Source organism: Pseudomonas faucium (genome assembly GCF_021602585.1).
Lineage (GTDB): Bacteria > Pseudomonadota > Gammaproteobacteria > Pseudomonadales > Pseudomonadaceae > Aquipseudomonas > Aquipseudomonas faucium.
In genome coordinates this window covers 112284-224403 of sequence record NZ_BQIP01000002.1, presented here as the reverse complement: position 1 = coordinate 224403, position 112120 = coordinate 112284, and the positions used below count along the sequence as shown (strand labels likewise).

Sequence of the window (112120 nt, the reverse complement as noted above, 5' to 3'; positions counted from 1 at the left end):
TTCGAGCTGGAGTTCTACCTGATCGACCAGGACAACCTCAACGGTCGCCCGCAGCCGCCGCGTTCGCCAATCTCCGGCAAGCGCCCGCAGTCGACCCAGGTGTACCTGATCGACGACCTCGACGAATACGCCGACTGCCTGCAGGACATGCTGGAAGCGGCCAAGGAGCAAGGCCTGCCGGCCGATGCCATCGTCAAGGAAAGCGCCCCGGCGCAGTTCGAAGTCAACCTGCACCACGTGGCCGACCCGCTCAAGGCCTGCGACTACGCGATCCTGCTCAAGCGCCTGATCAAGAACGTCGCCTACGACCATGAAATGGACACCACCTTCATGGCCAAGCCCTACCCGGGCCAGGCGGGCAATGGCCTGCACGTGCACATCTCGCTGCTGGACAAGAAAACCGGCAAGAACATCTTCACCAGCGACGACCCGCTGCAAAGCGATGAGCTGCGCCACGCCATCGGCGGCGTGCTTGAGACCATGCCGGCGTCGATGGCCTTCCTCTGCCCGAACATCAACTCCTATCGCCGCTTCGGCGCGCAGTTCTACGTGCCCAATGCGCCAAGCTGGGGCCTGGACAACCGCACCGTGGCGGTTCGCGTGCCGACCGACAGCAGCGAGAACGTGCGCATCGAGCACCGCGTGGCCGGCGCCGACGCCAACCCGTACCTGATGCTGGCGGCCATCCTCGCCGGCATCCACCACGGCCTGACCAGCAAGGTCGAGCCGGGTGCGCCGATCGAAGGCAACTCCTACGAGCAGCTGGAACAGAGCCTGCCGAACAACCTGCGTGACGCCCTGCGCGCGCTGGATGACAGCGAAGTGCTCAACCAGTACATCAGCCCCGACTACATCGACATCTTCGTCGCCTGCAAGGAAAGCGAGCTGGCCGAGTTCGAAGTGTCGATCTCCGACCTCGAGTACAACTGGTACCTGCACACGGTGTAAGCCCATGAGCGCAAATGCGGTCCCCTTGATCGGTGTCAGCGCCTGCCGCCAGCAGGTTGGGAAGAACTCGTCGCACACAGTGGGCGACAAGTACGTCGAGGCGGCCGCGTTCGCCGGGTTGCCGCTGATTCTGCCGGCGCGCGATGGGGGCAGCGATGCTCAGGCGCTGCTGGCCCAGCTCGATGGCATTCTTTTTACCGGCTCGCCTTCAAATGTCGAGCCGCATCATTACAATGGCGCCCCCAGCGTGGAAGGGACCCGGCACGACCTGGCGCGTGACCGGCTGACCCTGCCATTGCTGCAGGCCGCGATTGCCGCCGGCGTGCCGGTGTTCTGCATTTGCCGTGGGTTCCAGGAATTGAACGTGGCCCTGGGTGGCAGCCTGCACCAGCGTGTGCAGGAGCTGCCGGGCTACCTGGACCACCGCGAACCTGAGGACGCACCCCTGGAGGAGCAATACGGCCCTCGTCACCCTGTCAGCGTTGCACCTGGCGGGGTGTTCGAGCGCCTGGGCCTGGCGGCGCAGTTCGAGGTCAACTCGCTGCACAGCCAGGGCATCGACCGCCTGGCCCCTGGCCTGCGGGTCGAGGCTCGGGCACCGGATGGCCTGATCGAAGCGGTGTCGATGCCTGACGCGCCGGGCTTTGTGCTCGGCGTGCAGTGGCACCCGGAATGGCGTTACGCCGAAAACCCGGTCTCGCGGAGCCTTTTCCAGGCGTTTCGCGAGGCTTGCATTGCCCATGCTGCACGGTAGGGATATTACCCGAAGGTCTTGGATGACCAACTCCGACTCGCAAGCTTTCAATGAGTGAAAGCGCCTTGCTTGCAAGGCCTGTGACAACAATTCCAATAGTTACGGCATTTTCTCATGAGCAATTACACAGAAGCCGGCCGCCCACCCGACGCGGCCGACTCGGGCAGCACTCAACGCAGCAAAGGCCTGGCCAAAGGCCGTCTTGGCCTGTTGGCCAGCGTGGTGCTGGGCATTTCCACCATTGCCCCGGTCTACACCCTGACCGGCGCCCTCGGCCCCACCGTGCGGGAGGTCGGTGCTCACCTTCCAGCCGTCTTCATCGTTGGTTTCCTGCCCATGCTGCTGGTGGCCCTGGGCTACCGCGAGCTGAACTCGGCAGAGCCGGACAGCGGCACCTCGTTCACCTGGTCTGCTCGCGCCTTCGGGCCGATGATTGGCTGGATCGGCGGCTGGGGGTTGGTGGTGGCCACCACCATCGTGCTTTCCAACCTGGCAGGGGTGGCGGTCGACTTCTTCTACCTGTTCCTCGCCCAGATCACCGGCAATCTCGAACTGTCAGCCCTGGCCGACAACCTGCTGGTCAACATCGCCACGTGTTGCGTGTTCATTGCGCTGGCGGTGTGGATCTGTTGCCGGGGCATGACCACCACCATGACCGTGCAGTATGGCCTGGTGGCGTTGCAGCTTCTGGTGTTGATCGGCTTTGCCTTTGCCGCCTTCAGCGAAACCACCGCGCCGCCTCCGCTGGCGTTCGACATGGCCTGGTTCAACCCGTTTGGCGTCGAGTCGTTCTCGGCCTTTGCTGCCGGGTTGTCGTTGTCGATCTTCATCTTCTGGGGTTGGGACGTGTGCCTGACGGTCAGTGAAGAGTCGATCGGCAGTGAAGAAGTCCCCGGCAAGGCGGCAACCTGGACCGTGCTGCTGATTCTCGGCCTGTACCTGCTCACCGCCATCGCTACCCTGCAGTTCGCCGGCATCAGCGAGGAAGGCCTGGGGCTGAACAACCCGCGCATCCAGGAAAACGTCTTCGCCCACCTGGCCGGGCCGGTCATGGGGCCGCTGGCGATCCTGATGTCCATCGCGGTGCTGGCCAGCACGGCCGCTTCGCTGCAATCGACCTTCGTGTCGCCAGCGCGCACCTTGCTGGCCATGGGTTACTACGGCGCCGTGCCGCAGAAGTTCGCCAGTGTCTGCCCGCGTTCGCAGACGCCGCGCTACGCGACCATTTGTGCCGGTGTGGCTGCCGGGGTGTTCTACGTGACCATGCGTACCCTGAGTGAAAACGTGCTGGCCGATACCATCACCGCGCTGGGGATGATGATCTGCTTCTACTATTCGCTGACCGCGTTCGCCTGCGTCTGGTACTTCCGCAGCAGCCTGTTCGACAGCCTGCGCCACTTCTTCATGCGTGGCCTGTGCCCGCTGGTGGGTGGGGTGATCCTGTCGGTGATCTTCGTGCGCACGGCGATCGACAGCGCCTCGCCGGACTTCGGCAGCGGCTCGCATGTAGGTGGGGTGGGGCTGGTGTTCGTGATCGCGGCGATCATTTCGGTACTGGGGATCGTACTGATGCTGCTGTCGCGGATGCGTGCGCCGGCTTACTTCCTGGGGGCTACCCTGCGTCAGCAGGCGACCCTGCAGCTGCAGGAATAATTGAAAGGGGCCGCGTTGCGGCCCAATCGCCGACAAGCCGGCTCCCTCAGTTATCGCAGCAATGCAAACCTGGTGGGAGCCGGCTTGCCGGCGATTGGGCTGCAACGCAGCCCCTTGCGGTCTATCAGCAAAGCAGTTCCTTGAGCAGCGCCCCATGCCGCGCCTGCTGCTTCTTCAGCAGCAAGCGGTTCGAGCGAAACACCGCCTTCAACTCCTCCAGCGCCACGTCGAAATCGTCATTGATGATGACGTACTCGTACTCGTCGTAGTGCACCATCTCGCTGACCGCTTCCTTCATGCGCCCGGCAATGATCTCTTCGCTGTCCTGACCACGGCCATCCAGGCGCTGGCGCAGGGCTTCCTGGCTCGGCGGCAGGATGAACACCGACAACGCCTCGGGCATCAATTTGCGCACTTGCTGGGCGCCTTGCCAGTCGATCTCCAGGATCAGGTCGAAGCCCTGGTCGAGGGTCTGCTGCAGCGCGCTGCGCGAGGTGCCGTAGAAGTTGCCGAACACTTCGGCGTGCTCGAGGAAGTCACCTTGCTCGATCAGTGCCTTGAATTCTTCATGCACCACGAAGTGGTAGTTGACCCCGTGCTGCTCGCCCGGGCGCATGGCGCGGGTGGTGTGCGAGACCGAGACGCGGATCTGCTGGTCGTCCTTGGTCAAGGCGGTGACCAGGCTGGTCTTGCCGGCGCCGGACGGTGCCGAAACGATATAGAGGGTGCCGCTGCTGTGGTTCATGGTAGGGGAGGCCTTACTCGATGTTCTGTACTTGTTCACGCATCTGTTCGATCAATACCTTCAGGTTGACCGCCGCTTGCGTGCTGCGTGGGTCGAAGGCCTTGGAGCCCAGGGTGTTGGCTTCGCGGTTGAGCTCCTGCATCAGGAAGTCCAGGCGCCGGCCGGCAGCACCGCCGGACTTGAGCACCCGGCGCACTTCGGTGACGTGGGTGCTGAGGCGGTCCAGCTCTTCGGCGACATCGCTCTTCTGCGCCAGCAGCACCATCTCCTGCTCCAGGCGCTGCGGGTCGAGTTCGGCCTTCAGGTCGCCAAAGCGGTCGATGATCTTCTGGCGCTGGGCGGCGAGCATCTGCGGCACCAGGGCGCGCAGGGTCGTGACCTCGCTGGCCATGTTGTCCAGGCGCTCGTTGATCAGCCGGGCCAGCTCCTGGCCTTCGCGCAGGCGCCCGGCCTTGAGTTCGGCCAGGGCCTCGTCGAACAGTGCCACGGCCTCGGCATTCAGGGCCTGCGGGTCATTGGCATCGGCCACCAGCACGCCGGGCCAGGACAGCACTTCCAGCGGGTTGAGCGGCGCGGGCTGCTTGATCAGGCCGGCCACCTCCTCGGCGGCGGCGACCAGCTGCGCGGCGCGCTCGCGGTCAACCTTCAGCGGCTTGCCGCTGCTGTCCTCGTGCAGGCGCAAGGTGCATTCGACCTTGCCGCGCGACAGGCCCTGGCGCAGGCCTTCACGGACCGCACCTTCCAGGTCGCGCAGGGCGTCGGGCAGGCGCAGGTGCGGCTCCAGGTAGCGGTGGTTGACCGAGCGCAGTTCCCAGACCAGGGTGCCTTGGCTGCCTGCGCGCTCGACACGAGCAAAAGCGGTCATGCTGTGCACCATGGGGAGTACCTCGCGTAGATGGGTGAACGGGGAAGCCTTTCGGCTGCAAGGCGCAGGATTGTAGCGCAGTGGGGCCGCGGCGCCCAATCCGCCCATGTTACAGAGGCGTGCTAAAACGGTGAGAAAAGGCGACAGGCTGTCCGGGGGCACGACATTAGGCGTGTCCTCGCCGGGCGCCGGGCTCTATAATGCTGGCAGATTCAAAGTCCCAGTACAGGTATCCCAGATGAAACGTCCAAGTGGTCGCGCCGCCGATCAGCTCCGCTCGATCCGCCTCACCCGCAACTACACCAAGCACGCCGAGGGGTCGGTACTGGTCGAGTTCGGCGACACCAAGGTCGTCTGCACGGTCAGCGTCGAAAATGGTGTTCCCCGCTTCCTCAAAGGCCAGGGCCAAGGCTGGCTGACCGCCGAATACGGCATGCTGCCGCGTTCCACCGGCGAGCGTAACCAGCGCGAAGCCAGCCGTGGCAAGCAGGGTGGCCGCACCCTGGAAATCCAGCGCCTGATCGGCCGCTCGCTGCGCGCCGCGCTCGACATGAGCAAGCTGGGTGACATCACCCTGTACATCGACTGCGACGTGATCCAGGCCGATGGCGGTACCCGCACAGCTTCGATCACCGGTGCCATGGTCGCCCTGTGCGACGCCCTGGCGGTGATCAAGAAGCGCGGTGGCCTGAAGAGCGGCAACCCGCTCAAGCACATGATCGCCGCGGTGTCGGTGGGCATGTACCAGGGCGAAGCCGTGCTCGACCTGGACTACCTCGAAGACTCCGCCGCCGAGACCGACCTGAATGTGGTCATGACCAGCGCCGGTGGTTTCATCGAAGTGCAGGGCACTGCCGAGGGCAAGCCGTTCCAGCCTGAAGACTTCAACGCCATGCTGGCGCTGGCGCAGAAGGGCATGGATGAGCTCTTCGAGCTGCAGAAGGCCGCGCTCGCTGACTGATAGATAGCAATTGGGGCCGCCTTGCGGCCCATCGCCGGCAAGCCGGCTCCCACACCGACCGCGTAGACCTCAAGTCATGCGCCGTACCTGTGGGAGCCGGCTTGCCGGCGATGGGGCGCGAAGCGGCCCCAATGCTTTTTAGATGGTCAACGTCCAGTCATAGTCCACGATCAGCGGCGCATGCTGCGAGAAGCGCGGCTGACGCGGCAGGCGAGCGCCACGCACGGAACGGCGCAGGCCCGGGGTCAGGATCTGGTAGTCGAACCGGTAGCCCAGGTTGAGCATCTCGGCCTGTTCGTTGTCCGGCCACCAGCTGTACTGGTCGCCTTCGCGGCTGACTTCGCGCAGGGCATCCACATAACCCATGTCGCCGGTGATCGCATCCATCCAGGCGCGTTCAGGCGGCAGGAAGCCCGGCGACTGCTGGCTGTCACGCCAGTTCTTGATGTCGAGCTTCTGCTGCGCCACGTAGAACGAGCCGCAATAGATGTATTCGCGACGCTTGCGACGCTGTTTGTCCAGGTACTTGGCGAAGTCGTCCATCAACTTGAATTTCTGGTTCAAGTCTTCGTCGCCGTTCATACCCGAAGGCAGCAGCAGGGTTGCAATACTGACTTTGTCGAAATCTGCTTGCAGATAACGCCCGTAGCGGTCGGCTGTCTCGAAGCCCAGGCCGGTGATGACTGCCTTGGGCTGCATGCGCGAGTAAAGTGCCACGCCACCTTGGGCGGGTACCTCCGCATCGCAGGCATAAAGGAAATAGCCATCGAGCTGGAAAGCTGGGTCGTCGAGTTCAAAGGCCGAGGCGCGGGTATCCTGAAGGCAGATGACGTCGGCATTCTGGGCTTGCAGCCAGCTGAGCAATCCACGCTCGGCTGCAGCCTGAATGCCATTCACGTTCACACTGATGATCCGCATAAATGGCCCCAAAAATCTCGTGCGTGTATGATACCCGAGCTCAACCCATTTAGCTAAATCCGTGGTGTCCGGGACTTTACATGCAGCCGTATCAGCGCGACTTCATCCGTTTTGCCATCGATCGCGGCGTGCTGCGCTTCGGTGAATTCACCCTGAAATCGGGGCGTACCAGCCCGTATTTCTTCAATGCCGGCCTGTTCAACACCGGTTCCGCCTTGGCGCAGCTGGGCCGTTGCTACGCGGCGGCCATCGTCGACAGCAAGATCCCGTTCGACGTGCTGTTCGGCCCGGCTTACAAGGGTATCCCCCTGGCGGCGACCACCGCCGTGGCCCTGGCTGACCAGCATCAGCTCGACGTGCCCTGGTGCTTCAACCGCAAAGAGGCCAAGGATCATGGCGAAGGCGGCAGCCTGGTTGGCGCGCCACTGGCCGGTGAGGTATTGATCATCGACGACGTGATCACTGCCGGTACCGCCATCCGCGAGGTCATGCAGATCATCAGCGCCCAGCAGGCCAAGGCCGCCGGCGTGCTGATCGCGCTGAACCGCGAAGAGCGCGGCAATGGCGAGCTGTCAGCGATCCAGGAAGTGGAACGCGACTTCGGTATTCCGGTGGTCAGCATCGTTTCGCTGACCCAGGTGCTGGAATTCCTGGCCGATGATCCGCAGCTCAAGCAGCATCTGCCGGCTGTGGAGGCCTACCGGGCGCAGTACGGGATCTGATTCCGGCCTGGTAAACGAAAAAGGCGACCTTTGCGGGTCGCCTTTTTTGTTTGTGTTGCCTTTACCGGCCCTATCGCCGGCAAGCCGGCTCCCACAGGTATCGCACAGCGGGAGCCAGCTAGATCAGCGCGGCTTGCGGTTGGTGATCAGGGTGCCCACGCCGCTGTCGGTGAAGATTTCCAGCAGCACGGCATTCGGCACGCGGCCGTCGATGATGTGCGAGCTGTTCACGCCACCCTGCACGGCTTCGAGCGCGCACTTGATCTTCGGCAGCATGCCGCCGTAGATGGTGCCGTCGGCGATCAGTTCATTGACCTGCTCGGTGGTCAGGCCGGTGAGCACCTGGCCCTGCTTGTCCATCAGGCCTGCGATGTTGGTCAGCAGCATCAGCTTCTCGGCTTTCAGCGCTTCGGCCACCTTGCCGGCCACCAGGTCGGCGTTGATGTTGTACGACTCACCGTTGGCGCCCACGCCAATCGGCGCGATCACCGGGATGAAGTCGCCCTTGACCAGCATGTTCAGCAGGTCGGTGTTGACGCTGACCACTTCGCCGACATGGCCGATGTCGATGATTTCCGGCTGGGTCATCTCCGGCGTCTGGCGGCTCACGGTGAGCTTGCGGGCGCGGATCAGCTCCGCGTCCTTGCCGGTCAGGCCGATGGCGCTGCCGCCGTGGCGGTTGATCAGGTTGACGATGTCCTTGTTGACCTGGCCGCCGAGGACCATCTCCACCACGTCCATGGTCGCCGCGTCAGTAACGCGCATGCCGTCGATGAAGTGGCTTTCGATCGACAGGCGCTTGAGCAGGTCGCCGATCTGCGGGCCGCCGCCGTGCACGACCACCGGGTTGATGCCCACGGCCTTCATCAGCACGATGTCACGGGCAAAGCCGGTCTTGAGCTCTTCGCTCTCCATCGCGTTGCCGCCGTACTTGATCACCAGGGTCTTGCCGACAAAGCGGCGGATGTAAGGCAGTGCTTCGGACAAAACCTCGGCTACATGGGAAGCGGCATCGCGATCGAGGGTCATGCAGGGCTCCTGTCAGGAACAGATAGTCGGTCAGAACGGCAGTTGCAGCTCAGGGGCAACCCGCAGCAACTGGGCGCGGAAAACATCCTTGATACGTTGCAACTCGGCGTCGCTTTCGGCCTCGAAGCGCAGCACCAGCACCGGCGTGGTGTTGGAGGCGCGAACCAGGCCCCAGCCGTGGGCATAGTCGACCCGCACACCGTCGATGGTGGTCAGGCTGGCTTCGCCCCAGTCAGCGTCGCGTTGCAGTGCATCAATGATGCTGAATTTACCCTCGTCGGTCACATCAATATTGATTTCCGGCGTGGAAATATCGTTCGGGAACGCGGCAAACAGGCGCTCGGCGTCCTGCTCGGCCTTGCTGAGGATCTCCAGCAGGCGGGCGGCGCTGTAGATGCCGTCGTCGAAACCGTACCAGCGCTCCTTGATGAAGATGTGCCCGCTCATCTCGCCAGCCAGCAGCGAGCCGGTCTGCTTCATCTTCTTCTTGATCAACGAATGGCCGGTCTTCCACATCAGGGCGCGGCCACCGTGCTGTTCGATCAGCGGGGTCAGGCGGCGGGTGCATTTGACGTCGAAGATGATCTCGGCGCCCGGATTGCGCGACAGCACGTCCTGGGCAAACAGCATCAGCAGGCGGTCGGGGTAGACGATGCTGCCGGTGTTGGTCACCACACCCACGCGGTCGCCGTCGCCATCGAAGGCCAGGCCGAGGTCGGCGCCGGTTTCCTTGACCTTGGCGATCAGGTCCTCGAGGTTTTCCGGCTTGCCCGGGTCCGGGTGGTGGTTGGGGAAGTTGCCATCCACCTCGCAGAACAGCGCAATCACCTCGCAGCCCAAGGCTTCGATCAGTTGCGGGGCGATAACGCCCGCCGCGCCGTTGCCGCAGTCCACCACGACCTTGAGCTTTTTCGCCAGCTTCACGTCGGCGACGATCTGCTGGTAGTAGCGCTCGAGGATCTCGACCTTCTGCACGCTGCCTTCGGCGCGCGTCAGGTCGTTGGTTTTCAGGCGGGTCAGCAGGGCCTGGATCTGCTCGTTGGCCAGGGTGTCGCCGGCGATGACGATCTTGAAGCCGTTGTAGTCCGACGGGTTGTGGCTGCCGGTGAGCATCACCCCGGACTTGCCGGCCAGTACATTGGCGGCGAAGTACAGCGCCGGGGTCGGCACCAGGCCGACGTCGCTGACCTGGCAACCGGCGTCGACCAGGCCCTTGATCAGCTGCTCGACCAGCATCGGGCCGGACAGGCGACCGTCGCGGCCTACCGAGATCTGCGGCTCGCCCTGGGCGAGGGTCTGGGCGCCGATGGCGCGGCCGATCCAGTAGGCGGTTTCGGCGTGCAGGGTTTTGCCGACCACGCCGCGGATGTCATAGGCGCGGAAGATGCTGTCGGGCAATGCGGGGACCAGGTGGGCCATGTCGTTCATCTCTGGAAGCTCCATTAGTCAAAGGCTTTCTGGGCAGGCGCAAACTGAACGCTTGGACGGTGGTTTCGTCAGAGAGTTCGCCATCCTTGGCCTGAACGGTAGTCAGTCGGCTCAGTGGCTGCCGGAGTGGCCAAAGCCACCGGTGCCGCGCTGGCTCTCGTCGAACTGCTCGACGATGTCGAAGTGCGCTTGTACCACAGGTACCAGCACAAGCTGTGCGATGCGCTCGCCGACGGCGATGGTGAACGGCGTGTTGCCGCGGTTCCAGCACGACACCATCAGCTCGCCCTGGTAGTCCGAGTCGATCAGGCCGACCAGGTTGCCCAGCACGATGCCGTGCTTATGGCCCAGGCCCGAGCGCGGCAGGATCATGGCTGCCAGGCCCGGGTCGCCGATGTAGATCGACAGGCCGGTGGGGATCAGCAGGGTCTGGCCGGGCTCGAGGACAGTGTCCTCCTTGAGCAGGGCGCGCAGGTCCAGGCCGGCGGAGCCGGGGGTGGCGTACTGCGGCAGGGGGAATTCGGTACCCAGGCGAGGGTCGAGGATCTTGGCTTGAAGAGCGTGCATGTAACTTATTGAACCTGATTGAGCCGTTCGGCGATGAAGGCGACCAGTTGCCGGGCGATCTTGCCCTTGCTGGTCTGCGCGAAGAGGGTCTGGTGCTGCTGACGGTCGATCACGGTCAGGGCATTTTCCTCGCTGTTGAAGCCGATGCTGGGGTTGGCCACATCATTGGCGACGATCAGGTCGAGGTTCTTGTCCTTGAGCTTGCGCGTGGCGTAATCGAGCAAGTGTTCGGTCTCGGCGGCGAAGCCGACGCTGAACGGGCGGTCGTCACGGCCAGCGATGGTCGCAAGGATATCGGGATTACGCACCATCTGCAGCAGCATGCCGTCGCCGGTCGTAGGATCCTTCTTCAGCTTTTGCGTGGCGACGACTTCCGGGCGGTAGTCCGCGACCGCTGCCGAGGCGATGAACAGGTCGCATGGCATGGCTGCTTCGCAGGCCGCGAGCATGTCCCGTGCGCTGACCACGTCGATCCGCGTGACCCGGTCGGGGGTCGGCAGGTGCACCGGGCCGGTGACCAGGGTCACCCGAGCCCCCGCCTCGGCGGCCGCTTCGGCCAGGGCAAAGCCCATCTTCCCGGAACTATGATTGGTGATGTAGCGCACCGGGTCGATGTTTTCCTGGGTCGGGCCGGCGGTGATCAGCACGTGCTTGCCGGTCAGCGCCTGGCGCTGGAAGCTCTCGGCGGCGCACCAGGCCAGGTCGGTGGCCTCGAGCATGCGCCCCAGGCCCACGTCGCCACAGGCCTGGCTGCCGGAGGCCGGGCCGAACACCTGGATGCCGCGGCTCTTGAGCAGTTCGAGGTTGGCCTGGGTGGCCGGGTCGCGCCACATGGCCTGGTTCATGGCCGGGGCCACGGCCACGGTGGCGTCGGTGGCCAGCACCAGGGTGGTCAGCAGGTCGTCGGCCATGCCTTGGGCCATGCGCGCCATGAGGTCGGCGGTGGCGGGGGCGATGAGCACCAGGTCGGCCCACTTGGCCAGTTCGATATGGCCCATGGCCGCTTCGGCGGCAGGGTCGAGCAGATCCATGTGCACCGGGTGGCCGGACAGCGCCTGCAGGGTCAGCGGGGTGATGAACTCGGCACCCCCGCGGGTCATGACGACGCGCACTTGCGCGCCGTGCTCCAGGAGTCGGCGGATCAGCTCGGCGCTCTTGTAGGCGGCAATGCCGCCCCCTACGCCGAGAACGATGCGCTTGCGATACAGCCGCTGCATAGGCTTGCCTTTTTCCAGTGAGAGCGGGCGGCGACGAAAAAACTGCCTGCGGCAGAACGTCGCATGTACGAGGCGAAATAGATTAACACAGGGCCGAAACCTGCCGTAGTGGGGCCAAAGGAGCAAGGATGAATATCAGGGAATGGCCGGCGGATGAGCGGCCTCGGGAGAAGTTGCTGTTGCGCGGGGCGGCGGTGTTGTCGGATGCCGAACTGCTCGCCGTGCTGTTGGGGTCGGGCGTTGCCGGGCGAAACGTGCTGGATCTGGCGCGCGGGCTGCTGGTGCGCTTTGGCGGGCTCAGGCAGTTTCTTGAGGCCGATCGCCAAGCTCTTTTGCGCGAGCCGGGCCTGGGGCCGGTGAAGTGCGCTCAGCTGCAGGCGCTGCTGGAGATCGGCCGGCGCTATCTGGACGAAAGCATCGAGCGCACACCCGCCATGGAAAGCCCGGAGGCGGTGCGGCGTTACCTCAAGGCCATGTTGCGTCATGAGGCCAGCGAGGTGTTCGGCTGCTTGTTTCTGGATAGCAAGCACCGGCCGCTGGCGTTCGAAATTCTGTTCAGGGGCACCATCGACCGGGCCAGCATCTACCCGCGCGAAGTGGTGCGCCGTGCGCTGATGCATAACGCTGCGGCGTTGATCCTGTGCCACAACCACCCTTCGGGTAACAGCGAGCCGAGCCAGGATGACGTGCACATGACGCTGTCGTTGAAGCGGGGACTGGGGTTGATCGATGTGCGGGTGCTGGACCACATCATCATCGGGGATGGCGAGCCGCTGTCGATGGTCGAGCAGGGGTGGATGGTGCCTTGAATGTGCTGTCAGGACTGGCCCAATCGCCGGCTTGCCGGCGATTGGGCCAGTCCTGCAATGCCTGAATTCAGCGACTCACCGAAACCTTGCTGAAGTCCAACCGCCCGAACGGGCTCACCTGGTACCCTTCGACCCCCTGGCGCAGCAAGGTCGCCGCCGTCGGGTGCGCCAGCGGCACCCACAGCGCCTGCTGCTGGATCAACGTCTGCGCCTGCTGGTACAGCCGGCTGCGCACGCTCTGGTCGTTGGTGGTGCGCCCGGCACTGATCAGCTGGTCCAGCCGGCTGTCGCAGAAACGCGCGAAGTTGGTCCCCGACTTGACTGCCGCGCAGGAAAACTGCGGGCTGAGGAAGTTGTCCGGGTCGCCGTTGTCACCGGCCCAGCCCATGAACAGCAGGTCATGCTCGCCCGCCTTGGCGCGGCGGATCAGCTCGCCCCACTCGACCACGCGGATCTCGGCCTTGATGCCGATCTTGCCCAGGTCAGCCTGCAGCATTTGCGCGCCCAGGCTCGGGTTGGGGTTGAGCAGGCTGCCCTGGGGGCGGGTCCAGATCGTGGTGCTGAAACCGTCCGCCAGGCCAGCCTTGGCCAGCAGCGCCTTGGCCTTGTTCAGGTCCAGCGGGTAGCCGGGCAGGTCCTTGGCGTAGCTCCAGGTGTTGGGTGGGTAGGGGCCATTGGCGGCGGTGGCGGTGTCTTCGAACACGGCCTTGAGGTAGGCCTGCTTGTCGAAGGCCAGGTTGATGGCCTGGCGCACTTCAGGCTTGTCCAGCGGAGGGTGTTCGCTGTTGATGGCCACGAATGCGGTCATGAAGGCCGGGGTGCTGGCGATCTTGAGGTTGCCGTCCTTGCCCGCTTCGGCGATGTCCAGCGGCTTGGGCGACAGGGCCACCTGGCATTCGCCGCGCTTGAGCTTCTGCAGGCGCACGTTGGCGTCGGGGGTGATGGCGAAGATCAGCGGGTCGACCGCAGGCTTGCCGTCGAAGTAGTCGGGGTTGGCGCGATAGCGCACCACGGCGTCCTTCTGAAAGCGCTGGAAGACGAACGGGCCGGTGCCGACCGGCTGGCTGTTGAGCTTCTCCGGGGTGCCGGCCTTGAGCAGGTTGTCGGCGTATTCGGCGGAATAGATCGAAGCGAAGCCCATGCTCAGGGTGGCCAGGAAGGTGGCGTCGGCGTGGCTCAGGGTGAAACGCACGGTGTTGGGCTCGGGCGCCTCGATCGACTTGATCAGGCTGCCCAGCTGCAGCGACTGCGCGTGCGGGTAGCCGCCCGGCGCCGTCTTGTGCCAGGCGTGGGCGGGGTAGAGCATGCGCTGGAAGCTGAACAGCACGTCATCGGCATTCAGTTCGCGGCTCGGCTTGAAATAGGGCGTGGTGTGGAACTTGACCCCCTCGCGCAGCGTGAAGTCGTAGACCAGGCCGTCGGCCGACACCTTCCAGTGCTGTGCCAGGCTCGGCACCACCTTGCCCTGGGCTGCGTCGAATTCCACCAGGCGGTTCATCAGCACGTCGGCCGAGGCATTGGTAGTGGTCAGCGAGTTGTACTGCACCACATCGAAGCCTTCCGGGCTGGCTTCGCTGCAGACACTCAGCGGTGCAGCCTGGGCGAGGCCGGCGGCGAACAGGGAGGTGAACAATAAGGAAAGGGCGGCGGCACGCATCGTGACTCCTTGGCTGTCAGTGGCCCATCTGCCAGTGCAGTCTGGAAACGTCCTACCCTAGTGTGCGCTTGAGGAAATGACCACCCTCTTTTTCAGTGCGTCGGCGACGAGCGGTCGACAGCGCGCCGGGCTAGTCGCTATGCTGCTCGCGCGTCATTTGCAGCAAGCAGATGCTCATATTCTGTTGTTGTGGCGTAGTCTTTCTGGTATAAAGCAGCGCTCTTTTCTAGGGGCTCGGCCTGTCGCATCAGCGGATCCGGTCGATAAGACCTCCAGAATCACGGCGCCTGGCGCCAAAGACTGAGAGATTAAGCGGCCAACCCATGCCGGGTTGGGCATGTGGTTTTAGAGGGCTGAGTCATGTCGAGAGTCTGTCAAGTTACTGGTAAGGGTCCAGTAACCGGGAACAACATTTCCCACGCAAACAACAAAACCCGTCGTCGTTTCCTGCCGAACCTGCAACACCACCGTTTCTGGGTTGAGTCCGAGAAGCGTTTCGTGCGTCTGCGCGTTTCTGCCAAAGGCATGCGCGTCATTGACAAGCGTGGTATCGACGTAGTGCTGGCCGAGCTGCGTGCTCGCGGCGAAAAGTTCTAAGGAGAACGTCATGCGTGAATTGATCCGTCTGGTTTCGAGTGCTGGCACTGGCCACTTCTACACCACCGACAAGAACAAGCGCACCACTCCGGACAAAATCGAGATCAAGAAATATGATCCGGTTGTTCGCAAGCACGTGGTGTACAAGGAAGCCAAGATCAAGTAATTGATCCCGGCGACCAGAAAAAACCCGCATCCGTAAGGAAGCGGGTTTTTTTTTGCCCGTCAGGGCCCGATCGCCGCCAAGCCAGCTCCCACAGGTGCAGGAGCTGGCTTGCGCTGATTATTTCTGCTCGAACATCACATAGATCTTGCGGCAAGGCTCCAGCACTTCCCAGGTGCCCTTGAAGCCCGCCGGGATGACGAAGCGGTCACCGGCGCGCAGGGTTTTGGCGCCACCCTGCTGGTCGCGCAGCACCGAAACACCCTGGACGATCTCGCAGTACTCGTGTTCGGTGTAGTTCACCGTCCACTGGCCGATCTCACCTTCCCACACGCCTGCAGCGAACTGGCCGCACGGGCTGGAATAGTGGTTGTAGACCGCCTGGTCCGGCTCGCCCTTGAGGATTTTTTCCGCCGCTGGGCGGTAGCGTTCGGCTTCGGTGAGGACCTGGGCGAAGTCGATGATGTTGGCGATATCCATGGTGCGGCTCCTGTTGTTGTTTAATAAAATGAACATCAGTAGGCTTTTGAGCCTTTCGTGTCAAATATATTGATAGTTTACCCCGCCTGGTTTAGGGTATCGCTTGCCGGTGTGCGCGTGTTGCCCGGCCCGAATTCTGACAACGCCTGTGAGTCCTCAATGCGGCGTTGCACCTAAACAAGAGGAGGAGTTTCGTATGACCACCCTGACTCGTGCAGACTGGGAACAACGTGCCCAGCAATTGAAGATCGAAGGGCGTGCCTTCATCAACGGCGAATACACCGACGCCGCATCCGGTGAAACCTTCGATTGCCTGAGCCCGGTCGACGGACGCTTCCTGGCCAAGGTCGCCAGCTGCGACCTGGCCGACGCCAACCGCGCCGTGGAAAACGCCCGCGCCACCTTCGATTCCGGCGTCTGGTCGCAACTGGCCCCGGCCAAGCGCAAAGCCAAGCTGATTCGCTTCGCCGACCTGCTGCGCAAGAACGTCGAAGAGCTGGCCCTGCTGGAAACCCTGGACATGGGCAAGCCGATCGGCGACTCGTCGAGCATCGACGTGCCGGGCGCGGCGCAAGCCATTCACTGGACCGCCGAAGCCATCGACAAGGTCTACGACGAAGTCGCGCCAACCCCGCACGACCAGCTCGGCCTGGTGACCCGCGAAGCCGTGGGTGTGGTCGGTGCCATCGTACCGTGGAACTTCCCGCTGCTGATGGCCTGCTGGAAACTCGGCCCGGCGCTGGCCACCGGTAACTCGATCGTGCTCAAGCCGTCCGAGAAATCCCCGCTGACCGCCATCCGCATCGCCCAGCTGGCGATCGAAGCCGGTATCCCGGCTGGCGTGCTCAACGTGCTGCCAGGCTACGGCCACACCGTGGGCAAGGCCCTGGCCCTGCACATGGACGTCGACACCCTGGTGTTCACCGGCTCCACCAAGATCGCCAAGCAGCTGATGATCTACGCGGGTGAGTCGAACATGAAGCGCATCTGGCTGGAAGCCGGCGGCAAGAGCCCGAACATCGTCTTCGCCGACGCACCGGACCTGCAAGCTGCTGCCGAAGCCGCCGCCAGCGCCATCGCCTTCAACCAGGGCGAAGTCTGCACCGCAGGTTCGCGCCTGCTGGTCGAGCGTTCGATCAAGGACAAGTTCCTGCCGATGGTGATCGAGGCCCTCAAGGGCTGGAAGCCAGGCAACCCGCTGGACCCGCAGACCACCGTGGGCGCGCTGGTCGACACCCAGCAGATGAACACCGTGCTGTCGTACATCGACGCCGGCCACCAGGACGGCGCCAAACTGGTTGCCGGTGGCAAGCGCACCCTGGAAGAAACCGGCGGCACCTACGTCGAGCCGACCATCTTCGACGGCGTGACCAACGCCATGAAGATCGCCCAGGAAGAAATCTTCGGCCCAGTGCTGTCGGTGATCGCCTTCGACACCGCCGAAGAAGCCATCGCCATTGCCAACGACACGCCATACGGCCTGGCCGCTGGCATCTGGACCTCGGACATTTCCAAGGCCCACAAGACCGCCCGTGCCGTGCGCGCTGGCAGCGTCTGGGTCAACCAGTACGACGGCGGCGACATGACCGCTCCGTTCGGCGGCTTCAAGCAGTCGGGCAACGGCCGTGACAAGTCGCTGCACGCACTGGAGAAGTACACCGAGCTGAAGGCGACCTGGATCAAGCTGTAATCCAGAGGGGCCGCCCTGCGGCCCAATCGCTGGCAAGCCAGCTCCCACAAGGATTTCGCTGAACCTTCGTGGGAGCCGGCTTGCCGGCGATGGGCTGCAAAGCAGCCCCAACATTAGCCGGGGCGGTTCATGCCGCCCCGGCTTCGTCGTTTCTGCTGTTCAAGAATTCTGCCTGGGAGGCTGCAATGCGCTGGGGTACCTACTTCGCCGTACTGGCATCGGTGCTGAGTGTCGGGCTCGCGCTCGGCGTGAGCATGCCGCTGGTGTCCCTGCGCCTGGAGGCCTGGGGCTACGGCAGCTTCGCCATCGGCGTGATGGCTGCGATGCCGGCGCTGGGCGTGCTGGTGGGGGCCAGCCTTGCCAGCCACCTGGCCGGCTGGGTCGGTGTGCCGTCGGCCATGCGCCTGTGCCTGTGGGGCGGTGCCTTGTCGATCGGCCTGCTGGCGTTGCTGCCCAGCTACCCCTTGTGGCTGGCGCTGCGCTTGCTGATCGGCATGTCGCTGACCGTGGTGTTCATCCTCGGCGAAAGCTGGATCAACCAGTTGGTGGTCGAGCAATGGCGTGGCCGCCTGGTGGCGCTGTATGGCAGCAGCTATGCGCTGAGCCAGCTGGCTGGGCCGCTGGTGCTGGGCTTTTTGGGGTCTGACGACGATTTCGGCTTCTGGGCCGCGACCGGCCTGCTGCTGTGTGCGCCCCTGCTGCTGTTGGGCCGGGGTGGCGCACCCAGCACCGAGGCCTGCAGCGTGACCTTCGGCGACCTGTTCGGCTTCTGTCGACGCCTGCCGGTGATCGCCTGGGCAATCGCCTTGTTCGCCTCCTTCGAGGCGATGATTCTGACCTTGCTGCCGGTGTATTGCCTGCAGCAAGGCTTCACCACCGAAATCGCCCTGTTCATGGTCAGTACCGTGGTGGTGGGTGACGCGGTGCTGCAACTGCCCATCGGCGCGCTGGCCGATCACATGTCGCGGCGCAGCTTGTTCACCGGTTGTGCGGTGACCTTGCTGGTCTCCAGCCTGGCGATTCCGCTGCTGCTGCACACGCCGGTGATCTGGCCGTTGTGGGTGCTGTTCGGGGCCAGTGCCGGTGGCCTGTTCACCTTGTCGCTGGTGCTGATCGGCGAGCGCTACCGGGATGATGCGCTGGTGCGGGCCAACGCCCACGTGGCGCAGCTGTGGGGCATTGGCTGCCTGCTCGGGCCGTTGCTGGCCGGTGCCGGGAGCCAGTGGGTCAGTGGCCATGCGCTGCTGTGGCTGATGGCGGCGGGCGCGGCGGGGCTGGTGTTGCTGACCCGCCGGCAAGGCGCTTTCGAGCCGGCTTCGGCCTGAGGCCATTTGGGGCTGCTGCGCAGCCCATCGCCGGCAAGCCGGCTCCCACAAACGTAGGAGCACCTGCAGCCCTGTGGGAGCTGGCTCGCCAGCGGCTACAGCATCTTCTCCAGGCCAACCGCCTTGCTGATCCAGGCATTGAAGCGCCGCCAGAGCCCGCCCGGCTCCGACGTCAGCAGGTGGCGTTGGCCATTGTCCTCGGTCGCCCACACCAGCTTGTCATTCACCAGCCTGACCTGATAACTCAGCGCCGGCGCCATGCCCTGCATGGCCAGCTCGCGGGTGTACTCGGCGAGCTCCGGGCTGTCCACCAGCACCCCCACTTCGGTGTTCCACAGCACCGACCTGGGGTCGAAATTGAACGAGCCGATGAAGGTCTTGCGCCGGTCGAAGACGATCGCCTTGCTGTGCAGGCTGGAGTCCGAGCTGCCATGGAAATTCAGGCGCCCGGCGCTGGGGTCGCCCGGTTGGCGACGCAGCTCGAACAGCTGCACGCCGTGTTCCAACAGTGCCCGCCGGTAAGGTGCATAGCCACCATGCACGGCCGGCACGTCGGTGGCTTCCAGCGAGTTGGTCAACAGCTTCACCGAGGTGCCGGCGTCGGCGCGGCCGGTGAGGTACAGCAGCCCCGTCTCGCCCGGCACGAAGTAGGCCGATACCAGGATCAGCTCGTTGTGCACCGCCGCCAGGTCCGGCGCCAGTTGCTGGCTCATCAGCAACTGCGGGTCGGGCTCGTCGTCTGCCAAGACCTTGCTCGGTGCATCCCACAGCGCCTGGCTGTGGGCCCAGATCAGCTCGTTGCGCCACACATCCAGGCGCGGCTGCGATTGGTAGGCCATCAGCCGGTCATACAGCGCCTTGCGCCGCACCCGCGCCTCGGCCAGCGACACTTCCAGGCGCTGGCGGCTGGCCCGCAGGTCGTCAGCGTCCGGCTGGCGCCAGAGGAAGTCGCCGATCGGCCGGCTCAGGGCGCTGTTCCAGTACTGGTCGAAACCGTGGCCAAGCTGCTCGGCCACCGGGCCCACGCCCAGCAGGTCGATGTCGGTGAAATTGAGGTTGGGCTCGGCGTCGAAATACTCATCGCCCAGGTTGCGCCCGCCGACGATGGCCATGCTGTTGTCGACCAGGAACAGTTTGTTGTGCATGCGCCGGTGCTGGCGCGAGAGGTTGAACAGGCGCCCCACGGCCCGCGTGGCACCTGTGCTGCGCCCCAGGTGCAGCGGGTTGAAGACGCGGATCTGGATGTTCGGGTGGGCGTCCAGGGTGCCCATGATGGTGTCCAGGCCATCGCTGGTGGTGTCGTCGAGCAGGATGCGCACGCGCACCCCGCGGTCGGCGGCGCGCAGCAGTTCGTGGACCAGCGCCCGAGTGCTCAGGCCGTCGTGGACGATGTAGTACTGCAAATCGATGCTCGCCTGGGCATGGCGGATCAGCTCGGCGCGGGCGCGGAACGCCTCGTTGCTGTTGGGCAGCAGGCGAAAGCCCGAACGCCCGGCATAGGGCGCGGCCTGGCGCAGCACCGAGCGGCCGAAGGCCGAATCGCTGGCCGGCAGGGCCTGGCTGGTGTCCCGAGGCAGGTCGACGCTGGCGCAGCCGGCGAGGGCGAGCAGCATCAGCAGAGGCAGGGCTCGCTGGAGTATCAAGGGTGGATCGTCCTGTACAGCAAAGGCCTAAGGGGTTGGACCGTGGCGGGCGGCGCAAAGTTACGCCGGGTTACGCGCTTGATCCAGTAGACGAAGGGCGGTTTCACCCACCTTGCGCACCGCGGCTTCGATTTGCGCGCTCGGCCGCGCCGCGAAGTTCATGCGCAGGCAGTGGCGAAACTTGCCCGAAGCCGAAAAGATGCTGCCAACCGCAATCTGCACGCCCTGCTCCAGTAAAGCTCGGTTCAGCCGAAGCGTGTCGAAATCTTCGGGCAATTCCACCCACAGCATGAAACCGCCCTGGGGCCGGCTGACGCGGGTGCCGGGCGGGAAGTAGCGGGTCACCCAGTCGCTCATCAGGTCGCGGCCCCGCTGGTACTGGCTGCGCATGCGCCGCACATGGGGCTGGTAGTGGCCGCCGGCGATGAAGTCGGCGATCGCCAGTTGCGGCTGGCAGGCGGTGCTGCCGGTGCTGATGTACTTCATGTGCAGCACCCGCTCCAGGTAGCGGCCAGGCGCTACCCAGCCGATGCGCAGGCCGGGGGCGAGGGTCTTGGAGAACGAGCTGCACAGCAGCACCCGGCCGTCTTCGTCGAACGACTTGAGGGTGCGCGGGCGCGGGTAGGTGTAGGCCAGGTCGCCATACACATCGTCTTCCAGGATCGCCACGTCATAGCGCTGGGCCAGGCTCAGCAGGGCCTTCTTGCGGGCCTCGGGCATGATGTAGCCGAGTGGGTTGTTGCAGCTCGGGGTGACCTGAATGAGCTTGATCGGCCACTGCTCCAGCGCCAGTTCCAGGGCCTCCAGGCTGATGCCGGTGAGCGGGTCGGTGGGGATCTCCAGGGCCTTCATGCCCAGGCCCTTGAGGGTCTGCATGGCGCCGTGGAAGCTGGGCGAATCCACCGCAACGATGTCCCCCGGCTGGCAGACCGCGCGGATGCTGCACGACAGCGCCTCGTGACAGCCGGTGGTCACCACCAGGTCGTTCGGGCCCAGGCGGCAGCCGGAGTCGAGCATCAGGCGGGCGACTTGCTCTCGCAGGGCCAGGTTGCCGTGGATGTTGTCGTAGTACAGCCCCGGCATGTCCTGGCGGCGGCTCAGCTGGGCGAGGCTGCGCAGCAAGGGCTTGAGGGTCGGGCTGTCGACATCGGGCATCCCGCGGCCGAGCTGTATCACATCCTGGCGCGGGGTGCTGCGTACCAGCTCCAGCACCTGTTCCCACTGGGAAATGTCCACCGGGCGCTGGGCCGGCCGGCTGACGGCGGGCAGGGCAGGGAGCTGGCGGTGGTCGCTGACGAAGTAGCCGGACTTGGGGCGCGGCGACACCATGCCGCTGTCCTCGAGCATGCGGTAGGCCTGCTGCACGGTACTCAGGCTCACCCCGTGCTCCATGCTCAACGCCCGCACCGAAGGCAGGCGCTGGCCGGGGCGGTAGAGGCCCTGTTCGATGCGTGCGCCGAGCAGCTCGGCGAGGTTCAGGTAGAGGGTCACGGCATACTCCGCGGCAAGTTGTAGGAAACGACCAGTACAGTTGCGCAGAAATTACAGCATTCAGCTGATTATTCGCCAATTCTGTATGGGAATAATAAGCCGCGTTTGGATCTGTATTGCCAAGGTTGCCTGCGGGCATGCTTAGCCCACGGTATCAACTGAGTGGGAGGATGCAGCAATGGCTGGCATGAGCGATGTGCGCGTGCAACTGATGGCCCGGGAATTGGAGGATGAGCAGCGGACCAAGGTCTTCAATGCGCCGGCAGGCCTGGGCCGTTGGGGCTTGATGCTGCATCGCTGGCACACCCGCCGGGCCTTGCTGGAGCTGGGCGACGAACAGCTGCGCGATATTGGCCTGAGCCGGGAGCAGGCCCGGGAAGAAGGGCGCAAACCCTTCTGGAAGCCTTGACCTGTAGGAGCGGCCTTGTGTCGCGAAAGGGCTGCAAAGCAGCCCCAGTCCTGAGCAGCGCTACAGCAATCGAGGGGCCGCTGCGCAGCCCTTTCGCGACACAAGGCCGCTCCTACATCAGCTCCTTCAGCCGATGCCAGAGCATCCCCAGCGCCAGCAGCGGCGAACGCAGGTGCTTGCCGCCAGGGAAGGTCATGTGCGGCACCTTGGCAAACACGTCGAAGCGCCCGCTCTGCTGGCCGCTGATCGCCTCACCCAGCAGGCGAGCGGCCAGGTGGGTGGCGTTGAGCCCGTGGCCCGAGTAGGCCTGGGCGTAATACACGTTCGGCTGGCTGGCCAGGCGGCCCACCTGCGGCAGGCGGTTGGCGCCGATGCCGATCATGCCACCCCATTGGTAGTCGATGCGCACGTCGGCCAGCTGCGGGAACACCTTGAGCATCTTCGGCCGCATGTAGGCGGCGATGTCCCGCGGGTCGCGGCCGGAATAGTGGCAGGCACCGCCGAACAGCAGGCGGTGGTCGGCGGACAGGCGATAGTAGTCCAGCGCCACGCGCTGGTCGCACACCGCCATGTTCTGCGGCAGCAACTGGCGGGCGCGTTCTTCGCCGAGCGGCTCGGTGGCGATGATGTAGCTGCCGGCGGGCAGCACCTTGCCGCCCAGCTCGCGGTTGAGGTCGTTGTGGTAGGCGTTGCAGCACAGCACCAGGGTCTTGGCGCGCACCAGGCCCTGGGCGGTGTGCACCTTCACTTGTGGGCCATAGTCGATGCGGGTGACTTCGGATTGCTCAAATAGCCGTGCGCCAAGCCGGCTGGCAACGGCCGCTTCGCCAAGCGCCAGGTTCAGGGGGTGCAGGTGCCCGGAGCCCATGTCGATCAGGCCGCCGACATAGCGCTCGGAACCGACCACGCTGTGGATATCGCCCGGTTGCACCAGCCGCAGTTCGTGGCGATAGCCCAGGCTGCGCAGTTCCTCGGCATCCTCGGCAAAGCCTTGCAGCTCGCCGGGCTTGTTGGCCAGGTCGCAATAGCCCCAAGTCAGGTCGCAGGCAATGGCGTGGCGCTCGACCCGCTCGCGGACGATTTCCACCGCTTCCAGGCCCATCAGCTTCAGGCTGCGCACGCCTTCTTCACCCAGCACCGGCAGAAATTGCTCCAGGCCATGGCCGACACCACGAATCAGCTGCCCGCCGTTGCGCCCGCTGGCGCCCCAGCCGAGTTTGCGAGCTTCCAGCAGGATGACCGAAAGGCCGCGCTCGGCCAGTTCGATGGCGGTGTTCAGCCCCGAATAGCCACCGCCGACGATGCACACGTCGGCGCTGTGTTCACCCTGCAGGTAGCCATGATCGGGGTGTGGCGCGCTGCTGGCGGCGTAGTAGGAGGCGGCGTGCTGCGCGCTGTGGATCATGGGGCGGGTCCTGGGCATTTAGACGGAAGGGGAGGATAAGCCGGGGTTTTGTGGTGGGGCAACAGGCCTCATCGCTGGCAAGCCAGCTCCCGCAGGACCATCACCTTGCCAAGACCAGCGGGCTACTTGTGGGAGCCGGCTTGCCGGCGATTGGCCCTATAATTCACCCTCACCCTTCAATCTGTACCCCGCCATGTCCTGCAACCGCCACAAGATCCAGTTCCTGCGCGAACTCATCCCTTCATTCGAGTGCGAGCCCGGCTGCCATGACTGCTGCGGCCCAGTCACCACCTCGACGGAAGAAATGGCCCGCCTGCCGCGCAAGACCCAAGCCGAGCAGGACGCCGCGTTGGAGCGCCTGGATTGCGTGCACCTGGGCCCCAACGGCTGCACGGTCTATGAGGAGCGGCCGATGATCTGCCGCCTGTTCGGCACCACGCCGAGCATGGCCTGCCCCCGTGGCCGCGGCCCTGAACAGATGCTCGAGCCACAGGCCGAGCTGATCGTCCACCGGTTCATCGCCAGCACCCGCCAGGTGCTGGTCTAGGGTCAGTCCGGGATCGGCAGGCAGAGGCTCTCCTTTACCTCCTCCATCACGATGTAGCTCTTCGACTCGCGCACGTGCGGCAGCTTCAGCAGGATGTCGCCGAGCAGCTTGCGGTACGAGGCCATTTCCGAGATACGCGCTTTCACCAGGTAGTCGAAATCGCCCGATACCAGGTGGCATTCCAGTACATGGGGCAGCTTGAGCACCGCGCGGCGGAACTCCTCGAAGGTGTCCCCCGACTTGTAGTCCAGGCTGATTTCCACGAACACCAGCAGGCTGCCCTTCAGGTGCTGCGGATTGAGCCGGGCGTTGTAGCCCATGATGATGCCCTCGCGCTCCAGGCGGCGGACGCGCTCGGTGCAAGGGGTGGTGGAAAGCCCAACTTTCTCGCCCAGCTCGGTGAAGGAAATGCGCCCGTCATTCTGCAGAATCCGCAGAATGTTGCGGTCGATCTTGTCCAGTTCACGCTTGCTCTGGTGCTGGGTTCTCATAGGGGATGCCCCTCCGTGAAAGGCGTTTTTGCCAAGAATTCTCGCCAAATATAGGCTTTTATATAGTGAATTGCACTGGCTTCGAATTCATATACTGCGCGCATCCATGCCATATCAACAAAATTTTGCGGTAATCCGCGTGCGAGGGATAAACGATGCGAGTTCTGGTACTTGGTAGCGGTGTAATCGGAACCGCCAGTGCCTATTATCTGGCCAGGCAAGGTTTCGAAGTGACCGTGGTCGACCGCCAGCCGGCGGTGGCCATGGAAACCAGCTTCGCCAACGCAGGCCAGATCTCGCCCGGCTATGCCTCGCCCTGGGCTGCCCCAGGCGTACCGCTGAAGGCCATCAAGTGGCTGCTCGAGCGCCATGCGCCTTTGGCCATCAAGCTCACCGGCGACGTCGACCAGTACCTGTGGATGGCGCAGATGCTGCGCAACTGCACCGCCAGCCGTTACGCGGTGAACAAGGAGCGCATGGTGCGCCTGTCCGAATACAGCCGCGACTGCCTCGACGAACTGCGCGCCGAAACCGGCATCGCCTACGAAAACCGCAGCCTCGGCACGACCCAGCTGTTCCGCACCCAGGCCCAGGTAGACGCCGCGGCCAAGGACATCGCCGTACTCGAGCAATCGGGCGTGCCCTACGAGCTGCTCGACCGCGACGGCATTGCCCGCGTCGAACCGGCCCTGGCCGGGGTGAAGGGTATCCTCGCCGGCGCCCTGCGCCTGCCCAACGACCAGACCGGCGACTGCCAGCTGTTCACCACCAAGCTTGCCGACATGGCCCTGAAGCTGGGCGTCGAGTTCCGCTTCGGCCAGGACATCCAGCGCCTGGACTTCGCCGGCGATCGCATCAATGGCGTGTGGATCGACGGCAAGCTGGAAACCGCCGACCGCTACGTGCTGGCCCTGGGCAGCTACTCGCCGCAGATGCTCAAGCCGCTGGGCATCAAGGCGCCGGTGTACCCGCTCAAGGGTTACTCGCTGACCGTGCCGATCACCAACGCCGACATGGCCCCGACCTCGACCATCCTCGATGAGACCTACAAGGTCGCCATCACCCGTTTCGACAACCGCATCCGGGTGGGCGGCATGGCGGAGATCGCCGGTTTTGACCTGTCGCTGAACCCGGCGCGGCGCGAAACGCTGGAGATGATCGTCAACGACCTTTATCCTCGCGGCGGCGACCTGAGCCAGGCCAGCTTCTGGACCGGCCTGCGCCCGGCCACCCCGGACGGTACGCCGATCGTGGGTGCCACCGCGTTCCGCAACCTGTTCCTCAACACCGGCCACGGTACGCTGGGTTGGACCATGGCCTGTGGTTCCGGTCGCCTGCTGGCCGACCTGATTGCGCGCAAGAAGCCGCAGATCAGTGCCGAAGGGCTGGACATTTCCCGTTACGGCAACAGCCCGGAAGTGGCCAAGCACGGCCAGACCGCGCCTGCTCACCAGCAGTAAGGCGACTGCTCCGGCCTCATCGCCAGCAAGCCGGCTTCTGTAGGAGCCGGCTTGCCGGCGATGAACACCACACCGTTTTCAACCCGAACCACCATAAGGCTGCCGCCATGCGTCCCGCCCGTGCCCTGATCGACCTCCAGGCCCTGCGCCACAACTACCGCCTTGCCCGTGAACTGACCGGCGCCAAAGCCCTCGCCGTGATCAAGGCGGATGCCTACGGCCATGGCGCCGTGCGCTGCGCCCTGGCCCTGGAAACCGAAGCCGACGGCTTTGCCGTGGCCTGCATCGAAGAAGCCCTGGAACTGCGCGCGGCCGGCATCAAGGCGCCGGTGCTGCTGCTCGAAGGCTTTTTCGAAGCCAGCGAGCTGGCGCTGATCGCCGAGCATGACCTGTGGTGCGTGGTGCATTCGCTGTGGCAGCTGGAGGCCATCGAGAAAACCCAGGTGAGCAAGCCGCTGACCATCTGGCTCAAGCTCGACAGCGGCATGCACCGGGTGGGCCTGCACCCCAAGGATTATCACGACAGCTACCAGCGCCTGCTGGCCAGCGGCAAGGTCTCGCGCATCGTGCTGATGAGCCACTTCGCCCGCGCCGACGAGCTCGACGCCGATGCCACCGCCCAGCAGATCGCCGTGTTCGACGCCGCTCGCCAGGGCCTTGCCGCCGAGTGCAGCCTGCGCAACTCCCCGGGCGTGCTGGCCTGGCCACAGGCCCCGAGCGACTGGGTGCGCCCTGGCATCATGCTGTACGGCGCCACGCCCTTCGAGGTCGAGCAGGCCCAGGCCGAGCGCCTGCAGCCGGTGATGACCCTGCAATCGCGGGTGATCAGCGTGCGTGAACTGCCTGCCGGCGAGCCGGTGGGCTATGGCGCCAAGTTCATCAGCCCGCGCCCCACCCGCGTGGGCGTGGTCGCCATGGGCTATGCCGACGGCTACCCGCGCCAGGCACCCACCGGCACGCCGGTGATGGTCGCCGGCAAGCGCAGCCAGCTGATTGGCCGGGTGTCGATGGACATGCTCTGCATCGACCTCACCGATGTGCCCGAAGCCACCGTCGGCAGCCCGGTCGAGCTATGGGGCAAGCAGGTGCTGGCCAGCGAAGTGGCCATGCATGCCGGGACCATTCCCTACCAGATCTTCTGCAACCTGAAACGCGTGCCGCTGGACTATTACGGCGAATAAGGCGCCGATGCGGACAGTGTGAGGGGCGGTGTGTTGTAAATACTGAACGGCATTGCCATGATATCGTTCACATCCACCCCCCCATCACACCGTTTCAGGAGGCTCCAGCTTTGGACGTCGGCGAACGACTGCAAGCCATCCGCAAGCTCAAGGGCCTGTCCCAGCGTGAACTCGCCAAGCGTGCGGGTGTGACCAACAGCACCATCTCGATGATCGAGAAGAACAGCGTCAGCCCCTCGATCAGCTCACTGCGCAAGGTGCTCAGCGGCATTCCCATGTCCATGGTCGAGTTCTTTTCGGTCGAGCTGGAACCTGAAAGCCCCACCCAGATCGTCTACAAGGCCCACGAGCTGATCGACATCTCGGACGGCGCGGTGACCATGAAGCTGGTGGGCAAGTCGCACCCCAACCGGGCCATTGCGTTTCTGACCGAGGTGTACCCGCCGGGTGCCGACACCGGCGCAGAGATGCTCACCCACGATGGCGAGGAAACCGGCATCCTCCTCGAAGGCCGCCTGGAGCTGGTGGTGGGCAACGAAATCTTCGTCCTCGAAGAGGGCGACAGCTACTACTTCGAAAGCACCCGCCCGCACCGCTTTCGCAACCCGTTCGACCAGCCTGCCCGACTGATCAGCGCCGCCACGCCGTCGAATTTTTGATCCAGCGCAGTGCATTGCTGTTGCAATACCCCTTTCCCCAGTGGGGTCGTTTCACGGCTTCCAGGTTGCCGCTATACTTTTCAACGCTCGCATTACCGTGGCCGCGGGCGTGATTAGCCACCATGAGGGTGTACGCGTGAACCAAATCAAGAAGATGCTGGCCGTACCAGCAGCCGTATTCGCCCTTTGGGCACTGAGCGCAACCGCAGCGACCAACGATGAACTTGCCAAACGCCTGGAGCCGGTTGGCCAGGTGTGTGTCCAGGGCCAGGAGTGCAAGGGCATGGAAGTGGCCGCCGCGGCGAGCGGGGGTGGCGGCGCCAAGACGCCGGATGATGTCATCGCCAAGCATTGCAATGCCTGCCATGGCACGGGCCTTCTGGGCGCGCCGAAGATCGGCGACACCGCGGCGTGGAAAGAGCGTGCCGATCACCAGGGCGGCCTCGATGGCATCCTGGCCAAGGCCATTACCGGGATCAACGCCATGCCGCCGAAGGGCACCTGTGCGGACTGCTCGGATGATGACCTGAAAGGGGCAATCAAGAAGATGTCCGGGTTGTAAGCCGCCATCGAATTGCACGAGGCCCGCCTTTTTTGGCGGGCTTTGTTTTTGCGTTGTCTGCGCTGGCCTCATCGCCGGCAAGCCGGCTCCCACAGGGTACCTTGAGGCTTGTGCAGTACCTGTGGGAGCCGGCTTGCCGGCGATGAGGCCGGTTCAGGCAACGAATGAGCTCGGCCTCATGTCAAACGCCCTGACCCTACGCAAACTCAGGAGGCCAAGATGCACCTTTGCTCCATCGACAAGGCCGTCGAGCAAGTGCTGTCGCGCCTGCCAGCCCACATCCACATGGGCCTGCCCCTGGGCCTTGGCAAACCCAATGCCTTCGTCAATGCCCTGTACCAGCGCGTTCGCCAACTGCCCGAGCGCCGCCTGACCCTCTACACCGCCCTCAGCCTCGGCCGCCCGCCCCTGGGCGATGGCCTGCAGCGGCGCTTTCTCGAACCCTTCATCGAACGCGTGTTCGCCGACTACCAAGAGCTCGACTACCTCGCCGACCTGCGCAACGACAGCCTGCCGCCGAACATCCGCGTCGAGCAGTTCTTCATGCAGCCCGGCAGCCTGCTGCACAGCGACGCCGCGCAACAGGACTACGTCAGCAGCAACTACAGCCACGCAGCCCGCGACATCAACGCCAAGGGCCTGAACCTGGTCGCCCAGCTGGTGGCCGCGGCGCCGGACAAGCCCGTGCACCTGAGCCTGGCCTGCAACCCCGACATCACCCTCGACCTGCTGCCGATGATCGCCAAGCGCCGCGCCGCCGGCGAAACCATCCTCATGCTCGGCCAGGTCCACGCCGAGCTGCCGTACATGCCCGGTGACGCCGAGCTGCCGATCGATGCGTTCGACCTGCTGATCGATGAGGTGGAGCAGCGGCGCCTGTTCTCCACGCCGAACATGCCGGTCACCACCCAGGACCATTGCATCGGCCTGCATGCCAGCTCGCTGGTGCGCGATGGCGGCACCTTGCAGATCGGTATCGGCGCCATGGGCGATGCCGTCGCCGCCGCGCTGCTGGCGCGCCAGGGCGACAATGGCGGCTACCGGGCCTTGCTGGATGAGCTGGACGTGGGCCCGTGGCAGGCGCTGATCGATCGCGAAGGTGGCCTGGCACCCTTCGCCCAGGGCCTGTACGGCTGCAGCGAAATGTTCGTCAACGGCCTGCTGGCGCTGGCCGAGGCCGGCGTGGTGCGGCGCCCGGCAGACGAGCGCGGGGTGCTGGTGCATGGCGGCTTCTTCCTTGGCCCGCGGGCGTTCTACCAGCGGCTGCGGGAGATGCCGCTGGAGCAGCGCGAACGCTTCGCCATGACGCGCATCAGCTTCATCAACGAGCTGTACGGGCAGGAAGCGCTCAAGCGCCGCCAGCGCCGCGATGCACGCTTCATCAACACCGTGTTCACCATGACCCTGCTGGGCGCCGGGGTGGCGGACCAGCTCGAAGACGGCCGCGTGCTCAGCGGCGTCGGCGGCCAATACAACTTCGTCGCCCAGGGCCACGCCCTGGAAGGCGGGCGCTCGATACTGCTGCTGCGCAGCTGGCGCGAGGCGGGCGGCGAGGTGAGCTCCAACCTGCTCTGGGCCTACGGCCACTGCACCATCCCCCGGCACCTGCGCGATATCGTGGTGACCGAGTACGGCATCGCCGACCTGCGTGGGCAGACCGACAGCGAGGTGATTGCACGGTTGCTGGCGATCAGCGACTCGCGTTTCCAGGCAGAGCTGATCGAGCAGGCCAAGAAGGCTGGCAAGCTGGCGAGGGATTTCCAGTTGGATGCGCGGTTCACGGATAACACCCCAGAGCGGCTGGAGGCCATACGGGCGCGGCATGCACGTCTGTTCCCGGAGTATCCGCTGGGCACTGACTTCACGGCAGAAGAACGGGACCTGTTGCGGGCGCTGAACTGGCTGAAGAGCAAGTTCAAGCTCAGCGAGGTGCTGGAGTTGGGCAAGGCGGCGCTGGATGCACCGGGGCCTGAGGGGTATGTGGCGCACTTGGCGCGGATGCGGCTGGATGATCCGCAGGGGTTGAAGGAAGAGCTTTACCAGCGGTTGCTGCTGGCGGGGTTGGCGGCGACCCGGTGAGTGCCGGGGCTGCTTTGCAGCCCTTTCGCGACACAAGGCCGCTCCTACAAGCGGCCTTGTGTCGCGAAAGGGCCGCAAAGCGGCCCCAAAAGCCATCACTCGATGAAGGTAACCACGCCACCTTCCAGCGACTTCACCCGGGCCAGCGATTCAACGCGGTAGCCCTGGCTGTCCAGCTCGGCACGGCCGCCCTGGAACGACTTCTCGATGACGATACCCAGGCCCGCCACGGTGGCGCCGGCCTGCTTGATGATCGAGATCAGTGCCTGCGACGCCTTGCCGTTGGCCAGGAAGTCGTCGATCACCAGGACGCGGTCGCTGCTGTTGAGGTGGCGCGGCGAAATGGCCACGGTGTTCTCGGTCTGCTTGGTGAAGGAGTACACCGTGGCAGTCAGCAGGTTCTCGGTCAGGGTCAGCGACTGGTGCTTGCGCGCGAAGATCACCGGCACGCCCAGCTTCAGGCCGGTCATCACCGCCGGGGCGATGCCCGACGCTTCGATGGTGACGATCTTGGTCACGCCGGCATCGGCGAACAGGCGGGCGAACTCGTCACCGATCAGCTGCATCAGCGCAGGGTCGATCTGGTGGTTGAGAAACGCATCGACTTTGAGAACCTGATCGGAAAGCACGATGCCTTCTTCGCGAATCTTCTGCTGCAGTGCTTCCACTGTTGTTTCCTCGATGTAGCAAAGGTGGCCGCAAATAGCGGCAAAGTTAAAGAGTAATGGTTGATCAGCGTTTGAGCATTGCCCGGATATCGGCCAGGGCGTTGTTGCCGCGCGCGGCTTTCACTTCCACTGGCGCATCGTCCAGGCCTTCCCAGGCCAGGTCGTCCGGCGGCAGTTCGTCGAGGAACCGGCTGGGCGTGCAGTCGATGATTTCGCCGTACTGCTTGCGCTTGGCCGCGAAGGTGAAGGCCAGGGTCTGGCGCGCGCGGGTGATGCCCACGTAGGCCAGGCGGCGTTCCTCTTCGATGGTGTCGGCCTCGATGCTCGAGCGGTGGGGGAGGATTTCCTCCTCCATGCCCATGATGAACACGTAGGGGAATTCCAGGCCCTTGGAGGCATGCAGGGTCATCATCTGCACGCCTTCGGCGTTTTCTTCCTCTTCCTGCTGACGCTCGAGCATGTCACGCAACACCAGCTTGCCGATGGCGTCCTCGATGGTCATGTCACCCTCTTCATCCTTCTCGAGGGTGTTCTTCAGTGCTTCGACCAGGAACCAGACGTTGCTGATGCGAAACTCCGCCGCCTTGTCGCTGGCGGTCTGCTGGCGGATCCAGTTTTCGTAGTCGATGTCGCGGATCATCTCGTGCAGCGCGGCGATCGGGTCTTCCAGGGCGACCTTGTGGCGCACCCCGTCGAGCCAGTGCTTGAAGCGCTGCAGGCGCTCGGTGTAGCGGGCGTCCAGGTGTTCACCCAGGCCCATTTCCTCGCTGGCGGCGTACATCGAGATGCCGCGCTCGGTGGCGTAGTTGCCGAGCTTTTCCAGGGTGGTCGAGCCGATTTCGCGGCGCGGCACGTTGATCACCCGCAGGTAGGCGTTGTCGTCATCGGGGTTCACCAGCAGGCGCAGGTAGGCCATGAGGTCCTTGACCTCCTGGCGGCCGAAGAAGCTGTTGCCGCCGGACAGGCGATAGGGCACCTGGTGGTGCTGCAGCTTCAGTTCGATCAGCTTGGCCTGGTAGTTGCCGCGGTAGAGGATGGCGAAGTCGCTGTACGGGCGGTTGGTGCGCAGGTGCAGGGTGAGGATTTCCATGGCCACGCGCTCGGCCTCGGCTTCCTCGTTCTTGCAGCGGATCACGCGGATCTCGTCGCCCACGCCCATCTCGCTCCACAGCTGTTTCTCGAACGCGTGCGGGTTGTTGGCGATCAACACGTTGGCGCAGCGCAGGATGCGGCTGGTGGAGCGGTAGTTCTGCTCGAGCATGACGATCTTCAGGGAGGGGTAGTCCTCCTTGAGCAGCATGAGGTTTTCCGGGCGGGCGCCACGCCAGGCGTAGATCGACTGGTCGTCGTCGCCCACCACGGTGAACTGGTTGCGCATGCCGATCAGCATCTTCACCAGCAGGTACTGGCTGGCGTTGGTGTCCTGGTATTCGTCCACCAGCAGGTAGCGCACGCGGTTCTGCCAGCGCTCGAGCACCTCGGGGTGCTCCTGGAACAGCTTGACCGGCTGCAGGATCAGGTCGTCGAAGTCCACCGCGTTGAACGCCTTGAGCGTGCGCTGGTAGTGGGTGTAGACGATGGCGGCGGTCTGCTCGCGCGGGTTGCGGGCTTTTTCCAGGGCTTCGGCGGGGAGGATCAGGTCGTTCTTCCAGGCACCGATCATGTTCTTGATCTCGTCGATGCCGTCGTCGCCGGAGTATTCCTTCTGCATGATGTCCGACAGCAGCGCCTTGATGTCGGACTCGTCGAAGATCGAGAAGCCCGGCTTGTAGCCCAGCTTGTCGTGCTCCTTGCGGATGATGTTCAGGCCCAGGTTGTGGAAGGTGCACACCGTGAGGCCCCGGCCTTCCCCCGGGCGCAGCAGGGTGCCGACCCGCTCCTTCATCTCGCGCGCGGCCTTGTTGGTGAAGGTCATCGCCACGATGTACTGGGCGCGGATGCCGCAGTTCTGGATGAGGTGGGCAATCTTGCGCGTGATCACGCTGGTCTTGCCGGAGCCTGCACCGGCGAGCACCAAAAGAGGGCCGCCGACGTAGTCACGGGCTTCCTGTTGCCTGGGATTGAGTCGGGACATGCTAGAAACCGGGGGTCGCCAGAAAATAGCCGCGCATTCTAACAGGCATGGGGCGGTTGTGGCGCGACCGTCTGACGTCTGAGTCAACGTTTTATCGACGCATAGCATTAGCCAGACTAATGCTATTCATGGAAAAAATCGGATTTGCCGGTTTCGCGACTTTCGCGCAGGATGCACGTCAAAATGCGTCGGTACGCTGTGGGCAGGGATATGTCTAAAAGTGAAAATCATTTTCATTTATGCAGTAGCATAGCCGACCTCCCCCGTGTCACCGTTCAAGCCCTAAGGAGCCCGCTTGTCCACGCCTGTCGAACCTCTGCGTTTGCTGTTGTTGGCTGATGAGCCGGAATGGGCTGCCTTGCTGCGCGAGTGCCTGTTGCCGCTGGGCGACACGGCGGTATTGCTGACCGCACCGAACTGGGCCGCGGTCGATAGCCTGTTCAGCCACGACCGCCAGGCGGTGATCCTGGCGACCCCGGCCCTGCAGCCGGCGCCGGGGCGTTGCGACTTGCCGACCATCCTTTTGCTCGACCATGAGCCAGCGGTGCCACCAACCGGCGTCAGCGACTGGCTGGTGCTGGGCCAGCTCAATGCCGACGCCCTGCGCCGCTGCCTGCGCCACGTGCGCGAGCGCGGCGTGCTGGTGGCCACCTTGCAGCGTCTGGCCGAGCAGGACCCCCTCACCGGTATCGCCAACCGCCAGGGCTTCCAGGCCTTGCTCACCGCGCGCCTGGCCGAGAACGAAGGCCGCGGCGTTGCCCTTGGCCACCTGGACCTGGACAACTTCCGCCACGTCAATGACGCCCTCGGCCACCAGGGCGGCGACCGCCTGATCCTGCAGGTGGTGTCGCGGCTCAAGCTGCAACTGGAAGCGGGCGACCAGCTGGCGCGCCTGGGCAGTGACGAGTTCGCCTTGCTGATCGACACCCGCCGCGATGCCAACCGCGCCGAGTGGATCGCCGAACGCATCGTCGAGGCCCTGGCCGAACCGTACTGGATCGATGGCGAAAGCCTGTTGCTCGGCTGCAGCCTGGGCATCGCCCATGCCCGCGCCCAGGGCGGCGCCGACCCGCTGATGTGGCACGCGCACATCGCCATGCGTCAGGCCAAGAGCAGCCAGGGCTGCAACTTCCATGTGTTCAACGAGCGGATCAACCGCAACGCCCGCAGCCTGGCGGACCTGGAAAGCGAACTGCGCCGGGCCTTGCGCCGCGACGAGCTGGAGCTGCACTACCAACCGCGGCTGAACCTCGCCGATGGGCGCATCGTCGGCCTGGAGGCGCTGGTGCGCTGGCGCCATGCCGAGCGCGGGCTGCTGCCGCCGAGCGAATTCGTGCCGCTGGCCGAACAGAGCGGGCTGATCGTGCCGCTGGGCTACTGGGTCATCTCGCGCGCCCTGCGCGACATGCAGGCCCTGCGCGAAAGCGGGCTGGGGCCCCTGCACATGGCGGTGAACCTGAGCTTTCGCCAGTTCCAGGACAGCCAGCTGCTGGCCACCTTGAGCCGGCTGATCATCGAGCACGGCGTCGACGCCCGCTGGCTGGAATTCGAGCTGACCGAAACCGCCGTGATGCGCCGCAACGAGCTGGTGCGCCAGACCATGGACGCCTTGGGGCGCCTGGGCGTGCGCTTCTCGCTGGATGATTTCGGCACCGGCTTCTCTTCGTTCGTGCACCTGAACAGCCTGCCGATCACCCTGCTCAAGGTGGACCGCAGCTTCGTCGCCGAAATGGAAATGCGCGAGGAAAACCGCAAGCTGGTGCATGCCATGATCAACCTGGCGCACAACCTCAACCTCGAGGTGGTGGCCGAAGGTGTCGAGAGTGAGGAGCAGATGGCCTTGCTGCGCGGCTTTGGCTGCGATCAGGTGCAGGGCTTTCTGGTCAGCAAGCCGCTGCCGGTGGGAGAGTTGGTGGCATACCTGCAGCAGGTGGCAGGGCCCAAGCTCGCAAGCGTCCTCTAGGGCCTCATCGCCGGCAAGCCGGCTCCCACAGCAGCCCTTGCCGGCGACAGGGGCCCCAAGTCAGGCCGAAACAGCTGCCTCATCCGCAACCTTGGCCTTGCCCAGCATCCGCTTCATCCGCCACTCAAAGCCCAGGGTCAGCGCCACCGAAGCGCACGCCAGCCCCAGTGCCAGCCCCCACCAGACCCCCACAGCACCGCCGCCCAGGGTAAAGGTGAACAGCCACGCACTCGGTGCCCCGACCAGCCAGTAGCAGCACAGGCCGATCAGGAAGGTGGTCTTGGCATCCTTCAGCCCACGGATCGAGCCCATGGCAATGGTCTGCACGCCATCGAACAGCTCGAACCACGCCGCCACCATCAGCAGCTGCACCGCCAGCTGGAAGATCGCCGCGAACGCCGGGTCGTGGCGGTCGATGAACAGCCCCACCAGCGCCTCCGGCAGCAGCCAGAACAGCGCAGCGAAGCCAAACATGATGCTGGCGCCAAAGCCGATCCCGACCCGCCCGGCACTGCGCGCCGCCAGCAGGTTGCCGGCGCCGAAGTACAGGCCCACGCGCATGGTCACCGCATACGAAAGGCCGGTCGGCACCATGAACGCGGTGGAGACGATCTGCAGGGCGATCTGGTGGGCGCCCAGTTCGGTGCTGCCGAGCACGCCCATGCACAGGGCGGCGAAGGCGAACAGGCCGACCTCCACCATGTAGGTGCCACCAATCGGCAGGCCCAGGCGCCACAGCTCGCGCAACGCCGGCAGGGAAGGGCGCGACAGGCCCTTGCGCAGCGGGTAGGCGTCGTAGGCCGGGTGCCAGCGGATGTACAGCGCCAGGGCGATGGCCATGCCCATCGACACCACCGCAGTGACCATGCCGATGCCCATCAGCCCGAGCTTGGGCAGGCCGAACATGCCCTCGATCAGCGCGTGGTTGAACAGGTAGTTGAGCACCGTGCCGACCAGGCTGATGACCATCACCGGGGTCGAGCGGCCCAGGGCGCTGGTGAAGCCGCGCAGGGCCATGAACGTCAGGTAGCCGGGCAGCGCCAGCGGCAGCAAGGTGAGGAACTGGGCAGCGGAGTCGACGTTTTCCGGCTGCTGGCCGAACAGCAGCAACACCGGTTTGAGGTTCCACAGCACCAGCGCGGCCAGCACCGCCAGGCCCCAGGCCAGCCACAGGCCGTTCTGCGCCAGGCGGGTGGCGCCCTCGATGTCGTTGGCGCCCTTGCGGATGGCCACCAGCGTGCCGACCGCGGCGATCACGCCGAGGCAGAAGATCGACACGAACGAATAGCCCGCCGCGCCCAGGCCGCCGCCGGCCAGGGCCTGCGGGCTGATGCGGGCCATCATCAGGGTGTCGGTGAGCACCATCAGCATGTGCGCCAACTGCGAGGCGATCAGCGGCCCGGCCAGGCGCAGCAAAGCCTTGAGTTCTGTGGTGGGCGCGACGTGCATGGGGGTGTCCTTGTGACTGACTCGGTGAGCGAGGGTGGATTCTGAAGCTTTGGTCAGCTTTGTACAAAAGGATAATAGCGATGGTTGGCATGAGTTGGACTCATGCATATATGATTCCGGCTTTTCCCATCTTGCCCCCGAATACCAGGTACCCCATGTCCCGTCAGCTCCCTCCGCTGTATGCGCTGCGCGCATTCGAAGCGGCCGCTCGGCTGAGCTCGTTCACCCGTGCCGGTGAAGCGTTGTCGATTACCCAGAGCGCGGTCAGCCGGCACATCCGCACCCTCGAGGACCACTTCGCCTGCCGCCTGTTCGTGCGCAGCGGCCGCAGCCTGCAGCTGACCGAGGCCGCCCGGGTGCTGCTGCCCGGTGTGCGCGAAGGCTTCGCCGCGCTGGAGCGCGCCTGCGATACCTTGCGCGGTGAAGATGACATCCTGCGCATGAAGGCCCCCTCGACCTTGACCATGCGCTGGTTGCTGGCGCGGTTGAGCCATTTCCGCCACTTGCAGCCGGGCAACGAGGTGCAACTGACCAGCGCCTGGATGGACGTCGACCACGTCGACTTCAACCAGGAGCCGTTCGACTGTGCGGTGCTGCTTAGCGATGGCGTATTTCCGCCGGAGTGGGAGGTGCGCCCGCTGTTTGCCGAGCTGCTGATCCCGGTGGGCGCCCCGGACCTGCTCGAGGACGGCCCGCTGGACGTGCGCCGGCTGGCCGGCATCGAGCTGCTGCACCCCACGCCCGACAAACGCGACTGGCGGGAATGGCTGGAGCGCATGGGCCTGGCCGACAAGGTGTCGCTCAAGGGCGGGCAGGTGTTCGACACCCTGGAGCTGGGCATGATCGCTGCGGCCCGTGGCTACGGGATCTCCATGGGCGACCTGCTGATGGTGGCCGAGGATGTGGCGCAAGGGCGCCTGAGCCTGCCTTGGCCGACCGCGGTGCCCAGCGGCATGGACTACTACCTGGTGTGGCCGCGCACAAGGCCGGGGGGCGAGCGCTTGCGGCGCTTGAGTGCGTTCTTGCAGGAAGAGGCGGCGGCGATGAACCTGCCGGATGTGCAAATCCTGCCGGCCCTTTGATTGCCTGAACGGGCCCTATCGCCGGCAAGCCGGCTCCCACAGGTACAGCGCAAAAATCAAGAACTGTGGTGACCCTGTGGGAGCGGGCTTGCCCGCGAATGGGGCGCAAAGCGCCCCCAGCGATCCTGAGCCTTACACCAATTGGAGGTTCAACGCCTGGCCACAAGCCTGCAGCGACCGCTGCTCGCTCTGCGCATACAGCGCCAGCTCATCCTGCACCTGTAGCCCCAACGCCGCCTCGAACGCCTCGCGGTTGGCATTGCTGCCGTATTCGGCCTGGGCCTCGTCACCCAGGTTGGACTGGAAGATGCCCGCCGCACTCACCGGCAGGAAGTCTTCATACACCAGCGCCTCGAAGTGCACATGGCCTGCCTCGATCAAGCCCGCCAGGGTGGTCGGGCGGCCTTGCTGGTCACGCGCCGCCAGGCCCTTTTCAGTGGCGAAGTAGCGGAAGTAGGCCAGGCCCTGCTCGCGCATCTGCGCCAGGTCATCCGGGAATGGCGCAAAGTGCTGCTGCAGCAGCGCCATGTAGCGCTCGGCATTGGCCTCGGCAGGTACGCCACCCAAGGCTGCGCGGGTGGCATCGAGCAGGCGGTCATACAGCTGGCGCCCTTTGGGCGTGAGTGCCGCGCCACGCTGTTCGATCTCGCCGAAGCGCGCGGTGTGGCTGCCTTCGCTGCCTTGCCGGTCGATGAACGCGACCTTTTCCTGCAGCGCCTTGAAGCTGGTCTGGCGCAACAGGATCGGGTGCCGGCGGGTGGGCGGGCCTTCGACCACAGCCTTGGGCGGGATGCCCTTGGCCGGCATGCCGCGCTGGATTGCATCGATGTCCAGGGTGCGCGGGGTCAGGTGGTTGATGTGCGGGCCTTTGAACGCCACCACGTCGGCGATCAGGCGGTGCTGATCGTGCAGTTGCTGGTACTGCTCGGCGGTGACGGTGGCGTCCTGGTGCCAGCGGAAGGTGTGCAGCGCCTCTTGTACGAAAGCCGCGGCATCCGTGGCGTTCAAGCCGCCGTCACGCTCGTGCTGGGCAATCAGGTCGAGGGCGCGGGGGGTGAAGATCTTGCGCTTGGCCAGGATGCTCTGCGCCAGCTCGCGCAGTTGCGGGTTGTCGATCAGTTCCAGGCGCAGCAGCGAGGTGAACACGCGGAACGGGCTGATGTGCAGCGACTGCTCATGCACCGCGCGAAAAGCGGTGGAATGCACCGGTACGCCGGCCGAGCTCAAGTCGTAATAGCCGACCGGCTGCATGCCCATGACCGCGAACAGCCGGGCGATGGTGGCCAGCTCCTCGGCGGTGCCGACGCGGATGGCGCCGTGGCGCTCCTGGTCCAGGCGCTCGATTTCGCCGGTCCAGCGCAGGGCCTCGGCCACGGCGGGCTGCTGGGCCATGACCTGCTGGTTGATTTCGCTCACCAGCTCCAGCAGCGTGCCGTACAGCGGCACTTCCTGTTTGTACATGAGCGACATGGCGGCAGAGAACTGCGCGCGGATGCTGTCGGGGCTGACGAAATCGTGGGCGGGCATCGCTAGCTTCCTGGTTGGGTTCGGACGTTTACATGAAAGCTGGGAATGCACTATGGCCACAAGCGAAAAAAAGTGGCTGTGTCATTCCTTTTTTGATCGACCTCAAGGTTTGCACAGAACCTTGTAGGAGCCGGCTTGCCGGCGATTGGGCCGCAAGGCGGCCCCAGCATGCTCAACCCTGCAGCTGTTCCCGAATCCACCCCACGAGCGCCCGTACCTTGGGCACTTCAGCCGCGTGCTCGGCATACGCCAGGTAATGCGCCCCGGCACTGTTCATCGCATGGTTCCAGGGAATGACCAGGCTCCCCTCGCTCAACTCCTTGGCCACCAGGTACCGCGGCACCAGCGCCACCCCACACCCTGCCTGCGCCGCACTCAGCGCCATGTAGAAGGTATCGAAGCGCGGCCCGTGGTAGGCGCTGACGCTGTGCAACCCCAGCTCCAGGAACCACTCGTGCCAGGCCTCGGGCCGCGACGTGCTCTGCAGCAGCACCAGCTCGGCGAGCTCCCCGGCATCCTGCAGTTCACGCCCGCCCAGCAACTCCGACGCGCACACCGGCACCACTTGCTCGCGGAACAGCTCGATGCAAGTAGCCCCCGGCCAGGTGCCCTGGCCATAGAAGAACACCACGTCCGCCGAGCCCTGCAGCAAGGCGAACGGCTCCATCTCGTTGCGGATGTCCAGGTGGATGTTCGAGTGGCGCTTGCCAAAACCCTTGAGGTGCGGGATCAGCCAGCGCACGCCAAAACTCGGTTGAGTGGCTACCTTCAATATCTCGGTCTGCTCGCCGTAGGTCAGTACGTAGCGGCTGGACATGTCCACCTGGGTGAGGATCTTGTTGACCTCGGCCAGGTACAGGCTGCCCGCCGGAGTCAGTTGCAGGCGCCGGCGGATACGCAGGAACAGGTGGTGGCGCAGCATGTCTTCGAGCTGCGCCACCTGTTTGCTGACGGCGCTCTGGGTCAGGTGCAGCTCTTCGGCGGCACGGGTAAAACTCAGGTGACGGGCCGCAGCTTCGAAGCACTGCAGGGCGGTCATGGAGGGCACCAGGCGTTTGGACATAGCGGTCTCAGTGGCTCAAATCATTACCTGACGGAATGATATGCGGAATAAAGGTCGTTTGTTGCACCGGTGCGATCGGATTAATACTGATCCACATCATTTTTCCACCCCATCACCCGATGTAGGAGAAGCACAAATGGTTGCTGGATTGCTCGAGCGCCTTGGCGTTGCCGCCGCGGAATACACCCAGGGCGACTACCCTGTTCACACGCCGATCGACGGCAGCCAGATCGCCTCGGTGAAACTGCTCGGCAAAGCCGAGACCACCGCCCGCATCGATCAGGCCCACAGCGCCTTCGAAGCCTGGCGCAGCGTGCCGGCCCCGCGCCGTGGCGAGCTGGTGCGCCTGTTCGGCGAAGTGCTGCGCGCACACAAGGCCGAGCTCGGCGAGCTGGTGTCGATCGAAGCCGGCAAGATCACCCAGGAAGGCCTGGGCGAAGTGCAGGAAATGATCGACATCTGCGACTTCGCCGTCGGCCTGTCGCGCCAGCTGTACGGCCTGACCATCGCCTCCGAGCGCCCTGGCCACCACATGCGCGAAAGCTGGCACCCGCTGGGCGTGGTCGGCGTGATCAGCGCCTTCAACTTCCCGGTGGCGGTGTGGGCCTGGAACACCACCCTGGCGCTGGTGGCCGGTAACGCCGTGGTCTGGAAACCGTCGGAAAAGACCCCGCTGACCGCCCTGGCCTGCCAGGCGCTGTTCGAAAAAGCCCTGAAAGCCTTCGGCGACGCCCCGGCTGGCCTGGCGCAACTGGTGATCGGCGGGCGTGAAGCCGGCGAAGCGCTGGTCGACGACCCGCGTGTGCCGCTGGTCAGCGCCACCGGCAGCACCCGCATGGGCCGTGAAGTCGGCCCACGCGTGGCCGCCCGCTTCGGCCGCAGCATCCTCGAACTGGGCGGCAACAACGCCATGATCCTGGCCCCGAGCGCCGACCTGGACCTGGCCGTGCGCGGCATCCTGTTCTCCGCCGTGGGCACCGCAGGCCAGCGTTGCACCACCCTGCGCCGGCTGATCGTGCACCGTTCGATCAAGGACGAAGTGGTTGCCCGGGTGAAAGCCGCCTACGCCAAGGTACGCATCGGTGACCCACGCAAGGACAACCTGGTCGGCCCGCTGATCGACAAGCAGTCGTTCGACGCCATGCAAGGCGCCCTGGCCAAGGCCCGCGACGAGGGCGGCCAGGTATTCGGTGGCGAGCGCCAGCTGGCCGACCAGTACCCCAATGCCTACTACGTGTCGCCGGCGATTGCCGAGATGCCGGGGCAAAGCGACGTGGTGCGCCATGAAACCTTCGCACCGATCCTCTACGTGCTGGCCTACGACGACTTCGAAGAGGCGCTGCGCCTGAACAACGAAGTGCCGCAAGGCCTGTCGTCGTGCATCTTCACCACCGACCTGCGTGAAGCGGAGCGCTTCCAGAGCGCCTCGGGCAGCGACTGCGGCATTGCCAACGTCAACATCGGCACCAGCGGTGCCGAGATCGGCGGGGCGTTTGGTGGCGAGAAGGAAACCGGCGGTGGTCGCGAGTCGGGTTCCGATGCCTGGAAGGGCTACATGCGTCGCCAGACCAACACCGTGAACTACTCGCGCGAGCTGCCGCTGGCGCAGGGTATCGTGTTCGACTGATGCTGCATGGCCGGGGGCGCTGCCCCCGGTTCGCCGGCAAGCCGGCTCCCACAGTGATCGCGCCGAGCATGCGATCCTTGTGGGAGCCGGCTTGCCGGCGATGGGCTGCACGCCAGCCCCAACAAGAACAATATGCTGGAGCCGGCCATGTCCGAATTGCGTCAACAATGCTTGTGGGAACACGTCAGCCAACCGACCGTCGCCGCCCAGGCCCTGGCCGGTGAGCACAAGGCCGATGTGTGCGTGATCGGTGGCGGCATCACCGGCCTGTCGGCGGCCATCCACCTGCTCGAACAGGGCAAGTCGGTGATCCTGCTGGAGGCCTGGAAGATCGGCCACGGCGGCTCCGGACGCAACGTCGGCCTGGTCAACGCCGGCACCTGGATCCGCCCCGACGACGTCGAGGCGACCCTGGGCCAGAAGCAGGGCAGCCGCCTGAACAAAGTGCTTGGCGATGCCCCGGGCGAAGTCTTCGCCATGATCGAGCGTCTGGGCATCGACTGTCAGGCCCAGCACAAAGGCACCCTGCACATGGCGCACAACGCCACCGGCATTGCCGACCTCGAAGCCCGCCATGAACAGTGGCGCCGCCGCGGTGCCGACGTCGAGCTGCTGACCGGCGCCCAATGCCAGGAATACTGCGGTACCGACAAGATTTCCGCCGCGCTGCTCGACCGCCGCGCCGGCACCATCAACCCCATGGGTTACACCCAGGGCCTGGCCTCGGCCGTGGCTCGCCTGGGTGGCAAGCTGTTCCAGCAGTCTTCCGTCGAGGGCCTTGAGCGCGACGGCGACGCCTGGCGGGTGAAGACCGCACGCGGTTCGGTGCGCGCCGACAAGGTGGTGATCTCCACCGGCGCCTACACCGAAGGCGACTGGAGCAACCTGCAGAAGCAGTTCTTCCGTGGCTACTACTACCAGGTGGCGTCCAAGCCCCTGCAGGGCGCCGCAGCCGACAAGGTGCTGCCACACGGCCAAGGCTCGTGGGACACCCGCACCGTGCTCAGCAGCATCCGCCGCGACGACCAGGGCCGCCTGCTGCTCGGCAGCCTCGGCCGGGTCGACAACAAGCCTGCGTGGTTCGTGCGCAGCTGGGCCGATCGTATCCAGAGCCATTACTACCCGGAGCTGGGCAAGGTCGAGTGGGAGATGCACTGGACCGGTTGCATCGATTTCACCCCCGACCACCTGATGCGCTTGTTCGAACCGGCGCCGGGGCTGGTGGCGGTGACCGGCTACAACGGCCGCGGCAATACCACCGGCACGGTGATTGGCCGGGCCTTTGCCGAATTCCTGCTCAAGGGGGAGGAGGGCAGCCTGCCGATTCCGTTCTCGCCGATGACGGGCGTCAGTGCGCCTTCGTTGCGCACGGCGTTCTATGAGTCCGGGTTCTCGCTGTATCACGCGGGGCAATGCTTGAGAGTTGTGTTGTAGGCGCTGGCCCCATCGCCGGCAAGCCGGCTCCCACAGGGATGGGTGGTGAACCATTGTGGGAGCCGGCTTGCCGGCGATGAGGCCAGTGCTATTTGTGCAACCAGCTCAGGAACCCACCTTTCTTGATGACTGCCGGCTTCTGCTCCAGCAATGACTGGCTCGATTGCTGCCGGGTTCGCTGCAGCCTGGTCAACGCAGTCTTCACCTCCTGGCGCTCCTCCAGGCAACTGCGCACCTGCTCCTTGTCGATGCGAAACAGCAGGCAACTGGTCAGGCTGCGAAACTCGGCATTGGACTGGTCAGCATCGAGCAAGCCCTCGACGCCCAGCACCTCGCCGGGGCCCATGCGCCCGGCCTCGATCAGTTTGTCGCCGTCGCGGATGGCCGCCGAAACCACGCCGGTGCCGATCACCAGCAGGTAGTCCGAGGTGTCGCCCACGCCCAGGATCACCTGGTCTGCCAGGTACTCCACCGAGGTCATGCGCTGGCTCAGGCTGTCCTTCTCGTCGCTGCTCAGCGCTCGGAAAATCCGCACATCCTCGAGCAGCGCGCGTTGCCGGTTCCAGGCGCGTGCCGGCTGGGTGTCGGCATTCCAGATCACGCCGCTGGCCTCCAGGTGGCGGTGGGCGAGGTCGAACATGTGGTTACGCACCTCGAGCTTCTGGCCCATGCTGGCCACGAAACCGCTGGCCTCGTACTCCACCGACTCAAGGCTGGCGCTCTTGATCGCCACCTTGGGCGGCGGGTTGCTCAGCAGCGCGCGGGTGCCCTGCAGGGTCTTTTCCAGGGCATCGATGACGCGCCGTGGCCGCACGCTGGCGGGCACCACGATGCTGATCGATACCCCGTGCACATCATTGGGCTGGCTGAAATTGAGCAGCTTGGCCTTGGCCGCCACCGAGTTGGGGATCACCGCCAGGCTGCCATTGCCGGTGAGCAGGCGGGTCGCGCGCCAGTCGATGTCGATGACCTTGCCCTCGGTGCCATCGATGCTGATCGAGTCGCCGATCTGGTAGGGGCGGGTGGTGTTCAGCACGATGCCGGAGAACACATCGCTGAGGGTGCTCTGCAATGCCAGGCCGATGACGATCGCCATCACCCCGGAGGTGGCCAGCAGGCCTTTGACCGGCAGGTTGAGCACGTAGGCGGCGGCCGCCACGATGGCGACCAGGAAGGTCACCGCCCCCAGCACATCCTGCAGCAGCCGGCCGGTGTGGCTGCTGCGCGCCACCAGCAGCACGCCGGTGACCACTGTCACCACGCGCGCGGCGAACAGCCACCAGGCGATGCCCAGCACCGTGGCCAGCAGGTTGCGCGCCACATCCTCTGCCCAGGGCGCCGGTTGCAATGGGCTGACGCCGGCACTGATCAGCACCCCGGTGAACAGCAGGAACAGGCCCACCCGCAGGCCGATGCGCAGCGCCCGCCGGCCAGCCGCGATCAGGTGCCAGAGCAGCATGTCGAGCGCGATCAGCACAAAGCCGATCAGCAAGGGGTAGTGCTGGATGAGTGCGAGCATGCGGGTCTCGTCGCAGAGGGCTGTTGCTAGTAAAGAGCAGGTTGGCTGCAATTACTACTGGCCAGGCGCGCGACGCGCAGCGGTTGCAAGGGGAGGGTGCGGCTCGCTGCAAGCGCAGGAGCCGCAGGGGCATCAGAACATGAAGTAGACGCTGGCGCTGGTCTGGTCCAGGTCGATGTCGCCGACCTTGAGTACTTCCTGCTCCAGGCGCACGCCCAGGTTGCGCAGCACGTCCACCTCGACACCCAGGCCGTAGGTCATGTCCAGGTCGTTGCTGTCGCCGGCGATGTCGTGGTCGGCGTCCCAGGCATGCACGCCGAGGCTGCCGAACAGGCGCACCCGCTGCCCGATCGGCATGCCCAGGTGAGCAGTGGCCTGCACCGAGTGGCCATCGAAGTTGCCGTGGTCGCCATCGAAATGCCCCAGGTCGACCCAGGCACCTTCGAACGCCAGGTAAGGGTTCACGCGGTAGCCGACGAAGGCCTTGTAGGCGGTGTCGTCGTCGCTGATCTGGTGCTCGTCGATTTCAACGCGGGTCAGGCCACCGCCGACATAAAGGCCGCGGTCATCGGCCAAGGCGTTGAAGGTGCTGAGCATGAACAGGGCAGCAGCAAGCGGTTTTGCGAGTTTCATCAGTCATCCAAGGGCTTGAGTAGGGAGGAGGATGGCCAGGTCAGGCCGGTTTGCTCGGCTGGAACTCCCGGTCCAGGCGTTCCCGAATCTGCTGGGCGGCGCTATCCAGGGCGGGATAGAAGTCCTCGACCACCGGGGTCTTGGACTGGCCGATGTTCTTGCCGCTCACGCGGTCCAGGGCGCGGGCGAGCATTTCGCCGGTCTGGCTGTCGCTGACTTCACTTTTCAGGAACAGGTACAGGGTTTCATCGCGAACCCCGGTGGCATGCAGGGAAAGGCCGACCAGCATGCCGATGGGGATGTATTCGGTGACATTGGGATCACGCGGGGCACGTTCGATATCGGCAATCGAAACGTTGAGCGACAGGGACTTTGCCGTGGGCTTGTCGACCAGACGGTAGCCTGCGTCGGTCAGCTGTTTTTCCAGCTGGCCTCGGAAGCGCTGGCGCAGCTTTTCGGCGTCGCCGTCGAACTTGGCAACCCGCGGGTCGCGGCTGTCGAGCGAGAAGGTTTTTGGCAGGTTGATGAACACGACCTTCTCATGCTGGGCAGAGAGCGGCGCGGCAGAGCGCTTCCAGGCCAGTGTCTTGTCATCGTGCTCGATGACCTGCAGATCCGTGTTGGCTTGTTCCTTGGGCGTGACTTCGGTGTCGATGCTGGGCGCCATCGAACAACCGAACAAGGTGAGCGTGCATAGAAAAATCGAAAGTTGCTTGAGCGGCATAGTGACTCCTGTTGACCTCACATCGAGGCGGCAAACCTCGGCGCAATCTGCGCGTTGGCTGAAGAAAACAGGAATCAAAAATCGTCATTTGTACCCGCCACTTGCCACAGGTCATCAGTCGTTCATGCAGCGCAGCCGGTCCAGTTCGAGGATGTAGTAGCACAGCGCGTTGCCGCGGCTGGGCAGCATTGCCAGGTTGAGCATCGAGCCCAGGCGGAAGTACTGGCGGGAGAACAGCAGTTCGGAATGGCGGCTGACGTTGAACAACTGCTGCTCGCTGCTGGCCTGGATATCTTCGACCTTGAGCTTGATTCGCCAGCGCGAGGTTTGCACCACGGCCGCGCCCACGGCGATATGCCGTTCCTTGTCACCCAGGCGCTCGAGCAGGCTGATCACCGCACTGGGTTCGCTGATGGTCAGCCGCTCCTTGAAGTCCAGGGTGTCGTCGCCCATGAAGTGATGGCCTTCGGAGCGATAGGGCTGGCTGTTTTCGTAGGGCACGGACCAGGCGAAGCACAGCGCAGCCAGGCAGGCCGCGAAAACCGCCGCGATGATCAGTGCATGCCGCCAGGGCGCAGCGTCGTTATTCATCTTTAACCCCCAGGCACTGGTTGATCATGCTGATGAGCCGCTCCTCGCGATAGGAAAATTCCAGGTTGTAGGCGTCCCCGGATTTTTGAATGCAGGAAAGATTGGTGCGCGAGCCGGTACGGCTGATAAACAGTTCGCCTAATAGCGGCTGGGTAGTAATACCCGAACTCAAGATATCGGCCTTGAGTGCGTCGACATCCTGTTTGCTTTTGCCGACGGCGGTGATTGAGAGTTCACCTTCGGTCAGAATGGTTATCACATGCAGATCATGGGTGGGCTTGTAACCGCTATACAGTTGCCACAGGGTAAACAGCGCAAACAGTGCCACTGCCAGATAACCCAGGCGCAGCGGCTTGCTCAGGCGCTGCCTGCGAGCCGGTGGGGGTGTGCTCGCAGGGCCCTGGGCAGGCGTTGGCTCGCAGGCCGGCTCGGCGGCAGCGTCGTCGGGGCACAGCAGGTGATCGCTGTTGAAGCGATAGCCACGGCGCGGCACGGTGACCAGCAGGTCGTGGTCCTTGCTGTCGCCAAGGATGTTGCGCAGGGTGAAGATGGACTGGTTGAGGCTGCCGGCCGAGACCACCCGATCATCCCAGGCGAAGGCCATGATGGCCTCGCGCGAGCAGATTTCCCCGGGTTCGAGCAGCAGCAGTTCGAGTATTCGAGCGTCTGCGCGGGCCAGGGTTATTTCTTCTGGCGGGGTGTGTAGAGGTTTTATCGATAGCGTGTATTGATCAGGATCAAACTCCACAAGGGCGCTATTTTTTAATCGAAAATAGTGGCTCATGTATCACATCGCGCGTTGTGAAAATTGCCGGCCATTATAGGGGCGATAATTAACGGTGCAAGTCGACAGGGTGCACTTGTGACGGAAGGTTTAGGTGAATAAGCTAGTGGTGGTTAATTATTTCAATGTGGAAACAAAGTTGCGGAAGTTAAATATTTAACTTCCCTTGATGGTGTGGGGGCCCAGGCGGCTGTCTTTGAAAAGGGGTGCGAGGCATCGTTCACAAAATAGAACGCTAAGGCCGATTTTCGCAGTCTACCGCTTCAAAGGTGATGATTTTAATGTGTGTCCATCAACGCGAAACACCCAACACACACACTGAATCACCACCTCAAGGAGCACCGCCATGACCTCGTTCAAATACAACCGCCTGAACAAAGATGACGCCGCCGTGCTGCTGGTCGACCACCAGGCCGGCCTGCTGTCCCTGGTTCGCGACATCGAGCCGGACGCGTTCAAGAACAACGTGCTGGCCCTGGCCGACCTGGCCAAGTTCTTCAACCTGCCGACCATCCTTACTACCAGCTTCGAGCAAGGCCCCAACGGCCCGCTGATGCCCGAGCTCAAAGCGCTGTTCCCGGATGCCCCGTACATCGCTCGCCCAGGCCAGATCAATGCCTGGGACAACGAAGACTTCGTCAAGGCCGTGAAGGCCACCGGCAAGAAGCAGCTGATCATCGCCGGTGTCGTGACCGAGGTGTGCGTGGCGTTCCCGGCGCTGGCCGCGCTGGAAGAAGAGTTCGAAGTGTTCGTGGTCGCCGATGCCTCCGGCACCTTCAACGCCATGACCCGCGATGCGGCCCACAACCGCATGACCCAGGCCGGTGCGCAGATGATGACCTGGTTCGGCGTAGCCTGTGAGCTGCACCGCGACTGGCGCAACGACATCGAAGGCCTGGCCGCGCTGTGCTCCAACCACATCCCGGACTACCGCAACCTGATCACCAGCTACAACGCCTTCAACGCCGGCAAGTAAGCGGCCCTGCCGGGCACCCGCAACGGTGCCCGGCACGCGCGGCAGCGCCCGCCAACCCCTCGCTCATCCCAAGGAACGCCGATGAACACTTCAGGCCAAGACAACCGCAACGTGGTGACGCTGGTGATCCAGCACAAAGTCCGCGCCCCGGCGCTGGCGAGCTATGAAGCCTGGCTCAAGCGCACCGTCAGCACCGCGCGGCAACAGCCGGGGCACCTGGACGTCAACGTGATCCGCCCGGATGGCGATGGGCTGCACTTCACCACCGTGGTGCGCTTCGCCGATGCCAGCCTGCTGCAGGCCTGGCTCAACTCGGCCGAGCGCCAGGCGCTGGTCAGCGAAGTGCTGCCGCTGCTCGAAGGCGGCGACAACCCCCAGGTGCATGAAGACCCGGAGTTCTGGTTCACCCCGCCGAGCACTCGGGCCCCGCAGCCGCCGCGCTGGAAGCAGGCGCTGCTGACCTACCTGGTGATCTGCCCGATGACCCTTATCGTGCCGCAACTGCTGGCGCCGCTGTTCGCGCGCTTCCCGCAGCTGGGCTGGGGGATCCTCGGCAACCTGATCGTCAACCTGTTCATCATTCTGCCCGTGGTGTTCTACATCATGCCCTGGGTCACCCGCCGCTGCGCCAACTGGCTGCGCGGCTGAGCCAGCCAGCACCAGCGCTGGCGGTTGCTAGGCTTGAACAACCCCAACCATCCTGCATCGCTCCAAGGAGGTTCCATGATTGCCGACCTGATCCTGTTCAATGGCAAGCTGCACACGGTGGACCGTGAGCAGCCCACCGCCAGCGCTGTCGCCATCAAGGATGGCCGCTTCATTGCCGTGGGCGCCGACGCTGTGGCCATGGCCCACAAGGGCGCTGGCACGCAGGTCATCGACCTCAAGCAGCGCACGGTGATCCCGGGCCTGAACGACTCGCACCTGCACCTGATCCGCGGCGGCCTGAACTACAACCTGGAGCTGCGCTGGGAAGGCGTGCCCTCGGTAGCCGATGCCATGCGCATGCTCAAGGACCAGGCGGCGCGCACGCCCTCTCCGCAATGGGTCCGTGTGGTGGGTGGCTGGAACGAATTCCAGTTCGCCGAAAAACGCATGCCGACCCTGGAAGAAATCAACCAGGCCGCCCCCGATACCCCGGTGTTCCTGCTGCATCTGTACGACCGCGCGCTGCTCAACCGCGCCGCGCTCAAGGCGGTGGGCTACGACAAGGCCACGCCCAACCCGCCGGGCGGGGAAATCCAGCGTGACAAGTTCGGCAACCCGACCGGCATGCTCATCGCACGGCCCAACGCGGCGATTCTCTACGCCACGCTGGCCAAGGGGCCGAAGCTGCCGCTGGAGTACCAGGTCAACTCGACCCGCCAGTTCATGCGAGAGCTCAACCGCCTGGGCCTGACCAGCGCCATCGATGCCGGCGGCGGTTACCAGAACTTCCCCGATGACTACCAGGTGATCCAGGAATTGGCCGACAACGGCCAGCTGACCGTGCGCATCGCCTACAACCTGTTCACGCAAAAACCCAAGGAAGAGCTGGACGATTTCCGCAAGTGGACCTCCAGCGTCAAGCTGCACAGCGGCACCGACTTCCTGCGCCACAACGGCGCCGGTGAAATGCTGGTGTTCTCCGCCGCCGACTTCGAGGACTTCCTCGAACCGCGCCCGGACCTGCCGCAAACCATGGAAGAAGAGCTGGAGCCGGTGGTCCGCCACCTGGTCGAGCAGCGCTGGCCGTTCCGCCTGCACGCCACCTACAACGAATCGATCTCGCGCATGCTCGACGTGTTCGAGAAGGTCAACCGCGACATCCCGTTCAATGGCCTGCCGTGGTTCTTCGACCACGCCGAAACCATCACCCCGCAGAACATCGAACGCGTGCGGGCGCTGGGCGGCGGCATCGCCGTCCAGGACCGCATGGCATTCCAGGGTGAGTACTTCGTCGATCGCTATGGCGCCAAGGCCGCCGAGCACACCCCGCCGATCAAGCGCATGCTCGAGATGGGCGTGCCGGTTGGCGCCGGTACCGACGCCACGCGGGTTTCTAGCTACAACCCATGGACGTCGCTGTACTGGATGGTCAGTGGCAAGACCGTCGGCGGCATGGAGCTGTATCCGGAGGGCCTGGGCCGTGACACCGCGCTGCAGCTGTTCACCCAGGGCAGTGCGTGGTTCTCCAGCGAGCAGGGCAAGAAAGGCCAGCTCAAGGTTGGCCAGCTGGCGGACCTGGCGGCGCTGTCGCTGGACTTCTTCAGTGTCGAGGAAGAGGCGATCAAGGGCATCGAGTCGGTGCTGACCATCGTCGATGGCAAGGTGGTGTATGGCGCCGCCGAATTCGACAAGCTTGGCCCGGCGCCGATGCCGGTGCTGCCGGAGTGGTCGCCGGTGGCCAAGGTGCCGGGGCACTGGCGTGCGGGTGCGCCGTCACTGGCGGCGGCCGTGCACCAGTGCAGCGGGCCTTGCGGGGTGCATGCGCACAGCCATGACAAGGCGCGGCAGTCGAGTGTGCCGGTGAATGACTTCCAGGGGTTCTGGGGGGCGCTGGGGTGTTCGTGCTTCGCGTTTTGAAGTGAGGTGATCCTGCTGGCCCCATCGCTGGCAAGCCAGTTCCCACAGGTACCGCGCTGCACTCAGGGACAGTGCATTACCTGTGGGAGCTGGCTTGCCAGCGATGGGGCCATGGTGCATTCACGCCATGTCGCTGACCGCGAACTCCTCGGCCAGGTGATCGATCAGCGCGCGCACCGACGGCAGCAACCCGCGCCGCGACGGGAAGATCGCATGCACGATGCCGCAGCGCGGATGCCACTGCGGCAACAACTCCACCAGCCTGCCTTCGGCCAGGTCCTCGCGCACCGCCACGCGCGGCAAGTGCGCAATGCCAACCCCGGCCACCACGAAATGGCGCAGCGCGAACAGGTCATCGGTGACCATGCGCGGCGTATGCGGGATCACGATGCTGCTGCCGCTTCCCTCGCCCTGGAACAACTCCCACTGGTATTCACGCTGGGCGCTGCCCCAATGCACGCTGGGCAAGGTGCCGAGCAGTTGCGGGTCGAAGCCTGCCGGCAGTTGCTCGAGGTACTGCGGGTGGCCCACCAGGCACTGGGTGCTGTTGCTCAGCACCTTCATCACCATGTCGGTGTTCTCCAGCGGCGGGAAGCGCACCCGCAGCGCCAGGTCGAAGCCCTCGTGCAGCAGGTCGACCCGGCGGTTGGTGCTCTCGATGAACAGTTCCACCTGCGGGTACTTGAGCATGTAGCGGGTCAGCATCGGCCCGACCCAGGCATTGAGCAGGGTGGTCGGGCAACTGATGCGCACCAGGCCGCGGGGTTCGCTGCGGTTGCGCTCGATGATCTCCGCCGCGCCCTCGGCTTCCACGCGCATGGCCAGGCAGCGGTTGTAGTAGGCCTGGCCGATCTCGGTCAGCGAGCAGTGCCGGCTGGTGCGATGCAGCAGGCGCACGCCGAGGCGCTCCTCGAGGTCGGCGATACGCCGGCTGAGCTTTGACTTCGGCATGTCCAGCGCCCGCCCGGCGGGGGCGAAGCCGCCATGTTCGACGACTTGGGTGAAGTAGTAGAGGGAGTTCAAATCTTCCACTGATCGTTCTCCGGACGGAACGCGAAAGGCAATTTTCGCAGTCTACCGCAGCAAAGGTGGTGATTTTAGTCTTTGCTCGAGGTAGCCGATTCACGGATTTCAGTGTGGCCTTTGAGCTGCACGAACTTTGAGAAAAATCCCACGGAGTTAGCGGACGACGTCACCGCGCACAATCAAATTCCTGAGAACAGACTGGTCAACCCGGAAATTTTTCAGGAGCAAGGTATGCGGCATTCATTAGCCCAGTTGCAGTGTGTAAGGCATGGCCTTACACTCAGTCATCGATGATCAAGACTTTCAGGCACAAGGGCCTGAGGCTTCTTCATCAGCGAGGAGATGCATCTGGAGTGCGCGCGGATCATGTTGCCCGTTTGCGAAGGCTGCTCGCATCGCTAGAGGTGGCGCAAACGCCTTCAAACCTTGATCGTCCCGGATATCGGCTGCATTTGCTGCGGGGCAGGCTGGATGGATTCTGGGCAGTGAATGTTTCGGGCAATTGGCGTCTGGTGTTCCGCTTCGTGGGTACTGACGTGGAGCTTGTCGACTATCTGGACTACCACTAGGAAACTGAAAACCATGCCTATGTACAACCCTCCTCATCCCGGCGAGTCTTTGCGCGAAGATGTCTTGCCTGCTATCGGCATGAGTGTCTCGGGGCTGGCGCGTCACTTAGGTTACTCGCGAGGGCAGCTGTCCACTGTACTCAATGGGCGTGCCGCGATATCCGCTGATCTGGCTTATCGCCTTGAGCTGGCGGGCCTCGGCGAAGCTCGGCAGTACCTTGCCGAGCAGGCGGCGTACGATCTCTGGCAGGCCGCCCACCGTGAACATCCTCAGATCGTGCGGCTGGTGTTTGCCTGACACTCAATCCGCATCCGAATCGAACAACCGCTCCAACTCCAGCCGCGCTTCCTTCGCCGTCTGCATCACCTTGGCCCGGTCATTGCGCACCTGCCCCTGGGCCACCAGTACTTCCTCGTCATGCTGGGTAAAGCGCTCGATCCGGTCTGCCGCCTGCTCGCGGCTCAATCCCAAGCCCACCAGTGCCCGGCGGGTCATCTCCAGGCTCGAATAGAACGTCTCGCGGATCGGCTCGGCGCCCACGTCCACCAGCTTGTGCACATGCTGGCGGTTGCGTGCGCGGGCCAGCACTTTCAGGTGCGGGTACAGGCGCTTGACCCGCTCCGCCGTGCGCGTGGTGACTTCCGGGTCGTCGGTGGTGATCACGAAATACTCCGCCTCGCCGACCTTGGCCGCATGCAGCACTTCGGCGCGCAGCGGGTCGCCGTAGAACACCGGCGCCTGTTCGAACATGCGGGTCATCTCGATGGCATCCACCGAGGTTTCCAGGGCAATGAACGGGATCTTCTGCGCCCGCAGGATGCGCGACACGATCTGCCCCATGCGGCCCATGCCGACGATCACCACGCGCGGGGTGCCGGCGTCGATGGCCTTGTACTGCTCGGGCACTTCACGCGGCGGTTGCGGGCGCTTGAGGGCGCGGGCGCAGCCGAGCATCAGCAGCGGTGTGATGGCCATCGACAGGGTGATGGTCATCAACAGCAGGTCGTAGGTCTGGGTGTCGAACAAGCCCTGGTCCTTGCCCAGCTTGAACACCACGAAGGCAAATTCGCCACCGGCCGCCAGCACCATGCCCAGGCGCAGCGCACTGGCGCTGTTCAGCCCGCCGGCCAGGCGCCCGATAGCGATCAGCAGCACCAGCTTGACCGCCACCAGCAGCAGGGTCAGGCCCAGCAATACCAGGGGCATTTCCAGCAACAGGCGCAAGTTGGCGCCCATGCCGACGCTGATGAAGAACAGCCCCAGCAGCAGGCCCTTGAACGGTTCGATCTGCGACTCCAGCTCATGCCGGTATTCCGAGTCGGCCAGCAACAGGCCGGCGAGAAACGCCCCCAGCGCCATCGAGACCCCGGCTTCTTCCATCAGCCATGCAGTACCGATCACCACCAGCAGCGCGGTGGCGGTGGACACCTCGGGCAAGCCGGTGCGGGCGACGATACGGAACACCGGGCGCAGCAGGTAGCGGCCGCCGACGATGACCACGGCAATGCTGGCGAACACCTTCAGGCCGTGCTGCAGGCTGTCGCCGTGGCTGGTGTCCGGGCCGTTCGCCGCCAGCAAAGGCACCAGGGCGATCAGTGGAATCGCGGCGATGTCCTGGAACAGCAGGATGGCGAAGGCCAGGCGGCCGTGGGGCGCGTTCAGCTGCTTGCTCTCGGCCAGGCTCTGCAGGCCCAGGGCGGTGGACGACAACGCCAGGCCCAGGCCCAGCACCACGGCGGCCGGCAGTGACTGGCCGAAGCCGAACCAGGCGATGGCGCCGATCACCGCGCCGGTCAGCAGCACCTGCGCGGTGCCGACGCCGAACACCGATCTGCGCATCAGCCACAGGCGCTTGGGCGACAGCTCCAGGCCGATGATGAACAGCAGCAGGACCACGCCCAGTTCGGAGATGTGCGCCACGCTCTCGGTGTCGCGGATAAGGCCCAGGGCCTGGGGGCCGATGGCCACGCCGGCGAGCAGGTAGCCGATCACGGCACCCAGTTGCAGGCGTTTGGCCAGGGGCACGGCGAGGACAGCGGCGAGCAGGAAGATCACCGCGGTTTGCAGAAGGCTGCCTTCGTGTGGCATTGGCTCGTACTCCATGAGCTGCCGGGGCAGCGTTAGAACAGTGTGGAGCACAATTCTGGGGAATGCGGCCGGCCCAGACAATCTGCCAGCCGGGAGACACATCGTCCTGTCACGGGTGACAGTTCAGGGGCTTGCAGGGCGGTATTGCAGCGCTTCGGCCAGGTGCGGCCTGGCAATCGCTGGCGCTCCCTCCAGATCAGCAAGCGTTCGCGCCACCTTCAGCAGCCGGTGCGCTGCGCGCAAGGACAGGCTCAAGCGCTCGCAGGCATTTTCCAGCCAGGCCTGGTCGGCGGCCTGCAGGGCGCAGTGACAGCGCAGCCCTTCAAGGTCGAGAAACGCGTTGGCACAGCCTTGGCGGCGTTGCTGCACTTCGCGCGCCGTGGCCACGCGGGCGGCCACGGCGGCGCTGGTTTCGCCGCTGGGCTGATGGTTGAGCGTGGTGCTTTCACGGGCCACGGTCAGGTGCAGGTCGATGCGGTCGAGCAAGGGGCCGGACAGCTTGTTGCGGTAGCGCTGGATCTGCTCGGTGCTGCAGCGGCAACGCCCGGTAGGGTCGCCGAGGTAACCGCACGGGCAGGGGTTCATCGCCGCCACCAGCTGGAAGCGGGCGGGGAAGCGCACCTTGTCCCGCGCCCGGGCGATCACGATCTCGCCGGACTCCAGCGGTTCGCGCAGCACTTCCAGTACGCGCCGTTCGAACTCCGGCAATTCGTCCAGAAACAGCACGCCATGGTGCGCCAGGGTGATTTCACCGGGTTGCGGCCTGCTGCTGCCGCCCACCAGCGCGGGGCCCGACGCCGAGTGGTGCGGGTGGCGAAAGGGCCGCTGCGGCCAGCTGTTGAGCGGTGCCCGCCCACTGACCGACTGGATGGCCGCCACCTCCAGCGCTTCATGCTCATCCAGCGGCGGCAGCAGGCCCGGCAGGCGGCTGGCGAGCAGGGTCTTGCCGGTGCCCGGAGGGCCGGTAAACAGCAGGTTGTGTGCCCCGGCCGCAGCCAGAAGCAAGGCGCGCTTGGCGGCGATCTGCCCTTGTACTTCGCTCAGGTCCGGGTAGGGCTGGCTTTGCAGTATCAAGCCATTGGCGGCAAAGGGCGGCAGTGGTACCTGCCCGTTCAGGTGCGCCACCAGCTCCAGCAGGTGCCCGACCGCATACACCACCAGCCCGCCCGCCAGGCTTGCCTCCTCGGCATTCTCCCGGGGCACCACCAGCGCCCGGCCGGCTTCGCGTGCTGCCAACGCGGCGGGCAGCACACCTTGTTAGTCGGACCTGGACTCTGCACATGATTTATGTAGCGGGTTATTAGTTTTATGGTCGCATGCAGATAGTATTTTGAATGCCGATTATTTTTTCTGATAAATATCAAATAGTTGGCCAGGGGCTCTTAATATATGTGAGCTTTGCTAGTTATAGGGAAGGTCGCATTAGTGAGTGTGCGGGGCACGCCTGAAAGTCTTTAGATAGAGAGCTTGAAGTGGAGAGACACAACGCGGTGTTTATAGATATGTGCTGTAGGTGCGATTCAATACATAACATGTAGCTGTAAGAGGCCTGTATTGGAAAACCCACTACTGGCTTAATTTGCATATATGGCTATCCTGAGATCCACTATCTGAGGTGGGTACTCATGACTACTCTTCTGAACGTTGATTTCACCAGTTCGTTAAATCCAACAATATCTGAAATCCCTCATTCCGTCCCCCAGCTCTTTCTGAGTGATATGCAGCCTTTTTCGTCAGCCAACAGATATCTGCGGAATTGTTCTAGGCGAATGTTGCCAAAGAGTTTGAATACATTGGCGGAGCATCTCAAAGAGTTATCAAGTTGGCTTGAAGGCTCTGGGCTGGACGTCGAGGATATGACCGAAGTTTACTTTGATGCGTACGTGGACGCTCTGTGTACATATCGCCGTCGGACTGGTTGTCCTCTAAGTTGGAATACGGTGAACGCTCGTGTTGGTGGGGCGTATCGATTCTTAAGATGGGCCTTAAAAAATGGTCACTGCGCAGACCTCAAAGATACCGATGTGGAAAATTCATACCGCTCTTCGCGTAAGAAATACCTTATGAGAGGACACCCAGCGAAAAAGCTCGAAGAGCCAGTTCGATTCTTGCAATTGAGCGAAGCAATCAAGTTTGTCGAATATTTGGCGGATTGTGACAGCACAGTTGATGCCGGAATTAGGTTCCGAAACAAGCTGATGGCTTCCTTGATGCTCCAGGTTGGGCTTAGAGTTTCTGAGGTTATCAATTTCCCACTAAAAGATCTTCCTGAGGTGAATGCTCGTGGGTATTTTACTCCAGCAAGGGTCGTCGGGAAGGGTATGAAAGCCCGATGCGTTTTGATTCCGAATTCGCTACTCTTGAAGCTTTGGGAGTATGTGGATTTTACTCGCGAGAAGATATGTGAGTCGGTGCTTGTAAGGCCCGATTCAGTGGGCTTTTTATTTTTGAGTATTGAAGGAAACGCTGTTACTCGTAACTGGATGGAAAAACAATTCGCCCTAATCAGCAAGAGGCTTGGCATTAAGTCGACCCCGCACTCTCTCAGGCACACATTCGGAACATATCATTATCTGCTAAATAAGGATTTGCCCAGTCTTGCAAATCTTATGGGCCATGCCAGCGAGAACACAACCCGCAGATTCTACGTTCATACTGCAATGCTCGTATCGTATGCCGGTACCTACAGTGCTTTCCAAGCCGAGATTGATCGACTCATAGGAGGCAGTGGCTTTGTCGGATAAGTATAAAACACTGGGATTTATCAAGCGCGCTGAGGCAGTGGTCCAGGAGGAACTCAGATTTTCAGCCGTTTGTAAAAATACCGGTAGGGAATACAGCTACGATTTTAACTCCAAGAAATATGCTCGCGAGTGCCGCCGTATCTGCGAGGTTTTTGTCTGGGCACTGTATAGACGTCGAGACTCACTAGGGCATACATCCAGGGTGGCAGTAGCAGAGCGAGCAAGTTGTTTTTTTAAGTTTTTGGCGGTTTCAAACATTACTTTGCCTGAAGAGCTAAGTGATGCCACGTTGGTTGAATTTTCGCATTGGTTAAAGACGCAATCTGGACAGAGTTACCCTACTGCAGCTAATACGTATCGCAGCCTAACTACAACTTTCAAGGAAATGAGCCGTCATCCTAAGGTCTCTAGCGAATTTGTTGTTCAAAAGAATTCATTCCCTAAAGCGTCAAGCCAGGTAATGACATCTCAGGGTTATGATGAACATGAGCTGAAAGCTATTTTGAAAGCCGCGGTGCTGGGCGTGCGCGAGAGTGCTGCGAAACTAGAGCGAGCTTATCAGCCGAAGTGGATCGGATTCCCACCTCCTTTGGATGATGTGGCTCCACAGAATGTCAGGGGGAGACATTCCATTTGGCAGAGTAAAGAACATAGGATTTGGTGGTGGGAGAATAACTGTGGCTTCCAGAGAGTAAACACTGCTTTTTTGCGCGGTAAAGCACAAGGGCAAGATTTTCTTAGTGGTATGTCGCCAGAAGGGCGCGGGTCGGTTGCATTGCTGGAAAAATTCTATGACGAAATTGGCGCAGGAAAAGCGTACGAACCGCGCTATCTTGGCGCGCCGTCGCCTATTAAATATAGAACGCCCTGGGCAAAAAAAGAGTATTTAGAATGGTATTGGGAAAATCATCTCGATTGCCGTCCCCTGACTCGTAAGGATGTTAATAAAAAAACATACAAATTTCTTCGGGCCATCTCAGATAATTTCAATGGCCGTATCAAGCAATTTTTTAATTCGCTGGGTGTTGGGAAGTGGATAGGAGCATCGGATCTAATTCCGTATTACTTGATGCTATTAATCCGTACGGGGCTGAATCCATCCACGATCCAGAGGTTGACGATTTACTGTCTGAGCCAAGACCCTACGGATAACGAAAAGTTTTTCATTAATTGGGAGAAGTTCCGTTCATCCAAACGTGGTGCCACCATTCCTTCTGGTTTGGGTAATGATAAGTGGCCGGTGTCGATAATTAAACGCGTTATCCAGATTACCGAAAGCATCCGTGAACCTGGTCAGGTTGAATTGTGGATTGGGAATGCAAACAGACACAAGAGAACCCTGCCATTACAAAATAGCGCCTTCAAACGGGGCTTGCAAGAATTCTCACGCAAGCACGACTTGCGTGATCGTAATGAAAAGCCTATGAGTATTCATGCAGGTCTACTCAGGCCGACGCTAGCCTGGCACGAGTACGTGAGAACTGAGGATCTTAATTACTTAAATCAGTTGTTAGGGCATACTAAAATGTCCACAACGGCTGAATATATTAGGCGCGTTGAAGACCCCGTTCTTCGCACTAGGCGCGGAATCCACCAGGATGCAATGTTTCTAGGATTGCTGACAGGCGAATTCAACGCGCTGGATAAATCGTCAGGGTCGATGATCACATCCGAGTGCGTCTTGAATCACTGTAGGGACCAGTTGAATTCGCCTCAGCACGGGCAAAAAATCGGCGTGATTTGTACCAGTGGTCATGAGGTTTGCTTGGGTTGTCAGAACCTTATTATTACCCTCGAAGATATCAAGAAGTATATGTGTTTTATCGCGTTTCATGATCATTTGTTACGTGCGGGTGATATCAATGATGCGGAATATTCTCAAGCAGTTAGTGAAAAAAGGTACTTTTGGGAAACATATATTTTTCCAAGATATCCTGAAGATTTGGTTCAGCGCATAGCCACTGACGCACGCCGTTCCCCTATCGAAGCCTGGGATATTGATAAATATGAGCAAGATAAGCAGATTCCCTAGTGCAGGAGCCCAATTGGCTTCAATTAAGGCAGAGAGTTTTCGCCCGTCGACGCTAGTCCTGATGGCTGAAGAAGTTCGAAATGAGATTAGGGTCTCACGTAAATCTCTCTATGCGGATCACGTATGGGATTTCTCCGAGGAAAATCCGTATCTGTCAGCTAAGTCGGCTGTTATCACCTTCGCAAATCTCAGCTTTGAGGATGGAACGAGATTAACGTGCGCCAGTAATCGGCATTACTTGATCGCCGTTAAAGAGTATATTTATTCTTTGATTGTGAACCCGCCATACACAAGGCCGACTTTGTCATCAATATGCCAGTCGATGAGAAAAGGTATTCGGAACTTGTTGCTTTACATGTGGCGAACCGGTGTGCAGAGATTTTCGGATCTTACTCAAGCGGATATGCAATCCTTTACTTGCTCCATCGCAGGAAAGTCGAATGGTTCTGGTGGCCCATTGACAGACCGTACTTTAAGAACACGGATCTATGGCTTGCCTTGGCTGTATGAGCAGTCCAGGTCGAGGAAGCTGTCTGATGGATTGACTGTATGGCCTTTCGGCGATTGCGAGTCCGGTAGTGAATGGAGTAAAGCAAACGCGCAAAAAGTTATGGATCGGACGGTATTTACCACGCCCGAAATGCCAGATGAGGTAGCAGTCAAAATCATCCAAAAAGCGGTTGAAGAAATAGAAATTTCCTATTTCATCGAGGAGGTCAGGCGCGCCCAAGAAAGCCAGAAGATAACTGGGCGCAAGATGATCATCCAGACAACGTATGGCAAGGTGATGTGCGACACGCGAAAATTCCCATGGAATAAGTACGGACTGTCGTCACAATGGGATCTTCATGCGCTTGTGCAGCGAGTTCAAACGTCGGGTTACATACTAATTGCATTTCTGACAGGAATGCGGTTCCACGAAATTATTAATATAAGAAAACATGGTTGCTGGATTAAAAGCACGGTTAATATTAACGATGCTATGAGGTCGTTCTGCTTTATCAAGTCGACTACCACCAAGCTCGAAGCTGTGCCTGTTGTCACTGAGTGGCAAACGGTACCTTTTATCGAATATGTCATTGATGCTTTGAGGCGATGTTTCCGTCATAGCTCTACTGAAATTAGCTCGTGGCTGTTCAGTTCTCGTGAGGGAGGAAGCCGCCTAGGTATAAGTACTATCAATTTTCGATTGAAAAATTTTGTTGAGTTGCATGATATTCGTTTCAATGGTGAGTTGTGGTCGTTGGCAACCCATCAGTTTCGGAAAAAACACGCGCGACTCATGATTCGCCAGGGTTTGGGTTTGATGTGGCTAAAGGATCAACTTAAGCATTGGGATGTTGAAATGACCAAAGGCTACGGTGATTTAAGCCTCTATACTGAGCTTCAGCAAGAAAAATTTGCTATGTCATCTGAAAAATATGCTGAGCTGATAGGTAGTCAGTTGCCCATAATCGGAGGCGGTGCGGATGATATAAGTGAGATACGCAAGATATTCTCGGGAATGATCGCCTCTGAAAAAGAGGAGTTCCTGGCCGAATTGCCCAAAAAGGCATTGATTGAGCAGACCGACGATGGCCTTTGCATGTATCGTCCGAGCAAGGCTATGTGTGGGGGGGATCGGAGAAATTGTCGCCCTGCCGATTGCAACAACTCTGTGATACCAGCGCTGAGTCTCAAGCGGACAATTAAATGGCGTTTGAGTGAAAATGCTAGGTTAAGAACATTCTTCAGTAATGAACCGCATAAGATTGCGCATCTAGACGATCGTATCGGTGAGCTTACCAAATTGTTGAGTCAACTCGAAGGCGTCGGAGGTACGTGATGAAAAACAAACCGAGAGGAAGCCAGGTTGGTCTGAAAAAGAACAGGGAAGACACGAAGGCAAAAAATACTTCCGCCATGTGGGCTGTGATTCAACGACTTCGAAAGGAAAAGTCGTCGGTTGTCTGGAGCTACAAAGAGGTGTGGCAGGGTGCCGGGCTCAAAAGCCATGTGCCACTCTCAAGCCCATGGAATGTAAGCGTGCGAGGTGCAATCGACGCGCACAATGCTGAGGTTCAGCAAAGGATTGAACAGGGGCCTCCGGTATTGGCTCAGCGCCGGACACAGAGAGATGCCAATCGCGAGCTGCAGAAACAGATCAAGGTACTAACAGCCGAGAGGGACCTGGCGCTATCCAAAATCGCCGTGTACGAAGCTGATGCCGATTACTACCGTGCCGAATGCCAAAAGCTTGCTTTGATCAACACCCGGCTTCGTCAACAGCGATCAGGTTAACCGTCACTAGGCCGTCACATGCGATATCAGGGGTAAAGCTCACTCGGGAGAAGTGAAGGGCGACTGCATACCGTCAATGTCCTCTCGCACCCTCTGCAACAAAACGTCCGGAGATACACCATCTTTGGCAGCATAGGTATACACGAGCAACGTGATCGGATGAACCCTTAGCATCGGTGCGAGAGCTTCGAGTCTGTCGATGGTGGGAGAATGTATGCCCCGTTCGAGCGTACTGATGTACGTTCGACCACTGACATCCGAAAAATCCTCCTGACTGAGTCCATTACGGGTCCGGAACCAGCGGAACACCTTCCCGAAAGCCTTTTTCAGTTCCATTTGCACAATCCGCAAAAGGAACGATGAAGCCGTTTTGAATAGTATATCGCTACACAGTATACTGTTCATTTTGAGGCATTTTGGTATGTTCGTTTCTGACAGCAGGGCGGAAGTCAGAGGGTTGGCTCCGCTTCTTGAGCCCGGCCAGCAGGGTTGGCACGTCATGCTGAAGCCACAAATTTCACCATGGTTTCACGCCACGGTGATCAGAAGGGATGAGGGCTTCGAATCCCGTCATGTGGTGTTTATCGACTCTTTGCCCACCCTCGGTTTTTGGATTGAGCAGGTGGAGGGCGAGGTGCGCTTGGAGTCTCTCCAGCTGGTTTCACCTGGGTGGCTGAATGGAAAACAATCTTGGGAAATGGATGTTCTGACGGAGATAGCCCAAAATCTTCAGAATGGTGAGACGAGGTTGTCTCTTCAGGATGGCAGGGTATTGTTTTTCCCAGATGCCAAGCCAATCAGTCGGGAAGGCTATTCAAAAGTCATTTACCGCTCAGTGCCGGCAGACGGTCGTCGCGATGCCCGGAATTCATAAGGCAGCGTTGACTGCGTAGCCATTGCGCGTCGAAATCAGAGGCAAGGAGGTTAACGTTCGATGCCTTCGCCACAAGACATTCTCCCGCCTGATCATCAAGCGTATACGGATGCCGTAGAAGCTATGCGTCTGTACTACGAGGCGAAAGCAGCGGGGCTACCTGAGCAAGCAGTCGAGCGCTTGAGGCTAATCGCTGAGGCGCAATTCCAGGCGCTTAGCGATTACCAGCTTAGTGCCTGGGGAATGCAGTCAAAGCCAGTCCATTGATTACTAGCTCTTGCTCGGTTTTAGGCCCTCGCGGACTTCGCTTTGCGACCTCGTCTACCTCACTCGCGCTGCAGTCTTTAACTCGAAGCCCATTCACTGACGAGGTTGCCGCCTATCCCGTGGGTGAATCGTAAAAATCTAGACAGGAATAGGACGCCGGTGGTGTTGCCAAAGGGCGAGCAAATTTTGAGGGGTAGTCGCAGCGATCCTTTAGCTCCCAGCCTTGCGGCATTGGGTTCAGAATCCGACCGGCTATGCCCGCCGTCACTACCGCAGAGAAACCAGCTTCCTCTGCTGCCAAAATTGCGGGGGGCTTTTGCTGGTAGCCAGTCCCGACGGATGCGCAGTTGCAGTCCTCAGCTGTAAGCATACACAAACTGGCAGGCGTGTCAGTCAAATTGGAGGGCCGCGCCTTAACGCGCTAGAAAACGCGCCCATCCTGTACTCATCAGAGTTAACTCCTCGTCCGGCCGGACGTGCAAGGCAAGCCGTACTTGGCAGCCTAAGGTAGCTCTCCAAATCGCCTTTCAGCGTTTCAGCCAAGAATGCTACTTGCTCGACGCCAGAGGATGCGGGCATTCACCGCACGTCCTAGCGACCGATATTGACTGGTATTCCCCAGCTCCAAGGTATCTCCTGCGAGCTTCACCGTTCGCGGTTGCACCTGGCCTATCCAATTCGGAAACATCGAGACTGCGATGGTGTGGGTGAGCTCACCCGAGTGCTCGTCTACATTAAAGGGGCCGCTGTAGGAAATGTACGACAGGCCTTGAGAGCGGTACTCCGCATCAGTGCCCTGGAACCAGTCACCTGAGGAAAACAACGCCCGATTCGGCATGCTCAACTGAGCCGACATATAGCCATCTGCCGAGTAGATTATGAATCCTTCAGGATTTTCACCGAAGGGATATACAGGGGCAGATCCGTCCACTGGGTATTCTGTGTAGGTTTCGAGAACCCAGGTTCCAATCAGTTTTTCACGCATGCTCATGGTCGTACCTCACATCGTCTGCTGCATGTCGTTGTCGATGGGCAAAAGCTGTCCAGAGATGGACTTGCCTGCGTCTGATGCTAGGAAAACTGCTAGTTCTGCAATGTCCTTCGGGTCCACCAGGCGTTGGAGGGATTGAACAGAAAGCGCCTTGCTACGTTCTTCCTCCACGGAGTTGCCGCTGAGATTGGCCCTGCCTTTGAGCACGTTCTCAAAGCGTTCCCCTTGGACAGCTCCGGGCAGAATGGCGTTAACACGAATGCCATACGCGCCGAGCTCACGTGAAAGGCTCTTGGTGAAGCCAATCAGTCCCCATTTACTCGTCGAATAGGGGGAGCGATCTGGGTAGCCCAGTCGTCCCGCAACAGAAGACATGTTAATGATTGTGGGTTGGGATGAACGCTTGAGAGCAGGGACGGCCAAGCGCGTAACGTTGAAGGTCCCATTCAAATTTATCTGCATGACCTTGTCCCACTCATCGGGATCAAGTTGCTCAACGGGAGCGGTGGGACCGGATGTCCCGGCGTTGTTGACGAGCACATCTAGACCCCCCATGGCTTCGATAATGACCGGAATATCGAGTTCAAGGCTTCGGCGATCAGATACATCGCATACTGCAGTGCGAATACCAGGATGCTCTACATGAATGCGACTTAAGCTCACGGTGTCGATGTCCACTACCGTGACGTCAGCACCGCGGCTGTTGAAGGCCAGAGCGATCGCATATCCAATACCAGATGCTCCCGCCGTTATCAGTACTTTCTGCTTTCTCATGATTGATCCCCATAGCGTAGGTCTGCCAGAACATTAAAATCTTGCGGAGCTATCCATGAAATTGTTTATCGTTATGCGACCTATCATCGGGGTGGATTGGTTATGGACCTGTCGCGTATTGATCTCAACCTTTTGGTTTCGCTGGACACGCTACTGGCTGAGTTGAACGTGACCAAGGCAGCATCACGCCTTCATATCAGCCAGCCCGCGTTGTCTGCACAGCTTTCTCGCTTGCGCGAACTGCTGGGCGATCCGCTGTTGGTCCCGATTCAGAAAGGCCGGAGCATGACCCCCACCGCCCGGGCATTGGCGCTGCGGGGACCTCTACGTGCAGCCCTGATGACTCTCGGTTCAGTCATTCAGAGTGAGTTGGGATTCGATCCTTGGAATGACAAGAGAGTCTTCCGCATAGCCGCCTGTGATACCGCCTTAAGCACCATTTGTGAGCCCTTGATTGCATCGATCGCCAAGCACGCTGGTACCCAAATTCAGGTGTCTCTCAATGCCGTTGATCCTGGGCTCATAGGAAGGCAGATGGAGGAAGGTATTTTCGATCTGCTGATCGACTCTAGCCGCGGCGTTCCTCTGGGGATGAGATGCACGGCACTTAGGACCGATGAGTTCGTCATGGCGCAGCGCAAAGGGCACCCTCGTGGAGGCGAGCCTCTTACCCTGGATGGGTACTGTGATCTCAATCATCTTGTCGTATCGCCAGAGCGGGAGAGCTTTAGGGGCTATATGGATGAGTATTTACGCTCCGCCGGCATGAGCCGAAGGATCTACCTTACCGTACCGACCGCCGGGATGGTCCCAGGGATTCTGATGTCCACGGACTTGGTCTGTACGATGCCTCGCATGCTTATTCAGTCCCAGAACGATGCCATCCTGACGTTTGAGTTGCCATTTGAAAGCGAGCCTTTCCAACTCATGATGGCTTGGCATCCGAGGGATGATGCTGACGCGGCTATTCTCTGGCTGCGTCAGTTAGCTCAAAATCTGGCCGCACCACTTCAAATCTCACCGAGCGATGCCAAATAATTTCGTTATCTGGATAGCGGCTACTGGGCTTGGATAGTCACGCTCGAAGCCGAGCGGATAATTGGAGCTGTGGCCGATGCGCCGGTCACACCTCAACGGCTTTCAAGAGCCTCACAGCCCTGACAAAGAAAAAAAGAGGGTTTGCTTCATGCCAGGTACGATGTTGGCTGCTCGCCTCCACAAAGTTGGTGGCAAATTTACCGTGGACGAAATTCCGCTTCCTGAAGTTGGCGAGCATGACGTCCTGGTCAAAACCGCCGCCTGTGGCGTTATCCCAAATCTGCGTAACGTCGTCACAAATTTCCCTGAGTGGTACCCTTTCCTACCTCTTCCTGACTTGCCTGCTGTGTTCGGGTTGGATGCCGCAGGTACTGTGGTATCGGTTGGGCGCTCTGTGAAAGATTTCAAGGAAGGTGACCGGGTCTATGTTAATCCAGGACTGAGTTGCGGTGGCTGCAAACAGTGCCTGGCCGGCCTTCCGACGCGATGCGCGAGCTACACCTTCATGGGTTATTTTGGATTTAGCCCGCTCTCGAAAGAGGTATTTCGCGAGTATCGTCATGCAGGGTACGCCCAATATCTCCGTGCACCTGCGCGCAACCTGATCACTTTGGCTGATGATTTGCCGTTCGCAGTAGCCACGCGCCTTGGATACCTATGTACTGCTTACTCTGCGTTGAAAAAGCTCGAACTCACGCCAGGTAAGAGCTTGCTGGTACTGGGAGCTTCTGGAACCCTGGGTATCGGTGCGACGCTTGCCGCAGTAGCGATGGGCGTGACAGACATCATCGTGGCTGCACGAGATGGGAGTGTACTCGAACGGCTTCGACAATTGGCCCCAAAGCGCATTCGTACCCTGCAGATTACGAGTACCGATTTGCGTTACAGCATCCGCGAAATGGCTCCGTTAGGAGTTGATGCGGTCGTTGATACGCTCGGCGCGAAAGCTCCCGCGGAGCTTTCTGTTTCGTCGATGAATGCCGTCAAGTCGGGAGGAAAAATCGTGCAGATCGGCGGTGTAAGCGGACCTATTCCTATCGATCCACACCCGTTCATGTGTACCCAGCTTCAGTACATCGGCTCATTGTGGTTCACCACCGCAGAAGCGCAGGAGTTGATGGCGTTGATCAGAGCGGGGTTGCTCGACACTAATCAGTGGGCGTCTCGGCCTTATACATTAGACCAGCTCAACCAAGCCCTCGAAGACATCCAAACCGATGCCAGCGGCTTCTTGAACTACCACATCGTGCACGACTAACGGCGGATCATGGCGACGACACAGATCGTCGCCATGACATTGTTCTCGACTCCGTTTTGTTGCTAGGTTGCTCGTATAACTTACTGCCGTTTTTGAGGGCTTTCCCATGACCTGGCCCAACGTCGCCCCGTTCATACCTTCAGATGAGGTCCTCGCTGATTTCAGTGTGTGCGAGTCGTCCGACCTAGAAGAGGCGGTGCTTTGCGGTGAGCGGATGTTCTGCAAGAACCGGCTTGAGAAAAAGGGAGTCGACTTTAAAGCTAGATTTTTTTATCGATCGGCCGGCGAGGCAGGGGTTGCCAGAATGTCATTCGGGGGGGAGATCGCCATCAACCCAGGAAAGCTGGATGACATCGTACTGATCCAGTCGGTCCTCACAGGCCATGAGCACGTGATCAGTGATCAATTGCGCCTCAGCTGCAACCCAGGACATGCTACGGTTTTTAACTACCATCGAAACTCCTTCTTCAATCATTTCCCTGGCACTGACAAGCTGCTCGTTCGCATTGATCGAACGCTGCTGGAAGCCGCGCTTCAACGTCAGCTGGGGAGGAGTATCAAGCAAGACATTTACTTTCAGCCTCACCTGCCCACGGATACGTCCGCTGGCCAGAACTGGCTTCAGACGCTGGGGTGGGCTTACAGCCAGTTATCATCCAGCTCTTTAATTTCCTCGCATCTACAACGCCAGATTGGTGAGGTGCTGGCTTCTTCTTTGCTCGAGTTTCATGAAAGCAACCACAGCCAGGCGCTACGAGAGTCATCCGAAAAAATGGTAGTGCCTGCGGTTGTTCGGAAAGTTGAGGCGTTTATGGAAGAGCACGCTCAGGAGCCCCTCACAATCTCGCAGATTGCACGGTACGCTGGCGTGACTGCTAGAACAGTCCAGCTGAGCTTTCTACGCTTCCGCGGATTATCACCGATGCAGTACTTGAAGGAGATTCGTCTACAGCGCATTCGAATAGAGCTGGAAACTAAGAGTTTAACGGGCCTTCAGGTGTCGTCTATAGCATTGAAATGGGGCTTTACCCATTTAGGTCGTTTTTCCGCGGAGTACAAACAGAGATTCGGAGAATCACCCTCAGCTACAGTGAGGCGCCGGTGAGCCGGTGGCCGAAATTTTTAGAAGCTTCTCTCCATGATCCCAGAGTTGCGCACGCGCTCCAGAGATTTAGTGATTGGCGTGCAAAGAGTTTCGGCTAACGTCGCGAGAATGCTGATTTGATTTTCTTCATCGGCATGTTTGATCTGCATCAGCCATTTTTGTCCGCCGTCCGCATTGCCTATAAGCTTTCTGAACTGTATGCCTCGGTTGTTTTTGATAAATAAATCTGCGCGCTTGTAGTTCCAGTCATTGCGGAGTTCACTAGGGTGCTTCCAACTCCTCTCTCCTGATAAGAAATACATCAAAATCGCTGCCTCTATCCAGCCGGTCTTATCTACGACCCCCTTAAGCACATGTTTTCTGACTTGGTCCCATGCGGCAACATGAGGTTTTGCGCCGCTTGATCGATAAACTATTTTATTGCCCGATATTTCTCCGATAAAGTTCTGCGGCGGGGAGTCGGAGAATTGTTGAACTAAATTAGAAGGTCCAGTCATTTTTGACAGAAGCGCTCCAATATCCTCTGATGCGAGCGACATAGGCAGCAAGCCATGAAGGCGGGCCATTTCAATGGCCGCAAAGAACGCAGAGTAGTAGGCTGTCACAATTAACCAGCCAGTATTTACGTTCGAATTCTTGCTTGCCAATAAGTTTGCGTGCTGTGCTTTTACTCTTTTTGCTCCCAGCACGAAATCTACAAGCCTGCCTTCACATATTGATGGGCCCTCTAGAATAAGGTCGCCATCTATTCTTTCAGATATGGAGAAGCTGGTTGGCGTTTCGACTGTGACCTCAACTAGAGGGTCATACAGTATGGAGTATTTAAGCCCGTCATTGTAAGTGATGCTGGAATAATCAGTCCTCTGCGAAATCTCTGCGAGACGGGCAATTACAGCAACACAGTTGTCTTCAAGGTGGCTGATTAGTTTCATTAGAATAGAGATTTTGCCATGGTCGAGTATCGGGAGATCTCCAGCTTATCCAACAAGTCTTTCTCTAGTCGGCTGATGGCGTCTTCGTTTGTGCCGGAATGCAGTTCAAAGTCGATCTTGTTCAGGCACTCAAAAACCTTAACGAAAGTCTCTTTTTTGTAGTTTTGACCGGTAATCAATGCCTGCTCGCAAAAGCTATTAAACACCCGGAAAACCGCTTGGAAAAATGCTGACTGTGTCAGCTTGTTAGGAACGTTGGCTTCTTTTAGGTTGTGGTCAACTCCGTACAAGTAGTTTGAAATCAGCGCTTTTTGCTCCTCATACTGCATTCCTTTTAGCCGAGGAAGATCCAGTACTTTGTTGATGGCAATTTCAAATGGTACATGGGAGAGGTAGCCAGGGCCGCGCTGCTCTGCGCTGAGCTTTCCGAATAGAACTGACTCAGGGTCAGAATTAAGCTCTTTGAATAGCCGAAGTCGAGTCTGCTCAATCGATCCCTGTTCGACTAAGAACTTTGTTAGTTCTATTCGTAGCGTCTTTGGAACACCTTTCTGTGTAGAGTTAATATCAATAAAATATTGAACTTCAGCAAGCAGCGAGAGGTCGGTTAAGATGCAGACGGGTAGAAGAATATCATCTCCATATTCGCTCGCCAAAAAATGAGCGCCATAGAGGCGATGCTGGCCATCAATAACCAGAAGTGAGCGGTCAGGATTTTTCAGCTCCAGCTCACTTGAGTCTCGATGATAGGTTACGTCTGTGTCTTGCTGAGCGCTTAGGATAATCGCGCCGGGGATGACTTTTTCTCGAAGATATGCCGCAATTTTTCTCGATTTAGGTACGTCCAGTTGCCGCTGGAAGCCCTCTTCTGGATTCTCGCTGATGCGCTCTACGCGGGAAATTTGGAAAAGCTGGCTGGCAGGCAATGCTGCTAGATAGAAGCCAACACCATTGCGAGATAGGTCGAAAGCTGCGAACTTCATCTTCTAGTTCCTACAAGGTTTTGTTCAGCCGAGTATACTCCAAGCTTTAAAAATCTGTTGCAGTCAGAGTGAGTCAATGTAAGGCATGTTTGTTGGTTGGTCATGCTCACGTACTCGGGCCGGCCACAGAGAGTCATAGCTCTTGCCATGGGCGCTATTACCCGCTCGGTCCGCTTGCCTCTGGCTAGGAGCAGCGGTTCGGAGAAATGCCTCGTTCGATGCACAAGTGACGATGCGTCTAAAAATACCTAGGCACCCGTAAATGCCTAGGTATTGAGCTATTGGGCCTCGGTCTATCAGGTTGCCAATGCACGCTCTCGAAGGTCGGTGTTCAGGATGCGATCATTCTCGCTGTAATCGATCGGGCAATCGATTACATGCACGCCCGGGTTGGCGATGCAGTGATCGAGCAGTGGCAGCAAGGCATCCGCGCTTTCCACCCGGTGACCGTGGGCACCGTAGGCTTCGGCGTACTTGACGAAGTCCGGGTTGCCGTAGTCTAGGCCATAGTCGGTGAAGCCCATATTGGCCTGCTTCCAGCGGATCATGCCGTAGCCGTCGTCACGCAAGATCACCACGGTAATGTGCATGTCCAGGCGCACAGCGGTTTCCAGCTCTTGGCTATTCATCATGAAACCGCCATCGCCGCACACGGAAATCACCGGGCGGTCCGGGTACACCAAGTGCGCGGCCATGGCCGATGGCAGGCCGGCGCCCATAGTCGCGAGGGCATTATCCAACAGCACGGTGTTTGGCTTGTGCGCCTTGTAGTTGCGGGCGAACCATATCTTGTAGATGCCGTTGTCCAGGGCCACGATGCCTTCGGACGGCAGTACGCGACGGATGTCGGCCACCAGGCGCTGCGGGTAGACCGGGAAGCGGTCGTCGTCGGCGCCTTCGGCGATCTGCGCTTCATTGGCTTCACGAATCGCCATCAGGCGGCCGAAGTCCCAGTGCGAAGTGTCGTTCAGCGCTTCGCTGATCTGCCACACGGCGTTGGCAATGTCGCCGATCACTTCGACCTGCGGGAAGTACACGGCATCGACTTCGGCGGAGCGGAAGCTGATGTGGATGACTTCGGTGCCGCCACGGACCATGAAGAATGGCGGTTTCTCGATCACGTCGTGGCCGATGTTGATGATCAGATCGGCGGCTTCGATGGCGCGGTGAACGAAATCACCGGACGACAGCGCGGCGTTGCCCAGGAAGCGCGGGTGCCGCTCGTCGACCACGCCTTTACCCATCTGCGTGGTGATGAACGGGATGCCGGTCTTGTCGATCAGCTGCTTGAGGACATTGGCGGTCATCTTGCGATTGGCGCCGGCGCCGATCACCAGGATCGGGCTGCGGGCCTTCTGCAGTTTTTCTACAGCGGCCTCGATGGCCACGTGCTCGGCCAGCGGGCGACGGTGCAGGCTGCGCGGGATCGGCAAGGCGTCGGTCTGTTCGGCGGCGATGTCTTCCGGCAGCTCCAGGTGCACGGCGCCCGGCTTCTCTTCTTCAGCCAGGCGGAAGGCTTCGCGCATGCGCGCCGGGATGTTGTCGGCCGAGGCGAACTGGTGGGTGTACTTGGTGATGGGGTCCATCATGCCGCACACGTCAATGATCTGGAAGCGGCCCTGCTTGGACTTCTTGATCGGCTTCTGGCCGGTGATCATCATCATCGGCATGCCGCCCAGGTAGGCGTACGCACTGGCGGTCACCAGGTTGGTTGCGCCAGGGCCCAGGGTCGACAGGCTGACGCCGGTCTTGCCGGTCAGGCGGCCATAGGTGGCGGCCATGAAGCCCGCGGACTGCTCGTGGCGGGTCAGTACCAGCTTGATCTTCGACTTGCGCAGGGATTCCAGCAAGTCGAGGTTTTCCTCACCAGGAATGCCGAACACATACTCGACACCTTCGTTTTCCAGGCATTGCACAACGACATCAGCGGCCTTAGCCATATTTCACCCTCATCGCACTCGAGGCAGTTTGGGTCCATAGAGTGAGGCGTAGGAGCAGGTGCGCCGCTCTACCCAGGGACCTTTATCGGTTGGTTTTCTGTTTCTAGCGTTTGCAGCGCAAGGGCCGAGTGGGCTCCTACGCTGTTGAGGCAAATAAAAAGAAGGCCCGGTCTAGATCCGGGCCTTTGAGGAAATGCTTAACCGAGGACGCTTTGGAGCGCCTGCTGCAGTTCTGCGGTGGCCTCGTCGGTAGACCAAACAGCATTGCTGTGCCGCCAGGCAACATAGCCATCAGGTCGAACCAGAAGCGCACCTGCCTCGTGAGTTTCACGAATCGATTGCCAATCGCAGTAAAGGTCCGCAGTACCTTTTGCGCCTGTGACAACGGTTTTCAGGAATGGCTGATTCAAGCCTTCTGCAGCAGCCACCCAAGCCTGACCGGCAAGGCCTGTGATAAGGGTCATTTGCCCTTTACCCACGACATCGAGTGTAGAAATTCGGTGCCCGTTCTCGTTAACCAGCCAGGCGTGAGGAAGCTTGGCACCTGGGCGAGTGGTGGCCTGTAGGTAAAGTTCTTTGTCCCGGGCCCAGAGTTCCACACCGTCTCTTGGGTCCGGCTTAACGGCAGAAGACACGTAACGCTGGTTCAGCTCGACGCCTTGAGCGTTAAACTCGCGACTCTTGATTTCCAACGCTTTCTGCAGGTTCATGCGAACTTCTACACCCGTCGGGCTCGGGTCGCGCATGCGATCAAGCAGTTTGGCGATGGTGTCCACGCCATTGCCGAAGTTGAAGCACTCTTTCAGCAGGGCATAGTCCTTACGAGACTGGTTGGCACGAGCCACGATCTGCTTGCCCACCGGAGCGCGCTCTGCGGTGTAGCTTTCCAGTAGATTCGGATTGGCGAATCCTTTGAGGACGTAAGCCAGTTTCCAGGCGAGGTTGAAACCGTCCTGCATGCATGTATTGGAGCCCAGACCGCTGGATGGCGGGTGACGGTGGACAGCGTCGCCGGCACAGAACACGCGACCACGGGAGTATTCGGTGGCATGCGCCTGGTTTACATACCAGGTCGACATACGCTCAACCTGGACTTCCAATTTAGGATCGCCGACCAAGAGTCGGATTTTCTCCAAAACTGCTTCTGGTGACAGATCGGGGGCGCCTTTGGCCATGTCGAAGCCCCAGCCGGCAATCCACTGGTCCCATGGGCGAATGGCGCGCAGCAAGCCCATCCCGATTTCGCCAAAACCAGCTTCTGGAGTTGCGATCCACTGCAGGATGCTCGGCCGGTGTTCGACGTACTTGCTCAGGTCTGCGTTGAAGATTACGTATGCGGTTCCGGCCCTGGCCATCTCGCCCACAATCGGTAGATCAATGTCTTTAGCTACTTTGGAGTTAGCTCCATCGGCGCCCACCAGGTACTTCGCTCGGACTTCGTATTCGACACCGGTCAAAACGTCTTTCATGCGAGCAGTCACACCTTCGGCATCTTGCACATGGCTCAGATACTCGGTGTTGAAGCTGAGTTGAGCACCGCGGATCGCGGCATGCTTGAGAAGGATTGATTCCATCTCGGGCTGGATGAGATCCAGCATGGTGCATGGGCTGCCTTGGACATAGTCGCCCTTGCGTTTGTCGCCAGTACCCCAGGTGCGCATACGTGCGATTTCTTCACCGGCTAGGCTGGTGGTGAAAAGCGTATCACCCATCTGCTCCCAAGGTGTGGCTGCTCTGATGACTTCCTCTTCCAACCCAAGATCACGCACGACCTCCATGGCGCGCTGGTTCGTGATATGGGCTCGCGGCGAGTTCGCCAGCCAATTGAACATGGTGACCATTTTGACCCGCACACCGTAGGTGGCGAGCGCCAAGGCAGTAGTTGCACCAGCTGGGCCAGTGCCGATCACCAGTACGTCGGTATCGAAGCTAGTGGAGGTAGTCATTTCTTATTCTCCAGGCATTACATAGTGATGCTCTGAACTTGCACGCAAGCCCGGAACACATCCGACAAATCCCGAAGCCAGCCAGCACGAAGCAGCACCGACCTGACATTCGAGACGTTAAAAAATTGGGGAATCGGCGGGCTCTACTTGAACCCGCTGCTCGGGCGAGCGATGCGAATGAGGGGGAAGAGATTCATGGTACCTCCTGATCTTGTATTTTTTTTCAGGCCATCAGAGTGTCTGGTTCACCGGAACTAGCCGGCAGGGAGATCACTCAATTTGTACTTGCATGCTAGCATGCAAGAATAGCGGTCGCAATCATCTGGAAATGCCTTTCGTCACGCCAAAAAAAGCCACGAGGTGAGTTCGTGGCTAAAGGTGCAGCGCGTAGTGAGTGGAGCTACGTCGGCTTCACCAAAGGGCAAAGGTGTAATCAATGTTCACACGAAGTTCATTGTCATCCCGGTGTGTAGCGCCAGGGCCAAAATCATTTCGGTACCAAGCATGTCTGACCCGGAATGCAACGTCCTTGAACGTGCCGCTTTGAATCACATAGGAGATCTCGATGTCTTTTTCCGATTCTTTGAGTTTGTTGCCGCCGAGGTTCGGAAGGTCAATGTTGTCCCCGCTGACGTAACGCAACATCCCCTTCAGGCCAGGAACACCAACGCCGACAAAGTCATAGTCGTATTTGACCTGCCAGCTTCTCTCCTTGGGGTTTAGGAACTCCGAGCTCAATGTGCCTTCCGTGATCACCAGCGGTTCGGTACCAAAGAGATAGGGCATTGCGGTATCGCCGGTCAGCTGCATGTAGCCAGCGCCGAGACGATGGACGCCGAGCTGGTAGGTCAACATCAAGGCGGTGTTGCGGTTGTCAATCTTCCCAGCCTTTGCAGATCCGTTGTCTTTGGAATCATAGAAACGGAAGTCTGAGGTGAGCCGACCTGGGCCCAGCTCACGGTTGTCGACGAAACCGAGGTAGTTCTTGTCGTAGATGTCCTCAAGCTCAGCGTAGTAATACTTGAGCGTGAGGTTCTTCGACCAGGCGTAATCGCCGCCAAGGAAATAAAACGCATCAGACTCGGCTGCGCCGTTGAAGCGTCCGTTTGGCGCTGAAACTCGCATTTTTTGGTAGTCAGTAGAATCCCGCAGGTTGATTCGGTCGAGCCACCCCGCATGCAGAGATAGATCTGTGATGTCTTGCGAGCGCAGGTAGGTGCCGCGGAACGTTTGTGGCAGCAGCCGTGTTGGACTTGCGAACGCGATTGGCAAGAACGTGCTCACGGTTCCGTATTGAAGCTCAGTTTTGGAAACCTTGACCTTCGCTGTCAGCCCTAGCTCGGAGTAGTCCTTGGCTGGCTCCCTGGTGGAGGTAGAGAACGGCAATAGACCGGTGCCGACACGATCTGGCGAGGAGTCAAGGCGCAACCCCATCATGGCTTGAGCATCCAGTCCAAAGCCGACTACACCCTCGGTGAAGCCCGAAGTGAAGGTGACGATGAAACCCTGGGCCCACTCTCGCGCTGCAGCTTGCGGTGTTTGGTTGATGTAGTTGCGATCGAAGTAGTAGTTGCGCAGTGTTACCTTGGCTTTCGAATCTTCCACGAAGCCGGCCGCTTGGAGTGAAGCAGCATGTGCAGCCAGCAGTCCTGCGAATGCAATTTTTGTTGATTTGCTCATGTCGTCTCTTCTTTCTTGTTTTTGTAATAACGCAAGGCTGGTCAAACCACTGAGGCACTCAGCTCAGGGCGTCTTTTTAGCGACGAGAGATAAAGCAGCGAGATAGCCGCCAGAACGATGCCCGGCGCCGACGCCAACATCACACCACCCGCACCGGCTCCCAGGACCATCATTTTTCCTACGACGAGTGGGCCGGTCATGGCACCAACACGACCGACTGCGAGTGCTGCACCGGTCCCGGTAGCCCGACCATTGGCGGGATAGAACTGAGGAGCAAGGGCGTAAAGCACGCACTGGCCACCCGTTGTGAAGATGCCGGCCAAGAATCCTGCACCGATCATGGTAGGGAGTGAGGCCGCCACGGTGAGGCAGGCCAAGGAAATCAGAATACCCCCATAAACCAGCGCCGACATGGCCCAGATAGGAAGGCGATCCATAGCAACACCAAGCATCAACGTACCCACGGCCGCGCCGAGTTGCATGGCCAACACGACGACGCTTGCTTCGCTTGGTTTGAATCCCTGTCCAATCAAGATGCTTGGCAGCCAGTTGATCAGGATGTAGGTGACCATCAGTGTGAAGAAGAAGCTGACCCACAGGAGCAGAGTTTTCTTCAGCGCGCCGCCTTCAACCAAGATGGCTTTAGTGGAGGGAACTTCGATCGTTGCGGTGGCTGCAATTGCTTGCTTGTACACGTCGGGCAGGAAGAGAACCAGCAAGGGAACGATGACCAAAGGGACCACGCCGCCGACGTAGAAGACGAGCTTCCAACCCGCCCCGAAATCCAGCAGACCAATGGCGGCTGCCAACGCGGCCCCCAGCGGTACACCGCAATACATCAAGCTTACTGCCGTGCCTCGCATGCGCTCACCAGCGGCTTCAGAGGCAAGTGCGATCAGGTTGGGCAGCGATGCGCCTAGTCCCACGCCTGTCAGGAGTCGAGCGAACAGCAACGCGCTGAAGCTCCAGGCAACAGTAGTGACGAGGGAGAAGATGCCGAATAGGGCAACAGAGACGATGAGTACTTTCTTCCGGCCATAGCGATCAGCAAGGCGGCCGCCAACGAAAGCGCCTGGGAGCATACCAAGGACGCCGACACTGAAGACCCATCCCATTTCCAGCTTATCCAAGCTGTAGTCGGCAGACATGCCGTGAGCAGCGATTCCTGGGGCTTGAAGATCCAAGCCTTCCATCAATGCAACAAGGAAACAAAGCGCGATTGTGATGAAAAGTTTGGTCTTATCAGTTTTTTCAGTCATAGCGACCCCCTCCAAAGACCTTTGGGCGGTCTTCAGAAAACACGTGATTTTGGTTTTAGTAACGCCAGTGATGCAGAGCTACATCAGCACAGCAATCACTCAAGAAAGAGTGAGTAGTTGGGCTGATCACTGCGTGTTCGGAGGTGCTGTGAGTAGGGATTCTGCGAGGCATTCATGTTGGTGATCTCTCTTATTGTTGTGTCATAGATCCCCTCCCTTACGGGAGGGGATTGCTGCAGACAGCTTGCGTGGAGCTGTCTGCGAACCTCAGCGCTTCAGCAGATCCAATGCGACGTCGACGATCATGTCTTCCTGGCCGCCAACCATGCGGCGTTTGCCCAGCTCGACCAAGATGTCTACTGCTTTGATGCCGTAGCGAGCAGCTGCAACTTCTGCATGGCGAAGGAAGCTCGAATACACACCGGCGTAACCGAGCGCGAGAGTCTCTCGGTCAACACGTACCGGGCGGTCCTGGAGTGGGCGAACCAGGTCATCTGCTGCATCCATCAGGGCGTACAGGTCAGTGCCGTGGTTCCAGCCCAGCTTATCTGCGGCTGCAATGAAAACTTCCAGTGGTGCATTACCAGCACCGGCGCCCATCCCTGAAAGACTCGCGTCGATGCGGTCACAGCCTTCCTCGACGGCGACGATCGAGTTGGCTACGCCTAGGCTCAGGTTGTGGTGCGCGTGGATACCGGTGTGAGTGGCCGGATCGAGCACCGCTTTCACTGCGCGGAAGCGCGCACGAATGTCATCCATATTCATTGCGCCGCCGGAGTCGACGACGTAAATGCAGGTGGCACCGTAGCTTTCCATCAGTTTTGCCTGCTGCGCGAGCCCTTCGGGGGTCTGCATGTGGCTCATCATCAGGAAGCCAACCGTGTCCATGCCGAGTGCACGGGCGTATTCGATGTGCTGCTTGGAGACGTCTGCCTCGGTGCAGTGGGTGGCGACACGGACGACACGAGCGCCCGCGCTATAGGCCGCTTTGAGGTCGTGCAGAGTACCAATGCCGGGGAGCAGCAACGTTGCAATCTTGGCGTGCTTCACCGCGTCAGCGGCAGCTTCGATCCACTCGATATCGGTATGCGCACCAAAACCGTAGTTGAAACTGGAGCCCTGGAGACCGTCCCCATGGGCGACCTCGATCGAATCGACCTTGGCGGCATCCAGGGCACGAGCGATCGCTTGGACCTGATCCAGTGAGTACTGGTGACGAATTGCGTGCATACCATCACGCAGGGTCACGTCGGAGATATAGAGCTTTTTACCGTTCATATCTGCGCTCCTCAGGCCTGGCTCATCGACTGCGCCATGCGCTCGGCGGTAGCCAGCGCAGCGGAAGTCATGATGTCGAGATTGCCTGCATACGCCGGCAAGTAATGGGCAGCACCCTCGACCTCAAGGAACACGGAGGTCTTCAGTCCACTGAACTTGCCCTGGCCGGGAATGTTCAGTGGGGCAGATTCAGGGATGACTTCAAACTGCACTTTCTGCTTGAGGCGGTAGCCAGGGACATATGCGTTCACTGCGGCAACCATTTCTTCAATGGAGGCCTCAACCTGATGCTGGTCCGCTGCTTCAGACAGCACGTAGACCGTGTCCCGCATCATCAGAGGAGGCTCAGCCGGGTTCATGATGATGATGGCTTTACCTTTGGCTGCGCCGCCAATTACTTCGATGGCTTTCGAGGTGGTTTCAGTGAACTCGTCGATGTTCGCACGGGTGCCAGGGCCTGCCGATTTGGAGGCAATTGATGCGACGATCTCTGCGTAATGCACTTTGGCAACACGCGATACTGCAGCGACCATCGGAATAGTTGCTTGCCCGCCGCACGTGACCATGTTCAGGTTCTGCGCGTTGACGTGTTCTTCGAGGTTCACCACCGGCACACAGTATGGGCCGATAGCTGCCGGAGTAAGGTCGATCACACGGATGCCCGGTTTGCACTCACGCAGCATGGCGTCGTTTTTGACGTGAGCACCGGCGCTGGTTGCATCAAAGACGAAATCGATGTCAGCAAACTCTGGCATTTTGATCAGGCCGGCGACCCCTTCGTGAGTGATAGCCACGCCCATTCGGCCTGCGCGGGCCAGGCCATCAGATGCAGGGTCGATACCAACCATCACGGCCATTTCCAGGTGCTTGGAATTGCGCAGAATCTTGATCATTAAGTCGGTGCCGATGTTTCCGGAGCCGACGATGGCGACTTTGCGTTTTGTTGTCATTTTAGATCTCCATCACTCGACACTGAACGACACGCCGACTCGGCCAAGGCCATCGATCTCGGCTTCAAAATGATCACCTGGGCTTACGCCAACCATCGGCCCTAATGCACCGGTGAGGATGATGTCACCTGCTTTCAGTGGCTCACCAAACTCAGCCATTTTGCGGGCGAGCCAAACGGCCGCGTTCAGCGGGTTACCCAGGCATTCAGCGCCACTTCCGGAGCTGACAAGTTCACCGTTTTTCGAGAGGCGCATCGTTGCACCCCGCAGGTCAAGCCCGTCGATGCGCTGTGCAGGACCACCGAGCACAAAGCATCCGCTTGATGCGTTGTCTGCTACGGTGTCGGCGAACTTGATGTTCCAGCCCTCAATGCGGCTGCCGACAATTTCAAGCGCCGGGAGTACCCAGCCGGTAGCAGCGATGACATCTGCGAAGGTTGTGGAAGCGCTAGGGAGGTCGCGTTCCAGAACCAGTGCAATTTCTGCCTCGATTTTGGGCTGCAGAACACGTTCGAACGGAACCACTTCGTTGTCGCCGTAAGCCATGTCAGCGAACAGGCATCCGAAGTCCGGCTGGTCTACGCCCAACTGGGCCTGGACTTTGGGATTGGTCAAACCGATCTTGCGGCCAACCAGGCGTTGTCCATTGGCGATGGCGTAGGCTTGGTTCAAGCGTTGAATCGCATAGGCACTTTCCACGTTTGTGGCGCCGATGACGTCACGCAGTGGTCCAACTGGCTCGCCCTTTCCTTCAGCTCTGCGCAGATCTGCCGCCAAGCGCTCAAGGGTCTCTTGTGTGATGTTCATCGTGACCTCGATCAGTGGGTGAGGAAGTCGAGAACCATGCGGTTGAACGTGTCCGCGTGTTCCCATTGGGCCCAGTGGCCGCATTTGTTGAAGACATGCAGTTGTGAGTTGGGAATGCCGGCAACCAGGCGCAGACCGGTGTCCATCGGCACAAAGCGGTCATTGCGACCCCAAACTACGAGGGTCTCGGCCTGAATCTCGCCGAGGCGATGGCTGAAGTCAGGGAACTGCTTGAGGTTCGCAGCGAGGCTCGCGGTGAAGTTTTCGAGGTGGTCTTTTCGAGCCAACATGTTGTCCAGGCGCGCTTGGAACAGTTCCTCGGTGAGGTCGCTGGTGTCGTAGACGAAGATGTTCATCATCTTCTTGAGGTTTTCGATCGTTGGCTCGCGGTACAGACCGTTGAGCAATTTGATGCCTTCAGTCGGCATTGATACGAATGGGCTGACCCCACCGGTGCCACCGCCCATAAGCACGAGTTTGCCTACGCGCTCAGGCCAGGTCAGCGTGAAAGCTACGGCTGTATGGCCACCCATGGAATTGCCGAGCAAGTGCACCTTGTCTAGGTCAAGCTTATCGACCAATCCTTTCAGAACGCGGGCATTGAGATCGGAGCGAGAGCCGGTGCTGACGATCGAATCACTTTTACTCCAGCCAGGGCAGTCCATGAGGATGACCCGGAAGCCAGCCTCTACAAGCGGCTCGATGTTGCGATTGAAGTTGGCCCAGCCGCTCGCACCAGGGCCAGAACCGTGCAGCATGACAACCGTTTCTTTGCCTTCACCGCAGTCGTTGTAATGAATATTCAGATCCAGCTCGCCGTCTTGGATGCGAACGAATTTGCTGGTGCCTTTTTCAGTAATTGCAGTCACGATTGAATCTCCGTGAAGGTGTGTTAGCGCTGAGAGTGCGCACTGATTGAGCCGAAGCCTGCGATCCACTCTGGGATCTCTCGGTAATAGCGATCTGTCGCGGTGTATGCGCCGTGGGCAGCGAGCGCTGAGAAGGCTGCGACCCAGGCCTTGACCTCATGCGTGGATTTACCGGCCAATTCGGAAAGATGTGCGTTGGGGAGGTGATCCAGGTCGCTCAAAAGGTCCTGCTCAACAACGTCGAGGAAGTACTGATCCCACTCGGGATTCAGCGGGTGCAGGGTGTTCTGGTCTTCGACAAACCGCTCAGCTGCGATGACCACTCGTTGAGTGCGGGCGGTGCGCTCATCTTCTGGCAGATTGCGTCCACTGCCCATGAGCCGATCAGCAATCCGGGCATCAACTTTGGCTAACTCTGGAACTGGCGGTTGGTGCGAAAGGCCTCCCGATCCTAGGAACAGCACTCGCTTGTTCAGAGTGCGGGTGAATCGACCAACCGCATCACCCATCAACCTGACTCGCTCGAAGGTAGGCAGAGGTGGGGCCACACAGTTCACGAAGATCGGCAAGACCGGATATTTGTTCAAACCGCCAAGAAGGAATTCGAGCGGTTGAGCGAAGCCGTGGTCGACCTGCATGCGATACGAAACAGGCATGTCGATGCCATTGCTAAGCAGAGATTCAGCGCAAGCTTCAGCGATGGATTTGGGGACAGAAAGGGTGCCGGCGAGCGAGCCGAAATCGCCGATGGCTTCAGCGGCCATGCCCAGACAGAAAGGGGGCATGACATCGTAGAAGAAGCCGTTGTAATGGTCTGGAGCGAAAAGCACCACAAGCTCAGGATCGAACTCGGCGATGCGTGCACGGGCAGCGCGGACCACCTCATCCACTTCATCGAGCACGTTCTTGGGCGGATCGAAATGCCCAATGAGGGGCGTGTGCGATAGGCAATGCAGGTAAGCGTTCATCGATACGAAACCTTCACGTCGTGCCCCAGTGCAGGCCGCCTCGCACTGGGACGGCATGAGCGCTTTCCTCAATGCCTAGGCAGAGAAGCAACGCCATGCAGGTAGATTTGTTTTTGTCTGCCTAATCATCATGCACGCTAGAATGCTAGCATGCAAGCTTGGCGATGCCCGCTCATCGTCGAGCGTTTCCTCGCCTTCGGATGGGGCGCGACGGATGACTAAGCGATGGATGCAAAAATCTGGTTTACTATCCGAAATGCTAGTATGCAAGCCAGTTAGCGAAATGTTGAACCGCGCATTCAGTCCTAGGAAAACCACAACGATGCAAGTGGCAAACAAGAAGACCGCTATCTACCAGCACATTTTGGAACGCCTACTGAATCGTAGATACGCGTTCGGTGAAAAGATTCTGGTAAAAGAAATTGGCGAAGAGACTGGAGTCAGTCGTCAGCCGATCATGACCGCGCTGAACAGCCTGCAGGAAAGGGGCTTTGTTGTGATCACAGCCCAGGTTGGATGTGAGGTTGTGCATCCTACACGTTTGGAAGTTGATGACTTCTACCAAATGTTTGCGAACAACGAAGCGTTAATCGCAGGGCTTGCTGCTGAACGTGGGGCCCCTGATGATGTGCTGCGTATGTCTGAAATCAACGACAAAATTAGAAGTATCAATCCAGCTCACAGCGATGCCGCCGACAGCTATCGGACATTGAACGTCGAATTCCATCGCCTGCTGCACGCAATGGCAAAATCGCCAATACTCTCGGCACGCCAAGTAGCAAATTTTGAGCTGTCCGACTTTTTTATCGTGCAGACCTGTGGCTTCCAAGTGCATTTGGATGCTGCTACTGACGAGCACGATGAGATTCTTGCAGCGCTAAAAACCAGAAACAGAAAGGCCGCAGCCAATGCGGCTGCGAGCCATATTCACAGTGTGGCCAAGGATGTCGTATCTAAAATGCCTGAGGAAGCGAAGCTAGCCTCATAGTGGGAAAGCGAACTCAAGCCATACTGAGTCGCCTTTAGGGCCGTTTTTGACCGCGGTCTCACGCATCCACTTGAGCACGACCCCTGACTTCTGATCAAACGCATAGAAAATCTGGGGGCCAACGGCTAATTTGCTCAGCCGATTCCCATCATCGAGGTCACCATGGTCGTAGCGATCATCGGTGACCTGTTTTGTGTAATACCCCACCAAGCCCAGCTGAATCTTGGGATTCGACTGCAGCCTGTAGCCGAGCAGGTAGTCGACGTTGAACACGTTGCCCGAGCGATAGTCGGTATCGTCATTCTTCGCATTGATGGTGAAGGTGGGTGCAATCGAGACCTCCCAGTTAGGATGGGGGAACCAGGTTAGGTCGAATTCTTGGGTATAGCTCGCATTGCCTGTCGGGCTATTAGCTAACTTATTACCGTCATAATTTCCCAACGGGACGAAGGCACTGAATCCAGTCAGTAAGTGCAAATTTTCTGAAGGCGAGTAGCCGACATAGAGAGGGGTTAGGTACAGCTGCCTGAAGCCTGAGTCTGTATCGCTATTTCCGAACGCCCCAACCTTAATTTTGTTTGCTGATCCGATGATTCCGCTGCTGAGTGTAACGCCGCTATCAAACTTCACATCCCATGTATGTACCACACGAATAGCCTGAACAAAGTTTTCGAGGCTGAATCCAGGGACAGAAGATTTGCCACTGTTGTCTTTGAAGCTATCCGCCTTGTAGTAGGCGGTATAACTGTACAAAGAGGTTTCACCTGGGAGAGGCAATATTGCTGGAAGAACGGTCTGTACGCCCAGCGGCCAAACGGTATCCCCATTTTCAGTGCCGTAACATAGCGAAGAAACGAGCAAAGAGCAGCCGAGCGCGCTGACAGCGCCAGCGCGTGTTACATAACTTTTCATTGTTATTATCCTATGTAATTTTTACCGCTGAGAGTGGGCACCAATCAGAACGAATGTAACCAGTGCAGGTTCGGTCCCAGGGTTCCGCCAAGCATGAATGTTGCCTTGCTGCACAACGATGTCTCCGCTCGCGAGCTCCCTGATCTGGCCGTCATCCAGTTCAAGAACGAGTGGACCTTTGACCACAATGCCGTAGTCGATCGTCGGGGAGGCGTGCATACCTGGTCGCGCTGGGTCGAAGCATTCATAAAGCCCAAGCAGGCGGCGTTGCTGCTCAGCATGAGCTTCCTCGGGATTGAAATCCGAGGACTGGAAGATTGAGTCAGGCGGGAAGCTCACCGCCAGGCACTTAGTTTCTCCAGGCTGTGGCAGCAGAGAAGAGGTGGCTTGAACCGGGTCGTGAAATTCTTCAGGAAGGGTCGGAGATGCCACCGTTTCCCAGATCAAAGAGGTAGCGAATCCTGGAATCTTTTTGTACTCATACGTCTGAGGCGCCACACCGTCGGCAAGGAATACCGCTTTACCGTTCTGCGTACCCGCAACCACTCGTCTCACTTTCATGTTCGGTCTCCGATTGAGCGCCGCCCGATCGAGCGGCGCTGCACTTCAGGTCAGGCTGGGATTGATAACAACGTTGGTGAAACCGCCTTTGCGATCTGCTATTGCGTCCATCGCCTCGTTGACCTGTTCGATGGCGAAGACCTCCTGGTCGAATACCGACAGATCCAAGGTGCCGGCGGCAGCCATTTCGGCCATGTCCTGACCTTCTGCCACAGTGAACCAGAGGGAGCCGATGACGCTGATTTGGAAGCACATGAGTTTGAACATCGGTACCGGCAGGTCCTCAGACATCCCGCCGATATCTACCATGCGGCCGCCGCGGCGAAGCGCACCAATTGCCTCAACGGTAAGCTCATGAGGAGCACCCGGGCCAACCGCATCGATGAAGACGTCAGCACCGAGCTCATCGGTATGCTTCCGAACCCAATCACCCAATGGCTCATCGCCGACGGAAATCGTGAAAATGCGATCTGGGGCGAGAGCACGTACGCGCTCCAGCAATTGGCGGTTTCGGGCCATCGCGAAGATTTTTGTAGCACCCATGGCCAGGGCAAGCAGGACTGCCCCGAGCCCTAGCGTTCCGGTGGCGCCACTGATCAACACAGACTGACCAGAACACACACCTGCTTTTCGAAGGGCCGAATATGCGGTGCCGAGATAGCCAAACCGGCATCCTTGCTCGAAGGAGATTGCTTCAGGGAGCTTGACCAAGCCCGACGCCGGCGCGGTCATGTATTGGCACAGTCCGCCGTAGGGGTAGTCTTCGAAGATTTCTTGGGAGCCAGGGCCAAACCCGAAGTAGCCCTGGAAAGTGAATGCAGTGCAGTTGATGTGCTGACCGCGCAGACAGGCATGACAGGAGCCGCAGCTACGTCCGGGGTTCACGTACACGCGGTCTCCGACTTTAATGCCGTGCACGCCTTCGCCCACTTCTTTAACGATACCAGCAGCATCCAAGCCGTAAACCGCCGGTAGCTTCGGAAGCGGGAGGTAGGGGAACCAGGTGGAGTAGCTCTCGATGACATTGCGAAGGTTAGGTACCAAGTTGCAAGCCTTCACCTCTACCACCACGTCATGCGCACGGGGTCTAGGGACCTCGATCGAGTCGAGTTGGAAGGTCGGACCAACCTCATGCAGACGGGCAGCTTTCATCATGCTCATTTCTATTTTCCTTATTTTCATTGGGCCAGAGGCCGTGGGCGCTAAACAGAGAGACCCCTCTAGCTCGCGAAAGCGAAGGGATTGATCTGCTTGGGAAAACGAGTCGGAGAAGATCTGCCTTGCTGGCAGGCTTCAGGGGATCGCGTCACATGCCAGTGTGACGAGAAGGGAAAGGAGTCTTTGCACGCAATGCTGACCATGATGGGCACCGCTTGTTTGTAGTTATAAAGTCATCATGCATTACTGGAATGCTAGCATGCAAGAGGCGTTTCGACAGACGGGAGAAACCCCTAGTCGGTGGCTTTACGAGGTCTGCTGATCAAGGAGTCAGCTGCCTGGGTAATATTTAGCTAGGCGCTGAGCCGGGATTGGACAAGACAGGGCGCAAACATCAATAGAGATTCTGCTCAACGCCAGTAAGCTTTTTGGGAGGAGAAAGTGGGGTGGATTGAGTGCCCTGGCAGGAGTGAAATCGCCGAAAACCCCCGCAAATAGGGCGTTGTAAACTAGTTTTTTTCACTGTAAACCACAGTGGTTTACAGTGAAAAAAACAGGTTTACACCGATGCTCTGAAGGGGCCTCGTAGAGGCTCCCCAGGCAGCATTGCCTTGTTAGAAATCTTGGGCTGGTTCAGCGGCTATGAGGTTCAAAACTCGCGAATCTAGCATGAGCGGCTAAGACCCCGACTGTTCTGGCATCGTCGGACAATGCTATTTGCAGCTGTAGCTTGGCAGAGCGTGACTGCATAGCGAAGAACGTGATTCACGTAGTAAGTCTCCATTGCTTAAGACCCAGCATGAATGCATGGCTTTCGGTCCGCCTAAACCCTGTACCGGGCGCAGCTTGCCGGACAGCGCCAGTTCGCCCAGGCATTCGAGGTCGACCAGTGCCGCCACCGGCACCTGTGCGTCGGCGGCAAGGATGCCCAGGGCGATGGCAAGGTCGTAGCGCCCGCCATCCTTGGGCAGGTCGGCGGGGGCGAGGTTCTGCGTTATGCGCCGTTGCGGGTAGTTCAGCCCGGAGTTGACGATGGCGCTGCGCACCCGGTCCTTGCTTTCCTTGACGGTGGTTTCCGGCAAGCCGACCAGGGTGAGGTGGGGCAGGCCGTTGGCCAGGTGGGTTTCGACGCTGACCGCCGGCGCCTGCACGCCTACCTGGGCGCGGCTGTGAACGAGGGCAAGGGACATGGACGCTCCGTTGTCGCGGATGAGGGCGCCGCTTCCTGCGGCCCTGGCAAGCATAGCGAGGCGCAGGGGCGGCAACGCAACAAGAATGCGTCGGGGTTTTTCCGGTCAGGGATTTTCCCTGCGCATTCATACAATCTGACAAATAATGGATCCAATATCTTTGCGCAGCGCCGAACTATGGCTTAGTGTTCAAAGGTTATTGCCGTTGCCACCGGACGACAACGCGATCCAGAAAATGGACTTAAGGTACTGCCCGTGCAAACCCTCAATCACACCCGCCAGCAGATTCGCGAACGGGTGCAAGCCAATGAATTCGCCGAACTCAGCCGCTTCTTCGATAGCCTTCAGGTGCATTGGCAGCAGGCGCCGCCCGGTGCCTGCCCGGCCTACATGGAAGCCGTGCAGGGGCATATGCTGCTCGACTGGGACAGCCACGGCAGCAAGGCGCTGACCCAGCTGCTCAGGGCGTGGGTCGACGCCTGCCCCAAGGCTTATCACCCGCAAGTCGCGATGGGCTTCCATTGCCTCAACCGTGCCTGCCACATCCGTGACAGCGCTGGCGCCAATGCCATTTCCCAAGCGCGCAGGCTGGCGGCCGAGCAGGCCTGCGAGATGGCTGCGGCGCACTTCCTGCGGGCCATGGAGCGCAACTCGCAACCGGTGGCGGCGGCCATCGGGCTGCTGCAGATCAGCCGGCATTTCCATGAGCCGGGCTGGCTGGTCGAACTGTTTCTGGGCCAGGTGGCACGCTTTCGACCCAGCGCCCACGCCGATGTGGAAGTGCAGGAGGCGGCAGCGCCGCTGCTGGTCAAATACGGCCTGGCACCGCTGGTGGAGCTGCCGCAGTCATTGCCTGGCTGCCTTGAGGCGCGCCTGCCTGAAGGGGAGGGTGCCAAGGATTACTGGCTGCGCCATGCGCTGGCCTGGCAGCCCGGTTGCTTCGAGGCGATAGAAGCGTTTGCACGTTACCTGACGCCGCAATGGGGCGGCAGCTACCAAGCCATCGATGATCTTGCCAATGGCCCACTGTGCCAGCGCTGGGATGAGCCGCTGCGCAATGGCATCCGCTGGTTGGCCGTGGAAGACGCGTTCTGGCTTCCGGGCTCGGAGCAGTCGCCACACATCGAGGCTTGGCAGCACACTATCGAGGCCTGGGCGAAGCGGGACCTCAGGGCCAAGGAGCGCGCGACTTTGCTGGCCTTGCGCGGTGCCCTGCGCTACGCATCGCTGCAGGATTACCCGGGTGCGCAGCAGGACTTCATCGACAGCGTCGAGCTCTACCCAGACCAGGGTTTCGTATCGACCATCGGCCAGCCGTTCTACAGCTTCGTCTGCCTGGTGTTGTTCCAGGGAAAGCCAGAGATCATCCCCGCTTTTCGTACCGCCATCGAGCGCCTCTGTGAAAGCCGCAGGCAGGCCGCAGCCTGCGCACTGCGGGCGGTAGGGCACCAGTTCGGCCTGTGGGGTTTCCAGCCATGCAGCGAGCAGGCAAGCGCCTGGTTGCAGGCTGCGGTCAGTCGCCAGTGCGGGCGCGAGGGCCTGGGTTTCGATGTGCTGGAAGTGCCTCGCCTGCTCTGGGCCGCCAGGCAGCACGAGGCGGCGTATTTCCTTTTCCAGCAGTGCGCCGAGCGCAAGCTGCCAGACGCCGCCGCCGCGCTGTATGCGTTGCACTGCGGGCACATGGCCGACACGCCCGAGCACTACCAGAATGCGGCGTCAGCGCAGCATTGGCTGGTGTGCGCGGCGCAGTCAGGCAGCCAGTTGGCCAAGTACGACCTGGCCTGCCAGCGCATGCGCGACAGCCAGGCGCTGCGCGAGCGTGGTGCGATGCTGGCGGTCAGGCGCTTGCTGCTCGACTGCCTGGGCAACGAGCAGCTCGATGCCCGGGCACGCCTGCAGCTGGGCGTGCTGCAACGATCATTCGGCGATGAGCGCGAGCATGCGGAAGGGGTCGCCTACCTGCTGGGGCTGGTCGAGTTTCCCGATGTGGCAGTCGCCGGGCGCGCCTGCGCGGAACTGGCGCTGGCGTGGATGCATGGCCAGGGCACCCGCAAGCAGAGCCGCTTTGCCGCCATCGAGTGGGCCAACCGGGCGCTGGCGCTGCAACCTGAAGATGTGGCCATCGAGCAGATACATGCGCAGATACTCAATTCGCACAGTGTGGTGAAGACGCTGATCACGGTGTGCGGCGCCACCTTGTTTCGCGGCGACCTGCATGCCCGGGAGCTGCCGCCGAAAGCCGGCGGCCCTGCAACGGACCGCCAGCGGGCGTCTGCTTGAGGCGCCGCCGCCTTACGGCTTGGCGCCAAGAATGATGTGCGACGCCTTGATCAGCGCGGTGGCCTTCACGCCAGGCGCCAGGCCCAGCTCCTGCACGGCCTCGCGGGTGACGATGGCGAACACTTCGGTACCACCGGCCAGCTTCAGCACCACTTCGGCGTTGACCGCGCCGTCGCCCACGCGCACCACTTCGCCTTCCAGGGCGTTGCGGGCGGAGAGCCGGTAGCCGGCGGCATCGGTCATCAGCACCACCCATGGCGCCTTGACCAGCGCCACCGCCTGCTTGCCGACGTTGATGTTGAGGTTGTGCAGGCTGGCCATGGTCACCACGGCCACCAGCTTCTCACCGCCGCCCAGGGTCAGTTCGACCTCGGCGTTGACCGCGCCGGGCTGAACGGCGCTGACGGTCCCTTCAAAGACATTGCGGGCACTGACTTTCATGGTGAGGCACTCCTTTGGCGGGTTTTATTCCTGCGGGGCTGGCGCCAGCCGGGCTTCCAGCTCGGCAACCTGCTTTTCCAGGGCTTCCAGGCGTGCGCGGGTGCGCGCCAGGACCACCATCTGGCTGTCGAATTCGTCGCGGCTGACCAGGTCCAGCTTGCTGAAGGCACCTTGCATCAGCACTTTGAACTGGCTTTCGAGTTCGGCGCGGGGCTGGGCGGTGTCGCTGCTGAAAAGGCGCGAGGCCTGGTCGCTCAGGGCGTCGAGAAGGGCTTTGGGCGCGAGCATGTGCGGCTGTCCACTGAATCTGAGAAATGGCCCGCAGTGTAGCACGGTGCAAATGGCCCTTCTGATTGCACGTTTTTCGAGCAGCCTGCCGCGCCTGCGCGCACCGAAGTTGTGCATCTTTTTCGTACTGGCGACTGGCCAATGCCCGCTGCTACATGCAAGGCACTGTTTTCCCGTGCATTAACGGAACTGGCAAGGATTCTGCAAAGACCTGACTGAGCCATGCACTGATGCAGTTCCTTGTGACCAGGCAGTGCGCACGCGGAGCCGGATGCCGACGACGCGTTACAAAGCCAAGCGCTGCGCTTAGACTTGAGACGGGTTTGTTTTCCTGGGGCAAGTCCACCAAATCGGGAGAGAGTTTCATGAAGCTAGTCACAGCCATCATCAAGCCGTTCAAGCTGGACGACGTGCGCGAGTCGCTGTCGGAAATCGGCGTGCAGGGCATTACCGTCACCGAAGTCAAAGGCTTCGGCCGGCAGAAGGGCCACACCGAGCTGTATCGCGGTGCGGAGTACGTGGTCGATTTCCTGCCCAAGGTGAAGATCGACGTGGCCATCGACGACAAGGACCTCGATCGCGTGATCGAAGCCATCACCAAGGCAGCCAACACCGGCAAGATCGGTGACGGCAAGATCTTCGTGGTGAATCTGGAGCAGGCGATCCGCATCCGTACCGGCGAAACCGATACCGACGCGATCTAAGCGCCGAACAACGCCTCACCAAACCCAACGCCCCAGGAGAAAACAACATGACTCTGCGTAAGATCGCAGGGCTAGGAGCCCTATTGTCCCTCGTAATGCCGGGCCTTGCCCTGGCAGAGGATGCTGCCCCGGTGCTGAACTCCGGCGACACCGCCTGGATGCTCACCTCCACGGCGCTGGTGCTATTCATGACCATCCCGGGCCTGGCCCTGTTCTATGGCGGCATGGTGCGTTCCAAGAACGTGCTGTCGGTGATGATGCAGTGCTTCGCCATCACGGGCCTGATCAGCATTCTCTGGGTCGTGTACGGCTACAGCATGGCCTTCGATACCACCGGTATGGAAAAGGGCGTGCTCAACTTCAATTCCTTCGTCGGCGGCTTCTCCAAGGCGTTTCTCAGCGGCGTCACGCCGTCTGGGCTGACTTCCGCCACCGCGCTGTTCCCCGAAGCCGTCTTCATCACCTTCCAGATGACCTTCGCCATCATCACCCCGGCGCTGATCGTCGGTGCCTTCGCCGAACGCATGAAATTCTCGGCGATGCTGGTGTTCATGGGTATCTGGTTCACCCTGGTCTACGCACCGATCGCGCACATGGTCTGGAGCGGTGACGGCGCGCTGCTGTGGGACTGGGGCGTGCTCGACTTCGCCGGCGGCACCGTGGTGCACATCAACGCCGGTATCGCCGGCCTGGTCTGCTGCCTGGTGCTGGGCAAGCGCAAAGGCTACCCGACCACGCCGATGGCCCCGCACAACCTGGGCTACACCCTGATGGGCGCAGCCATGCTGTGGGTCGGCTGGTTCGGCTTCAACGCAGGCTCCGCCGCCGCGGCCAACGGCACCGCCGGCATGGCCATGCTGGTGACGCAGATCGCCACTGCTGCTGCGGCATTGGGCTGGATGTTCGCCGAGTGGATCTTCCACGGCAAACCCAGCGCCCTGGGCATCGCCTCCGGCGTGGTGGCCGGCCTGGTGGCCATCACCCCGGCAGCGGGCACCGTGGGCCCGATGGGCGCCCTGGTGATCGGCCTGGCCTCTGGCGTGATCTGCTACTTCTGCGCCACCAGCCTCAAGCGCAAGCTGGGCTATGACGACTCGCTCGACGCCTTTGGCGTGCATGGCATCGGCGGCATCGTGGGGGCCATCCTCACCGGTGTGTTCGCGGCACCGGCCCTGGGCGGCTTCGGCGCGGTCACCGATATCGGGGCTCAGGTCTGGGTTCAGGCCAAGGGCGTGATCTTCACCGTGGCCTACACCGCCATCGTCACCTACGTGATCCTCAAGGTGCTGGATGTGGTGATGGGCCTGCGGGTCAACGAAGAAGAAGAGTCGGTCGGCCTCGACCTGGCTCAACACAACGAACGCGGCTACAACCTGTAACTGCGACGCTGGAAAACTTGCCCGGCTTGCCGGGCATTTTTTTGCCTGTTTTTTGCCATTTCCCGCAGGGCAAACGGTTTATCACTCACGTTCGCGACGTAGGGCGAAAACTTACAACGGGCAGGGCGTTTATGGAGCTTTGCTTTTTCCACGGGCGCGCTAGAATGCGCGCCGAGGGGTGTAAGACGAGATGTCCGCGCACCCGCTCAGCCTTTGCTAGGCTTGCCAATAGCGTGTGGCCAGCAGGGGATCAAGGTTTTGTCAGGCCCTGCCAGGAGCAGGGTCTGCTGGGTGCCGACTCCCATCAGGAGCGCCGACCCAAGGGCAGTGGCCTAACCCACGGCCAGTTGAATTTTCACTGGTGGCTGCCGGTCTACGGCTGCACTGGTCTATAACTAACCTGCTTTTCGCAAGTCATGAGGTAGAACATGAGCGACGACGATCTGGAAAATGATGACCTCGAAGTAGGCGACGAAGACGAGGCGGATGACGGCCTCGAAGCGGCAGCCGAAGATGGCGCTGAAGATGCTGGCGATGACGACAGCAGCCCGGCACCCACTGCCAAGGGCAAGTCCAAGGCGGCTGTCTCGGTAGACGAGATGCCGAGCATGGAAGCCAAGCAGAAGGAGCGTGATGCCCTGGCCAAGGCGATGGAAGAGTTCCTTTCTCGCGGTGGCAAGGTGCAGGAAGTCGAGGCCAACGTGGTCGCCGACCCGCCCAAGAAGCCGGACAACAAGTACGGCAGCCGCCCTATCTGAGTGGCTGAGCACAAAAAAGCCCGCCGTCGCTGCGGGCTTTTTTGTGCCTGGTGGTTTCCCCACAAAGGTCGCTAATGCCCTCTGTGGGAGCCGGTTTGCCGGCGATGGGCTGCAAATCAGCCCCTGTCAGCGCCAGCGCGCAATCACTTCAGGCAGCTGGGATAACCGCTGAATTTCTGCATCGGGCGCTTTATCGCCACTCCAGGCCTTGCCTTGCGGGTTGAACCACACCGCCCGCAGCCCGGCCCGCTGCGCCCCGCCAATGTCATCGCCAGGGTGGTCGCCCACATGCACCGCGGCACCAGCCTCGACCTCGCCGCGCTTGAGCGCCTCCATGAACGGCGCCGGGTCCGGCTTGCCGATCCCCAGGTCTTCGGCACACAGGGCGAACGCGAAGTAATCCGAAAGCCCCAGGCGGCGCACATCGGCATTGCCGTTGGTGACCACGCCCAGGGTGTAGTGATGGCGCAGAATTTCCAGCACCGGCTGCACCTCGGGAAACACCTCGACCTGGTGCCGGGCATGCAAAAACACCTCAAAACCTTCGTTGGCCAACGCCTGTGCCTGCTTTTCGCTGTAACCGACCTCTTCCAGCGCGTGGCACAGCACGCGCCGGCGCAGGGCGCTGATGCGGTGCTTGAGGCCCGGTTCGGCCTGCACCAGGCGTTCACGGATGGCGAACAGGTGTTCAACCGGCACGCCGCCGAGCACCGGGGCGTTGGCCTGCAGCCAGTCGCGCAGCACGACTTCCGCGCTGGCGATCACGGGCGCGGTGTCCCACAGGGTGTCGTCGAGGTCGAAGGTGATCAGCTTGATGCTCATGAGTCTGTGCCTTTGCTGCGTTTGGCCCGAGGGTGGGCGCTGTCGTACACCGCGGCCAGGTGCTGGAAGTCCAGGTGGGTGTAGATCTGCGTGGTGCTGATGTCGGCGTGGCCGAGCATTTCCTGCACCGCGCGCAGGTCCTGGGACGATTCCAGCACATGGCTGGCGAAGGAATGGCGAAGCATGTGCGGGTGCAGGTGCTGGCCCAGTTCGCGCTCGCCGGCCGCCTTGACCCGCATCTGGATGGCCCGTGGGCTGAGCCGGTTGCCCTGGCGGGTGATGAACACGGCGCTGTCGCGTGGGCCGCCGATGCCGCGCAGCCTGAACCAGGCCTGCAACGCCTCGCGGGCCTTGCGCCCCACCGGCAGCACGCGCGCCTTGCCGCCCTTGCCGAGCACCTGGACCAGCCCGGCGCTGAGGTCGAGGTGTTCGAGGTCGAGCTGGGTCAGTTCGGACAGGCGCAGGCCAGAGGAGTAGAACAGCTCGAGGATGGCCTGGTCGCGGCGGGCGATGAAGTCGTCGTCGACGCCGCCATCGAGCAGCTGCAGCGCGCGGTCGGTGTCCAGCACCTTGGGCAGCCGGCGCTCGCCCTTGGGCGCGCTCAGGCCGCTGGCCGGGTCGTGATTGCACAGCCCTTCGCGGTTGAGGTAGCGATACAGGCCGCGCACGGCCGACAACAGCCGCGCCAGGCTGCGCGAGGACTGGCCCTGGTGATGCTGGCGGGCGATGAGCTGGCGCAGTTGCTGGATCTGCAGGGCGCCCCAGCCGGCGATGCCCTGGGCGTTGCAGTATTCGATGACCTTGTCGAGGTCGCGCCGGTAGGCCAGCAGGGTGTGGTCCGACACCTGGCGCTCGTTGCGCAGGTGTGCGCAATAAGCCTCCAGCTGGCGCTCCATCAGCGCACCGGACGCAGGGTCTGGGTCACGCGGGGCACCACACGGCCGAGCACTTCGGCGATGTAACCGAGGAACAGCGTGCCGACGCTGCTCTTGTAGTGCTGCGGGTCACGGCTGCCGATCGCCAGCACGCCATGCAGCCCTTGGTATTCCAGTGCGGCGACGGCGCTGGAGCCCACTTCCAGGCGCTGCTCCTCGCCGAACAGGAAGGCCAGCTCCTTCTCGCGCAGGTTGCCGCTGACCGTCTTGCCGCCACCGAGCAAGCCGCCGATAGCCTGCTGGGCCTCGGTGTTGCTGACCCAGCGCCCGACTGGCGCGGCGTTGTCGCCGAACAGGATCAGGCTGACGAAGGGCACCTGAAACTCCTGGCGCAGGCTGTCTTCGACGGCCATCACCACTTCTTCCAGGCTGCCGGCGTCGAGCAGGTCGAGGATCAGCCGGCGGGTCTTGTCGAACAGCCGGTCGTTGTCCCGGGCCACGTCCATCAATTGCGACAGGCGATGGCGCATTTCGATGTTGCGATCGCGCAGCAGCGTGAGCTGGCGCTCCACCAGCGACACGCTGTCGCCGCGCTGGTGGGGGATACGCTGTTCGACCAGCAGTTCGTCGTGCTCGGCGAAGAAGGTTGGGTGGGCGCGCAGGTAGGCGACCACCGCTTCGGCATCGAGCTCGTTGGACTGCTGGGGTACAACCTTGGGCTGATCGGTCATGGCGGTTACTCGCTTAGAGACGAACCTGTCCTTCGTAGACGCGCACGGCCGGGCCGGTCATCAGCACGGGCTTGCCGGGGCCGGCCCATTCGATGTGCAGGCGGCCACCGGGCAGGTCGAGAGATACCGGGGAGTCCATCCAGCCTTGGCTGATGGCGGCCACCGCAGCGGCGCAGGCGCCGGTGCCGCAGGCCTGGGTTTCACCCGCGCCGCGTTCCCAGACGCGCAGGTTGGCGCGATGGCGGTCGATGACCTGGATGAAACCGGCATTCACCCGCTGCGGGAAGCGTGGGTGGTGTTCGATTTTCGGGCCCAGGGTGTGTACCGGTGCGCTGCGCACGTCATCGACGCGCAGCACGGCATGCGGGTTGCCCATGGACACGGCGGCAATCGAATGGACCTGGCCGTCGACTTTCAGCGGGTAGCTCAGCGCCTGCTCGTCGGCCACGAACGGGATCTCGGCCGGCACGAAGCGCGGCGGGCCCATGTCGACACTGACCTGGCCATCGTTCTGCACGTCCAGCACGATGATGCCGCTCTTGGTTTCCACGCGGATGCGCTTCTTCGCGGTCAGGCGCTTGTCCAGCACGAAACGGGCGAAGCAGCGCGCGCCGTTGCCGCACTGCTCGACCTCGGAGCCGTCGGCGTTGAAGATGCGGTAGCGAAAGTCCACTTCCGGGTTGCTCGGCGCCTCGACGATCAGCAGCTGGTCGAAGCCGATGCCGGTGTGGCGGTCACCCCATTGCTTGGCGTGCTTGGGCTGGATGTGAGCGTGCTGGCTGACCAGGTCGAGGACCATGAAGTCGTTGCCCAGCCCATGCATCTTGGTAAAGCGCAGCAGCATGGGGTCACTCCGGCAGCAGGCTTTCGCCAGCGTACAGTTCGGCGATGGTCTCGCGACGGCGTACTTCGAAAGCCTGGTCGCCGTCGACCAGGATTTCCGCGCAACGGCCACGGGTGTTGTAGTTGGAGCTCATGACAAAACCATAGGCGCCTGCCGACTGCACGGCCAGCAGGTCACCTTCGGCCAGGTTCAGCTGGCGGTCCTTGGCCAGGAAGTCGCCGGTTTCGCAGATCGGCCCGACCAGGTCGTAGGCACGGCCTTCGCCTTCGCGTGGGGTGACCGCGCTGACGCCCATCCAGGCCTGGTACAGGGCCGGGCGGATCAGGTCGTTCATCGCCGCATCGATGATGGCGAAGTCCTTGTGTTCGGTGTGCTTGAGGTATTCCACGCGGGTCAGCAGGACACCGGCGTTGGCCACGATGTAGCGGCCCGGCTCGAACACCAGGGCCAGGTCACGGTCGCCGACGCGCTCGCGGATGGCCTTGATGTAGTCGGCCAGCAGCGGCGGCTGCTCGTCGCGATAACGCACGCCGACACCGCCACCGAGGTCCAGGTGGCGCAGGTGGATGCCGCATTCGGCGAGGCGGTCGACCAGCACCAGCAGGCGGTCGAGGGCATCGAGGAACGGGTCGACGGTGGTCAGCTGCGAGCCGATGTGGCAGTCGACACCGACCACTTCCAGGTTCGGCAGCTGCGCGGCACGCACGTAGATGGCCTCGGCGTCGGCGATGGCGACGCCGAACTTGTTCTCTTTGAGGCCGGTGGAGATGTACGGGTGGGTGCCGGCGTCGACGTCCGGGTTGACCCGCAGCGAGATCGGCGCAACCTTGCCCATCTCGGCCGCCACGACCTGCAGGCGCTCGAGCTCGTCGGTGGACTCGACGTTGAAGCAGTGCACGCCGACTTCCAGGGCGCGGCGCATGTCTTCGCGGGTTTTGCCGACGCCGGAGAACACCACGCGATCGGCACGGCCGCCAGCGGCCAGCACACGCTCCAGCTCACCGCCGGAAACGATGTCGAAACCTGCACCCATGCGCGCCAGGATGTTCAGCACGCCGAGGTTGGAGTTGGCCTTGACCGCGAAGCAGACCAGGTGCTCGACGCCTTGCAGGGCATCGGTATAGCTGCGGTACTGGGCTTCGATGTGGGCGCGCGAGTAGACGTAGGTCGGGGTGCCGAAACGTTCGGCGATGGCCTGCAGGGCCACGCCTTCCGCGAACAGTTCACCGTCGCGGTAGTTGAAAGCGTTCATGAGATTTCCTTACTGCGCAGGCGACTGCTCGGGCTCGATGGGCTGCTCGTCCTGCGGCTGTACCGCCGGTGCGTGCTTGTGCTGATGCGACTTCTGGCTGCCTTTGCCATCCTTGCCGTCTTCGGGCAGGTACAGGGGGCCTTTCTGACCGCAGGCCGAAACGAGGCAGGCAACCGCGACCAGCGCCGCAAGTGAGGAAATCAGGCGCTTCATGGGTGAAATCCTTTGAAATATGCAGTATTGCGCCCGAGTATACCGAGCGACCGGCGGATTGCCTATGCAAGAGCCGGTCCGTCGGGCGGGCTATGCTTGTGGGCCAGCGGCTAACCTTTGCATTCGGCGCCAAGCGCCCGTATCTTGCCCGGCTTGCCTGTAATGCAGCCAATTTCGAGGTTCCTGCAATGAGTTTGAGCGAAGCGCGTTTCCATGATCTGGTCGACGCCACCCAACAGGCCCTGGAAGACCTGTTCGACGAGAGCGGCCTGGACCTGGACATGGAGAATTCCGCCGGCGTCCTCACCATCAAGTTCGACAACGGCAGCCAGCTGATCTTCAGCCGCCAGGAGCCGCTGCGCCAGCTGTGGCTGGCCGACCGCTCCGGTGGCTTCCACTTCGACTACGACGAAGAGAGCGGCAAGTGGGTGTGCGAGAAGAGCGAAGAGCTGCTTGGCGAAATGCTCGAGCGCATTGTCTGGGAGCGGGCCGGCGAGAAGCTGGACTTCGACGAGATCTGACATGACTGCCCAGGCGCGGCCAGCCAAGCCGCTGTACAGCAACGTCAGCCCCGCAGTGCCTTCGCCGTGCATCAGCGTGTGCCGGCTGGATGAGCACAAGGTGTGTACCGGTTGCCATCGCCACGTCGAGCATATTCGCGAATGGCGTGCGGCCGACGATGAACGGCGCCGGCAGATCTGCCGCGAAGCCGAGGCCCTGCGCGCACGGGCTTGAGTATTTGCCCGGCTGTGGTAGTGTCGAGGCATGCGTCGCTGACGCCGGAGCATTCACAAACCCCGCCCTTGGGCGGGGTTTTGCTTTATCTGCCCATCGAAAACCACCTGTTCAAAGGAGCCTGACTGGATCATGAGCACCAAGCCTTCCCTCATCCTCACCCGCTTGGACGTACAGCGTCTGGAGCGCCTGCTCGACAGCCTCGACGAAAGTACCCCGGGTGTGCTCGCCTTGCAGGACGAGCTGGACCGTGCCGACCAGGTGGTCGGCCATGAGGACGTGCCCGCCGGCGTGGTGACCATGAACTCGCGCGTGCACTGCCGCGAAGAGGCCAGTGGCAAGGACTATCACCTGACCCTGGTGTACCCGAAGGACGCAGGCCCCGAGGGCAACGTCTCGATCCTGGCACCTATCGGCTGCGCCTTGCTGGGCTTGTCGGTCGGCGACCAGATCGACTGGCCCGCCCCCGGCGGCAAGACCCTGAAGCTCAAGCTGCTGGCGGTCGAGTACCAGCCGGAAGCGGCGGGCGATTTCGACCTCTGAGCCTCAGGGCTCCAGGGTCGCCTGAAGCTGCGCCAGGCCATCGTTGAGCGCCTGCTCGAGCTCGCGCTTGTAGCGCAGGTACAGCAGGGTCGAACCCTGCTCATCCTCGAGCAGTTCCGACAAGTCCAGGTCAGTGATGTAGCAACGGTAGTGCCCGGCACAGCGGCGCTGGCCGAGGATCTGCCGGGCAACCACGGCATACAGCTCGTCGCCATGCTCCAGCTCGGAGAACTCCTGCTGGTCGCAGTACAACGTCACATGCACCTCATCCCCCGCGCCCGCCTGCACGATGGCCTGCACCTCGTAATACGGCAGGCCGTCGCCATCGACTGGCGCCGGGCGCGCCTCGCTGCTGCGCGCCTTGCCTGGCCCTGAGGGCAGCAGCTGCGCGTAGTGGATCTGCAGCGAGGCCTGTTGCACATAGTCCAACGGCAGCCGCGCATCGCGGCGCATCACCACCGAACGCAGAAAGCGCTGCAGCGGCAGCAACAGGTGGCTTTCGTCGTGCAGCGGCAGGCGCTGCTGCCACAGGGCGTTGTATTCATCCAGCACATACAGGTCGGCCCAGCCGTCGAACAGGCGGTAGAACACCTGGATGCAGTCGGCGCGGCCTTGCTCCAGCACCAGCGGCAGGTCGTGGTCCTGCAGGGCGTTGGCATCCAGGTGCAGGGGGCTGTAGACGCTGCGCTCTTCGGCCAGGTAGTCGAGCACGGCGGCATGCCCGCTCAGCGTCGCCAGGCTGACCTGGCCAGGCAACAGCTCCAGCACATGGGTGTACTGCGCCACTTGCAGCAGGTAGCGGTGGTTGCGGCCCTGGTCGAGCAGCAGTTGCACGGTATCGAAAATGTCCTCGACCCGCTGGCTGATGGCTTGCGCGCGGTTGTGGCAGAAGCAGCGCACCCGCACGCGCGGCCGGTGGCTGCGCTGGCCGAGGCTGTTGAGGAAATCGCGCAGGCAGCGCAGCAGGGCGTGTTCGCCGTCGTAGCGCTGCACCAGCACTTCGTTCCAGCTGTTGAGGGTGACCTGGTCGAAGGTCAGCACCAAATTTTCGCGCACCCCGGCGTAGCTCAGCGAGTCGGTGCGCTCGGTGGTCATCAGGATGTTCAGGTCGCGGTGCTGGCGCAGCGGGTCGATGCCGACGTTGACCAGCAACAGGATCTCGTCGGCCACGCTGGGTTGCAGCAGGCGCACTTCGCTGACCGGCTCCAGCGGCAAGGGGATGCTCTGCTGCAGGCTGCCGAGCAGGTTGAACAGCTCGAATTCGCTGAGGTCGCTTACCCCGGGGTGCAGCGCCAGGCGCGTGCTGCTGTCGATCACGCCGTTGCGGTGGGCCCAGGTCAGCAGCTCGAGCAGCTCGCGGCAGCGCTTGATCGGGCTGAAATGCTCCCATTCGTGCACGCCCAGGTTGCCGTTGTACAGGCTCCAGTGGTGGCTGCCGGGCTCCTTGCGGTTGGGTGAGTGGACCAGGGTCAGGGTGTCTTCAGCAAGGTCGGGGGCGATGCCGGGGTTGATCACTTCGATCTTGCCGGCGCGGCGCTCGAATGCCGCGTACAGGCGCCGGCCGAGCACATTCATGTCGCGCTGGTCGGCGCGGTTGCTGGCGTTCTGGTTCTGTGCGAACTGGCCGAGAAAGCGGTAGCTGTGGTTGAGCTCGGCCACCAGTTCGCGCCGCTCCAGCGCAACCTGGCGCACCTTCCACTGGCTGCGGCTGTCGAGCAGGGCCAGCTGGCGCTCATCCCAGCCCCATTCGTCTGCCAGGCGCTGCAGCAACTGGCGCTGCCAGCCATTGCTGCGGCTGCGCTCCAGGCCGCTGAGTTTCTTGTTGACCTTCAGGTACAGGCTGCGCCGCACCAGTTCAAGGCGCGTGGTCTCGCCGCGCTGCTGCAGGTAGCGCTCGATGCGGCGGTAGACCATCACGTAGGGGTCCAGCTCATCGAGGTTCAGGCGGTTGGCGAACACCGCCTCCTTGTAGTCCAGGCTCAGGCAGCGCACGGCGGGATATTCGCTGGCGTAGACCTCGGTCAGCAGCAGCTTGAGCAGCGACTTGTAGGGTGAGTCGATACCCTTGAACAGCTGCCACAGGCCGGCGCCGACGAACTCGCCGGCCGGGATGTGGGCCAGGTGGCCGAGGTCGAGGGCGTCGGTGCTGCGGATGAAGCGCTTGCTCAGCAAGGTTTCGCTGTAGCGCTGATAGTGCTGCTCTTCATACACCGGCACCAGCCACCACAGCGGCGTGCGCCCGGCCAGCCAGATGGCGGTGCGGTAGAACTCGTCGAGCAGCAGGTAGTGCTGGGTGGTGCCGCAATCGTCGGAACTGAGCTGGCCGTCACGCAGGCCTTGGGCGAAGCCCTGCGGGTCGATGAGGAAAAAGTGCGCCTCGGCGCCCAGGCTGGCGGCCCAGGCCTCGAGCAACTGGCACTTGCGCTGCAGCTCTTCGCGCTGGCTGTCGTCCAGGCCGGGGGCATGGCACACCCACAGGTCCATGTCGCTCTGTTCGGCCTGGGCCAGGGAGCCGAGGCTGCCCATCAGGAACAGCCCGTGGATCGGGCGGTGAGGGTTGCCCAGGCGCGTCTTGTAGGTGAACGAGCGGGCCAGCCGCTGGCCTTCGGCGACCAGCCCGGCAGCCGGCTCGAAGCCCGATATGCCGGCCGGGGTACTGCCGGAGACATAGCCTGGCAGCAGCGGATGGTTGACGTGGAACAGCAGCGGCAGCAGGGTCAGCACTTGCTGCTGGCGGGTCGAAAGCCCTTCCATGGCACGCTCGAGGCGGCCCTGGTTGAGTTGCAAGAAGCGCGCACGCAGCTTCGCCAGCACCTTGCGGTCGATGCCGTCGTCCAGGTCCGGGCGGATTTCGTGGGGGTGGTTCATTGCGCACTCAGGGGCAGGCCGGGGAAGCTTTGGCGAGTTTAGCCTGAGTGGAGCACTCGGATAAGCTGCGATTGGCTTTTTGGCGCCATTTTTCTAGCGCCCGTTTGGCTTTGTCGCCGGCACGCCGGCGACAAGGCCGGTTCAGGTTCAGGCAGGCTGCGGGGCCTTGAGGATGTTCAGCAGCAGTTGCACGCTTTCGGCCGCGTCGTGGCCAAGGCTGGTGAGGTACCCGCCATCAGGCTCATCGGTCAATTGCTTTTCGTGCAGGCGTTTGGCCGCAGCGACCAGGGCGGGGGAGGCGTTCGCGTGAATCTTGATGCCTTCCTGGCTGCTGTCCAGGTTGAACAGCGCGAGCACTTCCAGTTCGGCGATCAAATCGGGGGTGAAGGACATGGCGACTCCTGACTTCCAGACGAGGATGGCGGCACCGCCAGCGGTGCCTGACCCTGGAGTGTAGCCGGGTTATTCGTCCTCGCCTTGATCTGCCTCAGGTGGCAGCTCGGGCAGGGCGCGCAGGGCGTTTTCGTACCACTGGGCGTCGAACGGGCGATCTTCGGCGAGCATGTTGTCGATCTCGATGGCCAGTACATGGGCCATGAGGTTGAGGATGTCTTCGCGCTCGTAGCCGACCAGGGTCAGCTTGTTGAAGGTGGCCTTGGCAGCCGCTGGCTCGCCGCTTTCGATCTGGTTCTCGATGGCCTGGGTCAGCGTTGCCTCGGCGAAGGCTTCGTCGTCGTTGTCGATGTCGGTGGGCTCGCTCATGGCGCTACTCCTGATAGGGGGCGTACAGTTTGCCACGCCCGCGCTGGTCATGGCTTGCCGATCGGTCTATAAAAGCCGGGCCATCCCCACACGGCCTGGAGGCTGTTACCCATGCTCAAGCTTCACGGATTCGCGGTCAGCAACTACTACAACATGGTCAAGCTGGCGCTGCTGGAAAAAGGCCTGCCGTTCGAGGAGGTCACCTTCTATGGCGGCCAGGCGCCCCAGGCCCTGGCGGTCAGCCCGCGGGGCAAGGTGCCGGTGCTGGAGACCGAACATGGCTTTCTCAGCGAGACCAGCGTGATCCTCGACTACATCGAGCAGACCCGGGGTGGCAAGGCGCTGCTGCCGGCCGACCCGTTCGAGCAGGCCAAGGTGCGCGAGCTGCTCAAGGAGATCGAGCTGTACATCGAGTTGCCGGCGCGGACCTGCTATGCCGAGGCATTCTTCGGCACGGCGGTGGAGCCGGTGGTCAAGGAGCGTGCACGTGCCGAGCTGCTGGCGGGGTTCGCCACGCTCAAGCGCAATGGCCGCTTCGCACCTTATGTGGCAGGTGAAGAGCTGACGGTGGCCGACCTGATGTTCTGCTTCTCGGTGGACCTTGCGTATGCGGTGGGCAAGAAGGTGCTGAACATCGACTTCCTGGCGGACTTCCCGCAGGCGGCGGCGTTGCTCGAAAAAATGCGCGAGAACCCGCACATGGCGCGGATCGTGGCAGACAAGGACGCGGCGATGCCGGCGTTTCAGGAGATGATTCGCAGCGGCAAGCGCTGATCGTTGGGGGCTGCCTTGCAGCCCTTTCGCGACACAAGGCCGCTCCTACCGGGTTACGCGATTCCCTGTAGGAGCGGCCTTGTGTCGCGAAAGGGCCGCGCAGCGGCCCCAACTTCCAGATCAGCGCGAAGCCAGCAACGCCTTGCCACGCACAACGGCAGTACGCACCTGAGCCGGTGCAGTGCCGCCAATGTGGTCACGCGCATTCACCGAGCCTTCCAGGGTCAGCACGGCGAACACGTCCTGCTCGATCTGGTCGCTGAACTGGCGCAGTTCGTCCAGGCTCATTTCGGCCAGGTCCTTGCCGGTATCGACGCCATATTTCACTGCATGGCCGACGATCTCGTGGCAATCGCGGAACGGCAGGCCACGGCGCACCAGGTAGTCGGCCAGGTCAGTGGCGGTGGAGAAGCCGCGCAGGGCCGCCTCGCGCATGATTGCATGGCGTGGCTTGATCGCCGGGATCATGTCGGCAAAGGCACGCAGCGAATCACGCAGGGTGTCGGCGGCGTCGAACAGCGGTTCCTTGTCTTCCTGGTTGTCCTTGTTGTAGGCCAGCGGCTGGCCCTTCATCAAGGTCAGCAAACCGGTCAGGGCACCGAACACGCGGCCACTCTTGCCACGCACCAGCTCCGGCACGTCCGGGTTCTTCTTCTGCGGCATGATCGAGCTGCCGGTGCAGAAGCGATCGGGCAGGTCGACGAACTGGAACTGCGCGCTGGTCCACAGCACCAGCTCTTCGGAGAAGCGCGACAGGTGCATCATCGCCACGCTGGCCGCGGCGCAGAATTCGATGGCGAAGTCACGGTCCGAAACGCCGTCCAGCGAGTTGCCGGCCACGGCTTCGAAGCCCAGCAGCTTGCAGGTCAGCTCGCGGTCGATCGGGTAGGTGGTGCCAGCCAGCGCGGCGCTGCCCAGGGGCATGCGGTTGGTGCGCTTGCGGCAGTCGACCAGGCGCTCGTAGTCGCGGCTGAGCATTTCGAACCAGGCCAGCAGGTGGTGGCCGAAGGTGACGGGCTGGGCGGTCTGCAGGTGGGTGAAGCCCGGCATGATGGTGTCGGCTTCACGCTCGGCCTGCTCCAGCAGGCCTTCCTGCAGGCGGGTGATTTCGGCCAGGATCAGGTCGATCTCGTCACGCAGCCACAGGCGGATGTCGGTGGCTACCTGGTCGTTGCGGCTACGGCCGGTGTGCAGCTTCTTGCCGGTGATGCCGATGCGGTCGGTCAGGCGCGCTTCGATGTTCATGTGCACATCTTCGAGGTCCACGCGCCAGTCGAAGTTGCCGGCCTCGATCTCGCCCTGGATGGTCTTCAGGCCGTCGATGATGGTGTCGCGCTCGGCATCGCTGAGCACGCCGACCTGCGCCAGCATGGTGGCGTGGGCGATCGAACCCATGATGTCGTGGCGGTACAGGCGCTTGTCGAAGTCGACCGAAGCGGTGAAGCGGGCGACGAAGGCGTCGACGGGTTCACTGAAGCGGCCGCCCCAGGACTGATTGGTCTTGTCGGTGCTCATGGATTCACTCGTTGAAGGCGTGAACGAAAAAGTGGCGCCGATAATAGCAGGGTTGGGCGCGCCGCCGAAGGACACCGGTCGACAGAAATCTGCGGCAAACCGTAGCAATGGCGGGGGATGAGGATATTCACCGATTGAACGGCAGTGTTCCACGGACCGTCTACAGTTGGACAAAGGACTGGCAGTGAATCTGCCGGCTCAGTGAATCTTTGGCCTTCGTATCGGTCTAGAGCGTGACCGCAGTGTCGCTCGACCTGCATCTGTCTACGCTATACCTGTGCGAGACTCACTCAGGAATCCAGAGCAATTATGAATGTCCTGATCGTTGATGATGAACCCCAAGCCCGTGAACGCCTGACGCGGTTGTTCGGGGAACTGGAGGGGTACACCGTGCTGGAGCCCAGCGCCACCAACGGCGAGGAGGCCCTGGCACTGATCGAAAGCCACAAGCCCGATGTAGTTCTGCTGGACATCGGCATGCCAGGCCTGGATGGCCTGCAGGTCGCGGCTCGCCTGTGCGAGCGCGAGGCGCCGCCGTCGGTGGTGTTCTGCACCGGTGACGACGAATACGGTGCCGAGGCTTTCAAGGACAGTACCCTCAGCCATGTAACCAAGCCGATCCAGCCCCAGGCGCTGCGCGATGCGCTGCGCAAAGCGGAAAAACCCAACCGTGGCCAGCTTGCCGCGCTGACCCGGCCAGGCAGCGAAGGCGGCGGCCCGCGCAGCCATATCAGTGCGCGCACGCGCAAGGGCATCGAACTGATCCCGTTGCCGCAGGTGATCTATTTCATCGCCGACCACAAATACGTGACCTTGCGCCACGAAGCCGGCGAGGTGCTGCTCGATGAGCCGCTCAAGGCCCTGGAGGACGAGTTCGGCGATCGTTTCGTGCGCATCCACCGCAACGCCTTGGTCGCCCGCGAACGGATCGAACGCCTGCAGCGCACGCCGCTCGGGCATTTCCAGCTGTACCTCAAGGGCCTGGACGGTGACGCCCTGACCGTCAGCCGCCGGCACGTGGCGGGCGTGCGCAAGATGATGCAGACCCTCTGAACAGGGTCTGCGCACCTTTGGCAGGCGCGGCCTTGCGTCGCCAAAGGGGCGCGCAGCAGCCCCAGAATTGATGCTTCATCTCATAGGCCCCGGGGCTGCTGCGCAGCCCTTTCGCGACGCAAGGCCGCTCCTACAGGCGCCGACGGAGCTGTTATCATCGGCGGCATTCCTAAGCATTGGGGCGCTCCATGTCCACTCGCGAAATCCGCATTGCCACCCGTAAAAGTGCCTTGGCCCTGTGGCAGGCCGAATACGTCAAAGCCCGCCTCGAGCAGGCGCACCCTGGCCTGCTGGTCACCCTGGTACCCATGGTCAGCCGCGGCGACAAGCTGCTCGATGCGCCGCTGGCGAAAATCGGCGGCAAGGGCCTGTTCGTCAAGGAACTGGAAACCGCCCTGCTGGACAACGAAGCCGACATCGCCGTGCATTCGATGAAGGACGTGCCCATGGACTTCCCCGAAGGCCTGGGCCTGTACTGCATCTGCGAGCGCGAAGACCCGCGCGATGCCTTTGTCTCCAACCACTTCGCCAGCCTCGATGCCCTGCCGGCAGGCAGCATCGTCGGCACTTCCAGCCTGCGCCGCCAGGCCCAGCTGCTGGCGCGCCGGCCGGACCTGAAAATCCACTTCCTGCGGGGCAACGTCAACACGCGCCTGGCCAAGCTCGATGCCGGCGAGTACGACGCGATCATCCTCGCGGCGGCCGGGCTGATCCGCCTGGGCTTCGAGCAGCGCATCACCGACAGCATCAGCGTCGACGACAGCCTGCCGGCGGGCGGGCAGGGCGCGGTGGGCATTGAATGCCGCAGCGCCGACAGCGAGATCCACGCCCTGCTGGCGCCGCTGCACCACCTCGATACCGCCGACCGGGTCGTGGCCGAACGTGCCTTGAACAAGCGCCTGAATGGCGGCTGCCAGGTGCCGATCGCCTGCTACGCCGTGCTCGAAGGCGAGCAGCTGTGGCTGCGTGGCCTGGTCGGCCAGCCGAGCGGCGGCACTTTGCTGGTGGCTGACGCCCGTGCCCCGCGCAGCAACGCCGAAGCCTTGGGTGTGCAGGTTGCCGAAGACCTGCTGGGGCAGGGCGCCGAGGCCATCCTCAAGGAAGTCTATGGCGAGGCCGGGCATCCGTGAGCCAGTGGCGGCTGTTGCTGACGCGCCCCGCCGATGATTGCGCGGCACTGGCCCAGAGCCTTGCCGCCGCCGGGGTCGCCAGCAGCAGCTTGCCGTTGCTGGCCATCGAGCCGGTCGAGCTGGATGCGCCGCAGCGCCAGACGCTGGCCGCGCTGGGGCAGTACCAGGCGCGGATCGTGGTCAGCAAACCGGCCGCCAGGCTGCTTCTCGAGCACCTGGCGCAAAACGCGCTGCAGCCCCCGGCAAAGGGCTGGTTCACCGTAGGCGAAGCGACGGCGGCGGTGCTGCAGGAGGCGGGCCTGCAAGTGGCCTGCCCTGCCCAGGGGGATGACAGTGAAGCCTTGCTGGCCCTGCCGGCGCTACGAGCAGCCATGGCCGTTGCCGCACCGCGGGCGCTGATCGTTCGCGGTGTCGGAGGTCGTGAACTGCTGGCCGAGCGTCTTGCAGAGCAAGGTGCTAGTGTCGATTATCTGGAACTGTATCGCCGCTGCCTGCCGAACTACCCGCAGGGCACGTTGCTGCGCCGCATCGAAGCGGAACGCCTCAATGGCCTGGTGGTCAGCAGTGGGCAGGGTCTTGAACACTTGCAGCAGCTGGCGGGTGCCGATTGGCCGCGCTTGGCGCAGCTTGCGTTGTTCGTGCCCAGCCCGCGGGTGGCCGAACAGGCCCGGGCCGCAGGGGCCCAACAGGTTGTGGATTGCCGTGGTGCCAGTGCCACGGCCTTGCTGGCAGCCGTGCAGCGCAGCGCTGCACCTGCCTCTTAAGGCGCTAAGCTCAGAGCGGTGCGCCCCCATGCAAAGGATGGATACGTGAGCGAAACTGTCTTGTCGAACAATGATCAGCCGTCGGCCCAGGAGCCGGCGCAACCGGTTACCACCCCGCCCGCCAAACGCTCCGGCAGCGGCCTGGCCTTGCTGGCGCTGCTGGTGGGCGCCGCTGGGGTGGCGGTGGGCGGCTGGGGTGTCTGGCAGGTGCGGCAGCTGCAGGGCAGTGAAGTGAACCAGGGCCAGCACCTGGAGGCGCTGAACCAGCGCGCTGCGGCGCTGCAGCAGCGCGAACAGCAGATCAGCGCCCAGCTGGCCAGCCTGCCGGCCGCCAGCGAGCTGGAAGACCGCCGCCGCCTGGTGACGCAACTGCAAGGCGACCAGCAGCGGCTCAGCCAGCGCCTGGAAACCGTGCTTGGCGAGAGCCGCAAGGAGTGGCGCCTGGCCGAGGCCGAGCACCTGCTGCGCCTGGCGACCCTGCGCCTCTCGGCGTTGCAGGACATCACCAGTGCCAAGGCACTGGTCGAAGGCGCCGACGAGATCCTGCGCGAACAGAGCGACCCGGGCGCCTACGCCGCCCGCGAACAGCTTGCGCGCAGCCTGGCAACGCTCAACAGCACCCAGCAACCGGACCGCACCGGGTTGTTCCTCAAGCTGGCAGCCCAGCGTGACCTGGTGCAGCAGCTCAGTGCCCAGTCGCCTGAATTCGACAGCAACGCCGATGCGCTCGGTGCCCTGACCGCCGATGGCGATGGCGCCAGCCGCCTGTCGCAGTGGTGGGCCGAGATCTCCAAGTACTTCCAGATCGACTTCGACGCCGACGACAATGTGCGCCCGCTGCTGGCCGGGCAGTCGCTCAACCAGCTGCGCCTGGCCCTGAGCCTGACCATCGAGCAGGCCCAGTGGGCGGCGCTCAACGGCGAGGCCAAGGTCTACACCCAGGCCCTGGACGATGCGCGCAGCGTGCTGCTGGCCAACTTCAACGCCGACAACGCCCAGAGCAAGGCCATGCTCGACAGCCTCAATGCGCTGGCCGAGCAGCCGGTCTCGGTGGTCACCCCTGACCTGAGCGAGAGCCTGGCCGCGGTGCAGGCCTACATCCAGCGTCGCCACCTGCCGGCCGACAGCGAAGGGGGCAAACCATGAAGCGTGTCTACCTGCTGGCGGTGCTGGCGATCGTGATCGCCGCGGCGCTGGGCATCGCGGTGGCCAAGCACAGTGGCTACGTGCTGCTGTCGTATGGCAGCTTCCGCTACCAGTCCGGGCTGTGGGCCGCGCTCGCCGCGCTGGTCGCCATCGTCGCGGTGCTGTGGCTCCTGCGCTACCTGGTCGGCCTGGTGCTGACCTCCAGCGGCGTGGTCAACCCCTGGTCGCGGCGCAACCGCAGCCGGCGCGTGCGCATCGCCATCGAGCAGGGCCAGCTGGACCTTGCCGAGGGCCGCTGGGCCAGCGCCGAGCGCCACCTGCGCCGCGCCGCCGAGGCCGAACGCCAGCCGCTGCTGTATTACCTGGGTGCGGCCCGCGCCGCCAACGAACAAGGCCGCACGCAGGAGAGCAACGACCTGCTCGAGCGCGCCCTGGAGCGCCAACCCCAGGCCGAACTGGCCATCGCCTTGACCCATGCGCAGTTGCAGATGGACCGCGGCGAAAGCGATGGCGCACTGGAAACCCTGCTCGCCATGCAGGAACGCCACCCGCACAACACCCAGGTGCTGCGCTTGTTGCAGCGCCTGTACCTGGAGCGCGGCGATTGGTCGGCACTGATTCGCCTGCTGCCCGACCTGCGCAAGAGCAAGGTGCTCCCGGCCAGCGAGCTTGCTGCGCTGGAGCAGCGTGCCTGGGGCCAGAACCTGAGCCTGGCGGCCACCCGTGGCGAGGATTCGCAAAGCGCTCGCCAGTCGCTGGAACGCGCCTGGCAGCAGCTGACCGCGGCGCAGCGCCAGGAGCCACAGCTGGTGCTGGCCTATGCCGAGCAGCTGCGCCAGGTCGGTGCCCAGGGTGAAGCCGAGCAGGTGCTGCGCAGCGCCCTCAAGCGCGACTACGAAAGCCACCTCGCTCGCCTGTACGGCCTGGTGCGCGGCGATGACCCGGCGCGCCAGCTGCAGGCTGCCGAAGGCTGGCTCAAAGACCACCCGCAAGACCCGAGCCTGCTGCTCACGCTCGGTCGCCTGAGCTTGCAGAACCGCCTGTGGGGCAAGGCGCGCGACTACCTCGAAAGCAGCCTGCGCATGGAACGCAACCCGGAAACCTGTGCCGAGCTTGCACGCCTGCTGGCCGGGCTGGGCGAGACCGAGCGTAGCAACCAGCTGTTCCAGGAAGGCCTGGGCCTGCTCGATGAGCGCCTGCTGGCCTTGCCGTTGCCTGAAGGCGTGCGCGCCTGACCGACCCAGGGCCCGCGCCGAGGCGCGGGCTCCGGGGGCTGGTTACTTCTCCAGCGCAGCACGTTAAAGGTGCGCCATCGTTCTTAGGAAAAGCCCTACAACCCAGTTTGAGATTTCCTCTGCTGCTCAGCGACTTCTCGCGCCTGTCTTGCCTTGAAACAAAGCGCGCCTTTCCTCTACCGTTTCAAACCACTTCACTCTCCGGACCTTCTACGCCCATGCCGGCCCGTCTGCGCACGTTCTTTCTTCCTGCCTGCCTGGCCTCGTTGGCAGTGCTGATTGCGTCCTTCTACCTGCAGGCAACCCTGGGCCTCACGCCATGCCCGCTGTGTTTCAGCCAGCGTGTGCTGCTGGGCGTGTATGCGCTGATCTGCCTGTGCGGGGCGGTGCATGTGCCAGGCCCGCGCGGCATTCGGCGCTATGCCTGGGCAGCGCTGGCCAGCTCGGCATTTGGCGCGTTGCTGGCGGCGCGGCATGTGTGGTTGCAGGGCGCCGACGACAAAGGCCATGTGTGCCCGCCATCGCTCTGGCAGCTGTTCGACCAGCCCTTTGGCGAAGCGGCCTGGCAGTTGCTGCTGGGCGGACCGGGCTGCAGCTCGCTGACCTGGAGCTTTCTGGACCTGACCTTGCCCGAATGGAGCCTGCTGGCGTTCCTGCTGCTGGCGCTGCTGCCCATGGCCTGCCTGCTGGCGTATCGTTTGCGCAGCCTGGGTGAAAGTTGACCCAGCGCAAGCCTTGAGCGCCAGCGCGACCAATGGTGCTGCGCCAGGGTATTAAACACTTGTATGAACTTTGTCTGCTGCGTACCTTGATGGGCAGCACGTGCGGGAATAATCTCCCAGCACGCATACCGAAAACACAACTGCTCGATGCCGTCCTGCTGATGTCACCTTTGTGCTGCGCGGTCGTAGTGCGAGGTGCAGCGGCATCTACCCAGAAGGGAAGAGATCGCCATGCTCGATAGTTGTCAGAACGCCCAGGAACGCTGGGGCGGGGTCCATAAGCTGATCGACCGCTGGCTCGAGGAGCGCCAGGAACTGGTGGAGGCTTTCCGCGCCTTGCGCGCCGTGAAGCCGGCCTTCGCCGACAAGGACACCAACGGGGATTTTTGCGCGCTGCTGGTCGACTACGTCTCGGCGTGGCATTTCGAGGTCAGCGAGCAACTGGTCAGCGAAGCCAAGGCGTTTGGTGATACGCGGGGGCTGGAACTGGCCACGCAGATCAACCCGCGCATCGATGACAGCACGCAATTTGCACTGGCCTTCAATGACCATTGCGAAAAAGGCGAGTGCAAGGACCCTGAGCGTTTCGCCGACAAACTCACCAAGTTGGGTGGCTTGCTGCACGAGCGCTTCGAGCTCGAAGACTGCCTGATCGAAGTGCTGCACAACGCCCACAAGGAAGAAGGCGCGGTGCAAGCCTGAAGGTGGCGTCAGTCGCCGACAGCCAGCAGTTCGATCTCGAATACCAGGGGTGTGTAGGGTGCAATCAAGTCACCCGCCCCCTCGGCGCCATAGGCTTGCGCTGATGGGATCACCAGGCGCCATTTCGCACCGACTTTCATCTGCGGCAACGCCACCTGCCAGCCTTCGATCACCGAGCCCAGGCTGAACCACTGCGGCTGTTGGTTCTGGTCGAATACCGAGCCATCCGGCAGCCTGCCGACATAGCGCACCTGCACCTTGCCATTGGCTTTTGGCTGCGCGCCATTGCCGCTGCTCAGCTCGCTGTACAGCACGCCTTCGGGCAGTTCGTGCACGCCGGCGCGGGCGCGTTCATTGGCCATGAAGCGTGTTTCGATGGCCAGCAGTTTCGCCACCTCGGCCTGTTCGGCAGTGTTGCTCGCCTGTTCTTCATGCTGCTGCAATATGGCCTGCATGCGCGCCTTGTCGAGTTTCAGCGGCTGGTTCTGATAGGACTGGCGCAGCCCTTCTACCAGCGCATCCAGCTGCAGCCCCGGTACTTCCTCGCGCAGCCGCTCACCCAGGCTGGCGCCCAGGCTGTAGGCCAGGTCGGCGTCGTTGCCTGGGGCGGTATCGGGGGCGGCCAGAGCGAAGGGCGCCAACAGGCTCAGACCGAATACAAGATAACGAGGCATGCGCAACTCCAGCTCAATGAGCGATGAAGTATGCCAGCGCACCTGCGTAAATATCAGCAGCGATTTGTTAAGCAACTACACTTGCACGCAGCTGCAAGACAACAACTTTGCCCAGGCATGCAACGCGGCGCTAGCGATACTGTCCACATGCCCTAGCGGCAGTAGCAGCAGAAGCATAGTATGAGCCGCAATCTCGTCAGCCAGGAGGTAAACCATGTCGGCCAAAAAGAAGCCAGTAAGCACGCCGTTACACCTGCTCCAGCAACTTTCGGGCAGCCTGCTCGATCACTTGGAAGATGCCTGCACGC

Annotated in this window: 105 protein-coding genes and 3 pseudogenes (2 of these 108 only partly in view); 51 read left to right on the top strand and 57 right to left on the bottom strand. The window is 61.7% G+C overall.

The features are described 5' to 3' along the window. The 3 genes from L6D75_RS03710 to L6D75_RS03700 all read left to right on the top strand — a co-directional run. Positions 1–948: the 3' portion of a glutamine synthetase family protein gene (locus tag L6D75_RS03710; protein ID WP_371871924.1), read on the top strand. It extends 396 nt beyond the left edge of the window; only the last 948 of its 1344 coding nucleotides appear in the window; its start codon lies beyond the left edge, outside the window; its stop codon occupies positions 946–948. A 4-nt stretch (positions 949–952) separates the two neighbouring features. Beyond that, a complete protein-coding gene (locus tag L6D75_RS03705; RefSeq protein ID WP_176511832.1) occupies positions 953–1702 on the top strand; it encodes a gamma-glutamyl-gamma-aminobutyrate hydrolase family protein in 750 nt (249 codons plus the stop codon). A gap of 114 nt (positions 1703–1816) precedes the next feature. Next, on the top strand, positions 1817–3355 hold the full coding sequence (locus tag L6D75_RS03700) for an APC family permease (protein ID WP_176511831.1): 1539 nt from the start codon (positions 1817–1819) through the stop codon (positions 3353–3355). 124 nt (positions 3356–3479) lie between these two features. On the opposite strand, the gene gmk is transcribed toward L6D75_RS03700, so the two are convergent. After that, positions 3480–4100 carry a guanylate kinase gene (gene gmk / locus L6D75_RS03695; RefSeq protein WP_176511830.1) on the bottom strand — a complete coding sequence of 207 codons (621 nt, stop codon included), beginning with the start codon at positions 4098–4100 and terminating at the stop codon, positions 3480–3482. A gap of 13 nt (positions 4101–4113) precedes the next feature. After that, positions 4114–4977, bottom strand: a complete 864-nt coding sequence (locus L6D75_RS03690) for a YicC/YloC family endoribonuclease (RefSeq protein WP_176511829.1) — start codon at positions 4975–4977, stop codon at positions 4114–4116. A 226-nt stretch (positions 4978–5203) separates the two neighbouring features. Here L6D75_RS03690 and rph point away from each other — a divergent pair, with 226 nt between their 5' ends. Further along, the gene (gene rph / locus L6D75_RS03685) at positions 5204–5926 is read left to right on the top strand and encodes a ribonuclease PH (protein WP_176511828.1); all 723 of its coding nucleotides are present in this window, start codon (positions 5204–5206) and stop codon (positions 5924–5926) included. A 138-nt stretch (positions 5927–6064) separates the two neighbouring features. On the opposite strand, the gene L6D75_RS03680 is transcribed toward rph, so the two are convergent. Further along, the gene (locus L6D75_RS03680) at positions 6065–6844 is read right to left on the bottom strand and encodes an exodeoxyribonuclease III (RefSeq protein WP_176511827.1); all 780 of its coding nucleotides are present in this window, start codon (positions 6842–6844) and stop codon (positions 6065–6067) included. Positions 6845–6924: 80 nt separating this feature from the next. Between L6D75_RS03680 and pyrE the strand changes: the two genes are divergently transcribed. After that, on the top strand, positions 6925–7566 hold the full coding sequence (pyrE, locus tag L6D75_RS03675) for an orotate phosphoribosyltransferase (RefSeq protein ID WP_176511826.1): 642 nt from the start codon (positions 6925–6927) through the stop codon (positions 7564–7566). A gap of 123 nt (positions 7567–7689) precedes the next feature. Here pyrE and argB read toward each other — a convergent pair whose 3' ends face one another. The 4 genes and pseudogenes from argB to coaBC all read right to left on the bottom strand — a co-directional run bounded on the left by argB (position 7690) and on the right by coaBC (position 11807). Beyond that, on the bottom strand, positions 7690–8595 hold the full coding sequence (gene argB / locus L6D75_RS03670) for an acetylglutamate kinase (protein WP_176511825.1): 906 nt from the start codon (positions 8593–8595) through the stop codon (positions 7690–7692). A gap of 30 nt (positions 8596–8625) precedes the next feature. Continuing rightward, positions 8626–9999, bottom strand: a pseudogene (locus L6D75_RS03665) (phosphomannomutase/phosphoglucomutase); the annotation flags it as partial. Between the two features lie 135 nt (positions 10000–10134). Then, positions 10135–10590, bottom strand: a complete 456-nt coding sequence (dut, locus tag L6D75_RS03660) for a dUTP diphosphatase (RefSeq protein ID WP_008091574.1) — start codon at positions 10588–10590, stop codon at positions 10135–10137. Positions 10591–10595: 5 nt separating this feature from the next. Next, a complete protein-coding gene (gene coaBC, locus L6D75_RS03655) occupies positions 10596–11807 on the bottom strand; it encodes a bifunctional phosphopantothenoylcysteine decarboxylase/phosphopantothenate--cysteine ligase CoaBC (protein ID WP_176511823.1) in 1212 nt (403 codons plus the stop codon). 128 nt (positions 11808–11935) lie between these two features. Here coaBC and radC point away from each other — a divergent pair, with 128 nt between their 5' ends. Then, entirely contained in the window at positions 11936–12616 is a 681-nt protein-coding gene (gene radC / locus L6D75_RS03650) for a RadC family protein (RefSeq protein ID WP_176511822.1), read from the top strand. Between the two features lie 67 nt (positions 12617–12683). Here the strand turns inward: radC and L6D75_RS03645 are convergent, their stop codons facing one another. Then, positions 12684–14273 carry an ABC transporter substrate-binding protein gene (locus L6D75_RS03645; protein WP_176511338.1) on the bottom strand — a complete coding sequence of 530 codons (1590 nt, stop codon included), beginning with the start codon at positions 14271–14273 and terminating at the stop codon, positions 12684–12686. 360 nt (positions 14274–14633) lie between these two features. On the opposite strand from L6D75_RS03645, the gene rpmB reads away from it, so the two are divergent. Continuing rightward, positions 14634–14870 carry a 50S ribosomal protein L28 gene (rpmB, locus tag L6D75_RS03640; protein ID WP_003258972.1) on the top strand — a complete coding sequence of 79 codons (237 nt, stop codon included), beginning with the start codon at positions 14634–14636 and terminating at the stop codon, positions 14868–14870. 10 nt (positions 14871–14880) lie between these two features. Further along, positions 14881–15036 carry a 50S ribosomal protein L33 gene (gene rpmG, locus L6D75_RS03635; RefSeq protein ID WP_003253507.1) on the top strand — a complete coding sequence of 52 codons (156 nt, stop codon included), beginning with the start codon at positions 14881–14883 and terminating at the stop codon, positions 15034–15036. A 117-nt stretch (positions 15037–15153) separates the two neighbouring features. Here the strand turns inward: rpmG and L6D75_RS03630 are convergent, their stop codons facing one another. Then, positions 15154–15513 (bottom strand): cupin domain-containing protein, encoded by a 360-nt coding sequence (locus L6D75_RS03630; protein WP_176511339.1) that lies wholly within the window; start codon positions 15511–15513, stop codon positions 15154–15156. A 196-nt stretch (positions 15514–15709) separates the two neighbouring features. Between L6D75_RS03630 and L6D75_RS03625 the strand changes: the two genes are divergently transcribed. Beyond that, a complete protein-coding gene (locus tag L6D75_RS03625; protein ID WP_176511340.1) occupies positions 15710–17203 on the top strand; it encodes an aldehyde dehydrogenase in 1494 nt (497 codons plus the stop codon). Between the two features lie 185 nt (positions 17204–17388). Then, positions 17389–18528, top strand: coding sequence for an MFS transporter (locus tag L6D75_RS03620; protein ID WP_176511341.1), 1140 nt, complete (start codon positions 17389–17391; stop codon positions 18526–18528). A gap of 95 nt (positions 18529–18623) precedes the next feature. Here the strand turns inward: L6D75_RS03620 and L6D75_RS03615 are convergent, their stop codons facing one another. Next, positions 18624–20171 carry a phospholipase D family protein gene (locus L6D75_RS03615; protein WP_176511342.1) on the bottom strand — a complete coding sequence of 516 codons (1548 nt, stop codon included), beginning with the start codon at positions 20169–20171 and terminating at the stop codon, positions 18624–18626. Between the two features lie 60 nt (positions 20172–20231). Further along, the gene (locus tag L6D75_RS03610) at positions 20232–21662 is read right to left on the bottom strand and encodes an aminotransferase-like domain-containing protein (RefSeq protein WP_176511343.1); all 1431 of its coding nucleotides are present in this window, start codon (positions 21660–21662) and stop codon (positions 20232–20234) included. A gap of 178 nt (positions 21663–21840) precedes the next feature. Here L6D75_RS03610 and L6D75_RS03605 point away from each other — a divergent pair, with 178 nt between their 5' ends. Further along, complete coding sequence (locus L6D75_RS03605; RefSeq protein WP_176511344.1) at positions 21841–22071, top strand: DUF1127 domain-containing protein; 231 nt, start codon at positions 21841–21843, stop codon at positions 22069–22071. Positions 22072–22183: 112 nt separating this feature from the next. Here L6D75_RS03605 and L6D75_RS03600 read toward each other — a convergent pair whose 3' ends face one another. Further along, positions 22184–23476 (bottom strand): NAD(P)/FAD-dependent oxidoreductase, encoded by a 1293-nt coding sequence (locus tag L6D75_RS03600; RefSeq protein ID WP_176511345.1) that lies wholly within the window; start codon positions 23474–23476, stop codon positions 22184–22186. A 193-nt stretch (positions 23477–23669) separates the two neighbouring features. On the opposite strand from L6D75_RS03600, the gene L6D75_RS03595 reads away from it, so the two are divergent. Further along, positions 23670–24023, top strand: coding sequence for a YkgJ family cysteine cluster protein (locus L6D75_RS03595; protein ID WP_176511346.1), 354 nt, complete (start codon positions 23670–23672; stop codon positions 24021–24023). 2 nt (positions 24024–24025) lie between these two features. Here the strand turns inward: L6D75_RS03595 and dadR are convergent, their stop codons facing one another. Next, the gene (dadR, locus tag L6D75_RS03590) at positions 24026–24514 is read right to left on the bottom strand and encodes a transcriptional regulator DadR (protein ID WP_003258963.1); all 489 of its coding nucleotides are present in this window, start codon (positions 24512–24514) and stop codon (positions 24026–24028) included. A 155-nt stretch (positions 24515–24669) separates the two neighbouring features. Between dadR and dadA the strand changes: the two genes are divergently transcribed. From dadA to L6D75_RS03565, 5 genes are all read left to right on the top strand, one after another. Continuing rightward, a complete protein-coding gene (gene dadA, locus L6D75_RS03585; RefSeq protein WP_176511347.1) occupies positions 24670–25974 on the top strand; it encodes a D-amino acid dehydrogenase in 1305 nt (434 codons plus the stop codon). A 107-nt stretch (positions 25975–26081) separates the two neighbouring features. Beyond that, on the top strand, positions 26082–27155 hold the full coding sequence (gene alr, locus L6D75_RS03580) for an alanine racemase (RefSeq protein ID WP_176511348.1): 1074 nt from the start codon (positions 26082–26084) through the stop codon (positions 27153–27155). Between the two features lie 110 nt (positions 27156–27265). Continuing rightward, positions 27266–27814, top strand: a complete 549-nt coding sequence (locus L6D75_RS03575; RefSeq protein WP_021785230.1) for a cupin domain-containing protein — start codon at positions 27266–27268, stop codon at positions 27812–27814. Between the two features lie 136 nt (positions 27815–27950). Beyond that, positions 27951–28376, top strand: a complete 426-nt coding sequence (locus tag L6D75_RS03570) for a c-type cytochrome (RefSeq protein WP_176511434.1) — start codon at positions 27951–27953, stop codon at positions 28374–28376. A gap of 219 nt (positions 28377–28595) precedes the next feature. Beyond that, positions 28596–30455, top strand: coding sequence for an acetyl-CoA hydrolase/transferase family protein (locus L6D75_RS03565; protein WP_176511349.1), 1860 nt, complete (start codon positions 28596–28598; stop codon positions 30453–30455). A 95-nt stretch (positions 30456–30550) separates the two neighbouring features. Here the strand turns inward: L6D75_RS03565 and L6D75_RS03560 are convergent, their stop codons facing one another. Continuing rightward, positions 30551–31123 carry a xanthine phosphoribosyltransferase gene (locus tag L6D75_RS03560; protein ID WP_008092892.1) on the bottom strand — a complete coding sequence of 191 codons (573 nt, stop codon included), beginning with the start codon at positions 31121–31123 and terminating at the stop codon, positions 30551–30553. A 64-nt stretch (positions 31124–31187) separates the two neighbouring features. Continuing rightward, positions 31188–33197 carry a DNA helicase Rep gene (gene rep / locus L6D75_RS03555; RefSeq protein ID WP_176511350.1) on the bottom strand — a complete coding sequence of 670 codons (2010 nt, stop codon included), beginning with the start codon at positions 33195–33197 and terminating at the stop codon, positions 31188–31190. Positions 33198–33492: 295 nt separating this feature from the next. Here rep and L6D75_RS03550 point away from each other — a divergent pair, with 295 nt between their 5' ends. Continuing rightward, positions 33493–35160, top strand: coding sequence for a putative bifunctional diguanylate cyclase/phosphodiesterase (locus L6D75_RS03550; RefSeq protein ID WP_176511351.1), 1668 nt, complete (start codon positions 33493–33495; stop codon positions 35158–35160). 60 nt (positions 35161–35220) lie between these two features. On the opposite strand, the gene L6D75_RS03545 is transcribed toward L6D75_RS03550, so the two are convergent. Further along, positions 35221–36609 carry a NorM family multidrug efflux MATE transporter gene (locus L6D75_RS03545; protein ID WP_176511352.1) on the bottom strand — a complete coding sequence of 463 codons (1389 nt, stop codon included), beginning with the start codon at positions 36607–36609 and terminating at the stop codon, positions 35221–35223. A gap of 155 nt (positions 36610–36764) precedes the next feature. Between L6D75_RS03545 and L6D75_RS03540 the strand changes: the two genes are divergently transcribed. Then, positions 36765–37691, top strand: a complete 927-nt coding sequence (locus L6D75_RS03540; RefSeq protein ID WP_176511353.1) for a LysR substrate-binding domain-containing protein — start codon at positions 36765–36767, stop codon at positions 37689–37691. 132 nt (positions 37692–37823) lie between these two features. Here L6D75_RS03540 and hglS read toward each other — a convergent pair whose 3' ends face one another. Continuing rightward, a complete protein-coding gene (hglS, locus tag L6D75_RS03535; protein WP_176511354.1) occupies positions 37824–39218 on the bottom strand; it encodes a 2-oxoadipate dioxygenase/decarboxylase HglS in 1395 nt (464 codons plus the stop codon). Between the two features lie 172 nt (positions 39219–39390). Further along, complete coding sequence (locus tag L6D75_RS03530; protein WP_176511355.1) at positions 39391–40281, bottom strand: LysR family transcriptional regulator; 891 nt, start codon at positions 40279–40281, stop codon at positions 39391–39393. 136 nt (positions 40282–40417) lie between these two features. On the opposite strand from L6D75_RS03530, the gene amaB reads away from it, so the two are divergent. Continuing rightward, positions 40418–41908: an L-piperidine-6-carboxylate dehydrogenase gene (amaB, locus tag L6D75_RS03525; protein WP_176511356.1), complete on the top strand. Its 1491-nt coding sequence runs from the start codon at positions 40418–40420 to the stop codon at positions 41906–41908. A gap of 147 nt (positions 41909–42055) precedes the next feature. Then, a complete protein-coding gene (gene amaA, locus L6D75_RS03520; protein ID WP_176511357.1) occupies positions 42056–43342 on the top strand; it encodes an L-pipecolate oxidase in 1287 nt (428 codons plus the stop codon). Positions 43343–43430: 88 nt separating this feature from the next. On the opposite strand, the gene L6D75_RS03515 is transcribed toward amaA, so the two are convergent. The 5 genes from L6D75_RS03515 to L6D75_RS03495 form a co-directional block, all read right to left on the bottom strand. Further along, a complete protein-coding gene (locus tag L6D75_RS03515) occupies positions 43431–44861 on the bottom strand; it encodes a mechanosensitive ion channel family protein (protein ID WP_176511358.1) in 1431 nt (476 codons plus the stop codon). A gap of 132 nt (positions 44862–44993) precedes the next feature. Then, a complete protein-coding gene (locus L6D75_RS03510; protein ID WP_176511359.1) occupies positions 44994–45494 on the bottom strand; it encodes an outer membrane beta-barrel protein in 501 nt (166 codons plus the stop codon). A gap of 40 nt (positions 45495–45534) precedes the next feature. Then, positions 45535–46218, bottom strand: coding sequence for a DUF3313 domain-containing protein (locus L6D75_RS03505; protein WP_176511360.1), 684 nt, complete (start codon positions 46216–46218; stop codon positions 45535–45537). Between the two features lie 114 nt (positions 46219–46332). Then, entirely contained in the window at positions 46333–46809 is a 477-nt protein-coding gene (locus L6D75_RS03500) for a hypothetical protein (RefSeq protein ID WP_236193420.1), read from the bottom strand. Continuing rightward, positions 46802–47593, bottom strand: a complete 792-nt coding sequence (locus L6D75_RS03495; protein ID WP_176511361.1) for a winged helix-turn-helix domain-containing protein — start codon at positions 47591–47593, stop codon at positions 46802–46804. Before L6D75_RS03495 ends, L6D75_RS03500 begins: the two co-directional genes overlap by 8 nt. A gap of 346 nt (positions 47594–47939) precedes the next feature. Between L6D75_RS03495 and ycaC the strand changes: the two genes are divergently transcribed. From ycaC to L6D75_RS03480, 3 genes are all read left to right on the top strand, one after another. Then, positions 47940–48569, top strand: a complete 630-nt coding sequence (ycaC, locus tag L6D75_RS03490) for an isochorismate family cysteine hydrolase YcaC (RefSeq protein ID WP_176511362.1) — start codon at positions 47940–47942, stop codon at positions 48567–48569. Positions 48570–48650: 81 nt separating this feature from the next. After that, on the top strand, positions 48651–49217 hold the full coding sequence (locus L6D75_RS03485; protein ID WP_176511363.1) for an antibiotic biosynthesis monooxygenase: 567 nt from the start codon (positions 48651–48653) through the stop codon (positions 49215–49217). Positions 49218–49292: 75 nt separating this feature from the next. Then, on the top strand, positions 49293–51134 hold the full coding sequence (locus L6D75_RS03480; protein WP_176511364.1) for an amidohydrolase: 1842 nt from the start codon (positions 49293–49295) through the stop codon (positions 51132–51134). Between the two features lie 120 nt (positions 51135–51254). Here L6D75_RS03480 and L6D75_RS03475 read toward each other — a convergent pair whose 3' ends face one another. Further along, positions 51255–52166 carry a LysR substrate-binding domain-containing protein gene (locus tag L6D75_RS03475; RefSeq protein WP_176511365.1) on the bottom strand — a complete coding sequence of 304 codons (912 nt, stop codon included), beginning with the start codon at positions 52164–52166 and terminating at the stop codon, positions 51255–51257. 284 nt (positions 52167–52450) lie between these two features. Between L6D75_RS03475 and L6D75_RS03470 the strand changes: the two genes are divergently transcribed. After that, positions 52451–52729 (top strand): type II toxin-antitoxin system RelE/ParE family toxin, encoded by a 279-nt coding sequence (locus L6D75_RS03470; RefSeq protein WP_176511366.1) that lies wholly within the window; start codon positions 52451–52453, stop codon positions 52727–52729. A 13-nt stretch (positions 52730–52742) separates the two neighbouring features. Then, on the top strand, positions 52743–53027 hold the full coding sequence (locus L6D75_RS03465; protein ID WP_176511367.1) for a HigA family addiction module antitoxin: 285 nt from the start codon (positions 52743–52745) through the stop codon (positions 53025–53027). A 3-nt stretch (positions 53028–53030) separates the two neighbouring features. On the opposite strand, the gene L6D75_RS03460 is transcribed toward L6D75_RS03465, so the two are convergent. Continuing rightward, a complete protein-coding gene (locus L6D75_RS03460) occupies positions 53031–54818 on the bottom strand; it encodes a monovalent cation:proton antiporter-2 (CPA2) family protein (protein ID WP_176511368.1) in 1788 nt (595 codons plus the stop codon). Between the two features lie 123 nt (positions 54819–54941). Continuing rightward, a pseudogene (locus tag L6D75_RS03455) lies at positions 54942–56075 on the bottom strand (YifB family Mg chelatase-like AAA ATPase); the annotation flags it as partial. Between the two features lie 368 nt (positions 56076–56443). Between L6D75_RS03455 and L6D75_RS03450 the strand changes: the two are divergent. The 4 genes from L6D75_RS03450 to L6D75_RS03435 are packed head-to-tail and all read left to right on the top strand — an operon-like array spanning position 56444 to position 61874. Then, positions 56444–57562: a tyrosine-type recombinase/integrase gene (locus L6D75_RS03450; protein ID WP_176511369.1), complete on the top strand. Its 1119-nt coding sequence runs from the start codon at positions 56444–56446 to the stop codon at positions 57560–57562. Further along, positions 57546–59594 carry a site-specific integrase gene (locus L6D75_RS03445; protein ID WP_236193419.1) on the top strand — a complete coding sequence of 683 codons (2049 nt, stop codon included), beginning with the start codon at positions 57546–57548 and terminating at the stop codon, positions 59592–59594. The genes L6D75_RS03450 and L6D75_RS03445 overlap by 17 nt, the downstream gene beginning before the upstream one ends. Positions 59595–59607: 13 nt before the next feature. Beyond that, positions 59608–61419: a tyrosine-type recombinase/integrase gene (locus L6D75_RS03440; protein ID WP_236193418.1), complete on the top strand. Its 1812-nt coding sequence runs from the start codon at positions 59608–59610 to the stop codon at positions 61417–61419. Next, positions 61419–61874 carry a hypothetical protein gene (locus L6D75_RS03435; RefSeq protein WP_176511371.1) on the top strand — a complete coding sequence of 152 codons (456 nt, stop codon included), beginning with the start codon at positions 61419–61421 and terminating at the stop codon, positions 61872–61874. Before L6D75_RS03440 ends, L6D75_RS03435 begins: the two co-directional genes overlap by 1 nt. Before the next feature lie 39 nt (positions 61875–61913). Here the strand turns inward: L6D75_RS03435 and L6D75_RS03430 are convergent, their stop codons facing one another. Continuing rightward, positions 61914–62210, bottom strand: coding sequence for a helix-turn-helix domain-containing protein (locus tag L6D75_RS03430; RefSeq protein ID WP_176511372.1), 297 nt, complete (start codon positions 62208–62210; stop codon positions 61914–61916). 85 nt (positions 62211–62295) lie between these two features. Here L6D75_RS03430 and L6D75_RS03425 point away from each other — a divergent pair, with 85 nt between their 5' ends. Then, positions 62296–62748, top strand: coding sequence for a hypothetical protein (locus L6D75_RS03425; RefSeq protein WP_176511373.1), 453 nt, complete (start codon positions 62296–62298; stop codon positions 62746–62748). A gap of 802 nt (positions 62749–63550) precedes the next feature. On the opposite strand, the gene L6D75_RS03415 is transcribed toward L6D75_RS03425, so the two are convergent. Together L6D75_RS03415 and L6D75_RS03410 are read right to left on the bottom strand one after the other, a co-directional pair. Then, positions 63551–64006: a lipocalin-like domain-containing protein gene (locus L6D75_RS03415; protein WP_176511374.1), complete on the bottom strand. Its 456-nt coding sequence runs from the start codon at positions 64004–64006 to the stop codon at positions 63551–63553. Between the two features lie 9 nt (positions 64007–64015). Beyond that, entirely contained in the window at positions 64016–64780 is a 765-nt protein-coding gene (locus L6D75_RS03410; RefSeq protein WP_176511375.1) for an SDR family oxidoreductase, read from the bottom strand. A gap of 102 nt (positions 64781–64882) precedes the next feature. Between L6D75_RS03410 and L6D75_RS03405 the strand changes: the two genes are divergently transcribed. From L6D75_RS03405 to L6D75_RS03395, 3 genes are all read left to right on the top strand, one after another. Beyond that, complete coding sequence (locus L6D75_RS03405; protein WP_176511376.1) at positions 64883–65818, top strand: LysR family transcriptional regulator; 936 nt, start codon at positions 64883–64885, stop codon at positions 65816–65818. Positions 65819–65894: 76 nt separating this feature from the next. Then, positions 65895–67076, top strand: a complete 1182-nt coding sequence (locus tag L6D75_RS03400; RefSeq protein WP_236193416.1) for an alcohol dehydrogenase catalytic domain-containing protein — start codon at positions 65895–65897, stop codon at positions 67074–67076. 106 nt (positions 67077–67182) lie between these two features. Further along, a complete protein-coding gene (locus tag L6D75_RS03395) occupies positions 67183–68181 on the top strand; it encodes a helix-turn-helix transcriptional regulator (protein ID WP_176511377.1) in 999 nt (332 codons plus the stop codon). Positions 68182–68198: 17 nt separating this feature from the next. On the opposite strand, the gene L6D75_RS03390 is transcribed toward L6D75_RS03395, so the two are convergent. The 11 genes from L6D75_RS03390 to mhpB form a co-directional block, all read right to left on the bottom strand. Beyond that, the gene (locus tag L6D75_RS03390) at positions 68199–69113 is read right to left on the bottom strand and encodes a hypothetical protein (protein ID WP_176511378.1); all 915 of its coding nucleotides are present in this window, start codon (positions 69111–69113) and stop codon (positions 68199–68201) included. Next, positions 69113–70096, bottom strand: coding sequence for a DGQHR domain-containing protein (locus tag L6D75_RS03385; RefSeq protein ID WP_176511379.1), 984 nt, complete (start codon positions 70094–70096; stop codon positions 69113–69115). Before L6D75_RS03385 ends, L6D75_RS03390 begins: the two co-directional genes overlap by 1 nt. 296 nt (positions 70097–70392) lie before the next feature. Then, complete coding sequence (locus L6D75_RS03380) at positions 70393–72036, bottom strand: acetolactate synthase large subunit (protein WP_176511380.1); 1644 nt, start codon at positions 72034–72036, stop codon at positions 70393–70395. A 197-nt stretch (positions 72037–72233) separates the two neighbouring features. Continuing rightward, complete coding sequence (locus L6D75_RS03375; RefSeq protein ID WP_176511381.1) at positions 72234–73982, bottom strand: FAD-dependent monooxygenase; 1749 nt, start codon at positions 73980–73982, stop codon at positions 72234–72236. A gap of 411 nt (positions 73983–74393) precedes the next feature. Further along, positions 74394–75662 carry an OprD family porin gene (locus L6D75_RS03370; protein ID WP_176511382.1) on the bottom strand — a complete coding sequence of 423 codons (1269 nt, stop codon included), beginning with the start codon at positions 75660–75662 and terminating at the stop codon, positions 74394–74396. Positions 75663–75703: 41 nt separating this feature from the next. Further along, positions 75704–76921, bottom strand: a complete 1218-nt coding sequence (gene mhpT / locus L6D75_RS03365) for a 3-(3-hydroxy-phenyl)propionate transporter MhpT (RefSeq protein ID WP_176511383.1) — start codon at positions 76919–76921, stop codon at positions 75704–75706. A gap of 267 nt (positions 76922–77188) precedes the next feature. Continuing rightward, complete coding sequence (mhpE, locus tag L6D75_RS03360) at positions 77189–78199, bottom strand: 4-hydroxy-2-oxovalerate aldolase (protein WP_176511384.1); 1011 nt, start codon at positions 78197–78199, stop codon at positions 77189–77191. A gap of 11 nt (positions 78200–78210) precedes the next feature. Next, positions 78211–79149, bottom strand: a complete 939-nt coding sequence (locus tag L6D75_RS03355; RefSeq protein WP_176511385.1) for an acetaldehyde dehydrogenase (acetylating) — start codon at positions 79147–79149, stop codon at positions 78211–78213. Between the two features lie 12 nt (positions 79150–79161). Then, entirely contained in the window at positions 79162–79956 is a 795-nt protein-coding gene (gene mhpD / locus L6D75_RS03350) for a 2-keto-4-pentenoate hydratase (RefSeq protein ID WP_176511386.1), read from the bottom strand. Positions 79957–79967: 11 nt separating this feature from the next. Beyond that, positions 79968–80825, bottom strand: a complete 858-nt coding sequence (locus L6D75_RS03345) for an alpha/beta fold hydrolase (protein ID WP_023383533.1) — start codon at positions 80823–80825, stop codon at positions 79968–79970. A 23-nt stretch (positions 80826–80848) separates the two neighbouring features. After that, on the bottom strand, positions 80849–81793 hold the full coding sequence (gene mhpB / locus L6D75_RS03340; RefSeq protein WP_176511387.1) for a 3-carboxyethylcatechol 2,3-dioxygenase: 945 nt from the start codon (positions 81791–81793) through the stop codon (positions 80849–80851). 322 nt (positions 81794–82115) lie between these two features. On the opposite strand from mhpB, the gene L6D75_RS03335 reads away from it, so the two are divergent. Beyond that, positions 82116–82781: a GntR family transcriptional regulator gene (locus tag L6D75_RS03335; RefSeq protein WP_176511388.1), complete on the top strand. Its 666-nt coding sequence runs from the start codon at positions 82116–82118 to the stop codon at positions 82779–82781. Here the strand turns inward: L6D75_RS03335 and L6D75_RS03330 are convergent. The 4 genes and pseudogenes from L6D75_RS03330 to L6D75_RS03315 all read right to left on the bottom strand — a co-directional run. Continuing rightward, positions 82776–83693 (bottom strand): SphA family protein, encoded by a 918-nt coding sequence (locus L6D75_RS03330; RefSeq protein ID WP_236193415.1) that lies wholly within the window; start codon positions 83691–83693, stop codon positions 82776–82778. The two genes, L6D75_RS03335 and L6D75_RS03330, sit on opposite strands and share 6 nt — an antisense overlap. A gap of 21 nt (positions 83694–83714) precedes the next feature. Continuing rightward, a complete protein-coding gene (locus L6D75_RS03325; RefSeq protein WP_176511389.1) occupies positions 83715–84254 on the bottom strand; it encodes a cupin domain-containing protein in 540 nt (179 codons plus the stop codon). 45 nt (positions 84255–84299) lie between these two features. Continuing rightward, a complete protein-coding gene (locus L6D75_RS03320) occupies positions 84300–85415 on the bottom strand; it encodes an alcohol dehydrogenase catalytic domain-containing protein (protein WP_176511390.1) in 1116 nt (371 codons plus the stop codon). 821 nt (positions 85416–86236) lie between these two features. Beyond that, positions 86237–86602 (bottom strand): annotated as a pseudogene (locus tag L6D75_RS03315) (magnesium chelatase domain-containing protein); the annotation flags it as partial. A 255-nt stretch (positions 86603–86857) separates the two neighbouring features. Here L6D75_RS03315 and L6D75_RS03310 point away from each other — a divergent pair. Further along, the gene (locus L6D75_RS03310) at positions 86858–88882 is read left to right on the top strand and encodes a DUF4034 domain-containing protein (protein WP_176511391.1); all 2025 of its coding nucleotides are present in this window, start codon (positions 86858–86860) and stop codon (positions 88880–88882) included. 12 nt (positions 88883–88894) lie between these two features. Here the strand turns inward: L6D75_RS03310 and L6D75_RS03305 are convergent, their stop codons facing one another. Together L6D75_RS03305 and L6D75_RS03300 are read right to left on the bottom strand one after the other, a co-directional pair. Beyond that, positions 88895–89323, bottom strand: coding sequence for a TOBE domain-containing protein (locus tag L6D75_RS03305; protein WP_176511392.1), 429 nt, complete (start codon positions 89321–89323; stop codon positions 88895–88897). A 24-nt stretch (positions 89324–89347) separates the two neighbouring features. After that, positions 89348–89611, bottom strand: coding sequence for an accessory factor UbiK family protein (locus tag L6D75_RS03300; protein WP_176511393.1), 264 nt, complete (start codon positions 89609–89611; stop codon positions 89348–89350). A 365-nt stretch (positions 89612–89976) separates the two neighbouring features. On the opposite strand from L6D75_RS03300, the gene glnK reads away from it, so the two are divergent. The 3 genes from glnK to sutA all read left to right on the top strand — a co-directional run bounded on the left by glnK (position 89977) and on the right by sutA (position 92452). Then, positions 89977–90315: a P-II family nitrogen regulator gene (gene glnK / locus L6D75_RS03295; RefSeq protein WP_002555808.1), complete on the top strand. Its 339-nt coding sequence runs from the start codon at positions 89977–89979 to the stop codon at positions 90313–90315. Positions 90316–90362: 47 nt separating this feature from the next. Beyond that, complete coding sequence (locus L6D75_RS03290; protein ID WP_176511394.1) at positions 90363–91694, top strand: ammonium transporter; 1332 nt, start codon at positions 90363–90365, stop codon at positions 91692–91694. 428 nt (positions 91695–92122) lie between these two features. Next, a complete protein-coding gene (gene sutA, locus L6D75_RS03285; protein WP_176511395.1) occupies positions 92123–92452 on the top strand; it encodes a transcriptional regulator SutA in 330 nt (109 codons plus the stop codon). A gap of 126 nt (positions 92453–92578) precedes the next feature. On the opposite strand, the gene L6D75_RS03280 is transcribed toward sutA, so the two are convergent. The 6 genes from L6D75_RS03280 to lptM are packed head-to-tail and all read right to left on the bottom strand — an operon-like array spanning position 92579 to position 97189. After that, the gene (locus L6D75_RS03280; RefSeq protein WP_176511396.1) at positions 92579–93274 is read right to left on the bottom strand and encodes an HAD family hydrolase; all 696 of its coding nucleotides are present in this window, start codon (positions 93272–93274) and stop codon (positions 92579–92581) included. Continuing rightward, complete coding sequence (gene xerC / locus L6D75_RS03275) at positions 93271–94170, bottom strand: tyrosine recombinase XerC (protein ID WP_176511397.1); 900 nt, start codon at positions 94168–94170, stop codon at positions 93271–93273. Before xerC ends, L6D75_RS03280 begins: the two co-directional genes overlap by 4 nt. Continuing rightward, complete coding sequence (locus L6D75_RS03270) at positions 94170–94880, bottom strand: DUF484 family protein (RefSeq protein WP_176511398.1); 711 nt, start codon at positions 94878–94880, stop codon at positions 94170–94172. Before L6D75_RS03270 ends, xerC begins: the two co-directional genes overlap by 1 nt. A 13-nt stretch (positions 94881–94893) precedes the next feature. After that, positions 94894–95724, bottom strand: a complete 831-nt coding sequence (gene dapF, locus L6D75_RS03265; protein ID WP_176511399.1) for a diaminopimelate epimerase — start codon at positions 95722–95724, stop codon at positions 94894–94896. Positions 95725–95728: 4 nt separating this feature from the next. Further along, the gene (gene lysA, locus L6D75_RS03260; RefSeq protein WP_176511400.1) at positions 95729–96976 is read right to left on the bottom strand and encodes a diaminopimelate decarboxylase; all 1248 of its coding nucleotides are present in this window, start codon (positions 96974–96976) and stop codon (positions 95729–95731) included. Between the two features lie 9 nt (positions 96977–96985). Next, on the bottom strand, positions 96986–97189 hold the full coding sequence (gene lptM / locus L6D75_RS03255; RefSeq protein ID WP_176511401.1) for an LPS translocon maturation chaperone LptM: 204 nt from the start codon (positions 97187–97189) through the stop codon (positions 96986–96988). 188 nt (positions 97190–97377) lie between these two features. Between lptM and cyaY the strand changes: the two genes are divergently transcribed. The 3 genes from cyaY to rnk all read left to right on the top strand — a co-directional run bounded on the left by cyaY (position 97378) and on the right by rnk (position 98467). Continuing rightward, positions 97378–97710, top strand: a complete 333-nt coding sequence (gene cyaY / locus L6D75_RS03250) for an iron donor protein CyaY (RefSeq protein ID WP_012312194.1) — start codon at positions 97378–97380, stop codon at positions 97708–97710. A gap of 1 nt (position 97711) precedes the next feature. Further along, positions 97712–97924 (top strand): DUF1289 domain-containing protein, encoded by a 213-nt coding sequence (locus tag L6D75_RS03245; protein ID WP_176511402.1) that lies wholly within the window; start codon positions 97712–97714, stop codon positions 97922–97924. Positions 97925–98056: 132 nt separating this feature from the next. After that, a complete protein-coding gene (rnk, locus tag L6D75_RS03240; protein ID WP_176511403.1) occupies positions 98057–98467 on the top strand; it encodes a nucleoside diphosphate kinase regulator in 411 nt (136 codons plus the stop codon). A 3-nt stretch (positions 98468–98470) separates the two neighbouring features. Here rnk and L6D75_RS03235 read toward each other — a convergent pair whose 3' ends face one another. The 3 genes from L6D75_RS03235 to L6D75_RS03225 all read right to left on the bottom strand — a co-directional run bounded on the left by L6D75_RS03235 (position 98471) and on the right by L6D75_RS03225 (position 102097). Then, positions 98471–101335: a class I adenylate cyclase gene (locus L6D75_RS03235; RefSeq protein WP_176511404.1), complete on the bottom strand. Its 2865-nt coding sequence runs from the start codon at positions 101333–101335 to the stop codon at positions 98471–98473. A 147-nt stretch (positions 101336–101482) separates the two neighbouring features. Next, positions 101483–101728 carry a TIGR02647 family protein gene (locus tag L6D75_RS03230; protein WP_176511405.1) on the bottom strand — a complete coding sequence of 82 codons (246 nt, stop codon included), beginning with the start codon at positions 101726–101728 and terminating at the stop codon, positions 101483–101485. Between the two features lie 69 nt (positions 101729–101797). After that, positions 101798–102097 carry a hypothetical protein gene (locus L6D75_RS03225; RefSeq protein WP_176511406.1) on the bottom strand — a complete coding sequence of 100 codons (300 nt, stop codon included), beginning with the start codon at positions 102095–102097 and terminating at the stop codon, positions 101798–101800. 111 nt (positions 102098–102208) lie between these two features. Here L6D75_RS03225 and L6D75_RS03220 point away from each other — a divergent pair, with 111 nt between their 5' ends. Then, on the top strand, positions 102209–102871 hold the full coding sequence (locus L6D75_RS03220) for a glutathione S-transferase (protein ID WP_176511407.1): 663 nt from the start codon (positions 102209–102211) through the stop codon (positions 102869–102871). Between the two features lie 120 nt (positions 102872–102991). Here the strand turns inward: L6D75_RS03220 and argH are convergent, their stop codons facing one another. Next, complete coding sequence (gene argH, locus L6D75_RS03215) at positions 102992–104386, bottom strand: argininosuccinate lyase (protein WP_176511408.1); 1395 nt, start codon at positions 104384–104386, stop codon at positions 102992–102994. Between the two features lie 309 nt (positions 104387–104695). On the opposite strand from argH, the gene L6D75_RS03210 reads away from it, so the two are divergent. The 7 genes from L6D75_RS03210 (at position 104696) to rsd (ending at position 111138) form a co-directional block, all read left to right on the top strand. Next, positions 104696–105439, top strand: coding sequence for a LytR/AlgR family response regulator transcription factor (locus tag L6D75_RS03210; RefSeq protein ID WP_176511409.1), 744 nt, complete (start codon positions 104696–104698; stop codon positions 105437–105439). A 188-nt stretch (positions 105440–105627) separates the two neighbouring features. After that, on the top strand, positions 105628–106569 hold the full coding sequence (gene hemC, locus L6D75_RS03205; RefSeq protein ID WP_176511410.1) for a hydroxymethylbilane synthase: 942 nt from the start codon (positions 105628–105630) through the stop codon (positions 106567–106569). Continuing rightward, positions 106566–107333 carry a uroporphyrinogen-III synthase gene (locus L6D75_RS03200; RefSeq protein WP_176511411.1) on the top strand — a complete coding sequence of 256 codons (768 nt, stop codon included), beginning with the start codon at positions 106566–106568 and terminating at the stop codon, positions 107331–107333. The genes hemC and L6D75_RS03200 overlap by 4 nt, the downstream gene beginning before the upstream one ends. 45 nt (positions 107334–107378) lie before the next feature. Then, the gene (locus L6D75_RS03195) at positions 107379–108479 is read left to right on the top strand and encodes a uroporphyrinogen-III C-methyltransferase (RefSeq protein ID WP_176511412.1); all 1101 of its coding nucleotides are present in this window, start codon (positions 107379–107381) and stop codon (positions 108477–108479) included. Beyond that, positions 108476–109714, top strand: a complete 1239-nt coding sequence (locus tag L6D75_RS03190; protein WP_176511413.1) for a heme biosynthesis protein HemY — start codon at positions 108476–108478, stop codon at positions 109712–109714. The genes L6D75_RS03195 and L6D75_RS03190 overlap by 4 nt, the downstream gene beginning before the upstream one ends. Positions 109715–109932: 218 nt before the next feature. Further along, positions 109933–110436, top strand: a complete 504-nt coding sequence (locus tag L6D75_RS03185; protein ID WP_176511414.1) for a disulfide bond formation protein B — start codon at positions 109933–109935, stop codon at positions 110434–110436. A gap of 231 nt (positions 110437–110667) precedes the next feature. Next, complete coding sequence (gene rsd / locus L6D75_RS03180; protein WP_176511415.1) at positions 110668–111138, top strand: sigma D regulator; 471 nt, start codon at positions 110668–110670, stop codon at positions 111136–111138. Between the two features lie 8 nt (positions 111139–111146). Here rsd and L6D75_RS03175 read toward each other — a convergent pair whose 3' ends face one another. Next, positions 111147–111812 carry an FKBP-type peptidyl-prolyl cis-trans isomerase gene (locus tag L6D75_RS03175; RefSeq protein ID WP_176511416.1) on the bottom strand — a complete coding sequence of 222 codons (666 nt, stop codon included), beginning with the start codon at positions 111810–111812 and terminating at the stop codon, positions 111147–111149. Between the two features lie 214 nt (positions 111813–112026). Here L6D75_RS03175 and L6D75_RS03170 point away from each other — a divergent pair, with 214 nt between their 5' ends. Further along, positions 112027–112120, top strand: partial view of an AlgP family protein gene (locus L6D75_RS03170; protein ID WP_176511417.1) — the 5' end (the start) only. Its footprint extends 935 nt past the window's final position; only the first 94 of its 1029 coding nucleotides appear in the window; it begins with the start codon at positions 112027–112029; the stop codon falls past the right edge of the window.

Excerpts from the sequence above, each read along its gene's own strand:
- L6D75_RS03705 (WP_176511832.1), top strand. The coding sequence starts at position 953 with ATGAGCGCAAATGCGGTCCCCTTGATCGGTGTCAGCGCCTGCCGCCAG.
- L6D75_RS03700 (WP_176511831.1), top strand. The coding sequence starts at position 1,817 with ATGAGCAATTACACAGAAGCCGGCCGCCCACCCGACGCGGCCGACTCG.
- gmk (WP_176511830.1), bottom strand. The coding sequence starts at position 4,100 with ATGAACCACAGCAGCGGCACCCTCTATATCGTTTCGGCACCGTCCGGC.
- L6D75_RS03690 (WP_176511829.1), bottom strand. The coding sequence starts at position 4,977 with ATGGTGCACAGCATGACCGCTTTTGCTCGTGTCGAGCGCGCAGGCAGC.
- rph (WP_176511828.1), top strand. The coding sequence starts at position 5,204 with ATGAAACGTCCAAGTGGTCGCGCCGCCGATCAGCTCCGCTCGATCCGC.
- L6D75_RS03680 (WP_176511827.1), bottom strand. The coding sequence starts at position 6,844 with ATGCGGATCATCAGTGTGAACGTGAATGGCATTCAGGCTGCAGCCGAG.
- pyrE (WP_176511826.1), top strand. The coding sequence starts at position 6,925 with ATGCAGCCGTATCAGCGCGACTTCATCCGTTTTGCCATCGATCGCGGC.
- argB (WP_176511825.1), bottom strand. The coding sequence starts at position 8,595 with ATGACCCTCGATCGCGATGCCGCTTCCCATGTAGCCGAGGTTTTGTCC.
- dut (WP_008091574.1), bottom strand. The coding sequence starts at position 10,590 with ATGCACGCTCTTCAAGCCAAGATCCTCGACCCTCGCCTGGGTACCGAA.
- coaBC (WP_176511823.1), bottom strand. The coding sequence starts at position 11,807 with ATGCAGCGGCTGTATCGCAAGCGCATCGTTCTCGGCGTAGGGGGCGGC.
- radC (WP_176511822.1), top strand. The coding sequence starts at position 11,936 with ATGAATATCAGGGAATGGCCGGCGGATGAGCGGCCTCGGGAGAAGTTG.
- L6D75_RS03645 (WP_176511338.1), bottom strand. The coding sequence starts at position 14,273 with ATGCGTGCCGCCGCCCTTTCCTTATTGTTCACCTCCCTGTTCGCCGCC.
- rpmB (WP_003258972.1), top strand. The coding sequence starts at position 14,634 with ATGTCGAGAGTCTGTCAAGTTACTGGTAAGGGTCCAGTAACCGGGAAC.
- rpmG (WP_003253507.1), top strand. The coding sequence starts at position 14,881 with ATGCGTGAATTGATCCGTCTGGTTTCGAGTGCTGGCACTGGCCACTTC.
- L6D75_RS03630 (WP_176511339.1), bottom strand. The coding sequence starts at position 15,513 with ATGGATATCGCCAACATCATCGACTTCGCCCAGGTCCTCACCGAAGCC.
- L6D75_RS03625 (WP_176511340.1), top strand. The coding sequence starts at position 15,710 with ATGACCACCCTGACTCGTGCAGACTGGGAACAACGTGCCCAGCAATTG.
- L6D75_RS03620 (WP_176511341.1), top strand. The coding sequence starts at position 17,389 with ATGCGCTGGGGTACCTACTTCGCCGTACTGGCATCGGTGCTGAGTGTC.
- L6D75_RS03605 (WP_176511344.1), top strand. The coding sequence starts at position 21,841 with ATGGCTGGCATGAGCGATGTGCGCGTGCAACTGATGGCCCGGGAATTG.
- L6D75_RS03600 (WP_176511345.1), bottom strand. The coding sequence starts at position 23,476 with ATGATCCACAGCGCGCAGCACGCCGCCTCCTACTACGCCGCCAGCAGC.
- L6D75_RS03595 (WP_176511346.1), top strand. The coding sequence starts at position 23,670 with ATGTCCTGCAACCGCCACAAGATCCAGTTCCTGCGCGAACTCATCCCT.
- dadR (WP_003258963.1), bottom strand. The coding sequence starts at position 24,514 with ATGAGAACCCAGCACCAGAGCAAGCGTGAACTGGACAAGATCGACCGC.
- dadA (WP_176511347.1), top strand. The coding sequence starts at position 24,670 with ATGCGAGTTCTGGTACTTGGTAGCGGTGTAATCGGAACCGCCAGTGCC.
- alr (WP_176511348.1), top strand. The coding sequence starts at position 26,082 with ATGCGTCCCGCCCGTGCCCTGATCGACCTCCAGGCCCTGCGCCACAAC.
- L6D75_RS03565 (WP_176511349.1), top strand. The coding sequence starts at position 28,596 with ATGCACCTTTGCTCCATCGACAAGGCCGTCGAGCAAGTGCTGTCGCGC.
- rep (WP_176511350.1), bottom strand. The coding sequence starts at position 33,197 with ATGTCCCGACTCAATCCCAGGCAACAGGAAGCCCGTGACTACGTCGGC.
- L6D75_RS03545 (WP_176511352.1), bottom strand. The coding sequence starts at position 36,609 with ATGCACGTCGCGCCCACCACAGAACTCAAGGCTTTGCTGCGCCTGGCC.
- L6D75_RS03540 (WP_176511353.1), top strand. The coding sequence starts at position 36,765 with ATGTCCCGTCAGCTCCCTCCGCTGTATGCGCTGCGCGCATTCGAAGCG.
- hglS (WP_176511354.1), bottom strand. The coding sequence starts at position 39,218 with ATGCCCGCCCACGATTTCGTCAGCCCCGACAGCATCCGCGCGCAGTTC.
- L6D75_RS03530 (WP_176511355.1), bottom strand. The coding sequence starts at position 40,281 with ATGTCCAAACGCCTGGTGCCCTCCATGACCGCCCTGCAGTGCTTCGAA.
- amaB (WP_176511356.1), top strand. The coding sequence starts at position 40,418 with ATGGTTGCTGGATTGCTCGAGCGCCTTGGCGTTGCCGCCGCGGAATAC.
- amaA (WP_176511357.1), top strand. The coding sequence starts at position 42,056 with ATGTCCGAATTGCGTCAACAATGCTTGTGGGAACACGTCAGCCAACCG.
- L6D75_RS03515 (WP_176511358.1), bottom strand. The coding sequence starts at position 44,861 with ATGCTCGCACTCATCCAGCACTACCCCTTGCTGATCGGCTTTGTGCTG.
- L6D75_RS03510 (WP_176511359.1), bottom strand. The coding sequence starts at position 45,494 with ATGAAACTCGCAAAACCGCTTGCTGCTGCCCTGTTCATGCTCAGCACC.
- L6D75_RS03505 (WP_176511360.1), bottom strand. The coding sequence starts at position 46,218 with ATGCCGCTCAAGCAACTTTCGATTTTTCTATGCACGCTCACCTTGTTC.
- L6D75_RS03500 (WP_236193420.1), bottom strand. The coding sequence starts at position 46,809 with ATGAATAACGACGCTGCGCCCTGGCGGCATGCACTGATCATCGCGGCG.
- L6D75_RS03495 (WP_176511361.1), bottom strand. The coding sequence starts at position 47,593 with ATGAGCCACTATTTTCGATTAAAAAATAGCGCCCTTGTGGAGTTTGAT.
- ycaC (WP_176511362.1), top strand. The coding sequence starts at position 47,940 with ATGACCTCGTTCAAATACAACCGCCTGAACAAAGATGACGCCGCCGTG.
- L6D75_RS03485 (WP_176511363.1), top strand. The coding sequence starts at position 48,651 with ATGAACACTTCAGGCCAAGACAACCGCAACGTGGTGACGCTGGTGATC.
- L6D75_RS03480 (WP_176511364.1), top strand. The coding sequence starts at position 49,293 with ATGATTGCCGACCTGATCCTGTTCAATGGCAAGCTGCACACGGTGGAC.
- L6D75_RS03470 (WP_176511366.1), top strand. The coding sequence starts at position 52,451 with ATGATCAAGACTTTCAGGCACAAGGGCCTGAGGCTTCTTCATCAGCGA.
- L6D75_RS03465 (WP_176511367.1), top strand. The coding sequence starts at position 52,743 with ATGCCTATGTACAACCCTCCTCATCCCGGCGAGTCTTTGCGCGAAGAT.
- L6D75_RS03460 (WP_176511368.1), bottom strand. The coding sequence starts at position 54,818 with ATGCCACACGAAGGCAGCCTTCTGCAAACCGCGGTGATCTTCCTGCTC.
- L6D75_RS03450 (WP_176511369.1), top strand. The coding sequence starts at position 56,444 with ATGACTACTCTTCTGAACGTTGATTTCACCAGTTCGTTAAATCCAACA.
- L6D75_RS03435 (WP_176511371.1), top strand. The coding sequence starts at position 61,419 with ATGAAAAACAAACCGAGAGGAAGCCAGGTTGGTCTGAAAAAGAACAGG.
- L6D75_RS03430 (WP_176511372.1), bottom strand. The coding sequence starts at position 62,210 with ATGGAACTGAAAAAGGCTTTCGGGAAGGTGTTCCGCTGGTTCCGGACC.
- L6D75_RS03425 (WP_176511373.1), top strand. The coding sequence starts at position 62,296 with ATGTTCGTTTCTGACAGCAGGGCGGAAGTCAGAGGGTTGGCTCCGCTT.
- L6D75_RS03415 (WP_176511374.1), bottom strand. The coding sequence starts at position 64,006 with ATGAGCATGCGTGAAAAACTGATTGGAACCTGGGTTCTCGAAACCTAC.
- L6D75_RS03410 (WP_176511375.1), bottom strand. The coding sequence starts at position 64,780 with ATGAGAAAGCAGAAAGTACTGATAACGGCGGGAGCATCTGGTATTGGA.
- L6D75_RS03405 (WP_176511376.1), top strand. The coding sequence starts at position 64,883 with ATGGACCTGTCGCGTATTGATCTCAACCTTTTGGTTTCGCTGGACACG.
- L6D75_RS03400 (WP_236193416.1), top strand. The coding sequence starts at position 65,895 with ATGCGCCGGTCACACCTCAACGGCTTTCAAGAGCCTCACAGCCCTGAC.
- L6D75_RS03395 (WP_176511377.1), top strand. The coding sequence starts at position 67,183 with ATGACCTGGCCCAACGTCGCCCCGTTCATACCTTCAGATGAGGTCCTC.
- L6D75_RS03390 (WP_176511378.1), bottom strand. The coding sequence starts at position 69,113 with ATGAAACTAATCAGCCACCTTGAAGACAACTGTGTTGCTGTAATTGCC.
- L6D75_RS03385 (WP_176511379.1), bottom strand. The coding sequence starts at position 70,096 with ATGAAGTTCGCAGCTTTCGACCTATCTCGCAATGGTGTTGGCTTCTAT.
- L6D75_RS03380 (WP_176511380.1), bottom strand. The coding sequence starts at position 72,036 with ATGGCTAAGGCCGCTGATGTCGTTGTGCAATGCCTGGAAAACGAAGGT.
- L6D75_RS03375 (WP_176511381.1), bottom strand. The coding sequence starts at position 73,982 with ATGACTACCTCCACTAGCTTCGATACCGACGTACTGGTGATCGGCACT.
- L6D75_RS03370 (WP_176511382.1), bottom strand. The coding sequence starts at position 75,662 with ATGAGCAAATCAACAAAAATTGCATTCGCAGGACTGCTGGCTGCACAT.
- mhpT (WP_176511383.1), bottom strand. The coding sequence starts at position 76,921 with ATGACTGAAAAAACTGATAAGACCAAACTTTTCATCACAATCGCGCTT.
- mhpE (WP_176511384.1), bottom strand. The coding sequence starts at position 78,199 with ATGAACGGTAAAAAGCTCTATATCTCCGACGTGACCCTGCGTGATGGT.
- L6D75_RS03355 (WP_176511385.1), bottom strand. The coding sequence starts at position 79,149 with ATGACAACAAAACGCAAAGTCGCCATCGTCGGCTCCGGAAACATCGGC.
- mhpD (WP_176511386.1), bottom strand. The coding sequence starts at position 79,956 with ATGAACATCACACAAGAGACCCTTGAGCGCTTGGCGGCAGATCTGCGC.
- mhpB (WP_176511387.1), bottom strand. The coding sequence starts at position 81,793 with ATGAACGCTTACCTGCATTGCCTATCGCACACGCCCCTCATTGGGCAT.
- L6D75_RS03335 (WP_176511388.1), top strand. The coding sequence starts at position 82,116 with ATGCAAGTGGCAAACAAGAAGACCGCTATCTACCAGCACATTTTGGAA.
- L6D75_RS03330 (WP_236193415.1), bottom strand. The coding sequence starts at position 83,693 with ATGAAAAGTTATGTAACACGCGCTGGCGCTGTCAGCGCGCTCGGCTGC.
- L6D75_RS03325 (WP_176511389.1), bottom strand. The coding sequence starts at position 84,254 with ATGAAAGTGAGACGAGTGGTTGCGGGTACGCAGAACGGTAAAGCGGTA.
- L6D75_RS03320 (WP_176511390.1), bottom strand. The coding sequence starts at position 85,415 with ATGAGCATGATGAAAGCTGCCCGTCTGCATGAGGTTGGTCCGACCTTC.
- L6D75_RS03305 (WP_176511392.1), bottom strand. The coding sequence starts at position 89,323 with ATGAAAGTCAGTGCCCGCAATGTCTTTGAAGGGACCGTCAGCGCCGTT.
- L6D75_RS03300 (WP_176511393.1), bottom strand. The coding sequence starts at position 89,611 with ATGCTCGCGCCCAAAGCCCTTCTCGACGCCCTGAGCGACCAGGCCTCG.
- glnK (WP_002555808.1), top strand. The coding sequence starts at position 89,977 with ATGAAGCTAGTCACAGCCATCATCAAGCCGTTCAAGCTGGACGACGTG.
- L6D75_RS03290 (WP_176511394.1), top strand. The coding sequence starts at position 90,363 with ATGACTCTGCGTAAGATCGCAGGGCTAGGAGCCCTATTGTCCCTCGTA.
- sutA (WP_176511395.1), top strand. The coding sequence starts at position 92,123 with ATGAGCGACGACGATCTGGAAAATGATGACCTCGAAGTAGGCGACGAA.
- L6D75_RS03280 (WP_176511396.1), bottom strand. The coding sequence starts at position 93,274 with ATGAGCATCAAGCTGATCACCTTCGACCTCGACGACACCCTGTGGGAC.
- xerC (WP_176511397.1), bottom strand. The coding sequence starts at position 94,170 with ATGGAGCGCCAGCTGGAGGCTTATTGCGCACACCTGCGCAACGAGCGC.
- L6D75_RS03270 (WP_176511398.1), bottom strand. The coding sequence starts at position 94,880 with ATGACCGATCAGCCCAAGGTTGTACCCCAGCAGTCCAACGAGCTCGAT.
- dapF (WP_176511399.1), bottom strand. The coding sequence starts at position 95,724 with ATGCTGCTGCGCTTTACCAAGATGCATGGGCTGGGCAACGACTTCATG.
- lysA (WP_176511400.1), bottom strand. The coding sequence starts at position 96,976 with ATGAACGCTTTCAACTACCGCGACGGTGAACTGTTCGCGGAAGGCGTG.
- lptM (WP_176511401.1), bottom strand. The coding sequence starts at position 97,189 with ATGAAGCGCCTGATTTCCTCACTTGCGGCGCTGGTCGCGGTTGCCTGC.
- cyaY (WP_012312194.1), top strand. The coding sequence starts at position 97,378 with ATGAGTTTGAGCGAAGCGCGTTTCCATGATCTGGTCGACGCCACCCAA.
- L6D75_RS03245 (WP_176511402.1), top strand. The coding sequence starts at position 97,712 with ATGACTGCCCAGGCGCGGCCAGCCAAGCCGCTGTACAGCAACGTCAGC.
- rnk (WP_176511403.1), top strand. The coding sequence starts at position 98,057 with ATGAGCACCAAGCCTTCCCTCATCCTCACCCGCTTGGACGTACAGCGT.
- L6D75_RS03235 (WP_176511404.1), bottom strand. The coding sequence starts at position 101,335 with ATGAACCACCCCCACGAAATCCGCCCGGACCTGGACGACGGCATCGAC.
- L6D75_RS03230 (WP_176511405.1), bottom strand. The coding sequence starts at position 101,728 with ATGTCCTTCACCCCCGATTTGATCGCCGAACTGGAAGTGCTCGCGCTG.
- L6D75_RS03225 (WP_176511406.1), bottom strand. The coding sequence starts at position 102,097 with ATGAGCGAGCCCACCGACATCGACAACGACGACGAAGCCTTCGCCGAG.
- L6D75_RS03220 (WP_176511407.1), top strand. The coding sequence starts at position 102,209 with ATGCTCAAGCTTCACGGATTCGCGGTCAGCAACTACTACAACATGGTC.
- argH (WP_176511408.1), bottom strand. The coding sequence starts at position 104,386 with ATGAGCACCGACAAGACCAATCAGTCCTGGGGCGGCCGCTTCAGTGAA.
- L6D75_RS03210 (WP_176511409.1), top strand. The coding sequence starts at position 104,696 with ATGAATGTCCTGATCGTTGATGATGAACCCCAAGCCCGTGAACGCCTG.
- hemC (WP_176511410.1), top strand. The coding sequence starts at position 105,628 with ATGTCCACTCGCGAAATCCGCATTGCCACCCGTAAAAGTGCCTTGGCC.
- L6D75_RS03190 (WP_176511413.1), top strand. The coding sequence starts at position 108,476 with ATGAAGCGTGTCTACCTGCTGGCGGTGCTGGCGATCGTGATCGCCGCG.
- L6D75_RS03185 (WP_176511414.1), top strand. The coding sequence starts at position 109,933 with ATGCCGGCCCGTCTGCGCACGTTCTTTCTTCCTGCCTGCCTGGCCTCG.
- rsd (WP_176511415.1), top strand. The coding sequence starts at position 110,668 with ATGCTCGATAGTTGTCAGAACGCCCAGGAACGCTGGGGCGGGGTCCAT.
- L6D75_RS03175 (WP_176511416.1), bottom strand. The coding sequence starts at position 111,812 with ATGCCTCGTTATCTTGTATTCGGTCTGAGCCTGTTGGCGCCCTTCGCT.